Here is a 115,343-nt window from a genome sequence, read left to right as displayed (position 1 = left end):
GTCTGGGGCGTGCTGGACCATCTCGGCGGAGCGACCGCACCGGAGAACCCCGGCCCGGGAGACCGGTTCGCCGAGCTGGCTCCGGTGGAGCTGCCCCGCTGAGCGGCCGCACCGGAATGCCGGGCACGGCACCCGTGCCCGGCAGCCCGCTCACGCCGAGGCGGCCAGCTCCTCGAGCCGCTTGCTGTCCGGCTTGCCGGTGCCGTTGAGCGGAAAGCGGTCGATGACGACCATCCGGTCGGGCAGCTCGTAGTCGGCGAGCGCCGCTCTGGCCACCGCCCGCCAGTGGGCGAGGCCCCGGTTCTGGTCGTCCTCGACGAAGGAGATCAGCTCACTGCCCCGGCGCTCGCAGGGGATCGCGACGATCTTGGCCACACAGCCCGCCTCCGCCATCCGCCGTTCGATCATGTCCGGGTAGAGGGTGTAGCCCATCCGGTGGACGGCCCGCTTGCGGCCGAGGACGTACAGGCTCCCGTCCGAGGTCAGCCGGCCGAGGTCCCCGCTCGGGTACCAGCCCCGGACGGCCGGTTCGATCTCGCCGTCCTCGCCGAGGTAGCCCGCCATGACGTCCGGGGTGTGCACCATGACCTCGCCCACCTCGCCGGCCGGAAGCTCGGTGCCCTCGTCGTCCACCACTGCCAGCCGCACACCCTCGACCGCCCGTCCGCAGGCGACCGGGTTGTCCAGGGTGGCAAAGGCGACGTTGCCGAGTTCGGTGCTGCCGTAGCTGTCGAGCAGGCAGTGCCCGACCTCGCCGGTGTAGTGGTCCACGAGCACCGGATCGAGGGGCGCGGCACCGGAGCAGAGCATCCGCGCCCCGGCGAGCACGCGCATCAGCACGGGCCGGCGGCGGGCCAGGTTGAGCATGCTGCGGTAGGTCGCCGGCGTGGCGTCGAACACCGTCGCGCCGCACAGACCGGCCATCCGCAGTGCGTGGTCGAGCCGCCGGTACGGGGCCACCACCAGCGAGCACCGGGCGAGCCACGCGATGAGCACCATCGACAGCCCGTACTGGTGGGAAAACGGCAGCAGCGGCACGAGCACGTCGGTCTCGACGTGCCCGACCTGGTCGATGTTGCGGCGCAGGTTCCGCAGGAACGAGGCGCCGGACTTCACGATCGCCTTCGGGGCGCCGGTCGAGCCGGAGGAGAACATGACCAGGCCGTCGGGAAGTTCGCACCACGGACGGACATCCAGGGCATCCGCTTCCGCCGCCGCCGCGCTCCGGCCCGCGGAATGCAGCTGCAGCTCGTAAATCGGGAAGCACGGGACGGCGCCGGGCAGGGCGGGGTCGTCGCCGCCGATGCAGTACCTGACGCGGGCCTGGGTGATCAGGCGTTCCGTGGTCGCGGCCCGTTCCGTGCAGTCGATGAGCACGATCGAGGCGCCGAGGTGCATCAGCGCGAGGAGCGCGGTCACATAGCCTGCCGAGTTCTCCGCCTTCAGCAGCACCCGGTCGGACCGGCGTACCCCGCGCTCCCGCAGTTCACCGGCCATCCGGACCGCGTCGGCTTCCCACTCTCCGAGGGTGCGGACACTGTCCGCACCGCAGATTTTCGCCATGACCGGACCTCATTTCTTCGGCTTCGATTCGGACGGGGAGCGTCCGCACGGCACTCCGGGGTGCCCGCCGTCCAGCGTCCGCGCTCCCCGCACGGGAAATCCCCAGAACCCCGGTGCCGGCGCCCGGCACTGGGGATTTCCCGGGACTTCCCGTGGGACAAAGGCAGGGCCCCGCACCGGAAGCCACCCGCGCACCGCGGAAAGGTAGTGCCCATGGAGCCGACCCGCCGTCCGATCCTCTTCGTCAGCTCCCCCGAAGCCGGCCTGCTCAATCCGCTGCTGACCCTCGCCGGTGAGCTGTCCGGGCGCGGCGTGGAAGACCTCTGGTTCGCCACCGACGAGCCCCGCCGCGGCGAAGTCGAAGGCATTACTGCCCGGACTGCTGCCGGGACGCCGGTCGAATTCGCCTCGCTCGGCGAGGTCGTCCCCGAGATGTCCGCGGTGACCTGGGACGACGAGACCTATCGGGCGGTGACCCAGTCTTCGCGGTTCAAAGCCCACCGCGCGGTCCTCCGGCACACGGTGGACCCGCAGCTGCGCGTGGGCAAGTACCGCGCACTGGAAAGCGCGGCCGACAAGATCCGCCCGGCACTGATGGTCATCGAAAGCATGAGCCTGTTCGCGGTCGAGCTGGCGATCACCAGGAAGATCCCGTTCATCCTGAGCGTCCCGTTCATGCCGAGCAACGTGCTCACCTCGCACACTCCGTTCTCGAAAAGCCATACGCCGCCGGGCTTCCCGGTGCCGCACTCGGGACTGCCGTACCGGATGACCCTGGCGCAGCGCATCGAGAACCGGCTCTTCAAGCTGCGCACGCTCGCGATGTTCTTCGGCCCCGAGATGGCGAAGGTGGTCTCGCAGGACGGCCGGATCCGCGCGGAACTCGGGATCGCGCCCGAGGCCCGCGGGCAGATGGCCCGGATCGACGCCGCCGAATCCATCCTGGTCTACTCGGTCCCCGGCCTGGACTATCCCTTCCCCGTACCGGAGAAAATGCGGTTCGTGGGCGCGATGATCCCGCCGCTGCCCCAGGCACCGGAGGACCGCCGGGTCGCGGAGTGGCTCGACGCCCGGGATTCCGTGGTCTACCTGGCTTTCGGTACGATCACCCGGCTGACTCCGGCCGAGGTCCGGTCGGTGGTCGAGGTCGCCCGCCGGCTCGAAGGCACGCACCAGTTCCTCTGGAAGCTGCCTGCCGATCAGCAGGAGTTCCTGCCGCCTGCCGCCGAACGGCCCGGCAACCTGCGGGTCGAAAGCTGGCTGCCGTCCCAGCTCGACGTCCTCGCGCACCCCAGTGTCAAGGTGTTCTTCACCCACGCCGGCGGAAACGGCTACCACGAAGGACTTTACTTCGGCAAGCCGCTCGTCGTGCGCCCGCTGTGGGTCGACTGCCACGACCAGGCCGTCCGTGGCGCGGACTTCGGCGTCAGCCTCACCCTCGACCGGCCGGAGACGATCGATCCCGGCGACGTCGTCGACAAGATCACCAAGGTCGCCGGCACGGACTCGTTCCGGGCCCGCGCCGAGTACTTCTCCCGGCAGCAACGGGAAGCAGGCGGGCGCCGGGCCGCGGCCGACGTCGTCCTCGCTTCCCCGGCCCTGCAGTGACTGCCCGCAAGAGTGACCGCCCGCACGAACGAGGAGACGATGACCATCCGCTACCCGGTTTCCCGGCCCTGGCTCGGCGCACGCGAGCTGGACTACGTGACCCGGACCGTCCGCGACGGCTGGATCTCCTCGCAGGGACCGTTCGTGAAACAGTTCGAGCAGGCGTTCGCGGACTGCCACGGGACCGCCCACGGCGTCGCCTGCTCGTCCGGGACCACCGCGCTGACCCTGGCCCTGCGGGCACTCGGCATCGGTCCCGGCGACGAGGTGATCGTGCCGGAGTTCACGATGATCGCCTCCGCGTGGGCGGTCACCTACACCGGTGCCACCCCGGTTTTCGTGGACTGCGGGGACGACCTGAACATCGACGTCTCCCTGATCGAAGCGAAGATCACCCCCCGTACGAAAGCGATCATGCCGGTGCACATCTACGGGCGGCGCTGCGACATGGACGCGATCATGACCCTGGCGTACGAGTACAACCTGCGCGTGGTCGAGGATTCGGCCGAGGCCCACAGCGTCCGCCCGGCCGGCGACATCGCCTGTTTCTCCCTGTTCGGCAACAAGATCGTCACCGCCGGCGAAGGCGGGATCTGCCTCACCGGCGACCCGCGGCTGGCCGCTCAGCTGGCCCACCTCCGCGGGATGGCCTTCGACTCCGCGCACACGTTCCTGCACAAGAAGCTCGGCTACAACTTCCGCATGACGAGCATGCAGGCCGCGGTCGCGCTGGCGCAGACCGAGCGGATCGAGGAGATCCTCGCCCTGCGCCGGGACATCGAAAAACGCTACGACGACGGGCTCGCCGGGATCGCCGGGATCACCCTGATGCCGGCACGGGACGTGCTGTGGATGTACGACGTCCGGGCGTCCCGCCGCGACGAGCTGCGCGAATTCCTTGCTGCCGCGGGGATCGAGACCAGAGTGTTCTTCAAGCCGATGAGCAGGCAGCCCGGGTACCTCGACCCCGGCTGGCCCGCACTGAACGCCAGCCGGTTCAGCGAGGACGGGTTCTACCTGCCGACCTACCCCGGGCTGAGCGAAGCCGACCAGACCTTCATCACCGGCCGGATCCGCGAGTTCTACGACGTGGCTTGAGGATCCGGCACCCGGTGCCGCCGACGAACCAGGGAATGCGGCCATGACGAACGCCGAGCAGAACACCGTCGACTTTCCGGGCCGCCGCCCAGGCTGCCCGTTCCCGCCCGCCGAGTACGCGGACCTCCGAGCTCGCCCGGGACTGGTCAGGACCTCCCTTGGCACCGGCACCAAGGCGTGGCTGGTGGCCCGGCACGAGGACGTCCGCGCCGTGCTCACCGACCACCGGATCAGTTCCGACCCGGCCCACGCCGGTTTCCCGCGTTTCGGCCGGACCCGTGGGGTGCCCGGCCGGGACCAGGTGCCGGGCTGGTTCGTCGGGATGGATCCGCCGGAGCACAACCGGTTCCGCAAGACGCTCATCCCGGAGTTCACAGTACGCAAGATCAAGGAGCTGCAACCCGAGATCCAGCGCGTCGTCGACGGGCGGGTCGATGCGATGCTCGCCGCCGGGAACACCGCCGACCTGGTGGCCGGCTTCGCGCTTCCGGTGCCGTCCCTGGTGATCACCACCCTGCTCGGCGTTCCCTACGCCGACCACGAGTTCTTCGAGGCCAAGACCCGCGTCCTGGTCACCTTCACCTCGACCGATGACGAGCGCGAAGCCGCCGGCAAGGAGATCCTGCGCTACCTCACCCGGCTCGTCGCCCTCAAACAGCAACGACCCGGCAGCGATCTGCTCAGCAGGCTGCTCGCCGCAGGCACCCTCACGCCCCGGGAACTTTCCGGAGTGGCCATGCTTCTGCTCATCGGCGGCCACGAGACCACGGCCAACAACATCTCGCTCGGCGTCGTCACCCTGCTGGCGAACCGGGAGTGGATCGGCGACGACCGGGTCGTCGAGGAGCTCCTGCGGTTCCACTCGGTCGCCGATCTGGTTCCGCTGCGGGTGGCACTCGAAGATGTGGAAATCGGCGGCGAGCTCATCCGAGCGGGCGAGGGCATCATCCCACTGGTCGCCGCAGCGAACCACGACAGCGGCGCATTCTCCTGCCCGGCGCGGTTCGATCCCGCCCGTGCCGCCCGCCACCACGTGGCGTTCGGGTACGGCGTGCACCAATGCCTCGGCCAGAACCTGGTCCGGTCCGAGATGGCGATCGCCTACCGGACGTTGTTCAAGCGGATCCCCACGCTGGAGATCGCCGCTCCGGTCGCCGAGCTGCCGTTCAAGTACGACGGGATTCTGTTCGGCCTGCACGCCCTGCCCGTCAAGTGGTGAACCGCCGGCCCCGGGGCGTCTCGGCCCGGGGCCGGCTGCTGCGCGTCAGCGGGTACCGAGCCACCCCTCGATGGCGGCCGCGGTGGTCGGCGCATCCTCCTTGGCGAGGGAGAAGTGGTCGGCCTCGATCGTCAGCACCGTATCCGCGGGCACCGGGCTCTCGCCGGTCCCGACACCCTCGGCGCCGGGGAGCGGGACCGTGCACCGGACGAGCAGGACCGGTGCGGTCGTCGGATGGGGCTCCAGTCCGGCCACCATGCTGAACCAGCGGCTCATCGCGGACAGCCGGGCGCTGTCCGGCGGCGTCTCGGAGGCCGACTCCAGCCCGGACAGGTAGTCCCCCATGATCCGGCCGAAGTCGACGCCCTCGACGCCGTCATGGCGCAGGCTGAGGGTGTCCAGCATGATCACCGCGTCCGGCCGGATCCCCCAGGTGTTCTCGAGGACCCCGGCGGCGGCATACGCGAGCGCTCCGGCCGAGGAGTGCCCGACGAGAACGAAAGGCTTGCCCGCACTGGCATCCAGGGCACCTTCGGCGACCACCCTCGACGCCGCCGCGGGAGTGGCCGGCAGCGACTCCCCGGGGGCGAACCCGATCAGCGGAAGGGCCGACAGCGTGCGCTTGCCCCGGAACCGGGCGGCAATGCGGGCGTACTGGTGGGCACCGCCGGTCACCACCGGCGAGCTGATGCAGATCAGCATCGGCTCCGCGGGTCCGTCGGACAGCCGGACCGGGAGCGGGAGCTCGTCCAGTTCGGCGGGCATCTCGAAGGACGGCCGGAGCGCCGCGACGGCCTTGAGCAGTCCCATCGCCTGCGGGACCCGGCCGGCGTGGAACGCATCGAAGAACAGCTTCGCGACGGTGTCGGCGGTGTCGGCGGTGTCACCCGAACCCTGCGATACGGGCTTGCCCGGTGCGGCGTCAAGGCTGCCGTCGATCTCGCCGAGCAGCCATTTTGCCAGCTGTGCCGGGGTTTTGTGGTCGAAGACCACCGTCGAGGGCAGGCGAAGGCCGACGGTCTCGGCGAGCTTGTTGCGCAGTTCGACCGCGATCAGCGAGTCGAAACCGGCCTCCAGGAACGCCCGCTCGGGATCGAGCGCGGCCGCGTCCCGGTGCCCGAGCAGCATGGCGGCGTAGTCCATCACCAGTGCCAGGACGGTGTCTTCCCGGTCGGCCGCGTTGAGCCCGCGAAGCCGGTCCTGCAGCGTCGCGGTCGTTACCGCCGCTGCGGCCGCCCGCCGGGTCGTCCGGACCAGGCCGCGCAAGAGCGGCGGGACCTCGGACCGGTTGCCGAGCCCGGCTGCACCGACCCGCAGCGGGACGATGAGCGGCTCGTCGGACTCGATTGCGGCGTCGAACATCGCCAGCCCCTGCCGGGTGCCGATGGGCGGCAGCCCGGCCGAGGCGATCCGCTTGACGTCGTTGCCGGTGAGCGCACCGGTCATCTCGCTCGCCTGTTCCCACAATCCCCACGCCAGCGAAGTCGCCGGGAGCCCGTGTGCCCGCCGATGCTGCGCGAGCGCGTCGAGGAAGGCGTTCGCCGCCGCGTAGTTGGCCTGTCCGGGGGCGCCGGTCACCCCGGACACCGAGGAGAACAGGATGAACGCGGCGAGTGGCCTCCCCTCGGTCAGTTCGTGCAGGTGCCACGCGGCATCGACCTTGGGCCGCAGGACGGCGCTGAGCCGGTCCGGGGTCAGGGAAGCGAGCACGCCGTCGTCGAGGACACCGGCTGTGTGCACCACGGCCGTCAGCGGATGCGCCGGGGGAATCGACGCGAGCAGGTCCGCGACCGCGGTGCGGTCCGCGGTGTCGCAGGCGGCAATCGTGACTTGGGCTCCGCCCGCGGCGAGTTCGGCCGCCAGCTCTGGAGCTCCCGGCGCGTCCGGGCCGCGGCGCGAGGCCAGCAGGAGGTGCCGGACGCCCCGCTCGGCGACGAGGTGCCGGGCGAGCTGACCGCCCAGTACCCCGGTGCCGCCGGTGATCAGGACGGTGCCGCCGGGATCCCACGCGGGCGGAATGGTGAGGACGATCTTGCCGACGTGTTCGGCGCGGCTCATCCGGCGGAAGGCGTCCGGCGCCTGCCGCACGTCCCAGCAGCGGACCGGCAGCGGCCGGAGTGCACCGGCGGTGAACAACCGCAGCAGTTCGGCCAGCATTTCCCGGATCCGGGCGGCCGGAACGGTGCCGAGATCGAACGCCCGGTAGTCCGCCCCTCCGGCCTCGTCCCGGATGTCGGTCTTGCCCATCTCGAGAAAGCGCCCGCCCGGCGCGAGCAGCCGCAGTGACGCGTCGACGAACTCGCCGGTGAGGGCGTTGAGCACGACGTCGACCCCGCGTCCTCCCGTCGTGGCAAGGAAACGCTGCTCGAACTCGGTCGTGCGCGAGGAGGCGAGGTGGTCCTCGGCGATGCCGAGGGCCCGCAGTTCGTCCCACTTGCCTTCGCTGGCGGTGGCGAACACCTCCGCACCGAAATGCCGGGCCAGCTGGATCGCGGCCATGCCGACGCCGCCGGCACCGGCGTGGATGAGGACGGTCTCCCCGCGGCGTAACCCGGCCAGGTCGGCGAACGCGTGGTACGCCGTCAGGAACACCAGCGCGACCGACGCGGCCTGCTCGTCCGGCCACTCGTCCGGGGCGGAGGCGAGGTACCGCTCGTCGGCGACGGCAACCGGACCGAAACCGCCGTCGACCATGCCGAACACCCGGTCGCCCGCGGTGAACGCCGTCACCTCGGGGCCGACCTCGGTCACGATCCCGGCCGCCTCGGCCCCCATCACGCCGTCGCGGCCCGGGTACATCCCGAGTGCCTTGAGCACGTCGCGGAAATTGACCCCGGCGGCCGTGACCCGGATGCGGACCTGGCGTCCGGAGAGCGGTTCCGCGACCTCCGGGGCGGGCAGCAGGGCAAGGGCGTCCAGGCTGCCCGGATGGCCGGTGCCGAGCCGCCACGGCTCGTCGCCGTCCGGCGGCAGCAGGCCGGGGCCGGGCACGAGCCGGGCGAGCCGTCCGGCGCGGACCTGGCCCTGGCGCACGAGAACCTGCGTCTCGCCGTCGGCGAACAGGCCGGCGAGCGCGGGAACGGCTTCGGCGGACTCCTCGGTGTCGTCGAGGTCGGCCAGCAGGAACCGGCCGGGATGTTCGCTCTGGGCCGACCGGACGAGCCCCCACACCGCGGCTGCGGCGAGATCGGGCCCGGCACCCGCACCGTCGGCCACGGCTCCCCGGGTGACCACGAGCAGGCGAGACCCCGAAAACCGTTCCCCGGCAAGGAAACCCTGGATCTGTCCGAGCACTGCTGTAGTCAGCGGATGGACGGCGGCGGGGCCATCTCCGGCGACCGGCAGCAGGAAAACATCCGGCGCGGGACCGCTGACCTCGGCAGGGCAATCCGCGTACGCCGTGACGGTGTGCCCCGCGAGAGATGCCGCCGCGGCGAAGCCGAACCGGTCGTCACCCAGGATCGCCCAGCGAGTCGCGGGCGGCGGGGTGGCCGGGACGTCGATCCATTCCATCCGGAACAGCGACTGCTGCTCTCCGCGTGGCCCGGCGGCAAGACCGGCCGCCGCCGAGCGCAACACCAGGGAGTCCGCTGACAGCACCGGCGCGCCCTCGGGGTCCACCGCAACCAGTGCCACCGCGTCGGTACCGGCGCCGGTCAAGCGCACGCGCAGCGTCGAAGCACCGTTCGCCTGCAGCGACACCCCGCTCCACACGAACGGCAGCAGGCTCTTGCCGCCGCCATCGGGATCAACGAACGACACCGCGTGCAGTGCCGCATCCAGGAGCGCGGGGTGGATCCCGAACCGGTCGGCGTCGCCGGCCTGCGCCGGGAGGGCGACCTCGGCGTAGACCACGTCCTCGTGCCGCCAGGCACTACGCAGGCCCTGGAACACCGGGCCGAAGGTGCGCTGGTCGTAGAAACCTTCGAGGTCGATCGGATGCGCGCCGGGCGGCGGCCAGGCACCGGCGGCGAAGTCCGCAGCCGGTTCGCCCGGAGACAGCACCCCGGTCGCGTGGCACGTCCACTCCTGTTCCGGCGGCGCGTCGGCGGGCCGGGCGAAGATCTGCACTTCGCGGCAGCCGGTGTCATCGGGTTCGCCTGCGCGCACCTGGACGGCGATTGCCTCGTCGGCCGGAAGCAGCAGCGGGACCGAAAGTGTCAGCTCGTCGACGCGGCCGCAGCCGGCCTGGTCGCCCGCGCGGATGGCCAGTTCGAGGAATCCGGTGCCGGGGAAGAGCACCACGCCGCCGACCTCATGGTCGGCCAGCCAGGGATGGGTTGCCGTCGAAAGCCGCCCGGTCAGCAGCAGGCCGTCCGATCCGGCCAGCGACACCGCCGAGCCCAGCAGCGGGTGGTCCGCGGAGTGCAGGCCGAGCCCGGCCGCGTCGGCCCGCGGCGGGGCGGACCGCGGCCAGTACCGCGCGCGCTGGAACGCGTAGGGCGGCAGGTCCACCCGGCTCGCGTTCGTCCCCGCGAACACCGATGCCCAGGACACGTCGACGCCGCGGACGAACACCCCGGCCAGAGACGTCAGGAACCGCCGCAGGTCACCGGCGTCCCGGCGGAGGGTCCCGGCGACCACGGCGGGCCCGCCGCCTTCGTCGACCGTCGCGTGGATGTCGCCGGTGAGCACCGGATGCGGGCTCACCTCGACGAACGCCCGGTACCCCTGGTCCAGCAGCGCGCGGACGGCCGGCCCGAAGCCGACGGGTTCGCGCAGGTTGCGGTACCAGTAGCCGGCGTCCAGCCCGGTGGTGTCCAGCCATTCGCCGGTCACCGGGGAGAAGAACGGGATTTCGGAGTCTCGTGGCTCGAGTGCGGCGAGTTCGCTGCGCAGTTCGCCCTCGAGCTGCTCGACCTGTGCCGAGTGGGATGCGAAGTCCACCGCGATCCGGCGGGCGCGCACGTCGTCGGCGGTCAGCTCGGCAAGGAGCGCGTCGAGTGCTTCGGGCTCGCCGGACACGACGACCGATTTCGGTCCGTTGACGGCGGCGACGGAGAGGGCACGCCCACCCAGCCGCTTCTCCACCTCGGCAGGCGGGAGCGCGACGGAAACCATGCCACCGCGACCGGCCAGTGCCCGGCTGATCGCCTTGCTGCGCAACGCGACCACGCGGGCACCGTCCGAGATGGACAGTGCGCCCGATACGACGGCCGCGGCGATCTCGCCCTGCGAATGACCGACGATGGCGTCCGGGACCACGCCGTGGTGCTGCCACAACACCGCCAGCGAAACCATGACCGCCCAGGACGCGGGCTGGACCACGTCGGCCCGATCGAGCGACGGCGCGCCGTCGGCACCGCGGAGCACGTCGAGCAGGGACCATTCGACGTACGGGGCGAGCGCGGCCGCGCACTCGGCAAGGCGTCCGGCGAACTCCGGTGACTCCGCGGCCAGCCGGACCCCCATTCCGGCCCACTGCGAACCCTGGCCGGGAAACACGAAAACCGTGCGGCCACCGGTATCGGCGAGCCCGGTGACCGCGTCCGGTGCGTCAGCGGCCAGCTCGGCGAGCCCGGCCGTGAGCTCGTCGCGGGACTCCCCCAGTACCACTGCGCGCCGGTCGAAAACGGAGCGCGTGGTGACGAGCGAGAGGCCGATGTCCGCGGCTGCCTGACCGTCCACAGCGGACCGCAGCCGCTCCGCTTGGGCATGCAGCGCCTCGGTGGTCTTGCCGGAGAGGACCCACGGGAGCACCCCGGCGGCGTCCGGCGCGGCCGGTACGGGCTTCGGTTCGGGCGCCTGCTCGAGGATCACGTGCGCGTTGGTGCCGCTGATGCCGAACGACGAAACCCCGGCGCGGCGCGGACGCCCGGCAGACGGCCACTCCGTTTTCCCAGTCAGCAGGGCCACCGCTCCGGCGGACCAGTCGACGTGCGAGGAAGGCTCGCGTACGTGCAGCGTTTCGGGCAGGATCCCGTGCCGCATGGCCAGCACCATCTTGATCACCCCGGCCACTCCGGCCGCCGCCTGGGTGTGCCCGAGGTTCGACTTGATCCCGCCCAGCCACAACGGGATCTCGCGGTCCTGGCCGTAAGTCGCCAGCACCGCCTGCGCCTCGATCGGATCCCCCAGCACCGTCCCGGTCCCGTGTGCCTCGACGGCATCAACATCCGAAGTGGACAGACCGGCACCCGCCAACGCCTGCCGGATCACCCGCTGCTGCGACGGACCATTCGGCGCCGTAAGACCATTCGACGCACCATCCTGATTCACCGCCGAACCCCGCACCACCGCAAGAACCCGGTGACCGTTGCGTTCGGCGTCGGACAGCTTCTCCACCACCAGCATCCCGATCCCCTCGGACCAGCCGGTGCCGTCGGCGTCGTCGGAGAACGCTTTGCACCGGCCGTCCGGGGCCAGGCCGCCCTGCCGGGTGAACCCGGCGAAACCGAGCGAGGTCGACATCAGGGTCACGCCCCCGGCCAACGCCAGGGTGCACTCGCCGGCCCGCAGGGCCTGCGCCGCGAGGTGCAGCGCGACCAGCGAAGACGAGCACGCCGTGTCGATCGTGACGGCCGGGCCCTCGAAGCCGAAAGTGTACGAGATCCGGCCGGAGACGACACTCGCCGCGAGCCCGGTTCCGGCGTGGCCCTCGACGTCTTCGCCCGAGGCAAGCACGAGGTTGGCGTAATCCTGGCCATTGGTGCCGACGAACACGCCGGTCCGGCTGCCGCGCAACGTCTCCGGATCGATCCCCGACCGTTCGACGGACTCCCACGACGTCTCCAGCAGGAGCCGCTGCTGCGGGTCCATCGCGAGCGCCTCGCGCGGGGAAATCCCGAAGAACGCGGCGTCGAATCCGGCGATGTCGTCCAGGAAACCGCCTTCGGTGGTCGCGCTGCGGCCGTGCCCGTCACCCGCGAGGACGCCGAGGTCCCAGCCCCGGTCGGCCGGGAACGCGGTGATCCCGTCCGCGCCGGACACCACGAGCTGCCACAGGTCTTCCGGCGAGCCGATGCCGCCGGGGAAACGGCAGGCCATCCCGACGATCGCGACGGCTTCCTGCCGTCCCGACTCGGCCTCTTCCAGCCGCCGGCGGGTCTCGTGCAGATCAGCCGTGACCCACTTCAGGTACTCGACGAGCTTCTTGTCGTCCGGCATCACATGTGAACCTTCCTGTCCATAGCGGCGGGTATGGCGACGGGTCAGGCTTCCCCGAGCCGGCCGAGTTCCCGGTCGATGAAGGAGAAGACCTCTTCGGTGCTGGCCGACTGGATCCGCTCGGCGACGTCGTGCGTTCCGGGCTCGCCCGCGGGCCCGTGCCAGGCGGCCAGCAACCGGCGGAGCCGCAGCGCGACCCCGCCGCGGGTGACGTCGTCGGGTTCGCTTGCGGCGAGCACGGCTTCGAACCGGTCGAGCTCCGTGAGCAACGACGGCCCGGCCGCCCGGGCGGCGAGCAGTTCGGTACCCAGGTGCCCGGCCAGTACCTCCGGGGTGGGGTAGTCGAAGGTCAGCGTCGCGGGCAGGCGCAGGCCGGTGGCGGCGGTGAGCCGGTTGCGGAGCTCGACCGCGGTCAGCGAATCGAAACCGAGCTCGCGGAATTCGCGGGTGGCACCGATCGCTTCGGCCGAGCCGTGGGCCAGCACCGAGGCCGCTTCCTTCCGCACGAGGCCGACCAGGTGGTGCTGCCGGTCGCCCTCGCGCATTTCCGCCAGCTGCCCGGCGAAATCGACCGGCGAGACAGCGGCTTCGGCGGCCGCCGTGCGTCGCGGCAGCTTCACCAGGTTCCGCAGCACGGCAGGCACCGCACTCCGGGCCCGCATCGAACCGGCGCCCGGCGCAAGCGGGACCAGCAGCGCCGCACCCGACGCGGTAGCCCGGTCGAACAGCGCCATGCCCTGCTCCGGCGACAGGTGCGGGAGACCCGCGATCCGCCGCCGCGACACGTCGTCCAGGGTGCCGGTCATGCCGCTGTCCGGGGCCCACGGGCCCCAGGCCAGTGACGTGGCCGCCAGGCCTGCGCCCACCCGGAACTGCGCCAAGGCGTCGAGGAAGGTGTTGCCCGCCGCGTAGCTGGCCTGTCCCGGGCTGCCCATCACCCCGGCCACCGAGGAGAACAGGACGAACGCCGCCAGATCGTGGTCCTTGGTCAGCTCGTGGAGATACCAGGCACCGGCGACCTTCGGCCGGGCGACGGTGGCGAGGCGTTCCGGGGTCAGCGAGCTGACGACCCCGTCGTCGAGCACCCCGGCGGTGTGCACGACCGCGGTCAGCGGATGTCCGGAGTGGACAGTGCCCAGCAGCTCGGCGACGGCGTCCCGGTCGCCGAGGTCGCAGGCCGCGATGGTCACTTCGGCGCCCAGCGCGAGCAGCTCACCGCGCAGCTCGGCGGCGCCGGGGGCGTGCGGGCCCCGGCGGCTCGCCAGCAGCAGATGCCGGACTCCGCGCTCGGCGACGAGATGCCGGGCGAGGTGCCTGCCGAGGCCGCCGGTGCCGCCGGTGATCAGCACCGTCCCGTCGGGATCCCAGGTACGACCGCCGGTTCCGACTGGCGCCGGGTGCAACCGTCCGGCGCTGACCTCGCCATCGCGTACGACAGCTTGCGTTTCGTCCGCTGCCAGCAGACCGGGAAGCCGCGGAATCGTGGCGAGAGAAGCGTCTTCGCCGTCCACGTCGGTGATCAGGAACGTGCCGGGGTGCTCCAGCTGAGCGGCCCGGACGAGGCCCCACACTGGAGCCGCGGCGAGGTCCGACACGGTATCGCCGACCGCATTCCGCGTCACGAACAGCAGGCGGGTTCCGGCGAACCGGTCATGCGAAGCCCAGTCCTGCAGCACTTCCAGGACCCGGCAGGTCGTTGCGTGGGCAGCTGCGGGGATGTCGCTGCCGTCGGCACCGGCGACCGGCACGAGCACGAAGTCCGGCACCGGTCCCTCGGCCAGGTCGGCGAGTTTCCCGCCGGACGCAACGGAGTACCCGGCCGCCTTCACCGCAGCGGCCAGGCCGAGTTCGTCGGCACCCAGTACCGCCCACGTCGTGCCGGGTTCCGCGGGCGCGGCCGCGACGGGAACCCAGTCCAGCCGGAACAGCGAGCCGTCCGGCGAAGGCTGCCGAGGGCCGAGGGCCTGCAGCCGAACCGACTCGGCAGACAGGACCGGCGCGCCTTCGGCGTCCACCGCAGCCAGGGAAACGGTGTCCTCGCCGGTCGCGGTCAGCCGGACGCGCAGGACCGACGCGGCGGCCGCGTGCAGCTCCAACCCGGTCCACGACACCGGGTCGAGCCCGGCTTCGGTGTACCTCGCCGCTTGCAACGCGGCGTCGAGCAGTACGGGATGCAGGCCGAATGCGGCGGCGTCCTCGATGCCGTCCGGGAGCGCGATTTCGGCAAAGACGTCGTCGCCGCGCTGCCACGCCGCGCGCAGGCAGCTGCCCGCCGTGAACTCGTCCGGATCGAGCGCGGCGGCGTCAGCGGGCGGCCAGGTCCCGATTCCGGGCGCGGCAGCCGTTTCGGGCGCGAGGTTCCCGGTCGCATGCCGGATCCAGCCGGCGTCGGCGGCACACGAGTGGACCGTCATCTCCCGGTGCCCGGTGGCGTCCGGCTCGCCGACCCACACCTGCAGGGCGGCGGTGTCCTCCGCGCCGAGCACCAGCGGGGTCGTGACGGTCAGTTCCCCGACCCGCTCGCAGCCTGCCTGGTCCGCCGCGCGGAGTGCGAGTTCGGCGAAACCGGCCGGGGGGAAGGTCAAGGTGCCGTCGACGACGTGCGCGGCAAGCCACGGCAGAGTGGTGACCGAAAGCCGCCCGGTCAGCAGCACGCCCTTCGAGCCGGCCACCTCGGTCGCCGCGCCGAGCAGTGGGTGCCCCGCCGCGAGCAGGCCCAGCCCGGCGGCGTCGGCGGGGACCACCCCGGGTGTCGGCCAGTAGCGCTCCCGCTGGAACGGGTAGGTCGGCAGGTCGACGACTGCGGTGCCGGCGAAAAGCGGGGCCCAGTCGACCCCGGCGCCGCGCACGTGCAGCTCGGCGAGCGCGCCCAGCAGAGCGGTTTCTTCACTGCGTCCCCGGTGCAGCGACGGGAGCACGGTCACCGCAGCCGGATCGACGAGATCGAGCGCCAGCCCGGCGAGCGCCCCGCCGGGACCGAGCTCGAGAATGACGTCCGAGCCTTCGGCGACGAGCGCGCGGATGCCGTCGGCGAACCGCACCGGCTCCCGGACCTGCCGGACCCAGTACTCCGGCGAGCACAGCTCCCCGGCCTCGGCCTGCCGCCCGGTCACGGTCGACACCATCGCAATCCGCGGTGCCTCGAAGGTCAGCCCGTCGATCGCCGCGGCGAAATCGGCCAGCATCGGATCCATCAGCGGCGAATGGAAGGCATGCGACACCGCCAGCCGCTTCGTCTTGCGGCCCGCGTCCGCGAGCTGTCCGGCAATGGCGAGCACGGCGTCCTCCGCACCGGAAAGGACCACGGTGTCCACACCGTTGACCGCAGCGATCGCAACTCTTTCCTCCTGCCCGGCAAGCAGCAGCCGTACCTCGTCCTCCGCCGCACGGACCGAAACCATCGCACCCGCGCCGGCCGGAAGCGCCTGCATCAACCGCGCTCGCGCCGACACCAACGTACACGCGTCACCCAGCGAAAAGACTCCAGCAACGTGCGCCGCCGCGATCTCGCCGATCGAGTGCCCCGCCACCCGGGAAACGCGCACCCCCAACGACTCCAGCAACCGGAACAACGCCACCTCGACCGCGAACAACGCGGGCTGGGCATACCCCGTCCGGTCGAGCACCTCGGCGTCCTCGCCCCACACGATCTCGCCCAACGGACGATCCAGGTCCAGTTCAGCGGCCACCGCGTCGAACGCGTCCGCGAACGCCGGGAACCGGTCGTACAGATCGCGGCCCATGCCCAGCTGCTGGCTGCCCTGTCCGGAAAACACCACCGCCGTCGACCGTTCTCCGGCCACCCCCTCGAACTGCAGCGGCCCGTCCGCGGCACCGGCGAGCAGCACCGCGCGGTGCTCGAACAATGCCCGCCCGCGGACCAAAGAACGGCCGATGTCGGCCGCGGCGATGCCCGGATTGGCCTCGGCAAACGACCGGAGCCGGTGGATCTGCTCGGCCAGCGCGGTTTCCGTCCTCGCCGACAGCAGCCACGGCACCACGGAATCCGCACTGTCCACCCGGTCCACGGCAACCGGCGGGGCTTGCTCGACAATCACATGCGCATTTGTGCCACTCAACCCGAACGACGACACCCCCGCCCGGCGCGGACGCCCCACCTCCGGCCACGGTGTCTGCTCAGTCAACAACGACACCAACCCCGCGGACCAATCCACCCGCGACGACGGCTCCGTAACGTGCAACGTCTCCGGCAAGATCCCATGCCGCAACGCCATCACCATCTTGATCACCCCGGCCACCCCCGCCGCCGCCTGAGTGTGCCCAAGATTCGACTTGATTCCCCCCAACCACAACGGAATCTCCCGATCCTGACCATACGTCGCCAGAATCGCCTGCGCCTCGATCGGATCCCCCAATACTGTCCCGGTCCCGTGTGCCTCGACGGCATCAACATCCGAAGCAGACAGACCGGCACCCGCCAACGCCTGCCGAATCACCCGCTGCTGCGACGGACCATTCGGCGCCGTAAGACCATTCGACGCACCATCCTGATTCACCGCCGAACCCCGCACCACCGCAAGAACCTCATGCCCATTGCGCACCGCGTCACTCAACCGCTCGACAACCAGCACCCCCGCACCCTCAGCCCACCCAGTCCCATCCGCATCATCGGAAAACGCCTTACACCGGCCATCCGCAGCCAACCCACCCTGACGGCTGAACCCCGCAAACCCCATCGCCGTCGACATCACCGTCACCCCACCGGCCAACGCCAGCGAACACTCACCCGACCGCAACGCCTGCACCGCCCAATGCAACGCCACCAACGACGACGAGCACGCCGTATCCACCGTCACCGCCGGACCCTCGAAACCGAACGTGTAGGAAATCCGCCCGGACACCACGCTCCCCGCCAACCCGGTACTGGCGTGCCCGGCCACGTCCTCGCGCGAACTCACGACCAAGCTCGCGTAGTCCTGTCCGTTGGTCCCGACGAACACCCCGGTGGCACTGCCCCGCAACGTCGCCGGATCGATTCCCGCCCGTTCGACCGCCTCCCACGACGTCTCCAGCAGCAACCGCTGCTGCGGATCCATCGCCAGCGCCTCCCGCGGAGACACCCCGAAAAACCCCGCGTCGAACCCCGCGACATCCTCCAGAAACCCACCCTGCCCGGTCACACTGTTCCCCCGGCCATCCCCCGCCAGCGCATCCAGATCCCAGCCACGATCCACCGGGAACCCTGAAATCGCGTCGCGGCCCTCGACCAGCAACTGCCACAGATCCTCCGGCGACGCAACCCGACCCGGGAAGCGACACCCCATCCCGACGATCGCGATCGGCTCGTCGACGGCGCTCTGCGCGGCTGCGGGTACCTGGACGGCCTCGTCCGCCGGACCGACGAGCCGGTCCACCAGATGGGCGGCGAGCGCAGCCGGTGTCGGGTAGTCGAAAACGAGCGTGGCAGGCAGGGTCAGCCCGGTCGCGGTGGCGATCCGGTTGCGGATCTCGACGGCGGTCAGGGAGTCGAAACCGAGGTCGCGGAACGCCTTTCCGGCTCCGATGGCCGTCGGCGAGGCATGCCCGAGCACGGCGGCGGCGTCGGCGCGAACGGTGTCGAGGAGCAGCCCGGTGCGGTCTGCCTCGGGCAGCTGCGCCAGCTTCGCCCGGAGCCCGGATGCGGCGGGCTGCCCGGTGACCGGCCGGACGCGCTTGGCCTCGGGCAGATCGGCGAGCAACGGGCTCGGCCGCAGGCTCAGCAGCGCGGTGAGCAGTGCGGGATTCTGCAGATCCGCGATCACCACGGTCGCCGGGGATTCGGTGACGGCATGGTTCAGCGCGGCAAGGGCCACCACGGGTTCCAGCGCGGGCGTGCGGGCGCGCTCCGCCGCCTTGACCTCATCCGCCATTCCGCCGCCCGCCCATGCGCCCCAGGCAATCGACGTCGCGGCGAGCCCGTCGGCGCGACGGCGTTCGGCGATGGCGTCCAGCACCGCATTCGCGGCCGCGTAGTTCCCCTGCCCGGGGTTTCCGACCGCACCGGCGACGGAAGAGAACAGCGCGAACACGTCGAGTCCGAGATCACGGGTCAGCTCGTCGAGGACCAGTGCCGACGCCACCTTCGAGCGGAACACCACCGCGAACCGGTCCGGGGTGAGTCCGTCGAGAACACCGTCGTCCAGGACACCGGCGGTGTGCACGACCGCGGTGAGCGGCAGTCCGGCGGGAAGACCGGCCAAGAGGTCCTCGACGGCCTGCCGGTCGGAGACGTCGCATGCGGCAACGGTGACCTTGCTGCCCAGCGCCGCCAGCTCGGCCTCCAGCTGCTCCGCCCCCGGAGCCGCCGCCCCGCGACGGCTCGCCAGTACCAGGTGCGGAGCGCCCTTCGCGGCCAGGTCCCGGGCGACGTGCGCACCGAGCGCACCGGTGCCACCGGTGATCAGAACGGTTCCCGTGGGTGCCCACTCCGCCCGCCCGCCTGCCGGAGCGGGGACCAGGCGGCGGCCGAAGACCCCGTTGCGCCGCACCGCGATCTGGTCCTCAGCGGAGTCCGCTCGGCCGAGCACTCCGGCGAACCGCCGGGCGGCGCGCTCGTCGAGAATCTCCGGCAGGTCGATCAGGCCACCCCACAGCTGCGGGTACTCCAGCGCCGCCACCCGGCCCAGCCCCCACACCGCGGCCTGGCCGACGTCGTGCACCCGATCCGCCCGGCCCGTCGACACCGCGCCCCGCGTCACGGCCCAGACCGGCGCCGCCGATCCGGCGTCGCCCAATGCCTGCAGCAGTTCCGCAGTGGCTGGCGCACCCGCGTCGAGGAACGCGAGAAGGGACACCACTCCGGCGGAATCGGCAGCGAGGTGCGCCCGTAGGAGCTGGGCCAGCTCGGCCCGGCCGGTCGTGCCGACGTCAAGCCGGAGCGCCGCGGGTCCCAAGGCCTCGACCACCGATGCGGCCCAGGCGTCGTCGGTAAGCTGCTGCGGGACGAGCACAAGCCACGAGCCCGGCGGGCTGCCCTGCGAAAATCCGGTCAGCGGTACCCAGCGCTCGCGGTACCGCCAGGAGTCCACAGTGGACTGAGTTTCCCGCTCGCGATGCCAGGAAGCCAGCGCGGGCAGCACTGCGCCGAGAGCACCGGCCTCGACGTTCAGGTCTGCGGCGAGGCCGTCGAGGTCTTCGCGTTCGACGGCGTCCCAGAATCGCGCGTCCATGGTGGTTCGCGCGGGCTTGCTCGCTTCGGGCCAGAAGCGCTCGTGCTGGAATGCGTAGGTGGGCAGGCCGATCCGGCGCGCACCGGTTCCGGCATAGAACGCGGCCCAGTCGACCGCGATCCCGGCGACGTGCAACCGCGACAGCGCCGAGACGATCGCAGACTGCTCGCCGCGGTTCTTCCGCAGCGCGGGAACGGCAAGCACGTCCCCCGAGATGTCCTGCACCATGGCCGACGCGGCGCCATCCGGGCCGAGTTCGAGGAAGACCGTCGCCCCGGCGGCGCGGGCGGCCCGGATGCCGTCGGCGAACCGGACCGGCTCGCGCACGTGCCGCACCCAGTACTCGGCCGAGCACACCAGATCCCCGGCCACGATCTCGCCGGTGAGGTTCGAGACGAGCGGGAGTGCCGGAGCACGGAAGGTCAGGCCGCGCACGACCCGGCGGAACTCGCCGAGCATCGGGTCCATCCGCGGGGAATGGAAGGCATGCGACACCGCGAGTTCCTTGGTCTTGCGCCCCAGTGCCTCGAACTTCGCCGCGATTCCGGCGACCGCGTCCGCATCGCCGGCCACGACGACGGAGTCCGGGCCGTTCACTGCCGCGATCGAGACCGCGTCGGTGAGCAGCGGCCGCACTTCGGCTTCAGTGGCCTGCAGGGAAGTCATCGCCCCGCCCGCGGGCAACGCTTGCATCAGCCGGGCCCGGGCCGCCACGAGAGTGCAGGCGTCCGCCAGCGACAGCACTCCGGCGACGTGCGCCGCGGCGATCTCGCCGACCGAATGGCCGGTCACGAATCCCGGGCTGAAACCCCAAGCTTCGACCAGCCGGAACAGCGCGACCTCGACCGCGAACAACGCGGGCTGGGTGTACTCGGTTTCGTCCAGCAGAGCGGCCTCGGCGGTCCCGGGCTCGGCGAAGAGGACCTCGCGGACCGGCGCGTCCCACTGCGCCAGCACCGCGTCCAGCGCATCGGCGAAAACCGGGAAGGCAGCGGCCAGTTCCTTGCCCATCCGCGCGCGCTGCGCCCCTTGCCCGGAGAACACCACGCAGAGCCGGGGACGCCCGGTGACCTCTCCTTCGACCACACCCGGCGCGGCAGCTCCGGTGGTCCAGGCGGCCAGCAGGGGGTGCAGCCCGGCCGGATCGTCTGCCGTCACGGCCAGCCGGTGCTCGAATGCCGCCCGGGTGGTGGCAAGGGAAAGGGCCACGTCGGCAGGACGGAATCCGGGACGGCGATCCAAGGCGGACAGCAATGCCCTGGCCTGATCCTTGAGCGCGGCTGGCGTCCGGCCCGAAAGAAGCCAAGACACGACCTCCGGAAGCGGGGCATCGTCGTCCTCGGCTTCCGGCGCAGGTGCTTGCTCGAGAATGGTGTGCGCATTGGTACCGCTGACCCCGAACGACGAAACCCCGGCCCGGCGCGGCCGTCCCGTCTCCGGCCACTCGCGCCGTTCGGTGAGCAGGTCCACCTTGCCCTGTGACCAGTCCACTTCGGACGACGGCGGCTCCGCGTGCAAAGTCTTGGGCAGCACGCCGTGCCGCAGCGCCAGCACCATCTTGATGACGCCCGCGACCCCGGCGGCCGCCTGGGTGTGGCCGAGGTTCGACTTGATCGACCCGAGCAGCAGCGGATGCTCGCGTGCGGTGTCGCTGCCGTAGGTCGCGAGCAGGCTCTGCGCTTCGATCGGGTCGCCCAGCGGGGTTCCGGTCCCGTGTGCCTCGACGACGTCGACCTCGGCGGCGGTCAGTTTCGCGCTCGCGAGCGCCTGCCGGATCACCCGCCGCTGCGCACGGCCGTTCGGCGCGGTGAAGCCGTTCGACGCACCGTCGGAATTGACCGCCGACCCCCGGACCAGTGCGAGGACCTCGTGGCCGTTCTCACGGGCGTCGGAAAGCCGTTCCAGGACGAGAATCCCGGCGCCTTCGGCCCAGCCGGTGCCGTCGGCGCGGGCGGAGAACGCCTTGCACCGCCCGTCCGGAGCGAGCCCGCCCTGGCGGCTGAACTCGACGAGCGAACCGGGCGTGGACATCACGTTGACCCCGCCCGCCAGCGCCAGCGAGCACTCTCCCGCCCGCAGCGACTGCACGGCCAGGTGCAGGGCGACCAGCGACGACGAGCAGGCGGTGTCGACGGTGACCGCAGGCCCTTCCAGGCCGAGCGTGTAGGACAGCCGCCCGGACAACGCACTCGCCGCGAACCCGGTGCCGACGTCGCCGGTGGATTCGGCGGGCGCGCCGACCACCAGGTAGGCGTAGTCCTGCCCGTTGGTGCCGACGAACACCCCGGTCCGGGTCCCGCGCAGGCGGGTCGCATCGATCCCGGCGCGTTCGACGGCTTCCCACGAGGTCTCGAGCAGCAACCGCTGCTGGGGGTCCATCGACCCGGCTTCGCGCGGCGAGATCCCGAAGAATCCCGGGTCGAATCCGGTGGCCCCGCTCAGGAAACCGCCCTGCCTGCTGACGCCGTGCCCGCGCGCGTCGACCTCGGCCGCATCCAGCGCGGCCAGTTCCCAGCCGCGGTCGGCCGGGAAGCCCGAGATGGCGTCGGTGCCCGAAGCCACGAGGTCCCACAAGTCTTCCGGCGAGGCCACCGCACCCGGAAACCGGCAGCTCATCGCCACGATCGCGATCGGATCCGCTGCGCCTGCCACGAGCAGGCGGTTCTGCTGCCGCAGCCGGTCTGTCTCCTTGAGGGAAGCGCGGAGCGCTGCGACCACCTTCTCGCTGGGCGATGTCATCATCAACTCCGTCAGTCGGAACGGCCGTCGAGGGCCGCCTTCACCAGATCGTCGATCTCCATGGCATCGATCGCTTCCCCGCCTCCTCCGCCGTCCGGCTCCGCCGCGGCGGTGCGTTTCGCCAGCTGCAGCAACGGCTCCAGTACCCCGATCTCGCGCAACTGCGCCACCGACACCGAACCGAGCAGGGCCTGCACGTCGATCTCGTCGGTCTCGCCACCGTCTGCACTGTTCTCGGTGGCCGCGTCCGGCAGCATCCCGGCCAGGAGGTGCCCGGCGAGTGCCACCGGGGTCGGATGGTCGAAGACGAGCGTGGACGCGAGGCGCAGCCCGGTCGCGGCGGTGAGCCGGTTGCGCAGCTCCACCGCGCCGAGGGAGTCGAAACCGAGGTCCCGGAACGCCTTCTCGGCTCCGGCGAGCTCCGCATCGGGATGGCCCAGTACCTCCGCCGCGTGGGTCCGGACGAGGTCGAGCACGGTCTCGAAACGCTGTCCGGCGGCCAGGTCGCCGAGCTTGGCCCGCAACGAGATCGCGGTGTCCGCCGGGTCCGGAGCCACGAGCTCGTCGTAGCCGGGCAGCTCCCGCAGCAACGCGCTCGGGCGGGCGGTGGCGGTGAACCGCTTCGCGTCGACGTCGGCGACCAGCACTGTCGGTTCGTCTTCGAGGACGACCTCGCGGAGCGCGGCGAAAGCCAGTTCCGGATCCATCGCCCCGATTCCGCTGCGCCGGGCGGCGTCCCCGGCGTGCGCGTTCGCGGCCATGCCGTCGCCACCCCAAGCACCCCAGGCGATCGAGGTCGCGGCGAGGCCGAGGGAATGCCGTCGTTCGGCAATCGCGTCGAGCACGGTGTTCGCCGCCGCATAACTGGCCTGGCCGGGATTCCCGACCGCGCCCGACGCCGACGAGAACAGCGCGAAGACCTTCAGGTCCCGTTCCCGGGTCAGCTCGTCGAGCAGGAAGGCCGAGCCTGCCTTCGCGCGGAACACCGCTTCGAACCGGTCCGGGGTGAGGCCGTCGAGGACCCCGTCGTCGAGCACCCCGGCCGCGTGGATGACGCCGCTCAGCGGATGGTCCGCCGGGACGCGGTCGAGCAGCGCCTGCAGCTCGGCCCGGTCTGCGACATCGCAGGCGGCAATCGTGACCCCGACCCCGGCAGCGGCGAGTTCGTCGCACAGTTCCGCCGCACCGGGAGCGCCGGGACCGCGGCGGCTGGCGAGCAGCAGATGCTCCGCGCCGGCCCGAGCGAGCCCGCGGGCGAGATGCTTGCCGAGCGCGCCGGTGCCGCCGGTGATCAAGACCGTTCCGCCGGGCTCCCAGATCGGGGCGGAGCCGTGTGCGGCAGGCTTCGTGAGGCGGCGGCCGAACACTCCCGTGGCGCGAATAGCGACCTCGTCCTCGCCGTCGAGCCCCGCGAGGACCCCGGCGAACCGCTCCGCCGCCCTCGCGTCGGCGACCTCGGGAAGGTCGGCGAGACCGCCCCAGCGATCCGGGTGTTCGAGGGCGGCCACCCGGCCGAGACCCCAGACTCCAGCCTGGTGCGGGCGGACCGGTGCCTCTCCCGGCCCGGCCGAAACCGCGCCCCGCGTGACAGTCCACAGTGGAGCGACGATCCCCGCGTCGCCCAATGCTTGCAGCGCCGTGGCAGTCGAGGCCACCCCCGCTTCGCAGCCCACCAAGGCGAGCAGCGACACCACCCCGGCGAAGTCCCGGCCGGAAACCTCGCTGAGCGATCCGGCCAGCGCTTCCCGGTCCCGGCCGGGGGGAACGTCGATGCGGACCGCGTTCCGGCCGAGTGCGCCGATCGCGACCGGGATCCACTCGTCGTCGCTGCCTGCCGGAGCGAGCACCAGCCAGGTACCGGAGAGTTCCCGGGCCGGGACCGGGCCGAGCGGCTTCCAGGCAATGCGGTGGCGCCAACTGTCCACAAGGGACTTGTCCGCGTGCTGCCGCCGCCAGTCCAGCAGCGCGGGAAGCACCTTCGCGAGCGCCTCGCCGTCCACGTTCAATGCTGTTTCCAGGGCAGGGAAATCCTCGTTCGACACCGCGGCCCAGAACTCGCCGTCCACACCGGCCCCGGGTGCCTCGGCGGTGGCCGCAGGCCAGAACCGTTGATGCTGGAAGGCGTAGGTCGGCAGGTCGACCCGCCGGGCGCCGGTTCCCGCGAAGAAGCCCGGCCAGGTGACGCCGACGCCGTCGACGTGCAGCCGCGCCAGCCCTGCAATGGCCGTCTCCTCCTCGTCGCGGCCCTTGCGCAGCAACGGGATCACCAGCGCGCCGGTCTCGCCGAGGCACTCCCGGGTCATCGCGGAGAGGACGGCGTCCGGGCCGATCTCGAGAAACCTCGTGACCCCGTTCGCGGCCAGCGCGGCAACGCCGTCGGCGAAGCGGACTGTGCGGCGGACCTGGTCGACCCAGTATCCGGGGTCGCACACCTGCTCCCCGGTGTGCGCGGAAACGAACGGCACGGACGGCGCGGCGTACGACACCCTTCGCGCGACCCGCTCGAAGTCCGGCAGCATGGCGTCCATGTGTGCCGAATGAAACGCGTGGCTGACGCGCAACCGCTTGGTCTTCCGCCCGTCCGCGGCAAGCCGGTCCGCGATCGCGGCCACGGCATCCTCGTCCCCGGCGACCACGACTGCCCGCGGACCGTTGACCGCGGCGATCGAGACACCGGCGGTGAGCAGCGGAGTGACCTCGTCCTCGGTCGCCTCGATCGACACCATCGCGCCGCCGGAGGGCAGCGCCTGCATCAGCCTCCCCCGTGCGGCAACCAGCAGGCAGGCGTCGGCAAGCGAGAACACCCCGGCAACGTGAGCCGCCGCGAGTTCGCCGACCGAATGCCCGGCGACGAAATCGGGCTCGACGCCCCACGACTGCACCAGGCGACACAGCGCGACTTCGACGGCGAACAGCGCGGGCTGGGTGTACCCGGTCTGGTCGAGCAGTTCGGCTTCCACGGTCGCCGGTTCGGCGAAGACGAGATCGCGCAGCGAGCGGTCCAGATGGTCTTCCAGGTGGGCCAGCACCGTGTCGAAGGCCTCGGCGAACACGGGGAACCGGCGGTAGAGCGCGGCCCCCATTCCCGGCTGCTGCGAGCCCTGTCCGGAGAACAGGAAGGCAAGTTTGCCGCTGTGCCCGGCCGTCCCCCGCAGCGCAAGGGCCGACGTCTCGCCCTCGGCCAGCGTCGCCAGGCCGTCGCGGAGCTGGTCCGGATCACCGGCGACGACCGCGGCGCGATGCTCGAACGCCGAGCGGGTGGTGGCCGAGGAGAACGCCACATCGGCGAGCGCGAGATCCGGATCAGCGGAGATCCGGGCCCGGAGCGCAGCGGCCTGGTCCCGCAGTGCCGACGGTGTTTTCCCGGACAGCAGCACCGGTACGACCCCGGTCGCGCGCACCGGCTCGGGTTCGTCCGGCGCGGGCGCCTGCTCGACGATGACGTGCGAGTTGGTCCCGCTCGCCCCGAACGACGAGACGGCGGCGCGGCGCGGCCGTCCCGCATCGGGCCACGGCACGGTCTCGGTGAGCAGTTCGACCGCGCCCGCGTTCCAGTCCACATAGGACGATGGAGGGTCGGCGTGCAGGGTCTTCGGCAGCACCCCGTGCCGCAGGGCGAGCACCATCTTGATCACGCCCGCGACCCCCGAAGCGGCCTGCGTGTGGCCGATGTTGGACTTGACCGAACCGAGCCGCAGCGGCCGCTCCCGGTCCTGGCCGTAGGTCGCGAGCAGCGCCTGCGCTTCGATCGGGTCGCCGAGGACGGTGCCGGTGCCGTGTGCCTCGACGGCATCGATGTCGGCGCCGGAACAGCCCGCCGCGGCCAGCGCCGTGCGGATCACCCGCTGCTGGGCGGGCCCGCTCGGGGCGGTGAGCCCGTTCGACGCACCATCGGAGTTGATCGCCGAACCGCGGACCACAGCCAGCACTTCGTGCCCGTTCCGCCGCGCGTCGGAAAGCCGTTCGACGACCAGCATCCCGACCCCTTCGGACCAGCCCGTGCCGTCCGCGCCCTCGGCGAACGCCTTGCAGCGGCCGTCGGCGGAAAGGGCTCCCAGGTCACCGAATTCGATGAAGTTGGCCGGCGTCGACATCACCGTCACGCCGCCCGCGATCGCGATCGCGCACTCGCCCGCCTGCAGTGCCTGCGTGGCCAGATGCAGGGCCACCAAGGAGGACGAGCACGCCGTGTCGACCGAGACCGCCGGTCCTTCCAGCCCGAAGGTGTAGGCCAGCCTGCCGGAGAGCAGGCTCGCCGACTGGGCCGTCTGCCAGTGCCCGCTCTCCCCGGGATTCGGCCGGTAGTCGCCGCTGCCGCCGCCGATGAACACGCCGGTGGCGGTCCCGCGCAGCCCGGCCGGGTCGATCCCGGCCCGCTCCCATGCTTCCCACGCGGCTTCGAGGACAAGCCGCTGCTGGGGGTCCATCACGAGTGCCTCCCGCGGCGAAATGCCGAAGAAGCCCGGGTCGAAGTCCCCGGCACCGTCGAGGAAACCGCCGCCGCGGGCGACCGTGCTGCCCGGGCCGGTGCCGGTGAGCTCGGGCAGCGGCCAGTTCCGGTCGCGCGGCAGTGCGCCGATCGCGTCGACCTCGTCGCACACCAGCTGCCAGAGGTCCTCCGGCGAGCGCACGCCACCGGGATAGCGGCAGCTCATGCCGACGATCACGACCGGGTCGTCGCCAGTGCCCCGGGAGCCGGCCGTCGGCAATGCCGGGCCGGGCTGTTCACCGAGCAGTTCCGCCCGCAGATGGGCCGCCAGCGCTGCCGGGGTCGGGTGGTCGAAGGCGAGGGTCGCGGGCAGGGCGAGCCCGGTTGCGGCGGCCAGCTGGGTACGCAGGTCGACCGCGGTGAGCGAGTCGAACCCGAGGTCCTTGAACGCCACGTCCGCCTCGACTGCGTCCGCACTGGCGTGGCCCAGCACGGCGGCGACCTTCTCGCGGACGAGTCCGAGCACCTCGGCCGCCTGCGCGGCTTCGGAAAGGCCGCGCAGCCGGAGCCGCGTCTCCGACCCGCCGTCCCCGGCCGGGGCGTGGGCGGCCCGCGCTTCGGGCAGTTCGTCGAACAGGGTGCACGGCCGGTTCGCGGTCAACGCGGGAACGAAACGGTCCCATACGACGTCGGCAACCACCACGGACGCATCCCCGCTGCCGTCGGCCACCCGGCCGAGCGCTGCCAGTGCGAGACGGGAGTCGAGGGCGGGGACCCCGGTGCGGCGCAGGTGCCCGGCGAGACTGCCGGAAACCCCGTCGGCCCAAGCCCCCCAGCTGATCGAGAGCGCCCGGGCTCCCCGGTCGCGGCGCCGCCGCGCGAGCGCGGCCAGGTGCGCACCGGCCGCGGCCTCGGTTCCCCGTCCGGCGGAACCCCACACCCCGGCGACCGTGGTGAACAGGACGAAGGCGTCCAGTGGGCGGTCGGCGAGCAGCGCGTCGAGGTTCTCCGCACCGGCGACGGCCGCTCCGACGTCGGTGGTCAGGTCACCGGTGAGGTCGCCGGGCTCCCCGTCGACGTGGATCACCGCGGTCAGCGTTTCCCCGGCGGAGTCCAGTACCGCGGCGAGTGCGTCGCAATCGCCCGCGTCGCACTGCACGACCGACACCGCGGCACCGAGCCCGGCCAGTTCGGTTTCCCGGCCCGGATCGGGATGCTTCGAGGTGAGCATGAGGCGGGCGGCACCTGCGGCCGCCAGCCAGCGGGCCACCGGCGCTCCGCCGGAACCGGCGCCGCCGACGACCAGCACCGTGCCCGCCGGGGTCCAGGAAGGCGCCGGGTCTCCGGTATCCCGGACCAGGCGCCGGGCGAACACCCCCGAGGTGCGGACGGCGACCTCGTCCTCCGGGCCGCCCAGCACGGCGGCGAAGCGCTCGGCGGAACGCGCGTCGAGGGTTTCGGGAAGATCGACGAGACCGCCCCACCGCGCCGGGTTCTCCCGCGCGAGCACGCGGCCGAGACCCCATCCGGCGGCCTGGCCGGGGTCGGCGAGGTGCTCGGCGCGGCCGACGGAAACGGCGCCGCGGGTGACCCACCAGAGCGGGGCCTCGACCCCGGCGTCGGCGAGCGCGTCCAGCAGAGCCGCCGGCCACCCTGGTACGGCAAGGGAAACCACCCCGGCGAAGTCCCCGGCGGCCTCGCTCAGCCGCGCGGTGAACTCGGCGGGATCGTCGCCGAGCCGCACGCGTACGACGTCCTCGCCGAGTGCCGCGACCGCCGTGTCCAGCCATGGCTCCGCGCGGTCGGGGACCACCACCAGCCAGCGGCCGGAGACCGTCCCGGCCCGGGCGGTGAACGGCTTCCAGGTCACCCGGTAGCACCAGCCGTCCACCACGGACCGGTCGTGCCGCTTGCGCCGCCAAGCCGACAGGGCGGGCACGGCCGCGGTCAGCGAGCCGTCGCCGAGTTCGAGCATCGCCGACAGGGACGGCAGATCCTCCCGCTCGACGGCGGACCAGAATTCGGCATCGGCGGGCTCGCCGGCCGCGCGGCGCGGGACATCCGGCCAGAACCGCTCGTGCTGGAAGGCATAGGTCGGCAAGGTGATCCGGCGGGCGCCGGTCCCGGCGAAGAACGCGTCCCACGCCACCGGCACGCCCCGTACGTGGAGCGCACCGGCCGCAGCCGAGATCGTGGTCTCCTCGTCGCGGTTCGCCCGCAGCAACGGCACGACCGCGCACCCGTCGGGGTCATCGAGTACTTGCTGGGCCATCGCCGACAGCACGCCGTCCGGGCCTGCCTCGACGAACGTCGACACCCCGGCGTCCCGCAGCGCCCGGACGGCGTCGGCGAACCGGACGGTCTCCCGGACCTGCGCCACCCAGTACTGCGGCGACGTCAGCTGGGCGGCCGTGGCGAGCTCCCCGGTCACGGTCGACACCAGCGGGATTTGCGGCGCCGCAAAGGAAAGCCCGTCGACCACCCGGCGGAAGCCGTCGAGCATCGGGTCCATCAGCGGCGAGTGGAAGGCATGGCTCACCCGCAGCCGCTTGGTCTTGCGTCCGCGGGCCTGCAGCTGCCCGGCGATCGACGCCACCTCGTCCTCGGCACCGGCGACCACCACCGCGGCGGCCCCGTTGACCGCGGCGATCGAGGTGCCGCCGGTCAGCAGCGGGCGGACCTCGGCTTCGGTCGCCTGCAGCGACACCATTGCCCCGCCGGACGGCAATTCCTCCATCAGGCGGCCACGGGCGACGACGAGCCGGACGGCGTCCGGCAGCGAAAGCACCCCGGCGACGTGCGCCGCGGCGATCTCCCCGATCGAATGCCCGGCGACGAAGCCCGGCGTGCTGCCCCACGATTCCAGCAGCCGGAACAGCGCGACCTCGACCGCGAACAGGGCAGGCTGGGTGTAGCCGGTCCGGTCGAGCAGCCCGGCGTCGGTACCCCACACGACGTCCCGCAGCGGGCGATCGAGTTCGACGTCCAGGTGCGCGAAGACCTCGTCCAGTGCGGCCGCGAAGACCGGGAACCGGGAGCAGAGCGCACGGCCCATCCCGATCCGCTGGGAACCCTGCCCGGAGAACAGGAATGCGATTTTGCCGGTGGATACGGCGCCGCGGGCGGATTCGGCGACGCCCTCCGGGCCGGCGAGCAGCACCGCGCGGTGCGCGAACGCCGTCCGTCCGGTGGCCAGTGCGTATCCGACGTCCACAGTGGACAGATCGGCCGCTGAGGTGAACTCGGTGAGCCGGTCGACCTGGGCCTGCAGCGCGGCCCGGCTCTTGCCGGACACGATCCACGGCACGACCGCCGGGGTGATCGGCGCTTCGGCCACCGCAGGCTCGGCGACCGGCGCCTGCTCGACGATGACGTGCGCATTGGTACCGCTGACGCCGAACGCGGAGATCCCGGCGCGCCGCGGACGCCCGGCCACCGGCCACGCTTCCGGTTCGCGCACCAGGGAAACCGCTCCGGCGGCCCAGTCGACGTGCGAGGTGGGCGCGTCGAGGTGCAGGGTCTTCGGCAGCACGCCGTGGCGCATCGACATGACCATCTTCACGAGCCCGGCCACGCCGGCCGCCGCCTGGGTGTGCCCGAGGTTCGACTTGATCGCGCCCAGCCGCAGCGGCTCCGCGCGGTCGCGGCCGTAGGTCATCAGCAGCGCATGGGCTTCGATCGGGTCGCCGAGGGTGGTCCCGGTGCCGTGTGCTTCCACGGCGTCGACGTCGGACGGGGCCAGCCCGGCATCGGTCAGCGCACCGCGGATGACCCGCTGCTGGGCCGGGCCGTTGGGGGCCGTGAGGCCGTTCGACGCGCCGTCGGAGTTGATCGCGCTGCCGCGCACGACGCCCCAGATCTCGCGCCCGTTGGCCACGGCGTCGGAAAGCCGTTCCAGCACCAGGACTCCCACGCCTTCGGACCACGACGTGCCGTCCGCGGCCTCGGCGAACGGCTTGCAGCGGCCGTCGGGCGCGAGACCGCTCTGTGCGCTGAACTCGACGAACGAGTCCGGGCTGGACATCACCGACACGCCGCCGGCCAGTGCCAGCGAAGCGTCCCCGGCGCGGAGGGCCCGAGTGGCCCAGTGCAGTGCCACCAGCGCGGAAGAGCAGGCGGTGTCGATGGTGACCGCGGGACCTTCGAGCCCCAGGGTGTAGGACAGCCGCCCGGACAGCACGCTGGCGGTGGTGCCGGTGGCGATGTGGCCCTGGACGTCCGCCGCCGCTTCCCGCAGCACGCCGGGGTAGTCCTGGCCGTTCGTGCCCATGAACACCCCGGCGTCACTGCCGCGCAGGGTGGCCGGGTCGATCCCGGCCCGCTCCAGCGCTTCCCAGCTCGTTTCGAGCAGCAGCCGCTGCTGCGGGTCCATCGCCAGTGCCTCACGCGGCGAGATCCCGAAGAACGCGGCGTCGAAGTCCGCAACACCGGTGAGGAAACCGCCTTCGCGGGTGTCGGACGCGCCGCCGGCGAGTGCTTCGAGGTCCCAGCCACGGTCCGCGGGGAACGGCGAGATGCCGTCCCGGCCTTCGGCGAGCATCAGCCAGAGGTCTTCCGGCGACGAGACTCCGCCCGGGAAGCGGCAGCCGATCCCGACGATCACGATCGGATCGTCGGCCACCGCTCGGGTGGCGGTGGCCGGGACCACCGGCCCGGCGATCGAGCCGAGCAGTTCGGACAGCAGGAATTCGGCCAGTTCGGCGGCATTCGGATAGTCGTAGATCATCGACGCGGCGAGTTTCAGTCCGGTGGCCGCCGCCAGCGCGTTGCGCAGTTCGATCGTGGTCAGCGAGTCGAAGCCCAGATCCTTGAACGCCCGGCCGTCCTCGACCGCCGCGGCGTCGGCATGGCCGAGCACCGACGCGATCCGGGTACGCACGAGCTCGAGCATCGCGGCGCTGCGCTCCGCCCCGGACAGCTCACCCAGACGGCGGCGGAGCTCCGGTTCACCGGCCTGCTCGGGCGGTACCACGGCGAGCCGGGCGACCTCGGGCAGCTCCGACACCGAGGGGTTGGCCCGGAGCGTGGTGAAGGCCTCGGCGAACCGGTCCCAGGCGATGTCGGCGACGGCCACGACGGGATCGCCGAGCCCGATGGCCTGCTGCAGGGCGGAAATCGCGAGTTCCGGGGTCAGCAGGCCGAAGCCGCCCCGCTGCAGGCGGCTGTCGAGCGACGGCCGGCCCGTGGCCATTCCGCCGTCCGCCCACGGGCCCCAAGCAATCGACGTCGCCGGGAGCCCGGCCGCGCGGCGCTGTTCGGCCACCGCGTCGAGCGCCGCGTTCGCCGCGGCGTAGTTGCCCTGCCCGGGTGCGCCGAGAGTGCCTGCGGTGGACGAGAAGAGCACGAACGCGGACAGGTCCGCGTCGCGGGTCAGCTCGTCGAGTGCCTGTGCCGCAACCACTTTCGACCGCCAGACGGCGGTGAACTTCTCCGGGGTCAGCGCGTCGACGACGCTGTCCTCGACGACTCCGGCCGTGTGGAACACCGCGCTGATCGGGAACCGGGCGAACACCTCACCCAGCGAGTCCCGGTCCGCTGCGTCGCAAGCCAGCACGGTGACGACGGTGTCCGCGGCGGTCAGTTCGGCGTGCAGTCCGGCGGCGCCGGGAGCGTCCGGTCCGCGGCGGCTGAGCAGGACCACGTGCTCGGCCCCGCTTGCGGCGAGCCAGCGGGCGACGTGCGCGCCGAGCGCACCGGTACCCCCGGTGACGAGCACGGTGCCCGACGGCCGGTAAGCCGCGGCTTCCCGGCCGGTCGGCCGGTGGGCGAGTCGCCGGGCGAACACCCCGGACGCCCGTACGGCGACCTGGTCCTCGGTCCCGGCCACCACGGACGCGAGCCGTTGAGCGGTGGAGGGGCCGAGTTCCGGCGGCAGGTCGACGAGACCACCCCAGCGGTCCGGATGCTCGAGCGCCACCACCCGGCCGAGCCCCCACACTCCCGCCTGGACGGGATCGGCGACCTGCTCCGAATGCCCGATCGCCACTGCCCCGCGGGTAAGGCACCACAGGGGCGCGGCAATCCCGGCGTCGCCGAGGGCCTGCACCAGGGTGGCGGTGAGCGTCAGCCCGGCGGTCCCGTTGTCCAGTGCCACCAGGGAAAGCACTCCGGCGAAATCGGTGCCGCATCCGCGCAACTGCCCGGCCAGCGCGCCGCGATCGGGATCGGTCACCTCGCACGGGACGACCTCGGCGCCCAGCCCGCCTGCCACGTTGCCGATCCATCCGTCGTCGGCTCCGGGCGCAGTCACGACCAGCCAGGTACCGGTTGGCTTCGCGCGTTCCGCAGTGGCCGGTAACGGCTTCCAGACCACCCGGTAGCCCCACTCGTCCACTGTGGACTGATCGTGGCGACGGCGGCGCCAGGACGACAGGGCCGGGGTCATTGCGGTGATCGTGTCGTCGTCAAGATCGAGCGCCAGCGACCCGAGGTCCTCGCGTTCGACCGCGGCCCAGAACTCCGCGTCGGCCGGGTCGGTGCCGACGACGGCCGCACCGGGTTCCGGCCAGAAGCGCTCGTGCTGGAACGGGTAAGTCGGCAGGTCGATCCGGCGGGCGCCGGAACCGGCGAAGTACGTGGTCCAGTCCACCGCGGCACCGTGGACGTGGAGCCGCGCCAGTGCCGTCGTGAGCGACGTGACCTCGGGCCGGTCGCGGCGCAGCGCCGGAACCAGCACGACCTCGGACTCGTCGCCGAGAATGTGTTCCACCGCACCGGAAAGAACTCCGTCGGGACCCAGCTCGGCGAATACCGTGACGCCTTCGGCGGCCAGCGCCGCAACGCCGTCGGCGAACCGGACGGCGCAGCGGGCGTGCGCGGCCCAGTACTGCGGGTCGCACACCTGCTCGGCGGTCGCGAGAGCGCCCGTCACCGTGGACACCAGCGGGAGGACCGGCGCGTGGTAGGTGAGGCCCGCCGCGACGAGGGCGAACTCTTCCAACATCGGGTCCATGCGCGGCGAGTGGAAGGCGTGGCTCACGGTGAGCCGCTTGGTCTTGCGGCCGTCCGCCTCGAACCGCGCGGCGATGGTCAGTACGTCGTCTTCTTCACCCGAGACGACCAGCGCGGCCGGACCGTTGATCGCGGCGATCGACACCCGCTCGGTCAGGTGCGGGGTGACCTCGTCCTCGCTCGCTTCCAGCGAGACCATCGCCCCGCCTTCGGGCAGCGCCTGCATCAAGCGGCCGCGGGCGGCCACCAGCGCGCAGGCGTCTTCCAGCGAGAAAACCCCGGCGACGTGTGCAGCGGCGATTTCCCCGATCGAATGCCCGGCCACGTAGTCCGGCCGGACGCCCCACGACTCGGCAAGCCGGAACAACGCGACTTCCAGTGCGAACAACGCCAGCTGCGTATAGCCGGTCGAGTTCAGCAGCTCGGCCTCGGGCGTCCCGGCCGCGGCGAAAACGATCTCCCGCAAGGGACGGTCCAGCTCGAGGTCGAAACAGGCCAGCGCGGCATCGAAGGATTCGGCGAAGACCTCGAACCGTTCGTACAGTTCGCTGCCCATGCCCGGCCGCTGGCTGCCCTGCCCGGTGAACAGGAACGCGAGCCGGCCGGCTGCCGGGGTGCCCTCGACGAGGCCGGGGTCCGGGGCCCGGTCGCGCAAGGCGGTCAAGCCGCGCACCAGCTCGCCGCGATCGAGGGCGACCACGGCGGCGCGGCGTTCGAAGGTCGAGCGCGAGGTCGCCAGGGAAAACGCAAGGTCGGCCGAGGAGGTGCCAGGCCGGGACTCCAGAAGGGAAAGAAGCCGGGCCGCCTGATCACGCACCGCCTGGTCACGATGCCCGGACAGCAGGACCGGCACCACCCCCTCGGCAGGCTCCCCGGCCGGGACGTCGCTCGCGGGCGCCTGTTCCAGCAGCAGGTGGACGTTCGTGCCGCTCAGGCCGAACGACGAGACCCCGGCGCGGCGCGGACGGCCGGTAGCCGGCCACCCGACCTGCCCAGTGAGCAGCGACACTGCCCCCGAGGACCAGTCCACCTGCGCCGACGGCTCGTCGACGTGCAGGGTTTTCGGCACCACCCCGTGCTGCATCGCGCACACGGTCTTGATCACGCTCGCGACGCCGGAGGCCATCTGGGTGTGCCCGATGTTGGACTTCACCGAGCCGAGCAGCAACGGGCGCTCCCGGTCCTGCCCGTAGGTCGCGAGGATCGCCTGCGCCTCGATCGGATCGCCGAGCGCGGTACCCGTGCCGTGGCCTTCGAGCACGTCGACCTCGGACGCGGCCAGCCCGGAATTGACCAGCGCCTGGCGGATCACCCGCTGCTGTGACGGGCCGTTCGGCGCGGTCAGCCCGTTGGACGCGCCGTCGGAGTTGACCGCCGAACCGCGGATCACCGCCAGCACCCGGTGCCCGTTGCGCACCGCGTCGGACAGCCGCTCGACGAGCACGAGACCGGCTCCCTCCGCCAGGCTCATCCCGTCCGCCGCTTCGGAGTAGGCCTTGCAGCGGCCGTCAGCGGCCATCGCGCGCTGCCGGCTGAAACCGACGAAGGCGCTGGGGGTCGACATCACGCTGACGCCACCCGCCAGTGCGAGCGAGCTCTCGCCACTGCGCACGGACTGGGCGGCGAGATGCAACGCCACCAGCGACGACGAGCACGCGGTATCGAGCGTGACCGCCGGGCCTTCCAGCCCGAACAGATACGAGATCCGGCCGGACAGGACACTCGGCAGCGTGCCGGTGATCAGGTGCCCCTCGGAGCTTTCGGCGGCGCCGTCGCCGGTCGTGCGGTAGTCCTGGTAGCTGGCGCCGATGAACGTGCCGGTCCGGCTCCCGCGCAGCACGGCCGGATCGAGACCGGCCCGCTCGAACGCCTCCCACGCCGTCTCCAGCAGGATCCGCTGCTGCGGGTCCATCGCCAGCGCTTCCCGTGGCGAGATCCCGAAGAACGCCGGGTCGAATCCGGCTACGTCGTCCAGGAACCCGCCTTGCGTCGAGTAGGTCTTGCCCGGGCGGTCCGGGTCGGCGTCGAAGAGCTCGCCGGTGTCCCAGCCGCGATCGGCCGGAAAGCCGGAGATGACGTCCGCGCCGCGGGTGACCACGTCCCAGAGGTCTTCCGGGGACCGCACCCCGCCCGGGTACCGGCAGCTCATCCCGATGATCGCGATCGCGTCGCCGTCCTCGGCGCCGGAAGCCACCGGGGCGAGCGCGGTACCACGCGCACCGGCGATTTCCGCGCGCAGGAAGGCGGCGAGCACGACCGGGCTCGGGTAGTCGAACACGATGGTGCTGGGCAGGGTCAGCCCGGTTGCGGTGGCCAGCCGGTTGCGGAGATCGACTGCGGTCAGGGAATCGAACCCGGCGTCGCGGAACGCCCGTTGCCCGGCAAGCGCATCGGCGGAATCGTGCCCCAGCACCGTCGCCGCTTCCCCGCGGACGAGGTCGAGGAGCAGGCGATCCTGTTCCGCGGCAGGCAATGCCCGCAGCCGGGTGGCGAACTCGCCTTCCCCGGCACCGCTGGTGGTCTCCGCCGCGGTGGTGAGCCGGCGCACCGCGGGGATCTCCGCGAACAGCTCGGTCGGCCGGACGGAGGTGTAGACGGGGTGGTACCGCTCCCAGTCGATGTCGGCGACCGCGATCGCCGGGTCGGCGGTGTCCAGCGCGCGGCGGAGTCCGGCCAGCGCCAGCTCGGGCTCCATGAACACGAGGCCGCTGCGGCGGATCTGCCCGGGATCGACCCGGCCGAGCTCCCGGTCGTCGGCCCAGATCCCCCACGAGATCGAGGTCGCGGCGAGTCCGCGGGCGCGGCGGTTTTCCGCCAGCGCGGCCAGGTAGGCGTTGCCCGCCACGTACGCGGCGTGCAGCCCGCTCCCCCACAACCCCGCGGTCGACGAGTAGAGCACGAACGCGTCGAGCTCTTCGCCGTCCAGCAGTTCGTCGAGATGCTGTGCACCCATGACCTTGGCCCGGACGACCCGCGCGAACGACTCCAGGTCAGTGTCCTCGATCGACGCGAGTTCGATGACGGCGGCGGTGTGCACGACGGTGCGCACCGTCCGCCCCGCGGATTTCAGGTCGCCGAGGAGCCGCTCGACCGATGCGCGATCGGCGACGTCGCACGCGATCATTTCCGCCTCGGCGCCGAGCGCGGTCAGCTCGGCGAGGAGTTCGGGGGCGCCGGGCGCCTCGATCCCGCGCCTGCTGGTCAATACGATGTGCTCGGCGCCCTGCCCGGCCAGCCACCGCGCCAGATGCTTGGCGAGAGTTCCGGTACCGCCGGTGACCAGGGTGGTGCCGCGCGGAGTCCACGTGCGCGCCGGATCCGGCGCACCGGCCGGAGCGGGGACGACCCGCCGGGCGAGCACCCCCGACGAGCGGATCGCGAGCTGATCCTCGCCGAGGGTCCCGGACAGCACACTCGCCAGGCGCCGGGCGCCGCGCCGGTCGAGCTGCCCGGGCAGGTCGACGACGCCGCCCCAGCGGTGCGGCACCTCCAGTGCCGCGGTCCAGCCGAGGCCGATCACCTGTGCCTGCAACGGATGCCGCACCCGGTCCGAACGGCCGGTGGAGACGGCACCGCGGGTGATCGTCCACAGTGGAGCGTCGAAACCGGCGTCGCCGAGTGCCTGGACGAGCGAGACGCTCAACGCGAGGCCGAGAGTGAGCCCGGGGTGGAGCTCGCTCGACTGCTCCGCGAAAGCCAGCAGCGAGACCACTCCGGACACTTCGGGGATAGCAGCCAGGCGGGCGGCCAGTACCTCCCGATCCGTCGCCTGCTCGTCCAGCACGAGCCGTTCTGCCTGCGCACCATGGCTTTCCAGCAGCGCGGTGATCTCGGAGTCGTCGTCCCCTTCGGCCGACACGACCAGCCAGGTCCCGGACAGCGCGGCCGCGGACCCGGTCTTGACCGGCTTCCAGGTGGCCCGGTAACGCCAGGAGTCCACTGTGGACTTTTCTTGCCGGGTACGGCGCCACGAAGACAGTGCGGGCAGCACCGTGGCCAGAGCCGCGCCGTCGACGTCGAGACTCGCGCTGAGCGAGTCGAAGTCCTGTTCCTCGACAGCGTTCCAGAACTCCGCGTCCGCAGTGTCCACCGTGTCCGCTGTCGACGGCTCGACCGCCACCGCGTAGAAGTTCTCGTGCTGGAAGGCATAAGTCGGCAGCGCGATGCGGCGGGCGTCCGGGAACAGGTCCCGCCAGCCGACCCGCACGCCGCGCACGAAGACCTCGGCGAGCGAGGTCAGGAACCGGCCCACGGTGTCCTGCTCGCGGCGCAGCGAACCGGCGGCCACTGCCTTCACCCCGGCCGCGTCCGCGATGTCCTGCACCGACGTGGTCAGCACCGGGTGCGGGCTCGACTCGATGAACGCGCGGTACCCCTGTGCCACCAGCTCGGTGATCGCGAGTGCGAACTCGACGCGCTGGCGCAGATTGCGGTACCAGTAGCCCGCGTCCATGGCAGTGGTGTCGAGCCAATCGCCGGTCACCGTCGAGAAGAAGGGGACCTCCGAAGCCTGCGGGCGGATCTCGGACAGCGCCGCGGAAAGCTCTCCTTCGAGCAGTTCGACCTGCGCCGAGTGCGACGCGTAGTCGACCGCGATCCGGCGGACCCGGACCTCTTCGGCCGTCAGCTCGCCGGCCAGCGCGTCGAGCAGTCCGGGAGCCCCGGACACGACGACCGAGCTCGGCCCGTTGACCGCCGCGACCGAGAGTCCGCCACCCCGACCGGACAGCCTCGCCTCGACGTCGGCGACCGGCAGTGCGATCGACATCATCCCGCCGAGGCCGGCCAGCGTACGGGCGATGGCTTGGCTGCGCAGCGCGACCACCCGGGCGGCGTCCGGCAGCGACAGCGCACCGGCCACGACGGCGGCGGCGATCTCCCCCTGCGAGTGGCCCACCACGGCGTCGGGCTCGACCCCCTGCGAACGCCACAGTGCGGCAAGGGAAACCATCATCGCCCAGGAGGCAGGCTGGACGACGTCGACGCGGTCGAGCGCCGGTGCCCCCTCGGCCTGGCGCAGGACGTCGAACAGCGACCACTCGACAAACGGCGACAACGCGGCCGCGCACTCGGCGAGCCGTTCGGCGAAGACCGGCGACTCGCTCATCAGGCGCGCGCCCATCCCGGCCCACTGCGAACCCTGGCCGGGGAAGACGAAGACCGTGCGGCCCTCGACGTCGGCCGTCCCGGTGACCACCCCGGCCGGGGAACCGTTACCGCCCAAGGCATCCAGCGCCGACTGCACACCGGCGCGGTCGGCACCGAGAACCACCGCGCGATGGTCGAAGAGCGTGCGCGAGGTGACGAGCGAGTGGCCGAGGTCGGTGAGCCGGAGGTCCGGCTCGGCGTCCACGACGGACTTCAGCGCTTCGGCCTGTCCCCGCAGCGCGGCCGGGGACTTGCCGGAGAGCACCAGCGGGAAAACCCCGGACGGCACCTCGGGTGCCCCGGCAGGAACGTCTTCCGGGACGTGTTCGAGGATCGCGTGCGCATTGGTGCCGCTGATGCCGAACGACGACACCGCGGCGCGGCGCGGGCGCCCGGTTGCGGGCCAGCCGACCGCTTCGTTCGGCAGCGAGATCGTTCCCGGCGACCAATCGATGTGCGGCGACGGGGTCTCGGAGTGCAACGTGCCCGGCAGCATCCCGTGCCGCATCGCCAGCACCATCTTGATGACGCTCGCGATCCCGGCCGCCGACTGCGTGTGCCCGAGGTTGGTCTTGATCGAGCCGAGCAGCAGCGGGTTTTCCGGGTCGCGGCTACGGCCGTAGGTCGCCTGGAGTGCCTGCGCCTCGATCGGATCGCCCAGCGCCGTGCCGGTGCCGTGTGCCTCGACCGCGTCGATGTCCGAAGTGGACAGACCGGCGACGGCCAGTGCCTGCCGGATGACGCGCTGCTGGGACGGCCCGTTGGGGGCGGTCATGCCGTTGGACGCGCCATCCTGGTTGATCGCCGAGCCGCGCACCACCGCCAGCACCGGATGCCCGTTGCGGCGCGCATCGGAGAGGCGTTCCACGAGGACCAGCCCCGCCCCCTCGGCGAGGATCATGCCGTCGGCGCCGTCGCCGAACGCCTTGGTGCGGCCGTCGGCGGCGAGCGCCCGCTGGCGGCTGAACGCGATGAACGGGCCGGGGTTGGCCATGATGTGGACGCCACCGGCCAGCGCGAGCGAGCTTTCGCCGCTGCGCAGCGACTGCGCGGCCAGATGCAGGGCCACCAGCGAGGACGAACATGCGGTGTCGACGGTGACCGCGGGCCCTTCCAGCCCGAACAGGTAGGCCACTCGTCCGGAAAGGACACTCGGGCTGGTCCCGGTGACCATCATGCCCTCGGAGTCGCCGAGATCCGCACCGGCACCGTAATCCTGATGGCTGGCCCCGACGAACGTGCCGGTGCGGCTGCCGTGCACCGTTTCCGGATCGATCCCCGCCCGTTCGAAGACCTCCCACGCGGTCTCCAGCAGGAGCCGCTGCTGCGGATCCATCGCCAGCGCTTCGCGTGGCGAGATCCCGAAGAAGCCCGCGTCGAATTCGCCGGCATCGTGCAGGAAACCGCCCTGGGTGGTGTAGGTGCGGCCGGGCCGGTCCGGGTCCGGGTCGTAGAGGGCGTCGCCGTCCCAGCCGCGGTCGGCGGGAAAACCGGTGATGGCGTCGGTGCCGTGGGAAATCAGGTCCCACAGCTGCTCGGGGGACCGGACGCCGCCGGGGAAGCGGCAGCTCATGCCGATGATCGCGATCGGGTCGTCGTCGGCCGGGGTACCGATCGCCGCTGGGGCTGCCGCGGAACCGGCGCCCAGCACTTCGGTGTGCAGGAACGCAGCCAGCGCGGCCGGATTCGGGTAGTCGAAGGCCAGCGTGGCAGGCAGCGCCAGCCCGGTCGCGCCGGCCAGCCGCTTGCGTAGTTCGACCGCCGTCATCGAATCGAACCCGGCATCGCGGAACGGCTGCCGTTCCGCGACGGCGTCGGCGGAATCGTGCCCGAGTACCACGGCCGCTTCGGCACGGACGAGGTCGAGCAGTACCCGGCGCTGGTCCGGCTCGGCCCTTGCACTCAGCCGTGCGGCGAACTCCGCCCGGCCGGCGTCGGATTCCGCGCCGAGCGCGGCGCGAGCTTCGGGCAGGTCACCGAGAAGCGGACTGGGCCGCTGCGAGGTGAAAATCGGGAAGTACCGCTCCCAGTCGACGTCGGCGACCGTGACGGCGCCATCCTGCTGCACCACCGCACGCCGGAGTTCGGTGATCGCGGCTTCAGGGCTCAAGAACGACAGCCCCCGGCGGACGAGATCGCCGGAAACGGCGTCGTCGGTGGCCATTCCGGCGCCTGCCCACGGTCCCCAGGCGATCGAGGTCGCGGCAAGGCCCCGGCTTCGCCGTTGCCCGGCAAGGGCATCGAGACAGGCATTGCCCGCGGCGTAGGCGCTCTGGCCGGCGCTGCCCCACACCCCGGCGATCGAAGTGAACAGCACGAAGAAGTCGAGCGCGGTCTCGCCGAGCAGGTCGTCGAGGTTACGCGCGCCGGAGACCTTCGCGGACATGATCCCGGCGAACGTCTCGACATCGGTCTCGTGCAGCGGCGAAGACTGCCCGGTGCCCGCGGCGTGCACGACGCCGGTGAGCGGGTGTTCCGCCGGGACCTCCGCCAGCACGGCCGCCAGCGCGGCGTGGTCGGTGACGTCGCAGGACACGATGCCGACGCGCGCCCCCAATGCTTCCAGCTCGGCGCGCAGTTCGGCCGCACCGGGCGCCTCCTCGCCGCGACGGCTGGTCAGGATCAGGTTTTCCGCGCCGCTGCGGGCAAGCCAGCGGGCGCACTCGGCGCCGAGGGCACCGGTCCCGCCGGTCACCAGCACACTGCCCGCCGCGGTGAACTCGCCGGGCAGCTCGTCCACCGGATAGCGCACGAACCGGCGGCCGGACGCGCCCACCGACCGGATGGCGACCTGGTCCTCACCGGCGAGCCCGGCCAGTACGTGCACCATCGTCGCGGCCGCGGCGCCGTCGAGGGTCCCGGGCAGGTCGACCAGGCCGCCCCACTGCTGCGGGTACTCCAGCGCCGCGACCCGGCCGAGGCCCCACACCGCGGCCTGTGCCGGGCTCGTGACCGGATCCCAGTGCCCGGTCGAGACCGCGCCCCTGGTCACCGCCCACAGCGGAGCCTCGAGCCGGGCGTCCCCGAGCGCCTGGATGAGCGTGACCGTCCTGGCCAGGCCACGGGAAAGCACCGGGAAGGCATCGTCCCGCTCCTCGTCCGAGGCGAGGAGCGAGACGATGCCCGCCGTGTTGTCCGCTGCTTCGGTGAGGCGGGCGGCGAGCCCGGCGCGGTCGGCGCACAGTGCGTCGACGTCGAGACAGCGGACCTCGGCGCCGTGCTCGGTCAGCGCGGCAACGATCTCCGCGGTGCCGTCGGTGTCATCGGTGCCTGCCGAAACGACGAGCCAGGTACCGCCGAGCCGGGGAGCGGCCGGTATCCGGAGCGGCTTCCATTCGACCCGGTACCGCCACGAATCCAGCAGCGAGCGGGCCCGCCGTCCTTGCCGCCACGAGGTCAGCGCGGGCAATACCGAGCCGAGCGCGGGAAACTGGTCCTCGCGAAGGCCCAGCAGCGCGGCGAGACGATCGGCGTCGCCCTTCTCGACCGCGGCCCACAGCCCCTCGTCCGCCGGGTCGGCCGCCGGGCGCGCGGGGACGACCTCGGGCCAGAAGGCCTCATGCTGGAAGGCGTAAGTGGGCAGGCCGGTCCGGCGCGCGCCGGTACCGGCGAAGAACTCGGGCCAGCCGACCGCGATGCCGCGGACATGCAGCCGGGCCAGTGCGCCGGTCAGCGCAAGGTCCTCGGGCCGGTCACCGCGCAGGGCCGGGACGGCCTCGACGGCCGGATCGCCCTCGACGGCAAGGATGTCCTCGGTCATCGCCGAAAGCACGGCGTCCGGCCCGATTTCGAGGAAAGTGGTCAGGCCCGCGTTGCGCAGGGTGGCGATCCCGTCGGCGAACCGGACCGTGCCGCGCACGTGCTCGACCCAGTACTCCGGGGAACACACCTGTGCGGCGGTGGCGAACTCGCCGGTCAGGGTGGACACCAGCGGGAGCACCGGCTCCTGGTAGGACAGTCTCTGCGCCACCGCCCGGAACTCGCCGAGCATGGCGTCCATGTGGGCGGAGTGGAACGCGTGACTCACCCGCAGGCGCTTGGTCTTGCGGCCGAGCCCGGCGAACCGGGCGGCGAGCGCATCCACCGCGTCTGCGTCGCCCGCGAGGACCACCGAAGCGGGCCCGTTCACCGCCGCGAGGGAGACTCCTGCGGTCAGCAACGGGCCGACCTCGTCCGGTCCGGCCTGCACCGACGCCATCGCGCCAACCCCGGCCGGCAACGCTGCCATGAGCTTCGCCCTTGCCGCGACCAGGGTGCAGGCGTCCGCAAGGGAAAGCACTCCGGCGACGTGGGCCGCGGCCAGCTCGCCGATCGAGTGGCCCGCGACCGCGGCGGGCCGGATCCCCCACGACTCCAGCAGCCGGAACAGCGCGACTTCGAGCGCGAACACCGCAGGCTGGGTCCAGCCCGTCGTGTTCAGCAGCTCCTCTTCGGCGGTGCCTTCCGCGGCAAACAAGATCTCACGCAGCGGCCGGTCGAGCGAATCGCCGAGCAGGGCGGCAACCTCGTCGAGAGCCGAGGCGAACACCGGAAACCGCAGGGCGAGCTCCCGCCCCATGCCGGGACGCTGGCTGCCCTGGCCAGAGAAGAGCATCGCGGGTTTGGTCCCGCCGCCGGCTTCGCCTTCGACGAGGCCGCGAGCCGGGGCATCCGCACCCAGCGCAGCCAGCGCGGCGAGCAGCTCGGCACGGTCCGAGCCGACGACCGCCGCGCGCCGGCCGAACGCCGAACGGGTGGTGGCCAAGGACAATGCGATGTCGGCCGCGCGCAGGTCCGGCCTGGATTCCACAAAGGACTTGAGGGTCGTGGCCTGTGCCCGCAGTGCCTCCCTGGTCTTCCCGGACAGCAGCCACGGCACGACGACCGCATCGTCCTGCGGTTCCGCCGGGGCGGGACCCGGCGCAGGGGCCTGCTCGATGATCAGGTGGGCGTTGGTTCCGCTGATCCCGAAGGACGAGACCCCGGCGCGGCGCGGCCGTCCGGTGTCCGGCCAGCAGGTCTCTTCGGACAGCAGCTCGACGGCTCCGGCCGTCCAGTCCACTTCGGACGACGGCGAGGCGGCGTGGAGCGTCCGCGGCAGCATGCCGTGGCGCATCGCCATCACCATCTTGATCACTCCGGCAGCCCCGGCGGCCGCCTGGGTGTGACCGAGGTTGGACTTCACCGAACCCAGCAGCAGCGGCCGGTCCTCGTCCCGGTCCCGGCCGTAGGTGGCCAGCAGCGCCTGTGCCTCGATCGGATCGCCGAGCCGGGTGCCGGTGCCGTGTGCTTCCACCGCATCGACGTCCGCAGCGGACAGGCCCGCGCTCGCCAGCGCCTGGCGGATGACCCGTTGCTGTGCCGGGCCGTTCGGCGCGGTCAGCCCGTTGGACGCGCCGTCGGAGTTCACCGCGGACCCGCGCACGATCGCGAGGACCTCGTGGCCGTTCCGCCGGGCGTCGGAAAGCCGCTCGAGCACGAGGATACCGACGCCCTCGGCCCAGCCGACCCCGTCCGCGGCGTCCGAAAAGGACTTGCAGCGGCCGTCCGCGGAAAGCCCGCGCTGGCGGGCGAATTCGATGAGCGAAGCCGGGGTGGACATCACCGTCACCCCGCCCGCGAGCGCAAGGGAACACTCCCCCGCGCGCAGTGCCTGCATCGCCCAGTGCATGGCGACGAGCGACGAAGAGCACGCGGTGTCGACGGTGACGGCCGGTCCTTCCAGCCCCAGCGTGTACGCAACCCGGCCCGAAGCCACACTCGGCGACGTCCCGCTCCCCTGGAAACCTTCGAACTCACCACCGGCCAGTACCGCGCCGTAGTCGTTGTACATCACCCCGGCGAACACCCCGGTCCGGCTGCCACGCAACGACATCGGGTCGATCCCGGTGTGCTCGATCGCCTCCCACGATGCCTCCAGCAACAGCCGTTGCTGTGAGTCCGTCGCCGTCGCCTCCCGCGGGCTCATCCCGAAAAAGGCGGCGTCGAACTCGCCGGCGTCGTGCAGGAAACCGCCGGCGCGCGTATACGTCGTGCCCGGGTGGTCGGGGTCCGGATCGTAGAGTGCGCCCAGATCCCAGCCGCGATTCACCGGGAAGCCCGAGATGGCGTCGGTGCCCTCGCCGACCAGCCGCCACAGGTCTTCCGGCGAAGCGACCCCGCCGGGGTACCGGCAGCTCATGCCCACGATCACGATCGGATCGTCGGCCGCGGACAGGCGCGGCGGGTCTCCGGCCGGAGTGCCGGAGGCAGCTTCCGGTTCCATCAGCTCGCCGAGCAGGTGCGCGGCCAGCGCACGTGCGGTCGGGTGGTCGAAGATCACCGTGGCCGAGCTGCGAAGCCCGGTGACCCGGCTGAGCCGGTTGCGCAATTCGACGGCCGTCAGCGAGTCGAAGCCGAGGTCGGTGAACGCACGGCCGGGTTCGATGGCCGCGGCACCGGCGTGCCCGAGAGTCGCCGCGACCTCAGTCCGCACCAGTTCCAGCACCGCGTCGGCACGGTCCTCGGCGCTCAGCCGGGAAAGCCGCTGGACCAGCGCGGACGCCGGGCCGGCACCCGAGACCACCGAACGGCGGCCGGAAACCTTGACGAGCCCGCGCAGCAGATGCGGAACGTCGCCGGACGCCCGCAGCGCGCCCAGGTCCAGCCGGACCGGCAGTACCAGCGATTCGGGCACAGAGAGCGCGGCATCGAACAGCGCGACGCCCTCCGCCACGGCTAGCGGCGGAGTGCCCGCCCGCGCCAGGCGCTCCAGCTCGGCGTCCGTCAGCGCGGCGGTCATGCCACCGGATCGCGCCCACGGGCCCCAGGCAAGGGAAACTCCCGGAAGTCCTTCGCTGCGGCGGCGCGCCACGAGTGCGTCGAGGAAGGCATTGGCGGCCGCGTAGTTCGCCTGTCCGGCCGCCCCGAACGTCCCGGCGACCGAGGAGAAGACCACGAACGCGGTCAGCGGGAGGGCCCGGGTCAGCTCGTGCAAGTTCCAGACGGCGTCGGCCTTCGGGGTGAGGACAGTGTCCAGCCGCTCCGGCGTCAGCGCGGTGAGCACCCCGTCGTCGAGCATCCCGGCTGTGTGGACCACCCCGGTCAGCGGATGCGCGTCCGGAATCGAGGCCAGCACCGCGGCGAGCTCGGCCCGATCGGCGACGTCGCAGGCGGCGATCGTGACCTCGGCACCATGCTCGGCCAGTTCGGTCACGAGGCCGTCGGCCCCATCGGCCGCGGCACCACGCCGGCTCAGCAGCAGCAGGCGGCGTACGCCGTGGGTGGTCACGAGATGGCGGGCGAACACACCCGCGAGGCCGTCGGCGGCGCCGGTGAGGAGGACGGTCCCGTCCGCACTCCACGGGACTTCCGTTGCGGCTGCCGGGAAAACGCGGTTCAACCTCGGCTGCAGCACGACGCCGTCGCGAATCATCGTCTCGGGTCCGGCGGCCAGCGCCGCGCCGAGGCCGGCCGCCGCAGGCGTCTCCGGGTCGAGGTCGAGCAGCGCGAATCGATCCGGATGCTCGGTCTGGGCGCCCCTGAGCAGACCCCGGACCGCCGCCGCGGCCGGGTCGCTGCAGTCGGCTCCGCGAGTCACGAAGATCAGCCGTGAGGCCGCGAACCGGTCGTCGGCCAGCCACGCCTGCGCGCGATGCAGTGCCTCGGCGGCCAAGCGGTGTGCCTCGGCGGCGACGTCGGTTCCGGTGCACTGCACCGGAACCAGGACGACTTCCGGAACCGGGTTGCCGGACCAGACCGGGCCGGGCTGCGTTTCGGCGGTGCGGCCCGCTTCCCGGACCGCGCCGGCCAACCCGAAGACATCGTCACCCAGCACGCCGACGGACACCGGCGCCGTCGCCCCGGTGGTCCGGGCCTTTTTCCAGACCACGGAGAACAACGAGTCCCGCTCGACCGGCGAGAGCCGCCCCTGCCGGTCCGTCCCGCGCAGCACGAGGGTGTCGATCGTCGCGATGGGTTCCCCGGCAGGGCCGGCCACCGCAACGGAAATGGTGTCCCCGGCCAGCTTGGTGATCTTGACCCGGACCTCCGCGGCACCGGTCGCCCGGAGCGAGACGCCCTCCCAGGAAAACGGAAGGCCACCGTCGAGGCCCGCGAAAGATGCGGCGTGCAAAGCGGAATCGAGCAGCGCCGGGTGGATGCCGAACTCTTCGGCGCCGGTGCCTTCGGGCAGCGCCAGCTCGGCGAAGATCTCGTCGCCGCGTCGCCAGGCGGAGGTGAGGCCACGGAACGCCGGACCGTATTCGAAACCACCAGCGGCGAGCCGGTCGTAGTGCCCGTCGAGGTCGAGCACCTCGGCACCGGCAGGCGGCCAGGTGGCGAAGTCCGCATCGGGCACCGCATCGGTGCCCTCGGCCACCAGCACGCCGGTGGCATGCCGGACCCACGGAAGCTCGGCGTCGTCGGCATCGGGCCGGGAATAGACGGAAAGCGCCCGGCTGCCCGCGTCGTCGGGCGCACCGACCCAGACCTGGACCTGGACGCCGCCGTGCGCGGGCAGGACGAGCGGAGCGGCGAGCGTGAGCTCTTCGACCCGATCGCAGCCCACCTCGTCCCCGGCCCGGATCGCCAGTTCCAGGAACGCCGTCCCCGGCAGGAGGACGGCACCGTCGACGACGTGCTCGGCGAGCCACGGATGCGCGTGGCCGGAAAGGCGGCCGGTGAGCAGGAACGAGTCCGAGTCCGCCAGTGCGGTGGTCGCGGTGAGCAGCGGATGGTGCGCCGCGCCCACGCCCGCCGCACGCAGCTCGCCTGCCCCGGCACCCATGGCTTTCGGCCAGAACCGGCGGCGCTGAAAGGCGTACGTCGGCAGGTCCACCCGGCGGACGCCGGTACCGGCGAAGAAGGCATCCCATCGCACGCGGACGCCATGTACGTGCAGGTTGCCCACAGCGGACGCGATCGCCGCCGTCTCCGGGCGACGGGCCCGCAACACCGGGAACGCGGCGGCTTCCGGGTCTGCTGGGTCGTTCCAGCAGTCCTCGACCATGGCGGACAGCACGCCGTCCGGGCCGAGTTCGAGGAATACTCCGGCACCGTGGTCGCGCAGCCAGCCGACGCCGTCGGCGAACCGGACGGCCCGGCGGACCTGATCGGCCCAGTAGTCCGCGGACCTCGCCTGCTCGGCCGTCATCGGGTCGCCGGTCACCGTGGACACGATCGGGATGAGCGGCGGCTGCGGGGAAAGACCGGCCACCACAGCGCGGTAATCGCCGAGCATCGGTTCGAGATGAGGCGAGTGGAACGCGTGCGAGACCCGGAGTTCGCGGGTCTTGCGGTCCAGTGCGGCGAAGTGCGCGGTGATCTCGGCGACCGCTTCGCGATCACCGGATACGACCACCGCCGCGGGCCCGTTGACCGCGGCGATCGAAACCAGGTCCGCCCTGCCCTCGATCAGCGGCGCGACCTCGGCTTCCGACGCCTCCAGCGAGACCATCGATCCAGTGCCCGGCACCGCCTGCATCAGCCGGCCCCGGGCGGCCACCAGCGCGGCCGCGTCCTCGAGACCGAAGACCCCGGACACGTGCGCCGCCGCGAGTTCCCCGATGGAGTGGCCGAGGAGGTAGTCCGGCTGGACCCCGATCGCTTCCATCAAGCGGAACAGGGCGACCTCGACGGCGAACAACGCAGGCTGGGCGTATTCGGTCCGCTCCAGCGTTTCCGGTTCGTCGCCCCACATGACCTCCTGCAGTGGACGGTCGAGGTGGGCGTCGAAGGCGGCGGCGACGGTGTCCAGTTCGGCGGCGAATTCCGGGAACCGGGCGTACAGCTCCCGGCCCATGCCCAGCCGTTGCGCGCCTTGGCCGGTGAACAGGAAGGCCAGTTTCGGCCGGCCCTGGCAGGTCCCCAGCAGCAGGCCCGGCGCGGAGCTGCCCCCGGCCAGTGCCGTCAGCCCGGCGACGGCCGTTTTCCGATCGCCTGCGAGCAGCACGGCGCGGTGCTCGAAACTCGCTCGCGACGTCGCCAGCGAATACGCCAGGTCGCCCGGCTCGACGTCCCACTGTTCGTCCACAAAGGACAGCAGAGCCGCGGCCTGCGCCCGCAGCGCGTCTCCGGTCTTGCCGGAAACCGGCAGGGGTACCACGTCCGGGCCGGTGCGGCCGGGCTCCGCCGGAGACTCCGCGGGCGGCGCCTGCTCGACGATGAGGTGTGCGTTGGTCCCGCTGATGCCGAACGACGAGATCCCGGCCCGGCGGGGGGCGCCGGTCTCCGGCCACGGGACCTGCTCGGTCACCAGCTCGACCGCCCCCGCCGTCCAGTCCACATGGGACGACGGGGTTTCGGCACCGAGCGTGCGGGGGACGATGCCGTGCCGCATCGCCAGCACCATCTTGATCACCCCGGCGACCCCGGCGGCGGCCTGGGTGTGGCTCAGGTTCGACTTCACCGAGCCGAGCAGCAGGGGCCGGGCCGCGTCCCGCCCTCGCCCGTAGGTCGCCAGCAGCGCCTGCGCCTCCACCGGATCGCCCAAGGTGGTCCCGGTCCCGTGCGCGTCGACGACGTCGACCTCGGCCGCGGTGAGCCGGGCGTTGATCAGCGCCTGCTCGATGACCCGCTGCTGGGACGGGCCGTTCGGCGCGGTCAGCCCGTTCGACGCGCCGTCCTGGTTGACCGCGGAGCCACGGATGACCGCCAGCACCTCGTGCCCGTTGCGGCGGGCGTCGGAAAGCCGTTCCAGGACAAGGAGCCCGGCGCCTTCCGACCAGCCGGTGCCCCCGGCGTCGTCGGAGAACGAGCGGCACCGGCCGTCGGCGGCGAGGCCGCCTTGCCGGTTCATCTCGGTGAACGTGGCCGGGCTGGACATCACCGTAACCCCGCCGGCCAGCGCCAGCGAGCATTCACCCGCGCGCAGTGACTGGGCGGCCAGGTGCATCGCGACGAGCGACGACGAACACGCGGTGTCCACCGTCACCGCGGGACCGACCAGGCCGAACGTGTAGGAGAGCCGTCCGGACAGCACGCTGTTCGCGCTGCCGGTCAGCTGGAAACCCTCGGCACCCTCCCCCGGACCGACCCGGTAGTCCTGGGCCATCGCGCCGACGAAGACCCCGGTCCGGGTCCCCCGTACCACGGCAGGATCGAGCCCGGCCCGTTCGAAGGCCTCCCATGCGGTTTCGAGCAGCACCCGCTGCTGGGGATCCATCGCGAGCGCCTCCCGCGGGGAGATCCCGAAGAAGTCCGCGTCGAATTCGGTGGCACCGCGGAGAAAACCGCCGGCGGACGGCCCGTCGGGGTCCCCGCCGAGGTCCCAGCCCCGGTCGGCCGGGAAGCCCGAGATCCCGTGCGCACCGGTGGCGACCATCCGCCAGAGGTCGTCGGGACCGGCGACGTTCCCTGGAAAGCGGCAGCTCATGCCGACCAGCGCGATCGGCTCGACGGCGGCCTCTTCCAGCTCACCGACCCGGCGGCGGGAACGCTGCAGATCGGCGCTCGCCCGCTTGAGATAGTCCCTGAGCTTCTGTTCGTTGTCCATCCCGGCTCAACCCATCTCGGCCGCGAGCGGCGAGCTGCTGCCCGCATCGCACGTCACGAATTTCCCGTGGCACCCCGCCGGCATCAGGCTGCCGGCAATCGTTGCCACCACGGCAGTTTCGCCCTTGCGCGGCCGGGAAAACCTTAGATCCCGGCCGTTCCGGCGAGGCCCGGTTACCAAGCTCCGCTCAGCGCAAGGCCGTCCGTCCCGCGTTCGCGCGACACCTGGTGCAGATCGGACTCCACCATCATGCGCATCAGCTCGTCGAAGGCCACCGTGGGTTCCCAGCCCAGCACCTTGCGCGCCAGCCCGGAATCCGCGCACAACGTCTCGACCTCGGCGGGCCGGACCAGCTTCGGATCGATCACGACGTGGTCCTCCCAGTCGAGGCCGGCGCAGCCGAAGGCGATCCGCACCGCATCCCGCACCGAGTTCATCCGGCCGGTCCCGACCACGTAGTCGTCGGCGACGTCCTGCTGCAGCATCAGGTGCATGGCACGGACGTAGTCGCCGGCGAACCCCCAGTCGCGGACCGCATCGAGGTTGCCGAGGCTCAGTTTTTCCTGCAGCCCCAGCTTGATCCGCGCCACGGCGAGCGAAATCTTCCTCGTGACGAACTCGGCACCGCGCCGCGGGGATTCGTGGTTGAACAGCATCCCGGACACCCCGTACATCCCGAAGGATTCGCGATAGTTGCGCGTGATGTAGTGGCCGTACGCTTTCGCCACCCCATACGGGCTGCGCGGATGGAACGTCGTCGTCTCGCACTGCGGCGTCTCCATCACCTTGCCGAACATCTCCGACGAGGACGCCTGGTAGAACCGGATCTGGCCACCGGACGGGGGACGGGACGTGATCGACAGCCCGCTCACCATCCGGATCGCTTCGAGCATGCGCAGCACGCCCATGCCGTTGACCTCGGTGACCAGTTCCGCCTGCTCCCAGGACATCGGCACGAAGGAAATCGCCCCGAGGTTGTAGACCTCGTCCGGCTGGACCTTGTCGACGGCCGCGACCAGGCTGCCCTGGTCGAGGAGGTCGCCGTTGACGAAATCGAGATCGGCGGCGAGCATGCTGACCCGCGACTTCCGCGGATTCGCCTGCCCGCGGACCAGTCCCCACACCTGGTAGCCCAGGGAAAGCAGGTGCTCGGCCAGATACGAACCGTCCTGCCCGGTGATCCCGGTGATCAATGCACGCCTGGACATGTCAACCCTTCTCTCGGCCGGGGGGCGAATCGTCGCGGGCGCAGTTTCCGTTCCGGCGGGAAAACCTTCCGGAAATCCGCGAAGACAATTCGGCGGACCGGCACTACTCCGCGATCTTGGTCCTCTCGCACCAGCGGAAAACCGGCAGCCGGACGCCGTCCACCTCGGTCACCTCGCCGTGGTGCGAGAAATGCTCGTACCCGGAGCCGAACGAAATCTTCACCTTGTCGCACAGGTTGTCCACCTCCGCGACCCGGCCGCCTTCGGGCAATTCGGCCGGACCACCGGTCAGCACGATCCGCACACTGGCCATCTCGATCATCCCTTCCGAAACCGGGAGAGCTCCGTCTCGATTTTCCGCTCCGGGAATCAGCGTGCACCGCATCCGCCGGGCCGGTCCATCCCTTCTCCGGCAAGACTGGCCTTTCCCCTAGAGCTTCCTTTCCGGTCCCCGCGCATTCGCGGTTTCCGCGGATTCAGCCGACCTCGATTTCCGGTTGATGGAGCTCGAGCCAGGTCGCGATGTCGACCGTGCGGTCGAGGGCCTCGCGGGTGCTGTCCGGGACGTCCGCCGGATCCATCCGCACGACCTCGTCGACCCAGCGGCGGTCGGCGAACCGGAAGACGGGGTGATCGGCGTCCTCGGTCAGCTCCCTCGCCTGCTGCTGAAGCTCGCCGGCATACCGATCGTCCTGAGTGGACGGAAAGGGGCTCTTGACGCGGTTGCGGACCGAAGCGGGCAAGAGGTCGCCCGCCGCCGCGCGAAGCAGGCTCTTTTCCCTGCCGTCGAACGTCTTCATCGACCACGGGGTGTTGTAGACGTATTCCACCAGACGGTGATCGCAATACGGCACGCGCACTTCGAGGCCGACCGCCATGCTGATCCGGTCCTTGCGGTCCAGCAGCATGGGCAGGAACCGGGTGAGGTGGAGATGGCACATGATCCGCATGCGGCGTTCGTGCTCGTCTTCCCCGGGCAGGAACTCGACCGCGGCGGCCGCGTCGCGGTACGAGTCCTTGAAATAGGTCTCCAGATCGAGCGCGGCGACCAGGCCCGGGTTCATCATCCCCGTCGCGTTCGCGTCGTCCCACTCCGCCAGCACCGGGGCCATCCACGGGTAGAGGTCGGCGTGCGCGAGCTCGGGAACGTGGAACCACGGATATCCGGCGAAGACCTCGTCCGCCCCTTCGCCGGACAGCGCGACCGTGGAATGCTCCCGGATCGCCTTGAACAACAGGTACAGCGGGACGTCCACATCCGCCATGCCGACCGGGAAATCACGCGCCGCGATGACCGCCCTGCGATGTTCCCGATCGGCCATGGAGGTGAACGGCAGCACGATGTCCCGGTGGATCGCGCCGACGTGATCGGCCACGTCGTGCACGAACGGCGAGTCGGGGGTGGCGCGCATCGAATCGGGCCGGAAGGATTCGTTGCGGCCGGCGAAATCCACCGAGTACGTGTGCACCCGTTCGCCTTGGGCGGCGAGCTGCCGGGCCGCCACGACGGTGAGGGAACTGGAGTCCAGCCCGCCGGACAGCAGCACGCACTGCGGCACGTCCGCGACCAGCTGGTGTTTCACGATGTCACCGAACAACTCGCGGGTGACCGCGACGGTCGACTCGAGATCGTCGATGTGCTCGCGTGGCTCCAGCGTCCAGTAGGTGCGTTCCCGCACCCCGGATCGGTCGACCACGACCAGGCTGCCCGGACGGACCTCCCGCATCCCGGACCAGATCTCGGCGCCGGGAGTGTTCCAGCCGTTCAGCATCTCCCGGAGACCGTCGGCCGTGATCACCCGCTTCTGCAGCGGGTGGGCCAGGATCGCCTTCGGTTCCGACGCGAAGAGCACGCCGTCGGCGGTCGGGTGGAAGAAGAACGGCTTGATCCCCAGCCGGTCGCGGACCATGACCAGCTTCTCGTCACGGGCATCCCAGATCGCGAAGGCGTACATTCCGTCGAGCCGCTCGGCCACGGCCTCGCCCCATTCGAGATAGGCACGCAGCACCACCTCGGTGTCGCTCGAGGTCTCGAACCGGTGGCCGCGCCCGCGCAGCCGGTCCCGCAGCTCGGTGAAGTTGTACGCCTCCCCGCTGTAGGTGATCACCACGCGTCCGTCCGGGGTGTGCGCGGTCATCGGCTGCGTGCCGCCGCTGAGGTCGATCACCGCCAGCCTCCGGTGCCCGAGCGCGATGTGCCTGCCGGTCCAGATCCCTTCGGCATCGGGGCCACGGCAGGCCATCGTCCGGGTCATCGCCTCCACTGGCGTCCGGTCGGTCCGCAGGTCCCGCTGGTAGGACACCCATCCGGTGATACCGCACATCCGGCCCACTCCTTTCGCGTGCAGGCGCGGAAGTACGCACCACGACGGACGATCGCAGGAGGCGAACGGGGAAACTCCTAGTCTTCCCGGCTCCCATGGGGGCCGCCGCCCGGCACCTACTGGCGGTCCGCCGGGTTTTTCCCTGCTATGGCGGGCTCGCACCCCGGCGGCGGATCGCGCATGCTTGCGGCTGCCCGGCCGGATCGCACGACGAAAGGCACCGCATGCACCGCGAGCTGATGATCGAGGCCACCGGGATCACCCGGAACTTCGGCGCGGTCACCGCGCTCGCCGGGGTGAGCCTGACCGTCGGCCGCGGGCGCGTGCTCGGCCTGCTCGGGCACAACGGCGCAGGCAAGACGACGCTCGTCAACGTACTGGCCACGGTGCTCGCGCCGGCGTCCGGCTCGGCCCGCGTCGCCGGGTACGACGTCCGGCACGAGGCGGCCGAGGTGCGCCGCCGGATCGGCCTGACCGGGCAGTTCGCGTCCGTGGACGCCGGGCTCAGCGGGCGCGCCAACCTGACCCTGCTGGCCCGTCTGCTGGGCGCGAACCGGCGGCAAGCCGCGCAGCGGACCGACGACCTGCTGGCCGCGTTTGCGCTGACCGACGCCGCCGGACGGCCCGCCCGCACCTATTCCGGCGGCATGCGGCGGCGGCTCGACCTTGCCGCGAGCCTGGTCGGCCGTCCGGAGGTCATCTTCCTCGACGAGCCGACGACCGGACTGGACCCGACGAGCCGGATGAACCTGTGGCAGATCGTCGAAGAACTGGCCGGGCAAGGCACGACCGTGCTGCTCACCACGCAGTACCTCGACGAGGCCGACCGGCTGGCGGACACGATCGCGGTCATGTCCGCGGGCCGGGTCGTCGCGTCCGGGACCGCCGCCGCGCTCAAGGCGCGGGTCGGCCAGCGCTCGGTGCACGTCCGTCTCGTGCTGGCCACGCAGACCGCACTCGCGTGCACGGCGCTGCAGCGCACCGGGCTGCAGCCGGCGGAGGCCGAGCCCGGCGCGGTCGTCGTGCCGGTCGAGTCCGCCCGCGAGCTCGCCGTCGTCTTCCGTGCGCTGGACGGCGCCGGAATCGAGGTCGAAGACGTCGCGCTGCGGGAACCGACGCTGGACGACGTCTACCTGGCCCTCACCGACCGCGATCCGGCGCCCGCGGCCTGACCCCTCTGGAGCCCACCATGACCTCGATGCTCTCCCGCCCGGTTACCGCCCCGGCCCGCTGGCCCACGAGCTCGTTCGCCTCGCAGGTGGCTCTGCTGACCTGGCGCCAGCTGTCCACCACGGTGCGCGACCCACAGGAGATCCTGTTCGCGCTCCTGCAGCCGGCGGCCCTGCTCTTCATGTTCACCCAGGTGTTCGCCGTGCTGACGACGACCGCCGGGTTCCCGCCCGGGCTGTCCTATGTGGACTACCTGATGCCGGCGATCCTGCTGAACAACGTGCTGCAGCAAGCCATGCAGTCCGGCGCCGGGCTGGTCGAGGACCTGCACAACGGGTTCGTGGCCCGGCTGCGGTCGATGCCGGTGCACCCGGCCGTCCCGCTGGTCGCCCGGAGCTGCGCCGACCTCGCGTTCTGCGCGCTGCAGCTGGTGGTGATGCTGGGCACCGCGATCGCCCTGTTCGGGCACCGGCCCGGCGGCGGGCTCGCGGGCGTGGCCGCGTCGCTCCTGCTGGCGCTGGTGGTCTGCTGGGGGATCGGCTGGCTGTTCCTCGCCTTGGGCGCGTGGCTCCGGCGGGCACAGACGATGCAGAGCCTCAGCGTCGTGGCCGTGCTCCCGCTGATGTTCCTCTCGAGCGCCTACATCCCGGTCTCGGCGCTGCCCGGCTGGATCCGCACGCTCGCCCGGATCAACCCGCTGACCTACGCCGTCGACACCATGCGTGAGCTGGCTCTCGGGCTACCCGGCGGCGGGCTCGGCACGGCGGCGCTCACGGTCCTGATCTGTGCCGTGCTGGCAATTGCCGGGATTTTCGCCGCGCTCCGCGGATTTCGCCGTCCGCTCTGAGGAGTGCGGGCGCTCACCACGTGACGAGCAGGGCGGTCAGGCCGCCGGCGAGCTGATCGTCCGGGGTGCTCAGCTCGGCGACCGGCAGCGCGAGGCGCAGGTCCGGAAAACGCCGGAGCAGCGCGGAAAAGGCCAGCCGCAGCTCCATCCTGGCGAGGGGCGCGCCGACGCAATGCCAGATCCCGTGCGCGAAGGCCAGGTGCGGGTTCGGCGTGCGGGTGACGTCGACCCGGTCGGGCTCTTCGAAGGCCCGCGGGTCGAAGTTCGCGAGCGCGAAATCGAGCAGCACCAGGTCGCCCTCCTCGATACGGACTCCGCCGACCTCGATGTCCTCGCGCGCGTAATGCGGCATGGCCCCGCCACCCGCGCTGGCGGTGCGGAGCAGTTCCTCGACCGCATCGGGGATCAGCCCGGGATCGGCCGTGACTGCCGCGCGGAGTTCGTCGTCAGTGCACAGCCGCGCGACGCCGAAGCCGAGGTGGCTCACCACACTGCCGTGCCCCGCGAAGATCACGCCGGCAACGACTTCGGCGACTTCCTCGTCGGCCAGCCCGGCAGCGCAGGCGCCGGAAATCAGATCGTCGCTCGGCTCCCGCCGCCGTTGCACGACGAGCCGCCCGAGCAGAGCCGCCAGCGAGCCCTGCCCGTCGGTGCCGCTGCCGAGCTCGCTCGCCGCGGCGAGCCGGGATCCGAGCTCCCCGCGTTCTCCGGCGGGAATGCCGATCAGCTCGCACAGGACCGCGATCGACAGCGGGTTCGCGAACACCGACTGCAGATCGGCGGGCGGGCCCCAGGACGCCAACGTGCCCGCCGCCTCGTCGGCGAACGCCGCCACGCGAGGTTCGAGCGCGGCCATCCGCTTGCGCGAGAAGTGCGGCGCGAGCACCGTCCGGAGCCTGCGGTGGTCGGCCATCTCGTCCGCGTAGCCGGACCGGCCTGCCGCCGGATCGAACATCGGGCTGTCGATGAACCTGGGCGCGTTCTCCGGGTCCGGATGCGCCCGCCCGAGACGAGGGTCCGCCAGCAGGTCTTTGATCTCGGCGTACCGCGTGACCAGCCACGCGTCGTCACCGGCGTAGGTCCGGACCGGGACGACCGCCCGGGATTCCTGCAGCCGCCGCCAATCCGGCGCGGGCCGGAGCACCGGCGTGGACAGGGCGGCGAGACTGGGCCGGTCTTCGGCGGGCATAGGGCGGGCTCCCGTGCGGATCGACGACGTCGGGTGTTTCATGATCGAACATCCCAGTGCCGTGAACAGCTGTCAAAGACACGGGAAAAAGGGTAAGGAAATCACCACATCACCGCCCGGGCGGGGTTCACCAGGTGACGAGCAGTGCGGACAGGCCACCCGCCAGCTGATCGTCCGGGACACTGAGCTCGGACACCGGAAGCACGAGACGCAGCCCGGGAAAACGCTGCAGCAGTGCGGAAAACGCCAGCCGCAGCTCCATCCGCGCAAGCGGCGCGCCGACACAGTGCCACCTGCCGAGCGCGTAGGTCAGGTGCGGGTTCGGCACGCGGCCGAGGTCGATCCGGTCGGGCTCGGCGAAGGCTCTCCGGTCGGTGTTCGCCAGCGCCAGGTCGAGCAGCACCAGATCACCGGCTTGAATGCGGACTCCGTCGATGTCGAGATCTTCCCGCGCGTAGTGCGGCATGATCACGCCACCCGCGCTGGCGGTGCGCACCATCTCCTCGACCGCGGCAGGCATCAGCCCGGGATCGGCCGTGACTGCCGCGGTCGAGCTCGTCGTCGCTGCACAGCCCTCGACACCGAACACGAGATGGTTCACCACGCCGCGACCGCCGAAGATCACCCCGGCGATGGCGTCGGCGACTTCGGCATCGGTCAGCCCGGCAGCGCAGGCACCGGAGATCAGATCGTCACGCGGCTCCTCCCGCCGGAGCGCGACGAGCCGCCCGACCAGGGCCGCCAGCGGACCCAGGCGGTCGGTGTCACCGCCGAGCGTGCTCGCGGCAGCGAGCAGCGGCCCCAGCTCGTCGCGTTCTTCGGCGGGAATGCCGATCAGCTCGCACCGGACCGCCATCGACAGCGGGGTTCGCGCACACCGCCAGCAGATCGGCCGACGGGCCGCCGGACGCCAGAGCCGTCACCGCTTCGTCGACGATCTCCGCCACGCGAGGTTCGAGCGCAGCCATCCGGCTGTGCGAAAAGTAGGGCGTGAGCACCGTCCGCAGGCGGCGGTGGCCGGCGAGCCCATGGGCGAAGCCGGTCTGGCCGGCAGCCTCACCGAGGATCGGGGAGTCGATGAACCGGGCGGCGTTCTCCGGGTCCGGATGCGCCCGCCCGAGCCGGGTGCCCATCAGCAGGTCTTTGATCTCGGCGTACCGGGTGACCAGCCACGCGTCGTCACCGGTGTAGGTCCGGACCGGGACCGACCGCCCGGGATTCCTGCAGCCGCCGCCAATCCGGGGCGGGCCGGAGCACCGGCGTGGACAGGGCGGCGAGACTGGGCCGGTGGTCGGCAGGGCTGGACATGGGTCGGACTCCGTTGCGCTCGACGACGTTCCATACCTCAGGACCGAACTTCCCAGTGCCGCCGGACGGCTGTCAAAGCTCCCGGCGAAAGGGTAAGGAAAGCACCACATCACCGGGAACTGCCGCATTTTCGGCTGCTCTGGTGATTTCCTCGTCCCGGCGGGTGTGTACTGCGGCACCGGCGGCCCGTGCATTCCGTCCGGCCCCGCCGAAACCCCGCGTCCCCGGTACGAAGGAACGTCCCATGCCTCTCCCCGCGACGAATGCCGATCTCTGGCTCCGCCGGTTCCGGCCGTCCCCGGCCGCCACCCGCCGGCTGGTCTGCTTCCCGCACGCCGGCGGGTCGGCCGGCTTCTACCAGCCGGTCGCCGCGGCGCAGCCGCCCGGCACCGACGTCGTCGTGCTGCAGTACCCGGGCAGGCAGGACCGCTACCGCGAGCCGTGCCTGTCCACAGTGGAAAGCTACGCCGACCGGATCAGCGAAGTGCTCGACGGCGAGCCGGAGCTGCCGACCGTCTACTTCGGACACAGCATGGGCGCGTCGATCGCCTTCGAGACCGCGGTGCGCACCGGCGCCGTGTCGGCATTGGTGGCGTCCGGACGCCGGGCGCCCGCCGCGTCCCGCACCGAGTACGTCCACCGGCTCGACGATGCCGGGCTGCTCCGGGAGATCAACCGGCTCGGCGGAACCGAATCGGCGTTGCTGGACAACGAAGAAGTGCTCCGCCTGGCGCTGCCTGCCATCCGCAACGACTACCGTGCCGCCGAAACCTACGAAGGCACCCCGGGTACCCGGCTGGACTGCCCGATCGTCGCCCTGGTCGGCGACGCCGACCCGAAGGCGACCGTCGCGGAGGCCGGCCGCTGGGGCGAGCACACCACCGCCACGTTCCGGATGCGGGTCTTTCCCGGCGGGCACTTCTACCTGACCGGCCACGCTGCCGCGGTGAACCGCGAAATCGCCGCCGAACTCGCCCGTCTCGGCGACTCCGCCGCGTCGGCGTGACCGCCCGGTACTGCACCGGAAACCCGGAAAGGGCAGCAGATTTCCCTTGGCGCAAGGGTCATTCCGCACGGGCCGCCCGGCTGCGGGCGATCCGCACGGGAAGACCGCCCGGGTTCAGTCCGGATCACCCGCGCGGATCACGAGGCCCGGATGTACTCCGGCCGGACTCGCGGCGGCCACTGCCCCAGGCTCAGGATCCCGAGCGAGTAGCTCTTCGAAACGAGCGCGGGCCGGTTGGTCACCTTCAGCTTCCGCAGCAGGGTCGTGACGTGGTACTCGATCCCGCCCCGGGACAGGAAGAGCTTCGCCGCCATCTGCACGGTGGACTCGCCCGTCGCGACGCCCTCGAGGATCCGCGCGTCGATGGGACTCAGCAGTGCCTGCTTGCCGCTGGCCAGCTGCAGGACGCCGCTGGTCTCCTCCGGCCGGACCAGCACCAGTAGCCCGTTGACCCGGCCGGCGTCACCTCGTACGGCGACGCCGGTCAGCTCACCGGCGAACACCGCCTGTTCGGCGCCGACCGCGACGACCTGCTCGGCAAAGCGCGGATGGCCGCCTTCCTTGAGCCGGGTCAGCTGGTGCCGCACTTTTCCGTGCACACTCGGGTGCAGGAATTCGCAGAATCCGCGACCACGCAGTTCCTGGGCACTGCGGCCGAACTGCCGCGAGAAAAACCGATTGGCATCGGTGACCCGGAGCCCGAGGTCCAGGTTCGCCATGCACATCCCGGACTGGTCGAAAAGCGAACGATATCTGTCGCGGTGCTCGGTGTGCACGGTGGGAACCGGCACCGCACAGCGCGGGGCCGTTGCGGTTGAATTCATGGGGAGGACCGTTCCTCTCATTTCATGAGAGATTCGATGGAGCGATTCGAGCCGCACATATTCCAGGATTATCGGAATATTCGTTTGCGGGTTGTCACGCGTGGATCGTATCGATCATGAAACGGCCGGGTCAACAGATCCGCACTGGCCGGCCTTAACACTGCGGTACCGCGCGCCGATGGTTCGGTCCACTGCGGTCCCCCGCACTCCGGCGCTCCGCCGGGCAGGGAAAAGACAGTTGAATATTACCCGAAGGTGAACCTGCGCGATACCGCCCCAGAGACAAGAGTCCAGACTCCCACGATATTTTAAGCAGCCGCAGATCCGCTGGTCAAGAACCGGCAACCGGCGCGCCGAAAAGCCGGGGCCCGGTCACCGGACGGCCGCGGGCGGCGATGGGGTGAGCACGCCACCCCGCAATCACGTCCCGGTAAACGCTCCCCGGCAGGCTCAGCCGGACCGGTCCGGTCCGAGTGCGCCCGCCAGGCCCGGCCGGCCTTCGATGCGCAATTTGCGGTAAACACCGGTCAACCGCTTCTCGACGGCCCGGCGTCCGATTCCGAGTGTTTCGGCGATCTCGGTATTGGTGCGGCCCTGCGCCGCGAGCTCCGCCACCGTGGTCTCCCCCGGGGTCAGCCCGGGTCGCCGCGGCGTATCCGGCGCGTCCGCGCTGCTCGCATACAGCCGGTCGGCGCGCTCGGCCAGCCAGCCCGCTCCGCACTGTGCGGCCAGCCGGTGGCCGCACAGCACGTGGCGGGCCGCCTCGGCCGGATCGGTTTCCCGGAGCCGTTCGCCGAGATCCACGAGGGTGTACGCCAGCTCGAACGGATTGTCCGATTCCTCCAGTAGGGCCAGGGATTCCCGCAGCCACCGCACCCCGGCCGCACCGTCGTGGACTGCCGCGCGGATCCGCAACGTCCGCGCGATGGTGACCGGTTCGCCCCACGCGACCGCACGCTCGTGGCTTTCCTCCGCCACCCGCCGGGCCTGGCCGGCGCGCCCCAGCCGGTGGGACAGCATTGCCGCCCCCTCCCACCACCGGTGCAATACCGGGTTGCACCAGCCCATCCGGTCCAGGTACCGCTCGCAGTCCAGGAACTGCGCGAGCGCCTCCTCGAGGTCGCCTTGCTCCGCGGTGACAGTCGCGAGCAATGCGCGGCGGATCAGGAACTGCCACGGCAGGCCGTCGGGCTCGGTGCTGCCGAGGAGACGACCGGCAAGTTCGCTGTCCCGCAACATGAACGCCGCCACCCCGAGGGCCTGTTCCGGCAGGATCCGGTGCTCTCGCTCGGCAAGGGCGACGGCGTCGTACGCGCGGACCGCGTGCTCCCGGCCTTCGGCCAGATGCCCCTTGGCGAGCAGCACGAGAGCGCGCTGCGCATCGACCACCGACCGCCACCCCGCGCTGGAGCGCCGGTTCGTGTAGTCGCTCGCCGCCTCGAGCCAGCCGAGCGCGCCGCCGAGGTCGCCTGCTGCCACCAGCACAGTCGGCAGGACCCACATGGTCGATTGCATGTCGACCCGGTGGGCAGGCTGGTTGTCCAGGATCTGCGCGATCGGCGCGGCGACCTCGTCCCGGCTCAGCCGCGCGCTGAGAGTACCGGAAAGCAGCAGTACCGAACGCAGGTCCCGCTCCGCCGCACTGAGCGGGACGGTGCCGGGCAGGCTCCGCAGCCGGGCCATCGCCGCAGCCTGCCGCGCCGGGTCGGCCAGCGCCGCGTACCACGCACGGGCTTCCAGCCGTAACGCCAGCTCACGGTCGGCGCCGTGCAGCTTTTCGGCCGGGCCGAGCTCTTCGGACACCTCGCGGACGAGTTCGTCGATCAGCGGTCCGGCCGCCGCGACCGACAGCGGGCTCCGCGCGATCACCGCCGCCCGGTCGCGGGCGGACCTCATCAGCGATGCCGCCTGTGCCAGGTGCCGGACTGCCACGGCCGCACCGGCATCGAATTCGGCAGCCGCCAGCTCCGCCAGCAGCCACGGCCGGTCCACGTCGTACTTGGGCCGATCCCGCAACACCTGCCGCAGGTACCGGGTGGCTGCCTCCGGCTCCCCGCGCTGCCGGGCTTCGGCCGCTGCCACGCGCAGCGCGGCGGCCTCCCCGCGGCCACCGCCGTGCCCGAACTGCCCGACGACCTGCTCGACCGGATATCCGCTCTCCGCCAAGAGGATCGCGGCGGCATTGCGCAGCGCAGCGTCCTCGCGCGGGCTCATCGCTTCCTCGATCAGCCGGACGATGCGGGGGGCAAGCACCTCCTCGGGCGCCGTCAGAAACAACCCCTCGAGGACTGCCCTCGCCGCCGCATACCGTGGCGGTTCGAGCCCCGACAGCTGTGCCACGAGCCGATGGTCGGCGCCGTTCCCCAAGACGACCACGGCCTTCGCCAGCGCGGCGACCGCCGGATCGCGCCGCAGCACGGACCGCAGCCGTTCCTCCCAGACCGCCCCGCCCAGCGCGCGGATCTGCTCGGCTTCGTCCGCCCGGCCGCTCAGCCGGTGGCCAAGCGCGCGGTCGAGCAGGCTGCTCAGTTCCTTCGGGTTGCCGCCGGTGATCTCGTGACAGGCCAGGGAGAACTCCGGGTCGTGGGCAGCGCCGAACCGGCTGCCGATCAGCTTCCCGGTGGCGGCAGGCGAAAGTGCCGCCACGCGAACGTGATGGCGGGCCCCGCCCGCGATCTCCCGGAGCAACGGCGAACGCCCGCCGGTGCCGTCCGCGATCACCACGCCGATCAGCAACCGCAGCCCGCACAGCCGCGCCGCGAGGAACACCAGTGCGCGGAGCGAGGGCTCATCGGCCCACGGCAGGTCGTCGACCAGGAGCACGACCGTGCGGTGCGCGGCGAACCCGGCGATGAGCGCGTGCAGACCGGGCAGCACGGTCGACGGCGGCAGGTCGGCCGCGGCCCCGGAAGCAAGGCACTGCAGCACTTTCCGCGCCGCGAGCGGCAACTCCGGGTCGTCCGGCGCGCTCAGCGGCGGGAGTACGAGCTGCCGGACGACCCCGAACGGGTAGCCCGTCTCCGTCTCGGCTCCGCCGCCGAGCAGCACCCGGGCGCCACGGCGTCCGGCCGTCGTCGCCAGCTGCCGGAGCAACGCCGTCGTCCCGGCCCCCGCGGCGCCGCCGATCACCACCACGGCACCGTCGCCCGAGTCCACTTCGGACAGTACGGACTCCAGCTCGGCCAGTGCGGATTCGCGTTCCAGCAGCACGGGTCACGCCTCGGCCTGCCACGCGCCGGCCAGCTCTGCCCGTCCGCCGACCCCGAGCTTGCGGTAGACCTTGGTCAGCCGCATCTCCACCGTGCGCACCGCGATCGACAGCTCCGCCGCGATCTCGCGGTTGGCCATCCCGCGGGCGGCGAGTTCCGCCGCGTCGCGTTCGGCCGCCGACAGGGTTGCCGGCCTGCATCGGGCTTCGCTACCTGCACCGGCCCCGCCGACGCGCGCCGTGACCTGGTCGCGGAACGCCTGCACGACAAGGCCGGTACCCCAGCGGGAGGCAAGCGCCGATTCCTCGGTGAAGAGCGCCTCGGCCGCGGACCGGTCCCCGAGCAAGCGGAGCGAAATTCCGGCCAGCGTGCGCCAGGGCGTGAGCATCGGATTGTGCCAGTGCCGCGAACGCAGGATCCGCCCGCACTCGCGCAGCGGCCCGAGAGCACCTGCCGGATCGCCCGCGGCCAGCCGTACTTCACCTTGCGCCGCCAACAGAAAGGCCCAGGCGACGCCGGCATCGGCACCCGGCGGAAGCGGTTCGGCCGCGATCTCCCCTGCCCGGTCGAGCCTGCCGAGCCGGACTTCGGCGCCGAGCCGTCCGGCCACCAGGTGCGGGATGAGCGTCGGATGCCATGACCGCAGCGGAAGTTCCGCGGTGGCCGCGGCAAGATCGTCCGCCGCCGCCTCGGGCAGGCCGGCCCGGAACGCGGTCAGTGCCCGGTAGAGCAACGCTTGTGCGGCCACCACTCCCGCCGCCGCGCGCCGGGCGTCGGCGAGCAGCGCGTCCAGCCCGGCCACCGCCTCGTCGAGGTCGTGGCAGCACAGCAGGGCCCGGCAAGCCGCCAGCCTGACCATCAGCGGAATGTCGTGGCGCGCGGAGAGCGCGGCCGCCGCCAGCCCGCGGACCCGCTCCCGGTCGGCCGCACGGGCCGCCAGCTGCCAGGCCAGCACCCCGGCCTGCGCCGGACCGACCGGCGGGACCGGCGGCGCGACCGGGACATCCGATTCCGCAGCCGCTTCCTCCTGCGCGAGCCTGCCGAGCGCGATCATCGCCGCCCGCCTGCCTCGTGGCGCCCGCTCGGCACCGCCCGGCATCAGCGCCGTCGCGCACGCAGCATCGGCACCGCGGCCGAGCAGCAGATCGGCCGCGGTGACCGCCGCGGGCGAGCACGGCGACTCGTGCAGGACCAGCTGGAGGCAGATGTCACTGATCTCCGGTGCGTACGCGACCTCGATCCGGGCCAGCTCGAGCAACGCCGCTTCCCGCTCGGCCGCGCTCATCGGCTCGGCCAGTGCCCGCCGCAACGCCTCGGCCGCCCCCGTGGCGTTCCCCTGCCGCGCCCGCTCGGCGGCGGATTCGATCAGCGCCCGGCCTGCCCACGGCTGTCCCACGAGTCCGGTGCCACACAACAGATCCGCCAACCGGCCGGACGAGGCCCCGGCGCGGTGCTCGAGCACGGCAGCCCGGAAGAACAGCTCCTCGCGTTCGGCGGCAGGCATCGCCCCCAGCACGTCGGCAGCCTCGTACGGACCGGCCAGCCGCGGCGCGGGGAGCCCGGTGGCCAGCCCGGCCACGACCAGCTGCTCCAGCGCCGCCTGCAGATCGGTGCCCGGATCCACGAGCGAGCCGGCCATCCCGAAGCCACGTTCGGCCCCGCCCATCGCCAGCACGCGCAGCAGCTCGAGCGGCCCCGCGGGCAACCCGCACAGCATGCGGGCCGCCCGCTCGGACCACACCGAGCGGGCGATGCCGGTCAAGTCCGGAATCCGCTCGGCGTCCGCCGGCAGCCCGGCCTCCGCGAACCGGTCCGCCACCTCGTGCACGACGGCTGGATGGCCGCGCGTGACGCCCGCGGCCGCCGCGGCGAAATCCGCACCGGTGTCCGTACCGAACGCCTCGTGCAGCATCCGCGTGGTGGCGGCCGTGCCCAGCGGCGCGACCCGGATTTCCGGCCAGTGCACCGGACAGTCGCCGCCGCGATCCCGGCCGGCCGGTCCGTACGCGGCCGTCGCCAGCAGCACCGGGTACCCGTGTGCCCGCCGGGCCAGCCGGTCGAACCAGCGCAGCGACCAGGAGTCCGCCCATTGGAGGTCGTCGATCGCCAGCACCAGCGGGGCGCCCTCGGTCAGTTCCGCGAACGCCCCGGACATCTCGCTCAGTGCCGCATCGCGGTCCGCCGTGCAGCAGGCCGCCACCAGATCGGCGAACCGGCCCGGCGGGTGCAGCGCCGCGCTCAGCGGCAATGCCGCGGCGTAGGGAATGTCGGCGTCGAACGGCGAGCAGCGGGAGTATGCGGCGCACATCCCCGCCGCGCGCGCTGCCCCGAGAAGGCGCTGCAGCAGCGCGGTGCGCCCGACCCCGGGCTCGCCGAAAATGCTCAAACGAGCAGATCGACCGTTTCGGAGCCCTTCGACCAGATCGTCCAGCAGGGCGACTTCGACGTCACGCTCCGCAAGCTTTGTGCCTCCTGGACTTGACCGGAGGGATGGCACGATACCCTCCCGATGTCCACGTCCGGTTACTCTTCAGATCGGAACCTGCGCCCAAGGTTACAACTACGGGCAAATTTTCTGCAAGATCACCCGGCCGGGTCCCCTCCACCCGGGTGAGTGCAGCTCCGTGCCCGGTGACCCGGGCCTGCCTCACCGGCAGCGATCGCGGTCAGTTCTCCGGATTGCGCTCGTTTGTGCCCAGAACGCTCATCAGTTCACTGCGGCCTTTGATACCGAGCTTGCGGTAGACGCTCGTCAGATGCAGTTCCACCGTCCGCAGGGTGAGGAACAGCGATTCGGCGATCTCCCGGTTCGTCAAGCCCTCCGCCGCGCGCTGGGCCACCCGCTGCTCGCCCTGGCTCAACGCATCGGCAGGCGACGCCGTCCCGCTGCGCAGCCGTCCGCCGGCTGCGGCCAGCGCCTGCACCGACAGTCGCAGCCGGTATTTGTCCCCGCTGCGCACCGACAGGGAAATCGCCCGCCGCAAGCGTTCCCGTGCTCGCTCGCTGTCCCCCTGCTGCAGCAGCCGGCGCCCCAGCAGATACTCGGCCCGCGCCGATTCCAGCCTGGCCGGGGACCCCGACAACCGCTCCGCGGCCTCCTCCAGCAACGCGATCCCCGCGTCGCCCGGCGTCAGCAGGCCGCGGGCCACGCGGACCATCCCGATCGAACGCGCGGTACCCCAGCGCTCGGCATGCGGTTCCACCGGCTCGAGCAGCTCCCTGCCCGCACCGGTCCGGCCGACGCCGGCGAGGATCTCCACGGCGTCGGACCACCAAGGGGCCGCCAGCGGATTGTGGAAACCCGCATCCGCCATGCTGTCCCCGCACCGGCGCAGGACGGCGAGAGCCCCCTCCTCGTCGCCCAGTGCGCGCAGGGAGTACGCACGGGCCATCAGGTACGAGTGATGCCCCAGGAACGTCTGGTCCGGCGCGGGCCCGTTCATGCCGTCCAGCACCTGCCCGGCACGAACCGGCTGATCGTAGTGGACGAGAACGGAGGCGAGGGCGGCATGCCGGAAGGCCCGCGGCACGCCCTGTCCCTTCGCGCCGAGGGCGAACGCCAGCCGGGCGTCGGAAAGCGCCTCGGCGAGATCGCCGGTGAAGAGCCGGATGTGGGCCCGTGCGCTCGCCGCCAGTGCGCAAAGGAAAGCCTCGCCGCACCGCTCTGCGTTGTCGAGCAGCTCGGTCACCGCCGCCAGCGCAGGATCGATCCGGTCGGCGAGATAGAGCGGGAACACCGCGCCCATCACCGTCCACCCGCCGGCGGTCGCGGTCCCGGCGCGGAGTACCTCCGCCGCCTGCGCGACGACCTCCGGCCGGGGGCGGCCCTGCAAGGCACCGAGGGCGGCGGCCGCCGCCAGCAGCTGGCGATCCTCGCCGGCGTCGCCGCCGGGCAGCGGGACCGCCGGGAAATGCCCGTCCGCGCCGGTGGTCCCCTCGCCCATGCCCGAGATCAGCAGCATCGTGTCGAGCATCCGCAGTGCCCGGCCGGTCGCGGCCGGTTCCGGCGGTCGCTCGGCGTGCAGCGCGTCGAGCACCTGGGCGGCCAGCCCGAATCCCCGGCGAGCACTCCCCGACGCCAGGGAGATCAGCAGATGCTGGACGACGATCGGCACTCGCCCCGCCGCGTCCGGCACCAGTCCGTACGCCCGTTCCAGGTACCGCAGCGCCGATCGGGGATCGGTCTGGCCGAGCACCCGGCCGAGGTGGGTCAGGATGGCGGCCGAATCCCCGTCCGCCGTCAGCGCGTGCACCAGGTAGCGGGCCGCGGCCGACGGCGCACCGCGCCGCTCGGCATCCGCAGCGGCTTCCCGCAGGACGTTCACCATCCACGTCCGGGACAGCGGCTCGATCCGGGTCAGCTGGATCGCGACGGTCTCGGCCGGGCGCCCGCTGTCGTTGAGCAACGTCGCCGCCCGGACCCGGAGCACCGTGAGCGCGGCCGGGGGCACCGCGTCGAGGACGGCGGCGCGAACCGGATCGTGCCGGTACTCCAGCCGGTCCGGCTTCAGCAAACCGTTGCCGCGCAACGTGCGTACCGCCGCGGTGGCGACGCTGAGCCGGACCGCGGCCAGCGTCGTGATCGTCTCCAGCTCTTCACGGCCCAGCACGGCAATCGCCCTGGCGACCGCGAGCGCGTCTCCCGGCAGCCGGTCCAGTACCGACAGCGCGACGACCCGGTGCCCCGCCGCTTCCACCACCCCGGCCGACCGGGCGTCCGGCACGACCTCGCCGCGGAGCTTCTCGATGATCTCGGCGAGCAGATGCGGATCGCCCCCGGTCACTTCCGCGCACTTGGCCGCGAACGCCGGGGCCGGTGCCACGCCGAAGCCGGATTCCAGCACGTCGGCCACGGCTTCGACCGGCAGTGGACCGAGATCGACCGTGAGGCAGCGGGACGATTCGCCGATTTCGCCCAGCGCGCCGGGGTCGGGCTCCCCCGGCCCGGTCCGCTGGATCATGATCACCAGCAGGCGCAGGTTCTCCGCACGCCGCAGCACGAAACCGAGCCAGCGCAAGGAGGCTTCGTCACCCCACTGGACATCGTCGACCACGAGGGCGAGCAGTCCTTCGGCGGCGTACCCGGCCGCCAGCCTCAGCAACCCGTGCATCACCGCGTAGCCGTCCGCGGTACCCGGATCCGAGCCGCCTGCGCCGTCCGGCAACCCGGGCAGCACCTGCGGGCCGATACCGCCCGGCTGGTACCGGCCGGCCGCTTCTTCGCTCTGCACAAGCGGTTCGAGCAGCCCGCGCACCGCTTCGAACGGCCGCGAGCCGCCCGGCGGGCACCGGACGGCAAGCACCGCGCGGGCGATTCCGTCCAGTTCGTCCAGCACGGCGGAGACCATGCGGGTCTTGCCGATCCCGGCCGGCCCGCGGACGAGCACGGCCTGGCCTTCGCCGAGCGCAGCCTCGTGCGCCCGGCCGACCAGCAGCCGCATTTCCCAGTCGCGGCCGGCCAGCTCGATCGCCGGGGCCGCCCGGCACCGGCAGGCGGGCCGCCCGCGGTCGCCTCCGGGGCCGGTGATCGAGGGGGCCACTCTGCTCAGCTTCCTGTCCGTGCTTCACTCGGGAGAACCCCGCCGCACCCTGCCCCCAGGGTCGCGGACGGGGCGGCTCGATACCCGGATTCCGGGCCGCGCAACGGCCTTTCCGCTGCGCCGGCCGAGGTGATCACCGACCGGCGCACCGAAGTCCGGCCAGCATCGGAGACCTCGCGGCACCGGCCCGGTCCGGACCCGGCGGGTCCGCCGTCGTCCGGCCACCATCCTCGGCGTTCATGTCGGGCCCGCTCCCTTCCGGATTCCCGCGGTGGACCGTACGGACCGGACGGTCGATTCCGCAATGGTTTCACCGGCATTTGAGGGTTTCCGTAGATTCTTCCCGCCGCGTCGGCTCACCCGGGTACCTGGGCCACCTGAACCGTCAGGGCCATCAGGGCCAGCTCGGCGACGTGCGCCACCGTCGGCCGCCGGATGATGTCCGGCAGCTGGACCGTCAGCGCCGCTTCTCCGGCAGGCCCGACCACGGCGCGAGTCACTTCGGCGACCATCGCGATCAGGCTCAGCGAATCCCCGCCGAGTTCGTGGAAGTCGGCGTCGCGGGTGACACGGCCGGACTCGACCTGCAGCACCTCGGCCCAGATGCGCGAAACCGCGGACTCGGTCTCGTCGAGCGGCACCACGCCACCGGTTTCGCGCGGTGCACCCCCCGCCGGGTCCGGCAAAGCCGCGACCTCGACCTTGCCGTTGATCGTCCGCGGGATCTCCGCGACCTCGACGATGGCGGCGGGAATCAGGTATTCCGGCAGGGTGCGCCGCAGATGTGTTTCCAGTTCCCCGGACGGCCCTGCGGACGTGCCGGGCGCCGCGACGACGTAGCCGTACAGCGCCTTGTCCCCGCCCGGCCGCGCTCGCGGGACGACCACCGCGGCCGCCACCGAAGGATGCGTTTCCAGCGTGTGCGCGATCTCGGCCGGCTCGATCCGGTGGCCGTGCACCTTGACCTGGTCGTCGGCCCGTCCGCAGAACTCCAGCTCACCGGACGGCAGCCGGCGCACGATGTCGCCGGTGCGGTAGGCCCGGGTGCCGTCGGCGAGATGGACGAACCGCTCGCGGGTGAGGTCGGTGCGGCCCCGGTAGCCGCGCGCCAGCTGCCGCCCGCCGAGGTAGAGCTCGCCGGTCTCCCCCGGCGCGGCGAACCGGCGTTCGGCGTCGAGCACGTACATCGTGACGCCGTCGAGCGGAAGCCCGATCGGGACGCTCGCGCCGGCATCGGCAGCGGCGTCGAAAACGTGATGGCTGACCCCGATCGTCGCCTCGGCCGGTCCGTACAGGTTGAAAATCCGGCATTCCGGGCCGAACATCTCCTGCGCGCGCAGCGCGACCGAGCGGGTGAACTGCTCCCCGATGACCATCAGCGTGCGCACGCCGCCCGGCCGCAGCCCGAGCCGGGTGATCAGGTCCAGATGCGACGGGGTCAGTGCGAGCGCGGTCGCTCCGGCGTCGAACATCTCCTGGAGGCTGACATGGCTGAGCTCGTCCCGCATCAGAAGCAGGGTGCCCCCGGTGAGGAACGGGAGGATCAGAGAAATCTCGGCCACGTCGAAGGAAAGCGAGCACAGCAGCGGCAGCCGGGTACCGGGGCCGATGCCGTGTTCGCGGGTGGCCCAGCTCGCATAGTTGCTCAGGCTGCGGTGCTCGATCTCGACCCCTTTCGGCTTGCCGGTCGAGCCGGAGGTGTAGACCACGTACGCGAGATCGGAGGGCTCCGGGTACCTCGGCGGCACCGCCGGTTCCCCGGCGCGGGGCAGGTCTTCGAGAACCACCCTGGCGCAGCCGTCCGGCAGGCACGCGCGGTCCCGGTGGGATTTCCCGATCAGGCACAGCGGCGAACGCGCGTCCGCCAGCAGGCCCCGGATGCGCTCATCCGGATGTTTCGTGTCCATCGGCAGATACGCTGCGCCTGCCATCAGGACCCCCCATGCCCCGGCGACCGCCTCGCTCGAGCGATCGGCGAAAAGCCCGACGACGTCGTCCTTGCCGACCCCGCGCTCGATCAGCGCCGCCGCGACGGTTCGCGCACGGTGGTCGAGCTCGGCGTAGGTGAGGTCGCCGGAAGGGCCGCTGATCGCGAGTGCGTCCGGGTGTGCTCGCACCTGGCCGCGGAACTGCTCGACGACCCCCCGGTCCGCCGGTACCGTGCCGGGCGCTTCCGGGGCCTTGGCCGCCAAGGTGCTGTGCTTGCGGTGCGCAGCCGGGGAAAGCGCCTCGTGGAGGCGGTCGAGCAGCTGTTCGGGCTCGTCGTGCGCGCCCGGCCACCACGGCAGCGTGATTTCGGTGCGCCCGTCGCATTCGACGATGCCGACGCCGGGCGGGCTGGCTGGATCCCGTGCGCCCAGCAGGTAGACCGCGGTGGGTTCGAAGCCGGGAGTACCGAAGCTCGCCGCGTCGATCCGGCCCACGTTGCTCACGGTCGCGACGGTGGAGAAGCGCTCGTCGGCCCGGGCGCGGCGGTCCAGCCCCCGGACGATCGCGCGCAGGTAGGCCAGCGGCGCCCGGAAGATCTCGGGACCGGGCGCGTATACCGTCCCGCGGCGTTCGGCGAGCACCCGAAGCAGCTGCTGGTGGGTTTCCGGCCAGCCCTGCCCGGCCGGGATGTCGATCGCGACGGTGACCGCGAGGTTCGACGTCGAGTCCAGGTCCGGGTGGAACCCCCGCAGGTCCAGCGGGATGCTCACCGGTGCGACCTCCCGGCCGGACAGGCGCGCGAATTCGGTGGCGAGCCTTGCCACGACCGCCGGATAGGTGCCGTCGATGGTCCGGCGCGCCCACTGCCATTCCCCGGGCCGGGCCCCCCGCGGAATCGCGAGCAACGACGGCCGGGCGAGACGGCGGCCTCCGGCCACGGCAGTGTCGAGAAGGGGCTCGTCGAGGTCGAGCACAGTGCGTTCGGACTCGCGGAGGGTCAGCTGTTCGCCGCGAAGCGCGCGAAACACTTGATCAGCCCAGATTTTGACGCCGCGGGCGTCCATCACCGCGTGCGAGGCGCGAAAGACCACCGCATCTTCGAAGACGACGACCTCGCAGTACGCGCCGGCCCGAGGCAGCGGGACGGTGAGCGCCGTACGGCACAACGGCATTCCCCGCGCGGACCGGACCGGCGGCGGTGTTTGCCGGTCGGCCCACCGGCTTCCGCGGCGGACGAGCCGGGAGCCAGGACAGACCTCGCCCGCTGCCGCGACCGCCTGCCGGAGCTCGTCGGGGCCGAGCTGCCCGGTCCCTTCGATCACCAGGTTCTGCACCGGGGAAAACGTCTGGGGGAAACCGAGAAACCATCGCTCGAGCGGGGCCACGCGACGGGTGAATCGTTGTCCTCTGCCCATTTCCCGCACCTTTCCCACTGGTCACACCTCTGCCTTGCGCCGGTCCGGCCGCCACCCCGCCTGCCGGCTCACCGTTTCCGGGGTGACCGCGACGATTTCACCGAGCGACCTCGTCGCATCCAGCCGGTGGAACAAGTGGTCCGGACCGGTGACGTATACGGTTCCGACCCCCAGCCCGGCCAGCCCGGTGACCGCGGCGGGCCAGTCCACCGGACGATCGAAGCCGTCGAGAAGCAGGGTGCGCACCCCGTCCGCAGTGCGGACGACCCGGCCGTCCTGGTCGGCGACGATCGGCACCTCCGGATCGGCCACCGGGTACCCGTCGAGGACGGCAGCCGCCTTCTCCCGCAGGGCGGTGAAGCGCCGGGCATGCACGGCCGGGCGCATGGCCTGCATGACGTAGCCGCCGCTGCGGCGAACCGCCGAAACCACGTCGCCGAGGACTGCCTCGCACATCGACACCATCACGGTTCCGTTGCCCAGCTCGGCCGAGACCTCCGCCCACTCCCCGCGTTTGTCGAGATCCGCGAGCACTTCCAGCAGTGCGTCCGGCGGAACCCGGACGAAGCACTGGGTCACGAAATCGTCCGGTTCGGCCGCGAAGTACTCCTCCTCGCAGCGAGCCCAGCCGACGGTCAGCCGCACCGCCTCGGCGAAGCCGACGGCGCCCGAATAGACTGCCGCAGCACGCTGGCCGAGGCTGGGCCCGACACACACGTCCGGCCTCATCCCGTACTCGGACTCGGCCCGCTCGGCCAGTGCGAGCGAGCTCACGAGAAAGGCCACCTGCGAAAAGGGGCCGTAGTCGGCGGATTCGGCGGATTCGGCGGATTCGGCGCGGAAGGCGGGCAGCAACGGCGCACCCAGCGCGTCGTCGGCGGCCCGCAGCCAGCGGCGGACGTAACGATCGAGCACCAGGAACCGGCCGAGGTCGCCGAACTCCGCAGCCGCCATGCCGGGGAAAAGCGCCGCGGTTGCGCCGGTCATGCCCCGGCCAGCCGGATCGCGCCCCCGGGTACCTCGTGCGCCCGGCTTCCCGGTGATCTCGGCAGTGTCGCCTCCCGGACCCCTCATCAGCGCCATCGCACTACCTCTTCCCCGCCCGAGCGGTCAGCGCACCCCGGCCGGGTTGCCCGTGCCCCAGGTTCTCCCGCCGGTGACCGGGAAAACCCCAGACCTCCCGGTGCCGCGGGGTGGTCGCCATCGACCATCCCGGTCCCGTCCCGGCCAGCGGATCACCATCGCCGCGCAGGCACTCCTCAGCCGAACTCCTCCCCCAGGAACTCCGTGATCGCCGGTGGGCTCAGTAACGCCGGACGCAGCAATGTATCCAGCTGAGCCAGGGTCCACGGCTCCGCCGAAGTGAACACCTCCACCGCCCGCGGGGCCGATACCACGGCCAGCCGCCCGTTCATGCAGTGGAAGATCTGGCCGTCGGCCGGGCAGTTCTCGGTCGCCAGCCACGACACCAGCGGCGACACCGCGGACGGGCGGAGGCCGGGCAGTTCCTGTTCCCCGCCCATGCGGGTCGACGCGGAGGGGGAGATCGCGTTCGACCGGACGCCGTACGCCGCGCCTTCCAGCGAGACAACCCGGGAAAGCCCTAGTACCGCTGCCTTTGCCGCACTGTACGCGGCCTGTCCGTAGTTTCCGGCGAAACCGGCGACCGAGGTCGTGTGCACCACCGACGCCCGCACGCCGTCCCCGGATTTCGCGCGTTCACGCCAGTAGCGCAGCTTCACCGTGGAGCGCAGGCTGCTTCCCCACCAGGTCAACATGCGCGGAATGCTCAGCACGACCGCGTGCGTGCTGCTCGCCGAGGAGTGCGAGTTCGCCTTGCTCCGGTCGATCGGCGCGAGCGAGCTCGAACACCGGATCATCCGCGTCCACTTCGAAACGCAGCACCTGCGACCGGCGCTCTACGAGGACCCGGTCACGATGCACATCACGGTCAACCGCGTCGGCACGTCCTCGATCCACTACGACTTCACGATCTTCAGCCGCGGCGCAGTCGCGTCGACGGGCCGCTGGGGAGACGTCCATCTCGGCGAGACCGGGCGTCCGTCGCCGATCCCCGCCCATCTGCGCGCGGCACTGCTTACGACCGGCGACCAGCACGGGTGACGTCGGCGCACGGCGAGTCAGCCTTGTTCGGCCGGGGCAGGTCAGTCGCCCGCGTCCAGCGCGCGGATATTGCCCGCAACGCGCTCGATGTGTGCCTCCATCGCCTCGCGCGCCGCGACAGCGTCGGAGGCCGCGATGGCGTTCACCAGCAGCGCGTAATCGGCCATTGCCTGGCCAGGGTCCTCCGCACGGGCGATCTCCGTGAGCAGCAGTGTCTGGAGGGTGACGACGGTGCCCGCGAGCATCGCGTTTCCGCTTGCTTCGGCGATCTGGCGGTGGAATGCCGCGCCGGCCCGGGCGAACCGGTCCGGATCCCCCGCTGCGCCGGACATCGTGCCGCACATTTCGCGCAGCCGCCTCAGTTGTTCGGGCGACCGCCGTTCCGCCGCCAGTCCGGCGATTTCCACCGAGACCGGGCGGCGCATCTCGAGCATCTGGGCGATGTCGTGCCGGGCCAGCAGGGCGCCCCACGCGACGGTTTCGGGCAGCAGATCCGAAGTCGTGCTCACGAAATAGGTGCCGTCACCCACCCGCCGGTCCAGCAACCCCAGCACTTCGAGCGGATTGATCGCGTCGCGCACCTTCGCCCGGTGGACGCCGAGGATCTCCGAGAGCCGCCGCTCCGGCGGCAGCCGGTCCCCCGGGTGCAGCTCGCCCGACTGGAGGTAATCGATCAGCCAGCGAGCGACGACCTTGGCCGGCGCGTTGCCATGCGAAGCCGGTACGGACATCTGGTCCCCTTCGATCCCAGAGGCGCGTTCCGCTGCGGCGCGGACTGCATGGTACTCAAATTAGCGGTGGTGCCGACGCCCGTCTGACCGTTCTGCGCGCAGAGCGATCCCGATTGCGTACTCAGCTGCGCAGCGTCTCGGAGGGCAGCTCGCCGAACAGGCCGCGGTACTGCTTCGCGCCGCGGCTGTGATGCTTGATCCCGTTCTGCGCGAACACTTTCGACACCGTGGTCGTGCCGGGTGCGGCCGCGTGCAGCGCATCGTGTATCCGCTGCAGTCTCGCCCTGCGCAGCTCGTCCGTGAAGGTCGTGCCGATCGCCTGCAACCCTTGCTGGAGCATTCGCGGGCCGACGTCCACCATCCGGGCGAGTCGCTTGACCGACCAGTCTTCTCCGGGGCTGTCCTTGATCAGGCGGATGGCAGCGTTCACCTCGGGCTTCGCCGCGGGAAACACGCGCTTCCCGGGCGCCGCACTGTAGTTGTGCTGCTGCGCCGACAGGAGACTCGCCATCAGCATGTCTTCCCATGACCCGACCAGTTCGTCGCGGTCGACGAGGTTCTCCTCGTTGTCCAGTTCGGACGCCAGCATCAGGGACATCCGCCGCCAGCTCGCCGTCAGGCCGGCCGTCATGTCCATCCCCAGCCGGAAAGCCAGGGACCCGTCGTTCAGCGGATACCCGAGTTCGTCGCGCAGGCGCGCTTCGAGGGCGGCGCGATCGATCCGGATGATCAGCTGCACGCAGTCGGCCGTCCACCGCATGCGCAACGGCCGGTCGGGATGCGGAACTGCCGCCAGGCCCGGGCCGGAGTCGATTTCCTCGGTACCGGACCGGACGTGGGCATTCCCCGACAACGGCATCATGACCACGAAGAAGTCGTCGAGCCGGCCGGGATCGATCAGGACGTCGCCGCCGTACGCGACCAGATTGATCGCCAAGTTGCGCAGCCGCTTCGACCGCAGGTAAGCGTTCAGGCGGGCACCTCGGCCATACAGCACGAGGTCGTGCGGGCAGAAGATCCGGGCCACTTGCTCGCGAAACTGATCGGGATCGCGCGAACGAAACACCTCGTGCCGCCTCAGCAACGTGAAGGACTCCGTCATCGCGCTCCCCCGGCAGCCCCGCTTACCGGCGTTCGCGCTGGTCAGCCTCATCTCGAACGATACGGGAGGACCGCCGTGTCGGCAAATGCCGACACGGCGGCGACGTGCTTTTTCTCACGCGGCGGCAATCGTCGCTGCGAGGCGGCGGGCGCGGTCGTGCGCGTCGGCCATGGATGCCTTGTGCAGCGGGACGAGTTCGGCGAGAGCGGGCACGTCCGGGGCCATCGTGAGCTCCGGGACCACCGTCGCGACATCGAGCCCCAGCAGTTCCTCTTGCCCGAGCACGGCTTCGAGGGTGGGCACGACGTAGTCGAAACCGTGCCGGGGTGCGCCGGGGCCGTAACTGCCGCCGCGGGCGGAGACCAGCACCGCCGGACGGCCGGCTGCCGGGGACGGCCGGAAGGTGCGACCGGCGACGAGGATCTGGTCGAGCCAGGCCTTGAACACCGACGGCATCGACAGGTTGTACATCGGAACCGTGAACAGATAGGCGCTGGCGCCGAGGAATTCGTCGATGAGCTCGTCCTGCACTGCGGCTGCCGCAGCCTGCTCGGCCGTGTACTCGACGGGATCGAGGTCGCGGGCCGTGATGCCGGCAGCGCTGAGGTGCGGGACGGGTTCGGCGGCGAGATCGCGGTGGACGACCTTGCCGTCCCAGCCGTCGAGGAACGACTGGGCGACTTGGCGCGAGACCGAGACCTCGCCGAGCGCGGAGGAGTCGATGCGAAGCAGGTACGACATGGCGGAATTCCCTTTCGGTATGACCGGAGGTGTTACATACTGGTAGTGCTGTTACCCACCAGACAGGAGGTGAGCAGGATGGCGTCAGCTCGACAGATCAGTGGTCCGTGCCAGGCTTGGCCGCAGGACAGCGCCTTCATCCGCGAGGTGCTCGACCGCATCGGGGACAAGTGGACGGTGCTCGTCGTCGCCACCTTGCGCACCGGCCCGCTGCGCTACTCCGACCTGCAGGCGAGCATCCCGGGCATCTCCCAGCGGATGCTGACCCAGACCCTCAAGCACCTCGAGCGGGACGGGCTCATCACGCGGACCGCGTACCCCGAGGTCCCGCCGCGAGTGGAGTACGAGCTCACCGACCTGGGACGGTCCTTGCTGGGCGCGGTCACGGCCATGGCCGGCTGGGCCGCCGCGCACCACGGTGAGATCGCCGGCAACCGGGCCGCCAGCGAACGGACCGGAGTCGGCCGCGGCAAGACCTCGGTCAGTGCGCCGGCGGGCTGAACTGCCGGCGCCGCTTTCGCCGGCGTCGATGGAGCACGTGCCGGTAGCCGGATCGCACCCCGCCACGATCTCGCGCCGGCTCATGCCACCGCCCCCTCGGCCACCTGCTGCAACAGACGGCTGTAGACCGACACCTTCTGGGCACCGGGAGCGGCCACCCGCCGGTCGAGTACGACGAACGGGACCCCGGTCGCACCCAGCTCGATGCCCTCGGCGCGGTCGGCGCGCACGCGGTCGCCGTACTCGCCGCCCGCGACGATTTCACGGACCCGCCGCCCGTCCAGCCCGACCGCCTCCGCGACACCGGCGAGGGCATCCGGCTCGTGCGGGTTGAGGGTGCCGGCGAAAAAGCCGTCCTGGACGGTGGAGAAGAACGCGAACCCCAGGCCGTGGTCGTTGGCGTACTGGACCACGCGGTGCAGGTCGAAAGTGTTGGCGTTCAGGCGATTCAGCGAATACTCGAGCCCCTCCCGGCGGGCGAGGGCCTGCATCTGACGCTCGGCCCGGAAGACGTCGGCCGCGGTGCCGCCGTGGGTACGGATGAAGCTCTTCTCGTTCTCTTCCGGCTCGTGCGGCGCATCCGGGTCCAGCTGGAACGACCGCATGACGACCCGGAACCGCTCCGCATCCGGACGCTGCTCGATCGCCTCCTGGAGCCGGTGCTTTCCGACGTAGCACCAGGGACAGCCCAGGTCAGCCCACATCTCGACGACGACCTGCGGCCCCTCGGGCCGTGATGTTCGCTCACCCATCTTGCCCACCTCACTAGTAGTGCGTAACACCATCATGAGTGAGTAAGGGGGAGCTTGCAAAAGGCACTTTGAAGTGCGTCGGCACCGCTTCCCCGGCCCTGGTCGGGGTCACAGAACCCGCCGCAAGGCAGCCGCGACAACAACCGCGCGAGCGCGCACCAAGGTGGCCGTATTCGGCGGATCGTGACCGCGACGCCTTGAATTGCAGGAGGGGATGCCATCTTCTTACCGCATGAGCTATTTGCCGGAAAGCTCCCGTGGAGACTGCATCGGGGCCCGGCAGTGACCCAGCGCCCGCGATCGGGCAAGCCCCAAGACCTCACGGGTAAGCGAACGCAGCACCCGCAACCGATACGCCCTCGTGCCCCGTACATCGTCGATCGGGGAAGCTGCCGCCACGGCGCATTCGGACGCGGCAGAGAGGTCTTCGTCAGTGCAACCCGTGCCGACCAGAACCTCGGCCGCCGAAGGGGCCAGTAGCGGGGTGGGTGCCGCAGCCCCGAGGGCGATCGCCGCCGAGGTGCACGTACCGTCCACAATGGACAGCGAAGCCGCGACCCCCACGACGGCAAGATCCATTGCCCGGCGGTAGGTGAACCGCCGGTAGGCCGAGCCGCCTGGCGCCGCGGGAAGCCGGAGGGCAACCAGTACTTCGGAAGGCGTGGCGACATTACGGCCCGGGCCGGTGAAGAACTCCCGGACCGGGACGTGCCGGGTGCCCTCCGATGACCGGAGTTCGGCTACCGCGTCCAGGACCAGCAGGCCGCACAGGGTGTCGCCCGCCGGGGAGGATCGGCAGAGGTTGCCGCCCAGGGTGGCGCGGGAGCGGGTTTGCGCGGCGCCTACGATCTGTGCTCCGTCCAGGATTGCATCCGGCAAACCGACGAGCGATGCCAGCGTAGTCGCTGCGCCGACCCGGATCCCGTCATGGCCGGCCATGACTCCCTGGAGTTCGGCGACGTGTTTGACGTCGACCAGCGCCAAGGGAGTGATGGCCCCGGAAGCGCGCAGCGGGACCAGGTCGGTCCCCCCGGCCAGTGCGTACGCTCCCGGTTCGGCCATGGCACCCAGCAGCTCGGCCATGGTGGACGGCCGGCGGTACGCGAATTCCGGGACGGCAGAAGGCATCTCGGCCCCTCTCGGGAAACAGGCTAGTGCAGGAAAGAGGCGCCGGTGGCATCGATGGTGGACCCGGTGGAGTAGCGGGCCCGGCCGGTCGACAGGAACAGGATCAGCTCCGAAATGTCCTGCACCGTCCCGAACTCCCCCATCGGGATCTCCGCCATATACCGTTCCCGGCCGCCCTGGGCGTCGAATTGCGAGCGTGCCTGGTCGGTTTCGATGATCCCGCCCGAAATCAGATACGTGAGAATGTCGTTCTTCGCGAAACCGCTGGCGATCCCGCGCAGCATCGAGTTCAGCCCACCTTTGGCGGCACCGTCCTGCAGGTACTCCGGGTAGTCGCCGCGTACCGCGATCCGGCCGGTCAGCCCGATGATGACCCCCTGGCAGCCCCGGCCGAGGAAATGCTTGATCGCGAACCGCGACAGGTGCGCAGGCGCCACCAGGTTGACCCGCAGCGCCGACAGCCAATGCTCATCCCACTCGGAAGTGGGCGCGTCCAGCGGGATGGGCTCGCGCACCGACGCATTGTGGACGACCACGTCGATGCCGCCCTTCCACGACACCGCCTCCTCCCACAGCCGCTCGACATCAGACAGGTCCGCGAGGTCGGCCTGGGTGGCCGCCGCGTGCTCCTTGCCGAGTTCGGCGACCAGCTCGTCAGACCGCGAGGAGCTAGCGCGGTAGTTGAAGAAGACGTTCGCCCCCACCGCGGCGAAGTCCCGGACGGTCGCCTCGCCGATTCCCCGCGAGCCGCCGGTCACCAGTACGTTCTTGCCCCGCAGTTCCGGGTACCGCAGATCATCGGTCATGGCTACGCTCCTTCGCTGGCCAGCTGCGGCTCGAGCTCGCCTCGCCGCAGCAGTTCGGTGTACGCGTCCCTCAGCCGTTTGGTCACCGGCCCGGCAGTGCCGTCGCCGATCTGCCGACCGTCGATCGTCTCGACGAACGTGACCCCGGTCCCGGTGCCCACGATGAAGACCTCTTCCGCGGTGAAGAGATCGTAGGCGGCCATCACCCGCTGGACGACCGTCAGCTCCGGCCCGGTGGCGCCCTCGGCGATCAGCCGCAGCACGGTCGCCCGGGTGATCCCCGCGAGGATCCCGTTCGACGGCGGCGTGGACAGGACGTCCCCGTGCCTGGCGAAGATGTTCGCCACCGGCAGCTCCGCGACGTTCCCGTCGAGGTCGAGCAGGATCGCGTCGTCGGCGCCCGCGGCGATCGCCTCGAGTTTCGCGACGATGTGGTTGAGGTAGTTGTTCGACTTAACCCGCGGTTCGAGGCAGATCGCCGGGGTCCGCCGGGTGGACGCGATCGCCAGCTTCACCCCGACCTCGGGCGGCCGGACCACCGCAGGCGCGCCCTGGACGGAGATGACCAGCGTGGGGTTGACCGCCTTCCGCGGGTCGGACACCGGATACCCCTCGCCCCTGCTGATCACCACCCGGACGTAACCTTCGGAAAGCTCGTTGCGCCGCAACAGTTCCGTGATGAACCCGGCGATCTGCTCCTGGTCGTACGGCGGCGTGATCTGCAGGTACTGGCAGGACGCCCAGAGCCGGTCGAGGTGCGGGCGCAACGCGAACAACCGGCCGCCGCGGCACACGATCGACTCGAACACCCCGTCACCGTAGAGGAAACTGTGGTCGAAGATGGAAACGGAGGCGGTGGCGGCGGGCACGAACTCCCCGTCCACACAGGCGAACCCCCGTTTGTACGGGGCGATCTCGGGGACCTTTTCAGACATCGGACAGTTCTCCTCGGTTGTCCTGGCCGGGCACCAGCTCCGGCCGCGAGACCTTGCCGTAGGCGTTGCGCGGCAGCGTGGCCCGGAACTCGATCCGGCGGGGTTTCTGGTACCCCAGCTCGGTTTTCGCGTAGGCGATGATCTCCTCGGCGGTCGCGTCCCGCCCGGGGCGCAGGCTCACGAACGCGGCCACCTCCTGGCCGAGCGTGTCGTGCGGCACGCCGATGACGGCCGAATCCAGAATCGCCGGATGCCGGTTGAGCACGTCCTCGACGACGCGCGGCGCGATGTTGAACCCGCCGCTGATGATCATTTCGTCAGTGCGCCCGAGCAGGTAGACGTACCCGCGGTCGTCCGTTTCGGCCAGGTCGCGGGTGTGCAGGTAGCCGTTCCGCAGCACCTGGGCGGTGAGCTCCGGCTGCTTCCAGTACCCGGCCATCAGGTGCGGTCCGCGCACGATCACCTCACCGGGTTCCCCGGGCGCGACGTCCCGGCCCGCCGGGTCGACCACCCGCACCTCGGCGCCGCGCCACGGCCGTCCGGCCGACGACAGCAACCGGCCACCCGCGAGATGGTCCCGTTCGTCGAGCACGGTGATGCACATCGGCGCTTCGGCCTGGCCGTACAGCTGGGCGAAGACTCCGCCGAACGTGTCCATCAGGTCGCCGAGCTGCTGCGCGGGCATCGGGGACGCACCGTAGATGATCTTCTTCAGTGCAGGCAGGTCGGGTGCGCTGACCCCGGCGGACAGCATCTGCAGCAGCATCGTCGGCACCACCTTGAGGGTCTGCGCGCCGTGCCGGGCGGTCAGTTCGAGGCAACCGGCCGGATCGAACCGCTCCATCACGATGCAGGTCGCGCCGCTCAGGAACCAGGGCAGCAGGAAGAATCCGCCGCCGTGGCTGAGCGGCTGGGTGAGCACGATCTTGTCCCCCGCGTGCACCGGCCCGAACTCCAGCAGCAGATGGTGCGCCACCGCCAGATACGCGGCGTGGGTGAGCATCACGCCCTTCGGCCGTCCGGTCGTACCCGAGGTGTAGAAGAGGCAGTACAGCGAGTCCGGCGCCGGATCGGCGGCAGGCGGCTCGTCCGGCGCCGCCGCCAGTGCGGCATCGTAGTCATTGTCGCCACCACCGAGACACAACACCGCCCGTACGTCGTTGGCGGCCAGGATTTCCCCTGCCACGTCAGCAAATCTCTCGGCGTAGATCAGCGCGGTCGCACCCGAGTCGGACAGGACGGTGAGCTGCTGTCCGGCCGGAGCGCGGACGTTCAGCGACACCCGCACGTACCCGGCCAACGCCAGCGCCAGGTCGAGTTCGAGGTACTCCGGGCAGTTGTGCAGCAGTACCGCAATCCGGTCCCCGGGACGGCAGCCCCGCGCGGCGAGCGCGTTCGCCAGCCGTTTGGCCCGTTCGTGGACCTCCGCGTATGTCCGCGTGACGCCGCCGCAGATCACCGCGGGGCGGTCGCCGTGCATGCGCACGGTCCGCTCGATCAGGTGCCGGTACATGGTGCCCCCTCAAGCCCGGGTCTCGCCCGCGGCGTCCACCACGAGCAGCCCGTCGTCCAGCCGCTCCCCGGCGGCGAACCGGCTGAAGTGGAACGGTTTCAGGCGCCGGTCCAGCACCCCGGTGTTCAGGTACTCGGCGAGCAGCGGTCCGGTGCCGACCGACACCATGTAGCCCTCGCCGCCCCATCCGCAGTCCAGGAAGAACCCCGGGCGTTCCTCGGTCTCCCCGACCAGCCCGGCGCCGTCCGGCGTCATGTCGATCAGCCCGGCCCACGACCGCAGGATGTTCACCCCGCGCAGTGCGGGAAACAGCCGCGCGAGGACTGCCGCCGACTGCCGCAGCGCCGCGTAGCTGGTAGCCAGCCTCGGCGTGCCGACGTGCCCGGTGGGCTCGGCGCCGCCGACGAACTCCCCGCGGGACGTCTGCATGAGGTACGCCTGGTCCTCGATCACCGAGACGATCGGATCGAGGTAAGCCCGGTACGGCTCGGTCACGAACATCTCCAGCGCCAGCTTCCGGATGGGGAGCGTGACCCCGGCCATCTCCGCGACCTCCGCCGAGCCGGAACCCGCGCAGTCGACCACCATCCCGGCAGCGACCGACCCACGATCGGTCACGACCCGGTTCACCCTCCCGCCGATCACCTGCATCCCGGTCACCGCGGTTTCCGTGTGCACCGCGACCCCGAGGCGGGCGGCTGCCCGGGCGTAACCCCACACCAGCGCGTCGTGCCGTGAGATGCAGGCCGTCGGATCGTGGACGGCGCCGAGCATTCCCTCGGTGTCCAGCTGTGGCACGGCATTCGCGAGCTCCGCGCGGCTGACGATCCGGGTGGGAATGCCCAGCGAGTTCTGCATAGCCACCGCTTCGCGAGCGACCGCGATCGACTGTTCACTGTGGATGCACAGGTACGAACCACGCTCGGTCAGCATGACGTTGTAGTCCAGCTCCACCGAGATCCGGCTCCAGATCTGGCGGCAGTACCACACCAGTTCCGCCCACGCGCGTTGCTGCCAGGAACTGCGGATCAGCGACAAATTGCGTCCGCTCGCGCCCGCGCCGAGGTACGACCGCTCGAACACCGCGATGTTCTTGCGCCCGGACTTCGCCAGGTGGTACGCGAGCGACAGGCCGTGCACCCCACCGCCGATGATCGCGATCTCGCAGTCGCGCAACGGTTTCGCGCCCGGAAGGATCCTAGGAGGCATCAGCACCTCCCAGACCGGCCAGGATCCCCAGCCGGATCGGATGCGCCGGGGGCCGCAGCGTCGGGCGGCGCAGAGACTCCGGGTCGACGCCGGTCTTGTCCGCCAGCCGCGCCAGTATCGTGTCCATACAGGACTTTCCCTGGCACGGTCCCATGAAGCTCGCGGTGTAGCGCTTGAGTGTCTCGGCGTCGGTGAACCCCTCCGCCACCGCCCGGTCGAGATCCTGCTCGGTGATGTCGAGACACAGGCAGAGCACGGTTTTGTCAGCCATGGTTTCCTCCCCCGGTGTGCTGCGCGGCGGCCCAAGCGCCCGCCAGCGAGCCCTCGGTGAAGGCCGCGTCCGCATCCATCGTCCCGGCCACCGCACCGACCCCTTGCAACACCGGCAGCGGCGCGTTTTCCCATCCGGCCGGGTCGATCCGGGTCGCACGCTCCCCGTGTACCACCGCGTCGCCGACGCTGGTCACCGTGTACCGCAATTCGTCGGCCCGCTGCCACCCGCCGCTCATCCCGACGACATCGCACGCGATGGTCCGCTGGCCGATAGCCACGCCGGTGATCCGCCGACGGCCGCGGACCCCGGTGACGCGCGCGCCGGTCAGCACCTCGATCCCCTCCGGCAAGGCCACCGCGGGGCCGGGCCGACTGTCCACAATGGCCTGAATGCGCAGCCCGGCGCGCTGCAGATCGACGGCCAGCCGGTACGCCGTGTCGTCCTCGGCCACCAGCACGGCGCGCGCGCCGGTGAGCACCCCGTCCTCGCACACCAGCCGATGCAGGCCGCTGGTGAGCAGCACCCCAGGCCGGTCGTTGCCGGGGAAAGCCACCGCGCGCTCGTACGCCCCGGTGGCCAGCACGCTGGCCGTGGCGGTCACCTCCAGCGCCCGGTCGCCCCGGTCGATCACGTACTGGTCGCCGAACCCGGCGACCACCGTTCCCGGCGCTACCACGGTGACGTTCTCGGCGCTGCGCACGAACTCCGTTGCCTGAAGCAGATCCGCACTGGCGACGGCAGGAGCCGCCGAACCACCCAGCCGAGGCCGCCGTCCGGCCAGCACAACGCGCAGCCCGCTCCGCGCCGCCGTGGCCGCCGCTGCGATCCCGGCGGGACCGGCCCCGACCACCAGCAGGTCGGCGCGTAGCCGCTCGCCCGCGGGGATGTCGAACGGAGCCGGGATCTCGGTCTCCGCGGCGAGTTTGCGCAGCTGGTTCTCCCACAGCCGCCACGCCGCGTTCTGCCGTTTGAACCAGCGGTACTGGAAGCCCACCGGGAAGAACTTCCCGATGACGCCGAGCGACCGGTACACATCGAACCGCTTGCCCGCGGATCCTTCCGTCTCCACCCGCATGCCAGGCCCGGCGGGAACCAGACACGACCGGACATGCGGCACACCGTCCACTCGTACCAGGCAGTTCGGGCAGTGCCCGTGTGCACAGTAGACCCCGCGCGGCCGACGGTACTTGGAGCTGCGGCTCAGTTCCTCCTGTCCGCACGCCAGCAGAGCACCGGCGACCGACTGCCCCTCGCCCGCGGTCATCTTCTTGCCATTGAAGGAAAACTCGACGGTCATCGCGCCGACTCCCGGCGCCGGACCCGCAGGTCTCGCGTCGCAGCCTCGTCGACGGCACCAGCGTCGTCCACGACCACCCCGTAGGATTCCGCCGCCTTCGCGGTGGTCAGCAACCCGGCGACCACGTCGGCCGACACCCGTTCGGTTGCGCGATCCAGCGGGTCACCGTAGCCACCACCGCCGGAGAGCCACGTGCTGACGACGTCGCCGTGGTCGAGCTGATACGTGCCCTTGGACGCGAGGACGACCGGCTCCGGCGCGTCGGCGTTGAGCACCGTCCTGCCGACCGCACCGGGCGCCCCGCCGAGAATCCCGGGCGGTGCGAACCGCTGGCGGTCGGTGAGGTTGGAAAACATCATGTGCTCGCCCAGCATCGCGACGTCCTTGCGGATGCCGTGTCCGCCCCGGTTGCGCCCGGCGCCTGCCGAATCGGGGATCAGCTCGAGCCGTTCGACCCGCACCGGGTACGAGTTTTCGTTGACCTCCACCGGAATGCCGTCGATGTTGAAGGCGCTCGGCGTGGCCTCCATCCCGTCGGACTCCGGCCGCCCGCCGAACCCGCCGATGACGATGTCGTAGTGCACGAACCGGCGTCCGGTGCGCGGGTCGGACCCGCCGAGGTTCGGGTTGGCCCAGTGCGAGCTGGCCGCGATGACGCGGTCCGGGAGCACTTCGGAAAACGCCAGCATCAGCACGTCGACGAACCGCTGCTGCATGATCGCCCGCGCGCCGGACCCGGCCGGCGGCTGCGCGTTGACCACCGAACCCGGCTCCGCGACAAAGGTGATCGGCCGCAGGCAGCCGCCGTTCTGCGGCACGGATGCCCCGCTGGTGATGCATTTGACCGTGTAGTAACAGAATGCGCGGACATAGGTGAGCACCGCATTGATGCCCGAGCGGGTCTGCGGGCTGGAACCGGTGAAGTCGATGGTGACCGCACCGCCGTCCACGGTGACCGCGACCTCGATTCGCAGCGGGTCGGTGCCCGGGCCGTAGTCGTCGAAGTAGTCGACCGCGTGGTAGGTGCCGTCCGGCATCTCGCCGATCGCGGCCCGCATCGCCGCCTCCGACCGGTCGAGGATCTCGTCGCACGCCTCGTCGTAGCGCTCGATCCCGTACTTGCCGATCAGCTCGGCCAGCCGCTGCTCCACGATCCGGTTGCAGTTGCGCATGGCCATCAGGTCACCGAGCAGCTTGTCCGGGACGCGGACGTTCGCCTCGATGATCCGCAGGACCTCCTTGTTCGGCTCGCCCTCGCGCCACACCCGGGTGGGCCACAGCCGCAGCCCTTCCTGGAACTGGTCGTTGATCCCTTCGACCTGCTGCGACCCGGGGGCCGCGCCGCCGACGTCGATCATGTGCGTGCAGTTCACCGCGTACCCGACGAGGGTGCCGTCGAGGAAACACGGGCTGAGCATGAAGAAGTCCGGCAGGTGCCCGGATCCCATCCACGGGTCGTTGAGGATCAGGCAATCCCCGGGGCGCAGCTCGCCTGCGTCGTAGTACTCCAGGAAATGCGTGATGGCCGACGGCATCGAGCCGAGGTGCCCCGGGCTGAAGTCGCCCTGCACGATCATCCGGCCGCGCCGGTCGAACAGCCCGACCGAAAAGTCGCGGCCCTCGCGGACCGCCTCCGAGTACGCCGTGCGGCGCAGTACCACCCCGGCGTCGTTGGTGAGCGCGACCAGGCCGCGCCACATCACCCCGAGCGTCAACGGGTCCACGGTCAGCCCCTTCCTTCGGCGTGGCCGCCGATCCGGGCGAGCACGTTCCGGTGATCGTCCACAGTGGCCTCGTCGCCGGGGAGCAGCAGGATCGCGCACTGGCCGTCCTCGACCACCGCGGGACCTTCGATCCGCGTCCCGGCAGGCAGATCGTCCCGCCGGTACACCGGGCAGTCCGCATATCCGGAGAGTTCCGGGAAATAGACCGGACGGCTCGCGGTCTCGCCACCGGTCGCGGTGTTGGGCGGCAGGTCGAACGCGGCAGGGGGCGCGGTGCCCACCACCGTGATCGAGGTGATCTGTGCTTGCGCATCCGGATAGGAGTAGCCGTACATCCCGGCGTAGTCCGCCTCGAAGCGTTCCCGCAAAGCACCGGCCAGCTCGTCCTCCGCACAGCGCGGAACCTCGACCTCGACAACGTGGCCCTGTCCGACGTACTGCATGTCCGCCCGGTACACAATGGACCGCTGCGCGCCGGGTGCGACGTTGTCCAGCAGGTGGTTCACCTCTGCCGCCAGCTCGGCCAGTTCGGCGGTGAGCCGGGCCGCGACCCCCTCGTCGTCCAGCAATGACACGAACGTCCGCGGCAGGTCCACCCGGGGCGCGGCCTGCAGCAGCCCGACGGCCGACGCGATCCCGGCCGCCGCGGGGAAGATCACTTCGCCGATCCCGAGATTGCGAGCCAGCCGCGACGCGTGGGTCGGTCCGGCTCCGCCGAAGGCGACCAGCGTCAGGTCCCGCGGGTCCCGGCCGCGCTCGATGGACACCGCGCGGATCGCGTGCTCCATGTTGCTGGTGACCGCTTCGTGAACCCCCCAAGCCGCCCCGCCGTCGTCGAGGCCGAGCGGGGTGCCGATCTCCCGGCCGATCACGGCGCGGGCGCCCTCGACGTCCAGGCTCATCCGGCCGCCCAGGAAGAAGTCCGGGTTGAGATAGCCGAGGACGACGTTGGCGTCGGTCACCGTCGGACGGGTTCCGCCCCCGCCGTAACAGATCGGCCCCGGTTCGGCGCCGGCGCTTTCCGGCCCCACCTCGACGATTCCCAGTCCCACCCGCGCAATGCTGCCGCCGCCCGCCCCGATCTCGATGAGATCGACCGACGGGGTCACCACCGGCAGCCCGGTACCGACCCGCATCAAGGTCTGGTCCACATCGAAGACGCGCTCCATCTTCGGTTCGCCGCCTTCGATGAGACACGCCTTCGCGGTGGTCCCGCCCATGTCGAAGGCGACCAGGTCACCACGCCCGTGCGCCCGCCCGATCCACGCGGCCATGGACACGCCCGCGGCCGGGCCCGATTCGAGTGCCCGGATCGGCAGCCGGACCACCTCGGCCGGGGTGCTCAAGCCGCCGTTGCCCTGGTTGATGAACACCTGGCCGGTGAACCCGCGGCCGGCCAGCGCTCCCTGCAGCGAATCGAGGTAGTGCCGGAACGCGGGCTGGATGTACGCGTTGACCACGGTCGTGCTGGTGCGCTCGTACTCGCCGATGATCGGCGCCACCTCATGGGAAAGGGAAAGCGACGCTTCGGGAAGCACTTGCGAGACGAGCTTGCCGACGCGCGTCTCGTGATCACTGGCCGCGTAGGAGTGCAGCAGCGACACAGCGACGGCTTCGATTCCCTTGTCCCGCAGGCCTTCGAGCGCGCTCCGCAGCTCGTTCTCGTCCAGTTCGCGGACGACGGTCCCGTCGTGGGCGAGGCGTTCCCGGACCGGGACCACCCGATGGCGGGGAACGAGTGGCTCGTGCTTGTCGAACCACAGGTCGTAAGTGCTGTACCGGGCCGGGCGCTGCATGATCAGCAGGTCGCGGAAGCCCTCGGTCACGAGCAGCGCGGTCTCGGCGCCCTTCCGCTCGATCACGGTGTTCGCGCCGATCGTCGTCCCGTGCACGACCTGCCCGACGTCCGCGAGCGAGGCACCGGCCAGCCGGAGCACGTCCTCGATTCCGGCCAGCGCGCCGACCGACGGGTCCGCCCCGGTGGACAGCCGCTTCCAGACGTGCAGCTCACCGGTTTCGGCGTCGTGCAAGGCGAAATCCGTGAACGTGCCGCCGATGTCGAAACCGATGCGGTACCGCTTGCGCGGCCCCGGCGACGGGTGAGGGCCTTCCGGAGTCAACGACGTCACCTCCTCCCTGAGTCACTACCTGCAATATTTATGGAGTTGGGGAATGGTTGGGGTCGGGCGCCCGGGTCATGACTGCCCGGCCGCTTCGAGACTGTCGAGGAAATCGGCGATCCGGATCGGGTCCATCGGCAGGACATGCGGTGTGGCACCGAGAATGTCGCGCAATGCGGCACCGACGGCGGCAGCCGGAACGATCACCGGTGCCTCCCCGACCCCCTTGGCCCCGCGGGGGCCGGTCGCGCCGGGATACCCGGCCACGAACACCGTCTCGATCTCCCGGGGAACGTCCGCGATGGTCGGCAGCCGGTAGTCGACGAGGTCGGCGTTGCGGACGATGCCGTCGGCACCGACGTCGAGCACTTCGCTCAGCGCGTAACCCAAGCCCTGCACCACCCCTCCCTCCACCTGGCCGCGGGCGCCCGCCGGGTTGAGCACGGTGCCGATGTCGTGCACCGCGAGATACCGCAGCACCTCGATGCGCCCGGTTTCGCAGTCCAGTTCGATTTCGGCGGCATGGCAGTGAAAAGTGGCCTCGTTGAACGCGTCGAACGGCAGGCCGTCGAGCTGCGCACCCACCAGCGGGGTCCGCGCGGCGCGGAATCGTCCGGACGCGACCACCGGGCCGGTGCGGTTGATCGCACCGGTCACCACGTCCGCGAGCGCGACCGAAGCCTGCGGCAGGCCGCGGACGCTGAGCCGCCCGTCGGCGAGCACCAGATCCTCCGGCGCGGTTTCCAGCTGTTCGGCGGCTTCCTCCCGCAACTGCCGGGCGACCGCCTCCGCCGCCTCGAGCGCCGCATTGCCGACGCCGTAAAGACTGCGGCTGCCTTTGGAACCCGAGTCGTACGGACCTTCCGCGGTGCTGCCCGCACGCACGGTGACCTGGTCGTACGACAGGCCGAGCACATCGGCGACCAATGCGGCGACCCCGACCACGATCGCGCCGGTCCCGATCTCCGTTCCGCCGGTCAGCACCGTCGCGGTACCGTCTTCGTTCATCGTCACCGTGGCGCCCGCCGGAGCGCCGGAGGTCAGCCACCACGCGCACGCAAGGCCGTATCCACGACGCCGTCCGGGCTGGACTGATGGTGCTTCGCGGCGCCATTCCGCCAGCCGTTCGGCCGCAACGTCAAGACACTCGCCCATTGCGACGTCGGGCAGAAGTTCCCCGGACGGGCCACGATCGCCTGCATGCAACAGGTTTCGGCGGCGCAGCTCCACCGGACTGAGCCCGGCCGCGGCCGCGATCTCGTCCATGTGCGTTTCCACCGCGTAGGTCAGCTGCGGTCCGGACGGGCCACGGAAGGACCCGGTAGGGCAGGTGTTCGTGGCCACCGGAACCGCGGTCAGGTCGACCGCGTCCACCCGGTACGGCCCGGTCCCTTGCAGTGCCGCGATCGAGGCGATCATCGGAGTGTCGAAGGCGTAGGCGCCGGAATCGAGGTAGACCAGCGCGCGGCGGGCGTGGATCCGGCCCTCCTGATCGACAGCGCTGGTCAGCTCCACCACGGAATTCTCCCGCGGGTTGCCGGCCCGCATGTCTTCCTCGCGCGAGCACACCACCCGCACCGGACGGCCGGTCGCGAGGCACATCACCGCTGCCAGCGGCGCGAGCCCGAGGTGGAGCTTCCCGCCGAAGCCACCGCCCAACGCGGGTACTCGCACGGAAATCTTCGACATCGGCAGGTCCAGCAGAGCGGCCAGCCCTTGCCGGACCACGAACGGCGCCTGCGACGAGGTGGTCACCGCGATTCCGCCCATGCCATCAGGTTCGGCGAGGGTGGCTCGCGGTTCGAGGTAGCCCTGGTGGACGCGATGCGATTCGATCCGGGTGGTCACCACGAACGCCGCATCCCGGAGGCACGCATCCACGTCGCCGCGCCGGATTCGCGCGGGTGACAGGCAATTCGGCTGCCCGTCGTGCACCGGCCAGCTGTCCTCGCGCAGCGCTTCGTCCACTGTGGTCGTTGCGGGCAGCGGGTCGAGCTCCAGCCCGACGAGTGCGGCGGCCCGGTCGGCCGCGGCCTTGTTCTCCGCCGCCACCAGCACAATCGGCTCCCCGGCGAATCGCACGACCTCGCGAGCCAGCACCGGCTGGTCGCGAACCACCGTGCCCCACCGCCGATCCGGCAGATCGGCGGCGGTCAGCACCCGCACAACCCCGGCGGCTTTCCCGGCCGCCGCGGTGTCGACAGCCAGGATGCGCGCGGACGCGACCGGCGACCGGACGACGGCACAGTGCAGCAGGCCGTCCGGACGGAAATCCTCGGTATAGCGGGCAAGTCCACTCGCTTTGGCGGCCGAATCGGGCCGGGGCAGTTCCGCACCGAGCACCGTCATCCCGCCTCCCGCTCATCGGCGAGCCGCCCCGCAGCGGCTTCCACGGCCCGCACGATCGCGAGATAACCGGTGCAGCGGCACAGATTCCCGCTCAGCGCGGTCTCGATCCCGGCCCGATCCGGCGCCGGGTCCGCCTCGAGCAGCGACACCGCCATGACGAGCAAGCCCGACGTGCAGATCCCGCACTGCACAGCGCCCGCCGCGGCGAGTTCTTCGGCGAGCACCTGCCCGGTACCGCTGTGCGAAACCCCTTCGACCGTCTGCACTTCACTCCCGGCGCACTCGACCGCGTAGACGAGGCAGGAGTTCACCGGACTTCCGTCGAGCAGCACCGTGCAGGCACCGCAATCGCCGGTGCCGCAGCCGATTTTGGTCCCGGTCAGCCCGAGGTCCTCCCGCAGCACGTCGGCCAGCACCCGGTCCCCGGCCTGGTCCAGCCGGAATTCCGCGCCATTGCACCGGAATCCGGCCATCGCGGCATCGCAGACGTCTGGCAACGCACTCCCCTGTCTCCTCGTCGAGCAGGTCTCGGCCGCACGGGCCAACATTCTATAAATTATATTCCTGAGGGTAAGCGGCTCGCCGCGGCAAAGTCAATGGCTCACGGTGACCCGTCAGCCGCGCTTACTCCGTGCTGTCGCCGGGAAATCCTGCGGTGAACACCTCAAGGGTGCGGGAAAGATCTTCCTTGAGCGCGGCTTCCGACGCAGCGCCGTCCCGGGCGCGGACGGCGTCCAGCAGCGAGCGGTGGTTCGCCAGCGTGTCCGCCATGGTCACCTTCGGCATGCGGTAGGCGACGCGCGCATACCGCTCCGTCGCCACCCGCAGGTTCATGATGCGGCGGACGAGCGACTCGCGGCCGGTCGCGTAGTAGTGCAGCTCGTGGAACCGGTGGTCGTACTCGTAGAACCGGTCGATGTCGTCCGCCTTGGCCGCGCGCTCCATGTCGGCCAGCAGCTCGGCCATCTGGTCGACCCGGTCCCCGGAAATCCGCTCCGCCCCGAGCCGGGCCGCGAACCCCTCGATGCCCACCCGCATCAGGTACAGCTCTTCGTATTCCTCGACGGTCAGCGGGGAGACCTGGGCACCGCGGAACGGATCGTTGCGCACGAGACCCTCGGTGGCCAGCAGCTGGATCGCCTCCCGCGCGGGGGTCTGGCTCACCCCGAGCCGCTCGGCGAGCTCCTGCGGGTTCAGCTTGGTGCCGGGAGGCATCCGCCCGCTCACGATCTCGCGCCGCAGTTCCTCCGCGACGACGTCGCGGGCGGTGAGCCGGCGGCGGCGGGCCGTCGCCCCCGGACCGGGTTCGGGCATGTTCATGATCTCTCCCCGGGTGCGCCGGCTGGCCGGCCGTGGACCCTGCATTATTCTTTGCACTCTATAGCCGGGACACGCGGCCCCGTCCCCGGACGGAACCACCGGACCGGCGGTGAATCCTGCGGTCAGCCGCACTTTACCGGCTGCCGTACGGGCCGATCATGATCGCCACTCCGCTGCCACGGTGCCTCACCTTCTCCCGCCGAGCCGGTTGCGGTCGGGATTATAAAATGTACTATACAGCGGCTAGAGGACTCTCCCATGGAGGTGGAGCCAGATGGCAGGCTTGATCGTCAGCAGCATCGAGGCCGGCTACCACCGGGGCCCCGCCGTCGTCCACGACCTGTCCTTGACGGTGCAACCCGGCGAAATCCTCGCGGTGGTCGGCCGTAACGGGGCGGGGAAGACCACCCTGCTGCGTGCGCTTTCCGGCCTGCTCCCCTGCCGGAAAGGCACGGTGCGGCTGGACGGCCGGGACCTCACCGGCCTGCCCGCGCACCGGGTCGCCCGCCGCGGGATGGCCCACGTCCCGGCCGGGCGGCGGGTGATCCCCGGGATGTCCACTTTGGACAATCTCAAGCTCGGCGGGTACCAGCACACCGGGTCCGCCGCACTCGCGTCCGCGGTGGACGAGGTACTGACCATGCTGCCCGCGCTGGCGAAGTGGGGCGCCCGGCGGGCCGGCACGCTCAGCGGCGGGGAACAGCAGCTCCTCGCGATCGGCCGGGCGCTCATGTCGCGGCCGGTGGCGCTGCTGCTGGACGAACCGCTGACCGGCCTGTCCCCCGCGTACCAGCTCGACGTGCTCGGGGAACTGGCCAAGATCGCCAAGGGGGGTACGGCGATTCTGCTGGTCGAGCAAAACGTCCGCAAAAGCCTGCGGATCGCCGGCCGGGGCATGGTGCTCGACGAAGGGCGCGTCGTCACCACCGGCACCCCGGAGGAACTGCTGACGCAGCAACGACTCGAAGACGGCTATCTCGGCGTGGGTGCCTGACCCGCAGCTCCAGTAAAACCCTCGAAGTGCAGTTCGACCGTCGCCGTGCCCTGCGACGTCCGGTCCCCCCATTTCCGATCACGACGGGAACACCGATGATGCGAACCAGCCACGGGCGCCGCCCGGCCCGCCTGTCCACCAAGATGACCGCCGCAGGCGCGCTCGCCGCGCTCGCGCTCGCGGTGACCGGATGCGGGGGCGGAGCCGGCGCCGCCAAGGATTCCGCGGTCACCATCGGATTGGCCGCACCCTATTCCGGTTCGGCCGCCTATTACGGGGAATGGCTCGACCAGGCGTGGCAGCTCGCCTTCGACGAGTTCGGCCACAACGTCAACGGCAGGGAAATCAAGCTGGCCAAGGCGGACGCGAAATGCGAGCCCTCCGCCGCCGTCGCCGCCACCCGCAGTGTACTGGCCGAGAATCCCCTTTCGATCATCACCATCTGTTCCGGCGACACCCGGGCCGCCTTGCCGATCGCGTCGGCGAAAAAGGTCCCCATCGTGTCCGGCAGCTACGACCCGTCGCTGACCGCGGAGGGGAACAAATACATCTTCCGGGTGCAGACCCACGACGGGGTCACCAACCAGGTCTACGGGAAATGGATTCTCGGCCGGGCGGGCCAGAACGCCAAGATCGGGGTCATCAGCGACACGACGCCGTACGGACTGGCCAACAACAAGACGATCACGGCCGGATTCGCCGCGGCCGGTGTGACCCCGGCGGCGAGCGCGACCTACGACTCCAGTGCGACCGATTACGCCGGGCAATTGCTCGCGCTCAAACGCGCCGGGGTGAACGTCGCCTACCTGGAGGGCTACGACCTGCAGGCGGCGCGGATCGTCAAGCAGGCGAACCAGCTCGGCCTCGACGCGAAGTTCTACTTCCCCACCACGGCGTCCAGCGACACGTTCCTGCAGACCGCCGGTACCGACCTCGCGAACAAGGTCATCTACTCGACCCCGTTCCTTCCCGAATGGTCCGACGCCGCGAAACAATTCAGCCAGAAATGGCAGAAACGGTTCGGCACCCTGCCGAATGCCGACTGCGCCTCGTTCTACACCATGGCGGTCACGATGCTGACCACGTTGCGCAACAACCCGGACGCCGGGAAATCGGCCGAGGCATTCACCACCGCTTACCGCAATATCAAGATCCCGAACCTGCCGATGGGCGACTTCGCCTTCGACCCGAACGGCGATCCGGTCAACCCGCTCGTGATTGCCGGAACGTGGGAGAACGGGCAGCGCAAACTCGTCGACGTCCTCCTTCCGGCACAGGCGAAATGACCATTCCCCGTTCCGGCGGCAGACCATTCGGCAGGTTGCGATGACGATCTTTCTCCAGACGATCATCAGCGCTATCGTGGCAGGTGCGGTCTACGCGCTCGTCGCGCTGGGGTTCTCCCTGATCTACCAGACGACCAAGCTGGTCAATTTCGCGCACGGCAGTATCGCGATTCTGGCGCCCTACGCGGCGTACAGCCTGCTGCGGGCCGGGGTGGGAATGCCGATCGCGGTGCTCGGCGGCGTGGTCGCAGCAGCCGCGCTGGCGTTCCTGATGGAGCGAGTGGTGCTCGTCCCGCTTCGCCACCGCCATCTCAGCGTGCCGATCCTGGCGACGGTCGCCGCCGCGATCGTGATCGAGGCGACGATCACCCTGGGATGGGGCAGCCAGCCGCGGTACCTCGCGGGGCTGGCGTCGGATCAGCCGTGGCGGATCGCGGGCCTGTCGATCACGCCCAACCAGGTCGTCATCGTCGCGATCGCCGGCGCGGTCGTCCTCCCCCTGTTGTGGCTCATCGCGAGAACGAAGATCGGCCGGGCGATGCGGGGCTGCGCCCAGGATCCCGAGGTGGTCACGCTGTTCGGGGTGAGCCCGGCCCGGATGTACCTGCTGTCGTTCGTGCTCGGCGGGGTGCTGGCCGGGCTCGCCGGGGTGCTGATCGCCCCGGTGACCGGGCTCCGGCCCACCGGTGGCCTGGAGCTGAGCGCGATCGGTTTCAGCGCCGCCGTGCTCGGCGGGCTGGGCAGTCTCACCGGCGCGCTCGTCGGCGGGTTCCTGATCGCGCTGATGGTCAGCCTGACCCAGGTGTACCTCAGCGCCGGATACGGGCTCGGCGTCGCGTACCTGGTCATGGTGCTCGTGCTCCTGGTGCGGGTGAAGGGACTGTTCGGCGACGACATCGAGGCGGTGCGCGAAGTATGAGCTCGATGACCCGGATTGCCGCTCAGGGCAAGCGAATCCAGCCGATCCTCAACCCCGTCGTCGTGGCAGCGGCCGCGGCGGTCTTCCTGGCCGCGGTGAGCGGCGCGGCCGACTCCACGCTGATGACGGTCGCGCTGGCCTGCGTGTACGCGATTGCGGCGCTCGGCCTCACCGTGGTGTTCGGGCTCGGCGGGATGCTTTCCCTTGCGCAGGCCGCGATCATGGCCGTCGGCGGGTACACGGTCGCGCTGCTCGCCGGTGACGCGATCGGGCCGCTGCCGGCGTTGCTGCTGTCCATTGTGGCCGGAGCGGCGGTGTCCGGGCTGAGCGGCATCATCGGCGCGCGGACGAAATCGCACTACTTCGCGCTCGCGACGCTCGCGCTGGCCGAATGCGTGCAACTGGTGCTGGTCAACGAAAGCACGGTCACCGGCGGTTCCAACGGCCACCCCGTCGCCGCCGGGTCGATCCTCGGCCTGGAACTGTCCGACCCGCGCCAGTTCGTCCTGCTGGCGGTGCCGCTCGTCGCGGCCAGTGGTTATCTGGTGCACTGCCTGCGAAAATCCCGTTTCGGGCTGGCGCTGAAGGCGGCGGCGAGAGACGAATACATGGCCAAGGCCACCGGCGTCGCCATCAACCGGGGCCGGGTGCTCGCGACGGTCGTCTCCGGCGCGCTGGCCGGTCTCGCGGGTGCGCTGCTGGCCCTGCTCAACGGGTACGTCGGACCGCAGGACTTCGACCTCGGCGCGGCGGTTCTGCTCCTGCTGATCGTGGTGTTCGGCGGGGCTTCCTCCAGCATCGGGACGGTGATCGCGGCGGTGGTACTGACCTATGTTTCGCTCGGCATGCTGGGACTCGCCGAGGCCAGCGGCCTGGTGTACGGGCTGGCCACGCTGCTGTTGCTGGTGCTGCTCCCCGGTGGGGTGGCGGGGGTAGGAAAAACGGCCTACCGCGCGATCCGGGCCCGGCGGAAGGAGTCCTGATGCTGGAAATCACCGACGCGCACGTCCGGTTCGGCGGCGCACACGTCCTCCGCGGCGTGTCCGTCACCGTCGAGCGGGGCCGGATCCACGGGCTGCTCGGGCCGAACGGGTCCGGCAAGACCACGTTGCTGAACGCGATCAGCGGGTTCGTCCCCTGCACCGGGTCCATCACGCTGGACGGCGAACAGCTGCACGGGCTGCCCGCGCACCGCAGGACGAACAAGGGACTCGGCCGCACCTTCCAGAACCCCAAGGCGCCGGACGACATGACCGTCGCGGACCTGCTGCGGCTGGGCGAACACCAGCTGCGGACCCTGCCGTGGCACACCGTCGCCTTCCGGCCGTGGAAGACCGCACGGGAGCAGCGGCTGTTCGCCGAGCGGTGCGCACAGGCGCTGACCTCCGTCGGCCTGAGCCCCGGCCTGCTCGATCAAGAGCTCGGCACGATCGCGAGCGGCGACCTGAAGATGATCGACATCGCCAGGGCGCTGATGTCCCGGCCGCATCTGCTGGCGCTGGACGAACCGACGTCGGGCATGAACGACGAGGAGATCGACATCCTGCTCGCCCGGCTGAAAGCCCTCCGCGAAACCGGGTTGACCGTGCTCATCGTCGAGCACAACGTCCGCGTCGTCACGGAAATCTGCGACCAGGTGACCGTGCTCGCCGCCGGGGGCATCCTGGCCGAAGGACCCCCGCGGGAGGTCTTCCGGCGCACCGATGTCATCGACGCCTACCTCGGCGAGGCCGACGGCGACTCACCCGACCCGGCCGGGTCCACCCTCGAAAAGACCGGATAGGCCCGCATGCCGTCAGTCGCCATTTCGGACCTTTCGCGGAAACACGTGTACAAACTGCTGACCGGCAGCGTGATCCCGCGCCCGATCGCGTGGGTGTCCAGCTTGGCCGCTGCCGGAACCTTCAACATCGCGCCGTTCAGCTTCTTCACCGTGGTGTCCTCCTTTCCGCCGATGCTCGGTGTGTCGATCGACAAGACGAAAACGGACGGGCGGGAAGGCAAGGACACGCTGCGCTGCGTCCGCGAAACCGGGGAGTTCGTGGTGAACATCGCGACGGCCGGGTTACTGCCCGCGCTGGTCACGACCTCATTGGAATTCCCCGGTTCCGTGGACGAGTTCGAGGTCACCGGCCTGACCCCGGCTCCCTGCGTCGCCATCGCGGCACCCCGGATCCGCGAAGCACCGGTGAGCTTCGAATGCACACTGCACACCGCGGTCGATCTTGGTTCCAGTGTCCTGATCATCGGGGAGGTGCAGCACGCGCATTTCCAGCCAGGGCTGGTCGACGACAGCTACACCGTGCGGCTGCAGCCGGTGGGGCGGATGCCCGGGCCGACTTTCTGCACCGAGCTGAACCAGGTAAGCGCCCCACCGTTGCCGGCCTCGGGCCTGCCCGGGCTGCCGCCGTGGGCCGCATCCCGGGGGCTGGCACCGTGACTACCCCACGGTCGTGTAGTGGGAAGCGTCGCCTTCCAGTGACGTGCTGGGCTCCCCGTCGGTGCCGACCGGGATGTCCCCCGCGACCGTCACGCGGTTCAGCCGCCGGGGGAGGTCGTCGTAGTTGTCGACCGCATAGTGCTGGGTGATCCGGTTGTCGAACAGCACCAGCTGGTTCGGTTCCCACGGCACCCGCACGATGTTCTCCGGCCGGGTCACGTACGACTGCAGCAGCCGCAGCAGGTCGCGGGATTCGCCGGTCGACAGGCCGACGATCCGCTGGGCGAAGCCGCCGACGTACAGGCCTCGCTCACCGGTCGCCGGGTGTACCCGGACCACTGGGTGCACGGTCCGGTACTTCCGCGAGACGAACTGGGCCCGCCGCTCCTTTTCCTTGTCGTCCACGGTTTCCGGGGCCTTGACGTAGTCGTAGTCGTTGGTGTGCACCGCGCGGAGAGTGTCCGCCAAAGCCCGCAACGGCTCCGGCAGGTCCCGGTACGCCGCGGCGGAGTTCGCGATCAGCGTCTCACCCCCGTACGGCGGCACGACGATGCTGCGCAGCGTGCTGGCCTTCGGCGGGTTCAGCACGAACGTGACGTCGGTGTGCCAGTTGTTGGCGCGGCCTTCCTCGCTGTCGACCGGCAGCACGCTGGGCGCGCCGTCCACCGACGGGACGGTCGGGTGGGCTTTCGTGAGCTCGCCGAAGTGGCGGGCGAAACGCTGCTGGCCTTCGTCGTCGAGCTCGACGTTCCGGAACAGCAATGCCTTGTGCGTGTGCAGTGCGTCGGTCAGGAAGGTGACCTGGCCGGGGTCCAGCTCACCGGCCGGGTCGAGGCCGACGATCTCGGCGCCGATCCTCCCGGTCAGCTTGCGGACGTCGGTGTCGATGGTGGTCATGCGGCGTGCTCCTTCACTCGGTTTCGGTTGACCGGCCGGGCGAGGCCGTAGTGCTCGCGGAGGGTGGTGCCGGTGTATTCGGTGCGGAAAAGCCCGCGCCTCCGCAGTTCCGGGACGACGAGGTCGACGAAATCGTCGAGCCCGCCGGGCAGGGTCGGCGGCATGACGTTGAAGCCGTCCGCCGCGCCATCGGTGAACCACTGCTCCAGTTCGTCCGCGATCTCGGCCGGGGTACCGGCGAAAACGCGGTGGCCGCGGCCACCGGCGAGCCGTTCGAGGAGCTGCCGGATCGTCAGGTTTTCGCGCCGGGCCAGTCCGACGACGAGCGCGAGCCGGCTCTGCGCGCCTTCGGTGAACGACCCGACCTCGGGCAGCGGGCCGTCCAGCGGGCTGCCGGTGAGGTCGTGGTCGAGCAGCGTCGAAAGCTGGTGGAGCCCGTACTCCGGCGTGATCAGCGAGTTCAGCTCGGCCGCGCGGGCCCGCGCCTCCTCGCTGGTCCGGCCGATGATCGGGGAAATCCCCGGCAGGATCTTGATCTCGTCCGGCGTGCGGCCGTACTTCGCCAGCCTGCCCTTGACGTCCTCGTAGAACGCCTTGCCCTCGGCGAACGTCTGCTGCGCGGTGAACACCGCCTCGGCGTGCCGGGCCGCGTACTCCTTGCCGGTTTCCGACGAACCGGCCTGCACCAGCAGCGGGTGGCCCTGCACCGGCCGTGCGATGTTCAGCGCCCCGTGTACCTGGAAGTGCTCGCCGCTGTGCTCGATCGGCCGGATCAGCCCGGTGTCGGCGTAGATCCCGCTGGCCTTGTCGAGCACCGCGGCGTCGTCGTCCCAGCTGTCCCAGAGTTTCTTGACGACCTCGACGAACTCGGTCGCCCGCGCGTACCGCAGCTCGTGCGCCGGACGGGCGCCGAGGTTGAAGTTGCGGGCCTCGTCCACGCCCGCCGAGGTGACGATGTTCCAGCCCGCCCGGCCGCCGGAAAGGTGGTCGAGCGACGCGAACTTCCGCGCCAGGTGGTACGGCTCGTTGTAGGTGGTGGACGCGGTCGCGATGAGTCCGATGTGGACGGTCGTCGCGGCGAGCGCGGACAGCAGGGTCAACGGCTCGAAGTGACTGTGCGAGTTGTGTTTGACGTTGCTCCACAGTGCGACGCCGTCGGCGAGGAACAGGGAATCCAGCTTGCCGCGCTCCGCGGTGCGGGCGATGTCGATGTAGTGCTGCAGTGTCCGTGCCCGGTGCGGATCCGTCGACGGATGCCGCCATGCGGCCTCGTGGTGCCCGTTCGGCATCACGAATGCGTTGAGATGCAACTGCCTGCTCACGGTTTCTCCTTCCCGCGCCACGTCGAAACCCGCCGCTCCAGCACGACGAAGCCTTGGTTGACGACCAGTCCGAGCACCGAGACGGCGATGATCCCGGCGTACATCTGGGGAATCTGGAAATTGACCTGGGTGGTGTTGATCAGGTACCCGAGCCCGGCCTTCGCGCCGACCATCTCGGCGGCGATCAGCACCAGCACCGAGTACGAGGCGGCCATCCGCAGTCCGGTGAACACCGTCGGCACCGCCGAGGGCAGGATCACCTTCCGGAACAGCCGCGGACTGGACAGCCCGAGCGAGCGCGCGGCCTTGACCAGCAACGGGTCCACCGAGTGCACCCCGGCGATCGTGTTGAGCAGCACCGGCCACACGCAGGCGTAGACGACCAGGCTCACCTTCGACAGCTCGCCGATGCCCAGCAGCAGCGTGAACACCGGCAGCAGCGCCAGCGCCGCGGTGTTGCGCGCCAGTTCCAGCAAGGGCTGGAGGAACCGGGCGACCGGGCGGTACCAGCCGATCAGCAATCCGAGCGGGACGGCGACGGCCACCGCGACGGCGAACCCGGCGGCCGAGCGGCCGATGCTCGCCAGGAGGTGGTCGGCGAGCTGCCCGTCGGCCGCGAGGCCCCACAGCGCCTGCAGGTCCTCGGACACCGGCGGCAGGAAGGTCCGGGTGTCCTCGCCGAGGACGAACCGGGGAACGAGCTCCCACACCGCCAGGAAAAGCACCACCGCGACCCAGCCGTGCGGGACGCGGCTCCGCACCCGCTTCCGCCGCTTCGGTTCCGCTCGCGCCGGGGTCCCGGCGGGGGCGGTGGGTCCGGTGGGTGCCTTCAGGGTGGTGGTCATCGCACGGCACTCCGTTCGGTCTCGGCGGCCTTTTCGACCTCTTCGTGCAGCAGTTCCCAGAGCAGATGCCGGTGCCTGCCGAACTCCGGGTCGGAACGCAGGTCACCGCCGCGGTCACCGAGGTCGATGTCGACGACCGCCTTGAGCCGCCCGGGACGGGACGTCAGCACGGCCACCCGCTGGCCCAGGTACACCGCTTCGTCGATGCCGTGCGTGATGAACACGATCGTCTTGCCGGTCCGATGCCAGATCCGCAGCAGTTCCTCCTGCAGCTGCTCGCGGGTCTGGGCATCGAGCGCGGCGAACGGCTCGTCCATCAGCAGCACGGCCGGGTCGTACGCGAGACTGCGGGCGATGGCGACGCGTTGCTTCATCCCGCCCGAAAGCTCGTGCGGATACCGGTCCTCGAACCCGGAAAGCCCTACCAGGTCGAGGTATTCGCGGGCCCGCTCCGCCCGTTCGCGTTTGCCGAGCGGCCCGCCTTCGAGACCGAACTCGACGTTGCCGCGTGCGGTGCGCCACGGAAAGAGCGCGTACTGCTGGAAAACCACGCCGCGGTCGAGGCCGGGGCCGATGACCGGGGCGCCGTCGATGAGCACCTCGCCGGACGTCGGCGTGGCGAGGCCTCCGAGCAGGTCGAGAAGCGTCGACTTGCCCGACCCGCTCGGCCCGACCAGCGCGAGGAACGTGCCGTCGGCGATGTCGAGGGTGATGTCGTCGAGTGCGGTCAGCGCGCCGAAGGTCTTGGTCACGCCGCGGATGCCGATTTTGGCCGGGGTGCTCATTTTCCGGCCGCCGGGGTCGCGCCGTCACGGTAGGGGTTGAACTCGTTGGTGTAGATCTTCGCCGGGTCGAGGGTGTCGCTCTTGATGAAGCCCTGTTCCCGCAGCCAGGGCGTCCAGCGGGCGTAGTCCTGGTCGCTGATCAGGCCGCCGTGGGTGATGGCGACGCTCTTCCAGTACTTGAGCGTGCTGGTGTCCTCGTTGCGGCCGCGCGCCTGGATGATCTTGGTGAAGCGGGCGATGACGTCCTCGCGGGGCGTGACCCGTTCCCACTCGATCGCGCGGGCGATCGCGGCGACGAACACCTTCGCCGTCTCCGGGTTCTTCTTGATGAAGTCCTTGCGCAGCACGTAGGACCCGCCGTTGTACGGGCCGAACGCGGCGACGTCGCTGAACAGCGCGCGGACACCGCCGGTGGCGACCGCGTGGTCCTGCAGGACCCCCTGCAGTGCGGCGACGTCGAGCTGCCCGTTGCGCAGCGCCTGCTCGGCGTTGACCGGCGGGATGACGACCAGCTGCACCTGTTTGATTTCGGCCTCGGACAGCCCCTGTTGCTTGAGCCAGGTGTCCAGGACGGCTTCGAGGTTCGCGCCGACGGTGTTGACCCCCACCTTCTTGCCGATCAGGTCGCGTGCGGTCCGGATCGGGCTGTCCTGCTTGGTGTAGAAGCCGAGGAACGTCTTGTCGTCCGAGCCGTAGTAGTTGACCACCGCCTTGACCGGGGCCCCGGCGTCGACGAGCTTGGCGATGGCACCGGAGAAGGCGCCGCCGAAATCGGTCTGGTCGGTGGCCGTGGACTGGATGTCCTGCGGGCCGCTGATCGTGTTGCCGACCCACTTCAGCTTGATCTTGCCGAAGTAGCCCAGATCCTCGGCGAGCTCGGCGAGGTTCACCGCGTTCGCGCCGCCCTGGTACCGCAGTTCGAGCTGCTCGGGCTGACCCGGGGCGCCGGTAGCGGTGGCCGATGCGCATCCCGAGAGCACCGACCCCGCGAGCAGGACGGTGGCGAGGGCGAAACCGGTCATTTTCGGCGAACGGGGTTTCGAGCGGGTTTTTCGGAGTGTGTGCACGGCGGCGCTCTTTCGGTTCGGGGATGCGGCGGCCGGCGCGAGGATCGCGTTTCACCGGCGGGGATACGCTCATTCTTCGGCGCCGCCGCGGCCGGCGTCAATTTTGCGCGGCCGTGAAATAACCCCGGCGATTCACGAAACGCGCGCCAGCAGCGGACCCAGCGGGTCCTCGAAAAGTGCGTCCAGCATCACGACACCGCCTGCGGTGGCCAGTTCGGTCCCGGGAAAGCTCGTCCCCACAACGGTTTCCTCGACGTCCCCGCAGGCAAGCGACCGGGTCCGGACCTCTTCCCGGATGATGGGAAGGCAGTCCGGCAGCTGCGCTACACTCCGGTCCACGAGAACGAGAATCTCCGGATTGAGCACGTCGATCAGCAATGCCGCAGCCTGTCCCACGAGCCGCGCCCGGTCGAAGAACAATTTCCGGGCAATAGGGTCGCCGTTGGCGGCGAGGGCGAGTAATTGCGGAAAGGATTCGTCCGCGAGCAATCCCATTTCGGCGCCGCGGCGCGCGAGCGTTTGTTCCGAAACGGCCGCTTCGAGGCAGCCGGCGCGCCCGCACCGGCACGGTTCGGTACTGCCGTCCACCGGCAGGTGGGCCACCGCGCCCGCCGCCGAACGCGGGCCGTGGTGCACGGTGTCCCCGGTCGCGAACGCGGCGTCGACCACATTGCCGGTGAAGAGCTGCACCACGCTCTCGCGGGACCGCCGTCGCCCGAGCAGCCGTTCCGCGCGCACCAGCGCCCGTGCGTGGCCGTCGATCTCGACGGCGAAACCGGTACCGGACGTCAGCAGCGCCCGGACGGGCACGTCCCGCCAGCCCAGCATCGCGTGCTCGACGACCGTGCCGGACGCCCGGTCCACCCAGCCGCCGGTGGCCACGCCGAGCCCGAGCGGCGTCCGGTCCGGCGCGTGCTCCAGCAGCAGGTCGTCGAGGATCTCGGTGGTACGGGCGAGCAGCTCCTCCGCACCGAGCCCGGCGTGCGGTTCTTCGTGCTGTACCAGGACATTGCCGCGCAGGTCGAGCAGCGCGACCGTGGCATGGTGCACGGCGAGGTGCACCCCGCAGACGACGTGCCGCCCGGTGTCGAGATCGACCGGGACGTGCGGACGGCCCGGCCCCTTCGGACCGGGCTCCTCCGGCAGTTCACGCAGGAGACCGAGCCGGATCAGCTCGACGGTGTGCCCGGTGACCGCAGCCGCGGACAGCCCGGTCCGCCGGGCGATGGCACTCCGGGCGATCGGTCCGTGATCGAGCACCGCGCGCAGGACCACGCTCGCGCTGGCACCGCGCCGGGGCCCGCGCGACAGTGTTCCTGGTAAATCCTCGGCCCCCACTCGCCGGGAGGTCATGAGGGGATCGTGACAGACCACCGGCCCGGACTCCCGCGCGCCCACTATGTGGGCGGGGTGCCCCCGGACCGCGTGCTCACCCCGTCACGCCTTCGTCCGGATGGGCCGCCCCAGCCACGCGACCGCGTCCGCAAGTGCCGCTGCCCGGTCGGTCGAACCGCCCGCCAGCTCGGCGTACGCGCTGTGCACATTCAGGACGAACCTCTCCGGGTCCGGGAGTTCGCCGTACTCGCCGAGGTCGGCCGTCTGCGCGACCTCCAGCTGCGTCAGGCCGTCCGCCACTCCCCGCCGGGCTTGTTCGAGGACGAACTCGTAATAGCGCCGATGCTGGTCCAGGATCCCGGGCAGACCGTCCGCGGCGACCGGAAGCCCATGGCCCGCAACCACCAGCTCCGCGCCGAACGACGCGATCCAGTCCAGTACCCGGATCGCCCCGCTCGGCGAGCCTGCCATGATCATCGGAGTGTGGCCGGGGAACAGGAGGTCGCCGGCGAAGAGGACGCGGACGTCCGGGATCCAGATCCCGACGTCGCCCTCCGTGTGGGCCGTGAAACCCACCGGGACGACGTGCACCTGCCTGCCTCCGGGATGGAGTTCCGTCGCGGTGCTGATCGTCAGGTCGGGCAGGCGCCGGGTCACTGCGCCGAAGTGCGGGCGCGGGGAGAAATACGGCGGAAACTGCTCGAGCGTGCGGTCGGCCAGTAGCCCGGCGCGCATGTTGCCGTGGCCGATCAGCACGGTCTCGGCAGGCAGCAGGGAATTGCCGAAAGTGTGATCGCCGTGGTGGTGGGTGTTGATCGCATACCGCAGCGGCTTGCCGCCCGAGACACCCGCCACCGCATCGAGGAAAGCCCGCGTGCGCAGCTCGGTCGAGGAGGTGTCCACCAGGATGCCGAAATCGTCGCCGCTGATGTACCCGGCGTTGTTGATCCACCACGTTCCATCCGGCTGAATCCACGCGTGGACGCCGTCGGCGACCTCGATCAATTCGGCGTCCTCGACGCCGCAGCCATCCCCCGGGTAATCCACTTCGCTCACCGTTCCGCACCGAGTCGTCGTTTCGCCAGTACCGCGGCCACCGCAACCGCAATCACGACTGCGGCCCCGTTGAAGACCGGCTCGACCCAGTCCTTGGCACCGGCGAGCGTCAAGCCGTTGACGCTGACCGCCACGAAGAAAACACCCACCAGTGACCCCAGAACCGTGAAGCGGCCGGGCCGGATCGTTGTCGATCCGAGGAACACCGCGGCGAGCGCAGGAAGCGTGTAACCCGCGCCGATGTTGGCCGCCGCGCTGCCGGTGCGCGCCAGCTGCAGCACCCCGGCCAGACCGGCAAGCGCACCGGAGATCACGAAGGAGAGGAGCACGGTTCTCGCGACCGGGATCCCGACCAGCCGCGAGGCGGAGCCGTTGGACCCGATCGCCAGCAGCCGCCGTCCGAAGACGGTGAGGCCCAGCACGAAGGCCACCGCGGCGCAGACCGCCACGAACAGCCACACCGGCCGCGGGATTCCCAGCCAGGACAGGTTGCCGAAGTCGACAAGGCTCTGCGGTACCCCGAGCAGCGTGGTGTCGCTGGTCAACGCGGTCCCCACCCCGGCGAGAAGGGTCGACATGCCGAGCGTGATCACGAGCGAGTTGGCTTTGAAGTACGGGATGACGACGCCCTGGACCAGGCCGATGACCGCCCCGACGAGGACGCCCGCCAGTACCCCGGCCGCCGCCGGCCAGTGCAGCTGGGTCAGCAGTTTGGCCGACACCACCGAGGACGTCGCCACCACTGCGCCGACCGACAGGTCGAAGCGCTCCGCCACCAGCGGGACGAGCGCGGCCATCGCGACGATGACGAGGATCGACTCGTTGGCCACGACGTTCCGCAGGTTGGCGGCGGTCGGGAAGAGTGCCGACGTCGGTCCCCAGAAGCTGAAGAACAGCACGATCGCCACGAGCAGGATGACCAGCCCGAATCGTTCCGTGAACTCGAGAACCGGGCTGCGCCGCGGCCCGGCGACGGCAGCCGTCAGTTCGGCGGGCGCCGCGCGATCGGCTCGGCGAGAGGGCTTGACGTCGGTCATTTCCCGGCCTCCTGGTCGGCGTCGAACATGCGGGTCGCCACCCAGTCACGGGTGATCTGCCGGTGCTCGGCGCAGTCGGCGATCCGGCCACCGGCCAGCACCACCACACGGTCCGACAGGTGCACGAGCTCGTCGAGGTCGGACGAGACCAGCAGCACGGCCGCTCCCGCCTGCACCGTCTCCTCGATCTGGCGGTAGATCTCGGCGCGCGCCGCGACATCCACCCCCTGCGTCGGCTCGTCGAGCAGCAGTACCTCCGGTTGCCGCCGCAGCCAGCGCGCGAGGACCGCCTTCTGCTGGTTGCCCCCGGAAAGCTGGGAGAACGGCGCCCGCACCCCCGGGGTCCGGATGCGGAACCGCCGGACGTCCGCCCGCGCGGCGGCGAGTTCGGCGCGGAGCCGGAGGACCGCCGCCCGGGCATGGTTTTCGAGGCTGGCCGCCGAAAGGTTGCGGTCCAGACCGAGGCCGGGGAACCCGCTGTCGCGGGCCCGATCCTCCGGTACGTAGGCGATTCCCGCCTTCACCGCGTCGCCGATCCGCCCGGGCCGCAGTACCCGGCCGCCGAGGATGACGCGTCCGCGCGCCGGCCGCCGGGCGCCGAACGTGAACTCCAGCAACGACGTCCGGCCGCTTCCGACCAGTCCGGCGATGCCGAGGATCTCGCCTCGGTTCAGGTCCAGATCGACCCCGCGCAACCGGCCGCCGGTGAGACCCTCGATCCGCAGTACCGTTTCGGTGCCCGCCGGCCGGATTTCCCGCCGGGTCACGATGTCCTGGTGCGAGCCGACGATCAACGCGGTCAGCCCGCCGCGGTCGAGCCCGGCCACGGGCCGCGTGCCGACGTGCCGCCCGTCGCGCAGGACCGTGACCCGGTGCGCGTGCCCGAGGATCTCGTCGAGCCGGTGCGACACATAGAGGATGCTCTGGCCCTCCGCGGCGAACTCGTCGAGCCGGTCGAGCAGTTCGGCGGTCTCGGAATGGGGCAGCCGGGCGGTCGGCTCGTCCAGCACGAGAAGCCCGCCCGCTTCCTCGTCCGCGTCGAAGAGGCAGCGCGCGATGGCGATCAGGGTCTGTTCGGCCGGGCGCAGCGTGCCGAGGGTGGTCCTGGCATCGACGCCGATCCGGCGGCTGTCGAGCACCTGCTGGGCCTTCCGGTGCAGCGCGGGCCAGTCGACGCTGCCGAACGGGGTGCGCGGGTAATGCCGCCCGGCGAACAGGTTTTCCGCGACGGACATGGCCGCGAAGAGACCCAGATCTTGGTGTACGAAGTGGATTGCGTGCGCCTCGGACCACTTCGGGGTGACGCTGTCGGCGGCGACCGTGTCGGCGCCGGCGCTGATCTCTCCCCCAGGGTCCGCGTGGTAGACCCCGGCGAGAATCTTGATCAGCGTCGATTTGCCGGAACCGTTGCCACCGGCCAACGCGTGGAACTCACCTGGCCCGATCTCGAAGGAAACCGAGTCCAGCGCCCGCATGCCGGGAAAGGTCTTGCTGATGTCGCGGAAGGCGACCGCGGTGCGCTGCGTCCGGTCCGCGAGTGCCGAGGTGGCTGTCATGTCAGGAAACTCCCCAGATCCGCTGGAGGTTGGCCCGGTATCCCGAGGACTTCGGGTTGCCGTCGTAGCTGTCGCCGGCGGGGCGGTGATCCTGGTCCATGGCACCGAAACCGATGCCCTCGTCGACCAACGGCTGCCCGGCGAAGAGCCGGTTCAGCTCGTCCGCCGCGGCCCAGCCTGCCCAGGTCATCGGCCGTCCGGCGGCGTAGTCCTGTATCCCCTGCTTGACGAGCCCGACGCTCGCCGGGACTCCTTCCTGGCCCACCAGGAGAATCCGGCGGCCGCTCGCCCTCGCCTGCTGGACCGCCGCGGACGTCCCGAGCGAGACCGCCGCGTCGATCGGCACCATGACGACGTCGGCCTTCGGGTATTTGCCCAGGGCGGCACTCACTTTTGCCTGGAGCCCGGCCAGCAGGTCGGCTCCGGTGAACGCGACGGTGTTGACGGTGCAGCCCCGGCACCGCTGGGCAAGGGTGGCCGCCTCGGCGTCGCCGACATGCCGCGTTGCCGCGTTGTCCGCCTCGGTCATCAGCAGGATGTTCCCGGTCCCGTTGGTCTTGGTGATGACCCAGGCCGCGATCGCCGGTCCGACGTGGGTGTCGAGAAATTCGCCGTACGCCTGGTTTTCCGGTCCCCATGGCATGGCGCCGGAGAACAGTTTCGTGCCGCCACCGGCATATTTGTCGTCACAGTCGAGTGCGTTGACACCGAACACCTTGATCCCGGCGGCTTTGGCGTCCTTGATGGCGGCCTGGGTCGACGCGCAGTCCACCCCGGTCAGCACGACCGCGTCCGCTTTCGCCGCGATCGCGTTGCGGATCCCGGAGTTGTAGACCGCCGGATTGATCTTGCCGTCGACCACGGTCACCCGCCAGCCGAGCTTGGCCCCCGCCTCGGCGACGCCCTGTGCCGGGAGGTTGCAGCCGGCGCCGGTGGACGAGCACGAGACGACCCAGACATTCTTGCCCGGCACGGCTTTCGGGCCCGACGCCGGAAGGGCGCGGTCCGTTCCGGCCAGATGCCGGTCGGTGAGCTCCTTCGCCCAGGCGAGATCCGCCGCGGAGGTGGAGCCCGCGGCGGACTCGCCGCCACCGGCGGTGGCCGAGCAGCCGGACAGTGTGGTGAGCGCGGCGAGCGCGGCAACGGCCACGACGATCCGCAGACGATGACGAATCATGGACTTTGCTCCTTTGCCAAGGCTTTCGCCACCGGGGGCGAGATACGCGGATCAGTGGTTCGTCTGGCGCCGATGCTCGTCGGGGGTGCCCATCCATTCCGGCTTCGCCGGGGTCCAGCCCCCGTGGGCCTTGACGGCCTCGGCGAGGTGGGCGCCGGATTCGTCGAGTGCGCAGACCGCGCGGCGGTGCAGATCCTCGCGCAGCCGGCCGTATTCCTTCACCGCGGTCCCGCCGACCAGCACGGTGTCGAGGTCGGAAACCGTGACGTGCATGACGATCGCGTTCACGATGTCCGTGGCCGCGCGCAGCCGCGGGCTGTCCGTGCGGATGAACAGGAGATCGGCGGCCTTGCCCACTTCGATCGACCCGGTCACGTCGCCGATTCCCAGACCGCGTGCTCCGCCCAGCGTGGCAAAGTGCAGCACGTCCTCGGTGCGCAGTGCAACGGCAGGAAGGCCGGACGTACCCCGCTCCTCGACGATCGGCTGGTGGTATCGGTAGCGTTCCGCGGCGAGCGCGATCCGCATCTGGGTGAACAGGTCGGGACTGTTGTTCGATTGGATGTCGGCGCCGATGCCCGCGGTGACCCCGGCCCGATCCGCCGCGGCCAGCACGAGTTTGCCCAGTCCCATCCCGAGTTCGGTCTCCGGCGTCGAGCTGACTGCCGCCCCGTGGTCGGCCAGGATCTTCAGGTCCGTCTCGTCGACGACGTTGCAATGCGAGTGCAGCTGGTGTTCCCAGATCAGGCCCTGTGAGTTCCACGACCGGATGTCCGACGGATGCCCGAGCCGGTGGCGCGTGTTCGTGTGCGGGTGGATGAGCGCGCCGAGCTCCCGGCCGACCCGCAGCTCGTCGCCGATCTGCTTGGCCGGGACGCGGGCGCTTTCCGTTGGTGCGACACCGAACCGGACCAGGCCGTCGTCGGCAGGGAAGTAGGCCGACCGGACCCGGCGCGCGTCGGCGTAGCGCCGGCCGGGATTCGTGAACCAGGGGTCGTCCATCGGCTGGTGGTAGAAGCCGTAGCACCACACGCCGCGGATACCGGCATCCAGGAAACCGGTGATGCCCGCGTCGGCGTGCTCCGGGGTCAGGATGCAGTGCGAGAAGTCCACTGTGGACGTCGTACCGGCTTCCAGTTGTGCCACTGCCCCGCCGAAAGTTCCGTTGTACACGTCGACGGCGCGATGCACGGTGGAATGATTGCGGCGGATGGTCCAGAAGTAGTCGTCGAGAGTGAAGTCCGAGGTGAGCGCGAGCATCGTCGCCTGCCACAGGTGATGGTGCGTGTCCACCAGGCCCGGCATGATCCACGCCCACGAGACGTCGGCGACGGTCGCGCCCGCCGGGTCGAGCCGGGGACCGATTTCCTCGATGACGCCGTCCCGTACCCGCAGGTCGACCCGCTCGACCTTTCGCAGCCGGGGATCGCCGACCAGCACCATCGCGCCGCTGTAGACCGTCGCCTGACTCACGTGGACCTTCTCCCTTGGCTCGGAGGGGCACTGGGACGCCGTACGAACGGCTCGGTTACACTCGGATCTGAGATTACACCGGAGTATACCTATGGCCGCGAGTATCGCAATGCACTCGAGCCCCGGACGGGCCGCGGGATTACTTCACCGGCTGCGGCGAATCCTCGTCACCACCACACGGACGGCGGATGAGCGCAGGATGGAACGGCGCGCCTCGTCAGCGCTTCACCTGCACGCCGTCGACGACGACGCCGACCGCCTGCAGGAATGCCTTGCGCAGATTGAACGGCGGCTTGTCGACGTCGCCCTTGCACCAGTCGTAGAGCAGGCCGAAGTAGGTGCTGTAGAGCATCGTCGCGATCCAGCCGGGGTTGATGTCCTTCCCGACCTCGCCCCGTTTCTGCGCGGCGACGATGAACTCCCCGACCTGGCCGATCATCCGGTGCGGGTCGTCGTCGAACGGACCGCCCAGCGAACGCCAGCCGAGCAGCATCCGGATCGAGAACGCGCGTTCGGTCTCGTAGAGTTTCGCCAGTTCGGTGTAGTAATGCCGGAGCACGGTGTCCAGGCTCGGCTGGGCGAGCAGCTCGTCGGAGAGGTGCGCGAGGACCTGCGCCCGGCGGCGCCTGCCCCATTCGGACACGAAGTCACGCTTGCGCGGGAAGTGGTTGAAAACCGTCTTGCGGGCGACGTCGGCACGCTCGGCGATCTGGCCGAACGAGGTCTCGTCGAAACCCGATTCCCCGAACAGTTCGCACGCGGCGTCGTAAATCGCGTCGTGCACCTGGAGCCAGCGGCGCTGCCGCCGGTCGAGCCGCGTATCCGGCGGGACCTCCACCATGACGACAACCCTCCCCCGGGCACGTTGGTATACCTGAGAGCAACTATACACACTGGTCACCCAGCTCGATCACGCTGAACCGGCCGGACAAGCTCGACGCCGTCACCACGACGATGATCCGTGACCTGTGGTCGATGCTGGGGCGGACAGCCCGTGGGACGCGCACCGGCTCGACTCGCAAGCGATCTTCCGGCTCGGCCAAGGCTCCGACGTCAAGGAAGACGTCCTGTCGTTCCCGGGCCGGATCGGCGACCATGCCGACGTGGGTGCCCGCGTGGCCGTCCCGGCCCGATTCGTCCTGGACACCCAGCCGATCGGCCGGCCCGGACTGTCCACTTCGGACAGCCGGCTTCCGCGGTCCCCCACCGAGATCAGGCGGTCGCCTCCGGGACCTGGGCCAGGAACGCCCTGGTTTCCGCGACGATCCGGTCCGGTTTCAGCAGCGGGCTGTTGTGGTCGTGCCCGGCCAGCTCGATCAGTTTCGCGTTCCCGGTCACGTCCGCGATCCCACGGGCGGCGGTCCGGAAGTAGGCCGCGCTGTGTTCGCCGGTCATCAGCAGCAGCGGGGTCGCGATGGGCCGGTAGCGCTCGATCGGCCCGTCCAGTTCGGCCGCCGCGTCGCCCTCGGCGATCAGCGTCGGCAGGGTGGCCCGGATGTCCCGGCCGACGGTCGCCAGCAGCGCTGCGCTCACGAGCCGATGCACGCCCGCGGGCAGCCGGCCCAGCCCGGGGGCGACCTGGAGCCCGCGCTGCATCATGGTGAACGCTCGGATCGTACGGCCTTCGCGGAGCGCTTTCTCGTAGCCGGGCAGGAATTCCATGGGTACGGACCCGTCCACCGGCACGGCCGCGTCGTAGACCGCGATGGCCGACCACGGGGATTGCGGCCGCAGTGCTGCGTTCACCGCGATGAACCCGCCGAAGCTGTGCGCGGACAGCAGCCGGGCGCCCGTCTGCTGCGCGACTGCCTCCGCGTCCTCGCACTCCCGCGCGATCGAGTAGCTCGCGCCTTGCGGGCCGCTCTCGCCGCGGCCCCGGCGATGCACGTAATGCACCGTGTAGTCCGCGGCCAGCAGGTCGACCATCTTCGCGTAGCCGCCCGGCGGCACGATCGCGCCGGAAAGGAAGACCAGCCCCGGTCCCCTCCCCGACGTCTCGTACGCGATCGTCGTCCCGTCCGCCGACCGGCAGCTGTCCGTCGTCATCTGTGTCTCCCGAGGGCGAAGTACCCCCACGGTAGCACGTACTTGGACCAACTGGTTCATCTAGAATCGAGGCGTGACGGATGAACGCCAAGACCGCCGGATCCGCAGCGACGGCCGGGCCACCCGGCGGCGCCTGCTCGACGCCGCAGCCAGGGAATTCGCGGACCACGGCGTCGCGGGTGCGCGGGTCGACCGCATCGTGGCACAGGCCCGGGCGAACAAATCCCAGCTGTATTCCCACTTCTCGAGCAAAGAGACGCTGTTCGAGGCAGTGCTGGACGAACACGTCACCGCACTGACCGACGCGACCCCGCTCACCCCGCACGACCTGCCCGGCTACGCCGTCCGCCTCTACGACGCCTACCTGGCCACCCCGGATCTCGTCCGGCTCGCAACCTGGAACCGCCTGGAACGGCGCCCGGCCGGCCGGCTCTTCCCGGACAGCGACGACTCCCCGAAAACGGCCGCGATCGCAGCCTGCCAGGCCGCGGGAACCGTCACGTCCGCCATCGACCCGCACGACATCCACTCCCTGGTGATCGCGATGGCCCTGACGTGGTCAGCCGCCAGCATCACCACCACAGCGACCACCTCCGAGCCACCCCGGGCCCACCGGCGCCGCCGATCCTCCCTGCATACGGCTGTGCACAACGCCTTCCGGCCGGACTGACGCCGGAGAACTACGCCACCGCCGCCAGCAGCCCCTCCACCCTCCGGGCGATCCGCAACAACCGTTCATCACCGAAAACCGGACCCTCCAAGCACAACCCCACCCCGTCCCCGACCGGGAGCGACACCATCGGCTGCCCGGCCACCGTGCCCGGTCCCACGTTCCTGATCACGGTGTGGAACAGCGGTACCGAACGTCCATTGAGGACAATCGGACCGGCGTCGCCGAGACGGGGCGGCAGAACGGGGGACGTCGGCCAGAGGAGGGCGTCCACCTGGGTGAAAACGTCGGCGTAGGACCGGCGGAGCTGCCACCGGGCCTGCCGGGCGGCAGCGTAACGCGGCACCGGCACCGGGGATTCGGCCAGGCCTTCGAAGATCGCGCGGACGTCCGGCGACGCGATGTGCGGCGTGAGCCCGGCGAGCGGCACCCCGGCGTACCGCGAGCCGATGGCCGCCAGATGCCGCAGCAGGGAGCGGGGGGCCTCGAACAGGGCCAGGTCGAGACCAGGGCCCGCGCCGAGGGCGAGGTCGTCCGGCACGACGACGTCCTCCAGGCGGACCCCCGCGTTCGTGAGCACCGCAAGAGCGGCGCCGGCCGCCTCGGCAACCTCGGGGGCGACGTCCTGGTACCGGTTTCGCGGCACCCCCAGCACCACCTCGCCGGGCTCCGGGCCGCGGGGCTCCCGGGTGATGATCTCGTCGACGATCCGGATGTCCTCGACCGTACGGGCGTGGATGCCGATCGTGTCGCGGCTCGTGGACAGGGACACCACCCCGGTCGGCGGATAGCGGCCGGTCGACGGGCGGAACCCGGCGATGCCGCAGAACGCCGCGGGCACGGTCACCGACCCGCCGGTGTCGGTGCCCAGGCTGAACGGCACGGTACCCAGCGCGACCGCCGCCGCACTCCCGCCGCTCGATCCGCCTGCCGACAGGCCGGGCGCTTGCGGGTTGCGCACCGCCCCGAAGGTGGCGTTGTCACTGGTGACGCCGAACGCGAGCTCGTGCATGTTCGTCTTGCCCAGTACCACAGCACCGGCGTCCCGGAGGACGTTGACGACGTCGGCGTCGAGGTCGGCGATGTGGTCACGCAGCAGCGGCGTACCGGCGGTGGTGGCGAGCCCGGCGACGTCGATGTTGTCCTTGACGGCAAAGGCGATTCCGGCCAGCGGCCCAGACCCAGCGGCAGCAGGCTCGGCGACGGTGATCCACACTCCCTCGGACGCCTGTGCATGCTCGGCGGAGGAAGCGACCAGACCCCGGCGTTCGGTCACGGTGCGGCGTTGCCATTCGGCCAGCGACGTGGTGTCCATGCGTCAGCTTGCCAGAGTGAGGGCGAACGGAGCGAACCCGCGGCT

Annotated in this window: 65 protein-coding genes and 2 pseudogenes (2 of these 67 running past the window's edge); 16 read left to right on the top strand and 51 right to left on the bottom strand. The window is 71.0% G+C overall.

What is annotated here, in order from left to right:
- Positions 1 to 102 carry the end of a flavin monoamine oxidase family protein gene (locus tag OO71_RS09600; RefSeq protein WP_033289320.1) on the top strand. 1,554 nt of this gene lie to the left of the window's left edge, so the window shows 102 of its 1,656 coding nt (coding positions 1,555-1,656); its start codon lies off the left edge, out of view; it ends in the stop codon at positions 100 to 102.
- 48 nt (positions 103 to 150) lie between these two features.
- Here OO71_RS09600 and OO71_RS09595 read toward each other — a convergent pair whose 3' ends face one another.
- A complete protein-coding gene (locus OO71_RS09595; RefSeq protein WP_033289319.1) occupies positions 151 to 1,563 on the bottom strand; it encodes a class I adenylate-forming enzyme family protein in 1,413 nt (470 codons plus the stop codon).
- 213 nt (positions 1,564 to 1,776) lie between these two features.
- Here OO71_RS09595 and OO71_RS09590 point away from each other — a divergent pair, with 213 nt between their 5' ends.
- The 3 genes from OO71_RS09590 to OO71_RS09580 are packed head-to-tail and all read left to right on the top strand — an operon-like array spanning position 1,777 to position 5,488.
- Complete coding sequence (locus OO71_RS09590; protein ID WP_033289318.1) at positions 1,777 to 3,171, top strand: glycosyltransferase; 1,395 nt, start codon at positions 1,777 to 1,779, stop codon at positions 3,169 to 3,171.
- A gap of 39 nt (positions 3,172 to 3,210) precedes the next feature.
- Positions 3,211 to 4,269 carry a DegT/DnrJ/EryC1/StrS family aminotransferase gene (locus OO71_RS09585; RefSeq protein ID WP_033289317.1) on the top strand — a complete coding sequence of 353 codons (1,059 nt, stop codon included), beginning with the start codon at positions 3,211 to 3,213 and terminating at the stop codon, positions 4,267 to 4,269.
- 43 nt (positions 4,270 to 4,312) lie between these two features.
- Positions 4,313 to 5,488 carry a cytochrome P450 gene (locus tag OO71_RS09580; RefSeq protein WP_033289316.1) on the top strand — a complete coding sequence of 392 codons (1,176 nt, stop codon included), beginning with the start codon at positions 4,313 to 4,315 and terminating at the stop codon, positions 5,486 to 5,488.
- A 45-nt stretch (positions 5,489 to 5,533) separates the two neighbouring features.
- Here OO71_RS09580 and OO71_RS53310 read toward each other — a convergent pair.
- From OO71_RS53310 to asnB, 7 genes and pseudogenes are all read right to left on the bottom strand, one after another.
- A pseudogene (locus OO71_RS53310) lies at positions 5,534 to 6,157 on the bottom strand (thioesterase domain-containing protein); the annotation flags it as partial.
- 267 nt (positions 6,158 to 6,424) lie between these two features.
- A pseudogene (locus tag OO71_RS46245) lies at positions 6,425 to 12,598 on the bottom strand (SDR family NAD(P)-dependent oxidoreductase); the annotation flags it as partial.
- 41 nt (positions 12,599 to 12,639) lie between these two features.
- Positions 12,640 to 22,518 carry a type I polyketide synthase gene (locus tag OO71_RS09570; protein ID WP_425388663.1) on the bottom strand — a complete coding sequence of 3,293 codons (9,879 nt, stop codon included), beginning with the start codon at positions 22,516 to 22,518 and terminating at the stop codon, positions 12,640 to 12,642.
- On the bottom strand, positions 22,515 to 50,483 hold the full coding sequence (locus OO71_RS09565) for a type I polyketide synthase (protein ID WP_033289314.1): 27,969 nt from the start codon (positions 50,481 to 50,483) through the stop codon (positions 22,515 to 22,517). The genes OO71_RS09570 and OO71_RS09565 overlap by 4 nt, the downstream gene beginning before the upstream one ends.
- Before the next feature lie 173 nt (positions 50,484 to 50,656).
- The gene (locus OO71_RS09560; RefSeq protein WP_033289313.1) at positions 50,657 to 51,691 is read right to left on the bottom strand and encodes a GDP-mannose 4,6-dehydratase; all 1,035 of its coding nucleotides are present in this window, start codon (positions 51,689 to 51,691) and stop codon (positions 50,657 to 50,659) included.
- A 103-nt stretch (positions 51,692 to 51,794) separates the two neighbouring features.
- Positions 51,795 to 52,004, bottom strand: a complete 210-nt coding sequence (locus tag OO71_RS09555) for a DUF5988 family protein (RefSeq protein ID WP_033289418.1) — start codon at positions 52,002 to 52,004, stop codon at positions 51,795 to 51,797.
- A 163-nt stretch (positions 52,005 to 52,167) separates the two neighbouring features.
- Positions 52,168 to 54,015 carry an asparagine synthase (glutamine-hydrolyzing) gene (gene asnB, locus OO71_RS09550; protein ID WP_033289312.1) on the bottom strand — a complete coding sequence of 616 codons (1,848 nt, stop codon included), beginning with the start codon at positions 54,013 to 54,015 and terminating at the stop codon, positions 52,168 to 52,170.
- Positions 54,016 to 54,239: 224 nt separating this feature from the next.
- On the opposite strand from asnB, the gene OO71_RS09545 reads away from it, so the two are divergent.
- Complete coding sequence (locus OO71_RS09545; protein WP_033289311.1) at positions 54,240 to 55,187, top strand: daunorubicin resistance protein DrrA family ABC transporter ATP-binding protein; 948 nt, start codon at positions 54,240 to 54,242, stop codon at positions 55,185 to 55,187.
- A gap of 17 nt (positions 55,188 to 55,204) precedes the next feature.
- Positions 55,205 to 56,032 (top strand): ABC transporter permease, encoded by an 828-nt coding sequence (locus OO71_RS09540; protein WP_033289310.1) that lies wholly within the window; start codon positions 55,205 to 55,207, stop codon positions 56,030 to 56,032.
- Between the two features lie 13 nt (positions 56,033 to 56,045).
- On the opposite strand, the gene OO71_RS09535 is transcribed toward OO71_RS09540, so the two are convergent.
- From OO71_RS09535 to OO71_RS52910, 4 genes are all read right to left on the bottom strand, one after another.
- Positions 56,046 to 57,221 (bottom strand): cytochrome P450, encoded by a 1,176-nt coding sequence (locus tag OO71_RS09535; protein WP_033289309.1) that lies wholly within the window; start codon positions 57,219 to 57,221, stop codon positions 56,046 to 56,048.
- Positions 57,222 to 57,348: 127 nt separating this feature from the next.
- Positions 57,349 to 58,077, bottom strand: coding sequence for a cytochrome P450 (locus tag OO71_RS48665; RefSeq protein ID WP_051791382.1), 729 nt, complete (start codon positions 58,075 to 58,077; stop codon positions 57,349 to 57,351).
- On the bottom strand, positions 57,986 to 58,354 hold the full coding sequence (locus OO71_RS49990) for a cytochrome P450 family protein (RefSeq protein WP_156096234.1): 369 nt from the start codon (positions 58,352 to 58,354) through the stop codon (positions 57,986 to 57,988). Before OO71_RS49990 ends, OO71_RS48665 begins: the two co-directional genes overlap by 92 nt.
- A gap of 46 nt (positions 58,355 to 58,400) precedes the next feature.
- Positions 58,401 to 58,529, bottom strand: coding sequence for a hypothetical protein (locus tag OO71_RS52910; RefSeq protein ID WP_281178398.1), 129 nt, complete (start codon positions 58,527 to 58,529; stop codon positions 58,401 to 58,403).
- A gap of 244 nt (positions 58,530 to 58,773) precedes the next feature.
- Between OO71_RS52910 and OO71_RS09525 the strand changes: the two genes are divergently transcribed.
- The gene (locus tag OO71_RS09525; protein ID WP_033289308.1) at positions 58,774 to 59,535 is read left to right on the top strand and encodes a thioesterase II family protein; all 762 of its coding nucleotides are present in this window, start codon (positions 58,774 to 58,776) and stop codon (positions 59,533 to 59,535) included.
- 137 nt (positions 59,536 to 59,672) lie between these two features.
- On the opposite strand, the gene OO71_RS09520 is transcribed toward OO71_RS09525, so the two are convergent.
- The 7 genes from OO71_RS09520 to OO71_RS47230 all read right to left on the bottom strand — a co-directional run bounded on the left by OO71_RS09520 (position 59,673) and on the right by OO71_RS47230 (position 74,230).
- Complete coding sequence (locus OO71_RS09520) at positions 59,673 to 60,359, bottom strand: helix-turn-helix transcriptional regulator (RefSeq protein WP_084144830.1); 687 nt, start codon at positions 60,357 to 60,359, stop codon at positions 59,673 to 59,675.
- A 450-nt stretch (positions 60,360 to 60,809) separates the two neighbouring features.
- Positions 60,810 to 63,569: an AAA family ATPase gene (locus OO71_RS09515; protein WP_051791380.1), complete on the bottom strand. Its 2,760-nt coding sequence runs from the start codon at positions 63,567 to 63,569 to the stop codon at positions 60,810 to 60,812.
- 3 nt (positions 63,570 to 63,572) lie between these two features.
- Positions 63,573 to 66,065: a helix-turn-helix transcriptional regulator gene (locus OO71_RS09510; RefSeq protein WP_084144829.1), complete on the bottom strand. Its 2,493-nt coding sequence runs from the start codon at positions 66,063 to 66,065 to the stop codon at positions 63,573 to 63,575.
- 169 nt (positions 66,066 to 66,234) lie between these two features.
- Complete coding sequence (locus OO71_RS09505; protein WP_245633611.1) at positions 66,235 to 69,108, bottom strand: ATP-binding protein; 2,874 nt, start codon at positions 69,106 to 69,108, stop codon at positions 66,235 to 66,237.
- Positions 69,109 to 69,464: 356 nt separating this feature from the next.
- Entirely contained in the window at positions 69,465 to 72,452 is a 2,988-nt protein-coding gene (locus OO71_RS09500) for an amino acid adenylation domain-containing protein (protein WP_033289306.1), read from the bottom strand.
- A gap of 21 nt (positions 72,453 to 72,473) precedes the next feature.
- Positions 72,474 to 73,439 (bottom strand): acyltransferase domain-containing protein, encoded by a 966-nt coding sequence (locus tag OO71_RS09495; protein ID WP_033289414.1) that lies wholly within the window; start codon positions 73,437 to 73,439, stop codon positions 72,474 to 72,476.
- A gap of 272 nt (positions 73,440 to 73,711) precedes the next feature.
- Positions 73,712 to 74,230 carry an SDR family NAD(P)-dependent oxidoreductase gene (locus tag OO71_RS47230; RefSeq protein ID WP_162186055.1) on the bottom strand — a complete coding sequence of 173 codons (519 nt, stop codon included), beginning with the start codon at positions 74,228 to 74,230 and terminating at the stop codon, positions 73,712 to 73,714.
- Between the two features lie 7 nt (positions 74,231 to 74,237).
- On the opposite strand from OO71_RS47230, the gene OO71_RS47225 reads away from it, so the two are divergent.
- Positions 74,238 to 74,576, top strand: a complete 339-nt coding sequence (locus OO71_RS47225) for an acyl-CoA thioesterase (RefSeq protein WP_162186054.1) — start codon at positions 74,238 to 74,240, stop codon at positions 74,574 to 74,576.
- A 41-nt stretch (positions 74,577 to 74,617) separates the two neighbouring features.
- On the opposite strand, the gene OO71_RS09480 is transcribed toward OO71_RS47225, so the two are convergent.
- The 3 genes from OO71_RS09480 to OO71_RS09470 all read right to left on the bottom strand — a co-directional run bounded on the left by OO71_RS09480 (position 74,618) and on the right by OO71_RS09470 (position 77,150).
- Complete coding sequence (locus OO71_RS09480; RefSeq protein WP_051791376.1) at positions 74,618 to 75,307, bottom strand: FadR/GntR family transcriptional regulator; 690 nt, start codon at positions 75,305 to 75,307, stop codon at positions 74,618 to 74,620.
- 121 nt (positions 75,308 to 75,428) lie between these two features.
- Positions 75,429 to 76,409 carry an AraC family transcriptional regulator gene (locus OO71_RS09475; RefSeq protein WP_051791375.1) on the bottom strand — a complete coding sequence of 327 codons (981 nt, stop codon included), beginning with the start codon at positions 76,407 to 76,409 and terminating at the stop codon, positions 75,429 to 75,431.
- A 114-nt stretch (positions 76,410 to 76,523) separates the two neighbouring features.
- A complete protein-coding gene (locus OO71_RS09470; RefSeq protein ID WP_033289305.1) occupies positions 76,524 to 77,150 on the bottom strand; it encodes an FMN-dependent NADH-azoreductase in 627 nt (208 codons plus the stop codon).
- 78 nt (positions 77,151 to 77,228) lie between these two features.
- Between OO71_RS09470 and OO71_RS09465 the strand changes: the two genes are divergently transcribed.
- Positions 77,229 to 77,651: a winged helix-turn-helix transcriptional regulator gene (locus tag OO71_RS09465; RefSeq protein ID WP_033289304.1), complete on the top strand. Its 423-nt coding sequence runs from the start codon at positions 77,229 to 77,231 to the stop codon at positions 77,649 to 77,651.
- A gap of 80 nt (positions 77,652 to 77,731) precedes the next feature.
- On the opposite strand, the gene OO71_RS09460 is transcribed toward OO71_RS09465, so the two are convergent.
- The 13 genes from OO71_RS09460 to OO71_RS09400 all read right to left on the bottom strand — a co-directional run bounded on the left by OO71_RS09460 (position 77,732) and on the right by OO71_RS09400 (position 93,078).
- Positions 77,732 to 78,403 (bottom strand): DsbA family oxidoreductase, encoded by a 672-nt coding sequence (locus OO71_RS09460; protein WP_033289303.1) that lies wholly within the window; start codon positions 78,401 to 78,403, stop codon positions 77,732 to 77,734.
- A gap of 237 nt (positions 78,404 to 78,640) precedes the next feature.
- Positions 78,641 to 79,531, bottom strand: a complete 891-nt coding sequence (locus tag OO71_RS09455; protein WP_051791374.1) for an FAD binding domain-containing protein — start codon at positions 79,529 to 79,531, stop codon at positions 78,641 to 78,643.
- Positions 79,532 to 79,554: 23 nt separating this feature from the next.
- Positions 79,555 to 80,337: an SDR family NAD(P)-dependent oxidoreductase gene (locus OO71_RS09450; RefSeq protein ID WP_033289302.1), complete on the bottom strand. Its 783-nt coding sequence runs from the start codon at positions 80,335 to 80,337 to the stop codon at positions 79,555 to 79,557.
- Positions 80,338 to 80,339: 2 nt separating this feature from the next.
- Positions 80,340 to 81,272 (bottom strand): aminotransferase class IV, encoded by a 933-nt coding sequence (locus OO71_RS09445; protein WP_051791373.1) that lies wholly within the window; start codon positions 81,270 to 81,272, stop codon positions 80,340 to 80,342.
- Entirely contained in the window at positions 81,265 to 82,785 is a 1,521-nt protein-coding gene (locus OO71_RS09440; protein ID WP_051791372.1) for a class I adenylate-forming enzyme family protein, read from the bottom strand. Before OO71_RS09440 ends, OO71_RS09445 begins: the two co-directional genes overlap by 8 nt.
- A 9-nt stretch (positions 82,786 to 82,794) precedes the next feature.
- Complete coding sequence (locus tag OO71_RS09435) at positions 82,795 to 83,994, bottom strand: NAD(P)/FAD-dependent oxidoreductase (protein WP_084144826.1); 1,200 nt, start codon at positions 83,992 to 83,994, stop codon at positions 82,795 to 82,797.
- Positions 83,984 to 84,265: a (2Fe-2S)-binding protein gene (locus tag OO71_RS09430; protein ID WP_033289300.1), complete on the bottom strand. Its 282-nt coding sequence runs from the start codon at positions 84,263 to 84,265 to the stop codon at positions 83,984 to 83,986. The genes OO71_RS09435 and OO71_RS09430 overlap by 11 nt, the downstream gene beginning before the upstream one ends.
- Complete coding sequence (locus tag OO71_RS09425; RefSeq protein WP_033289299.1) at positions 84,258 to 85,565, bottom strand: (2Fe-2S)-binding protein; 1,308 nt, start codon at positions 85,563 to 85,565, stop codon at positions 84,258 to 84,260. The genes OO71_RS09430 and OO71_RS09425 overlap by 8 nt, the downstream gene beginning before the upstream one ends.
- The gene (locus tag OO71_RS09420; protein WP_051791371.1) at positions 85,562 to 87,289 is read right to left on the bottom strand and encodes a hydantoinase B/oxoprolinase family protein; all 1,728 of its coding nucleotides are present in this window, start codon (positions 87,287 to 87,289) and stop codon (positions 85,562 to 85,564) included. Before OO71_RS09420 ends, OO71_RS09425 begins: the two co-directional genes overlap by 4 nt.
- A 2-nt stretch (positions 87,290 to 87,291) precedes the next feature.
- A complete protein-coding gene (locus OO71_RS09415; protein ID WP_051791370.1) occupies positions 87,292 to 89,418 on the bottom strand; it encodes a hydantoinase/oxoprolinase family protein in 2,127 nt (708 codons plus the stop codon).
- 66 nt (positions 89,419 to 89,484) lie between these two features.
- Entirely contained in the window at positions 89,485 to 91,758 is a 2,274-nt protein-coding gene (locus OO71_RS09410; RefSeq protein WP_051791369.1) for a xanthine dehydrogenase family protein molybdopterin-binding subunit, read from the bottom strand.
- Entirely contained in the window at positions 91,755 to 92,306 is a 552-nt protein-coding gene (locus OO71_RS09405; RefSeq protein ID WP_245633610.1) for a (2Fe-2S)-binding protein, read from the bottom strand. Before OO71_RS09405 ends, OO71_RS09410 begins: the two co-directional genes overlap by 4 nt.
- A gap of 76 nt (positions 92,307 to 92,382) precedes the next feature.
- Positions 92,383 to 93,078: a GntR family transcriptional regulator gene (locus OO71_RS09400; protein WP_033289297.1), complete on the bottom strand. Its 696-nt coding sequence runs from the start codon at positions 93,076 to 93,078 to the stop codon at positions 92,383 to 92,385.
- Positions 93,079 to 93,352: 274 nt separating this feature from the next.
- On the opposite strand from OO71_RS09400, the gene OO71_RS09395 reads away from it, so the two are divergent.
- The 6 genes from OO71_RS09395 (at position 93,353) to OO71_RS09370 (ending at position 98,717) form a co-directional block, all read left to right on the top strand.
- Positions 93,353 to 94,072 (top strand): ABC transporter ATP-binding protein, encoded by a 720-nt coding sequence (locus tag OO71_RS09395; RefSeq protein ID WP_033289296.1) that lies wholly within the window; start codon positions 93,353 to 93,355, stop codon positions 94,070 to 94,072.
- Between the two features lie 95 nt (positions 94,073 to 94,167).
- Positions 94,168 to 95,358 (top strand): branched-chain amino acid ABC transporter substrate-binding protein, encoded by a 1,191-nt coding sequence (locus tag OO71_RS09390; protein WP_033289295.1) that lies wholly within the window; start codon positions 94,168 to 94,170, stop codon positions 95,356 to 95,358.
- A 40-nt stretch (positions 95,359 to 95,398) separates the two neighbouring features.
- Positions 95,399 to 96,277, top strand: coding sequence for a branched-chain amino acid ABC transporter permease (locus tag OO71_RS09385; RefSeq protein ID WP_051791368.1), 879 nt, complete (start codon positions 95,399 to 95,401; stop codon positions 96,275 to 96,277).
- On the top strand, positions 96,274 to 97,260 hold the full coding sequence (locus OO71_RS09380) for a branched-chain amino acid ABC transporter permease (protein ID WP_033289294.1): 987 nt from the start codon (positions 96,274 to 96,276) through the stop codon (positions 97,258 to 97,260). The genes OO71_RS09385 and OO71_RS09380 overlap by 4 nt, the downstream gene beginning before the upstream one ends.
- Entirely contained in the window at positions 97,260 to 98,060 is an 801-nt protein-coding gene (locus tag OO71_RS09375; RefSeq protein WP_051791367.1) for an ABC transporter ATP-binding protein, read from the top strand. The genes OO71_RS09380 and OO71_RS09375 overlap by 1 nt, the downstream gene beginning before the upstream one ends.
- 6 nt (positions 98,061 to 98,066) lie before the next feature.
- Positions 98,067 to 98,717 carry a flavin reductase family protein gene (locus OO71_RS09370; protein WP_051791366.1) on the top strand — a complete coding sequence of 217 codons (651 nt, stop codon included), beginning with the start codon at positions 98,067 to 98,069 and terminating at the stop codon, positions 98,715 to 98,717.
- Here the strand turns inward: OO71_RS09370 and OO71_RS09365 are convergent, their stop codons facing one another.
- The 14 genes from OO71_RS09365 to OO71_RS47215 all read right to left on the bottom strand — a co-directional run bounded on the left by OO71_RS09365 (position 98,718) and on the right by OO71_RS47215 (position 113,313).
- Entirely contained in the window at positions 98,718 to 99,614 is an 897-nt protein-coding gene (locus tag OO71_RS09365) for a TauD/TfdA dioxygenase family protein (RefSeq protein ID WP_033289293.1), read from the bottom strand.
- Positions 99,611 to 100,936, bottom strand: a complete 1,326-nt coding sequence (locus tag OO71_RS09360; protein ID WP_281178397.1) for an LLM class flavin-dependent oxidoreductase — start codon at positions 100,934 to 100,936, stop codon at positions 99,611 to 99,613. The genes OO71_RS09365 and OO71_RS09360 overlap by 4 nt, the downstream gene beginning before the upstream one ends.
- Positions 100,933 to 101,781, bottom strand: a complete 849-nt coding sequence (locus OO71_RS09355; RefSeq protein WP_033289292.1) for an ABC transporter permease — start codon at positions 101,779 to 101,781, stop codon at positions 100,933 to 100,935. The genes OO71_RS09360 and OO71_RS09355 overlap by 4 nt, the downstream gene beginning before the upstream one ends.
- Entirely contained in the window at positions 101,778 to 102,566 is a 789-nt protein-coding gene (locus OO71_RS09350) for an ABC transporter ATP-binding protein (RefSeq protein ID WP_033289291.1), read from the bottom strand. Before OO71_RS09350 ends, OO71_RS09355 begins: the two co-directional genes overlap by 4 nt.
- Positions 102,563 to 103,588, bottom strand: coding sequence for an ABC transporter substrate-binding protein (locus tag OO71_RS09345; protein ID WP_051791365.1), 1,026 nt, complete (start codon positions 103,586 to 103,588; stop codon positions 102,563 to 102,565). Before OO71_RS09345 ends, OO71_RS09350 begins: the two co-directional genes overlap by 4 nt.
- 177 nt (positions 103,589 to 103,765) lie before the next feature.
- Positions 103,766 to 104,986 (bottom strand): ROK family transcriptional regulator, encoded by a 1,221-nt coding sequence (locus tag OO71_RS09340; protein WP_033289290.1) that lies wholly within the window; start codon positions 104,984 to 104,986, stop codon positions 103,766 to 103,768.
- Positions 104,987 to 105,070: 84 nt separating this feature from the next.
- Positions 105,071 to 106,024 (bottom strand): MBL fold metallo-hydrolase, encoded by a 954-nt coding sequence (locus OO71_RS09335; RefSeq protein WP_245633609.1) that lies wholly within the window; start codon positions 106,022 to 106,024, stop codon positions 105,071 to 105,073.
- A complete protein-coding gene (locus OO71_RS09330; RefSeq protein ID WP_033289289.1) occupies positions 106,021 to 107,061 on the bottom strand; it encodes an ABC transporter permease in 1,041 nt (346 codons plus the stop codon). The genes OO71_RS09335 and OO71_RS09330 overlap by 4 nt, the downstream gene beginning before the upstream one ends.
- Positions 107,058 to 108,617: a sugar ABC transporter ATP-binding protein gene (locus OO71_RS09325; RefSeq protein ID WP_051791364.1), complete on the bottom strand. Its 1,560-nt coding sequence runs from the start codon at positions 108,615 to 108,617 to the stop codon at positions 107,058 to 107,060. The genes OO71_RS09330 and OO71_RS09325 overlap by 4 nt, the downstream gene beginning before the upstream one ends.
- Position 108,618: 1 nt before the next feature.
- Positions 108,619 to 109,794 (bottom strand): sugar ABC transporter substrate-binding protein, encoded by a 1,176-nt coding sequence (locus tag OO71_RS09320; protein WP_033289288.1) that lies wholly within the window; start codon positions 109,792 to 109,794, stop codon positions 108,619 to 108,621.
- A 51-nt stretch (positions 109,795 to 109,845) separates the two neighbouring features.
- Complete coding sequence (locus OO71_RS09315) at positions 109,846 to 111,267, bottom strand: amidohydrolase family protein (RefSeq protein ID WP_033289287.1); 1,422 nt, start codon at positions 111,265 to 111,267, stop codon at positions 109,846 to 109,848.
- A 217-nt stretch (positions 111,268 to 111,484) separates the two neighbouring features.
- A complete protein-coding gene (locus OO71_RS47220) occupies positions 111,485 to 112,108 on the bottom strand; it encodes a TetR/AcrR family transcriptional regulator (RefSeq protein ID WP_051791363.1) in 624 nt (207 codons plus the stop codon).
- Positions 112,109 to 112,151: 43 nt separating this feature from the next.
- Entirely contained in the window at positions 112,152 to 112,364 is a 213-nt protein-coding gene (locus OO71_RS09305; RefSeq protein ID WP_033289286.1) for a hypothetical protein, read from the bottom strand.
- A 115-nt stretch (positions 112,365 to 112,479) separates the two neighbouring features.
- Positions 112,480 to 113,313 (bottom strand): alpha/beta fold hydrolase, encoded by an 834-nt coding sequence (locus tag OO71_RS47215; protein WP_051791362.1) that lies wholly within the window; start codon positions 113,311 to 113,313, stop codon positions 112,480 to 112,482.
- A gap of 73 nt (positions 113,314 to 113,386) precedes the next feature.
- Here OO71_RS47215 and OO71_RS09295 point away from each other — a divergent pair, with 73 nt between their 5' ends.
- Positions 113,387 to 113,983: a TetR family transcriptional regulator gene (locus OO71_RS09295; RefSeq protein ID WP_033289285.1), complete on the top strand. Its 597-nt coding sequence runs from the start codon at positions 113,387 to 113,389 to the stop codon at positions 113,981 to 113,983.
- Positions 113,984 to 113,993: 10 nt separating this feature from the next.
- On the opposite strand, the gene OO71_RS09290 is transcribed toward OO71_RS09295, so the two are convergent.
- Positions 113,994 to 115,298 carry an amidase family protein gene (locus OO71_RS09290; RefSeq protein ID WP_051791361.1) on the bottom strand — a complete coding sequence of 435 codons (1,305 nt, stop codon included), beginning with the start codon at positions 115,296 to 115,298 and terminating at the stop codon, positions 113,994 to 113,996.
- Positions 115,299 to 115,301: 3 nt separating this feature from the next.
- Positions 115,302 to 115,343 carry the final stretch of an NADPH-dependent F420 reductase gene (locus OO71_RS09285; protein WP_425388661.1) on the bottom strand. The gene runs 582 nt beyond the window's last position, so 42 of the gene's 624 nt are visible here — the last part of the coding sequence; the start codon falls outside the window, past its right edge — the gene reads right to left on this strand; it ends in the stop codon at positions 115,302 to 115,304.

The sequence above is a fragment of the Amycolatopsis jejuensis genome, from assembly GCF_000717335.1.
Taxonomy (GTDB): domain Bacteria; phylum Actinomycetota; class Actinomycetes; order Mycobacteriales; family Pseudonocardiaceae; genus Amycolatopsis; species Amycolatopsis jejuensis.
Note: the sequence above shows the minus strand (reverse complement) of the source record. Positions and strands in the feature narration are given on the sequence as shown.

Excerpts from the sequence above, each read along its gene's own strand:
- OO71_RS09595 (WP_033289319.1), bottom strand. The coding sequence starts at position 1,563 with ATGGCGAAAATCTGCGGTGCGGACAGTGTCCGCACCCTCGGAGAGTGG.
- OO71_RS09590 (WP_033289318.1), top strand. The coding sequence starts at position 1,777 with ATGGAGCCGACCCGCCGTCCGATCCTCTTCGTCAGCTCCCCCGAAGCC.
- OO71_RS09585 (WP_033289317.1), top strand. The coding sequence starts at position 3,211 with ATGACCATCCGCTACCCGGTTTCCCGGCCCTGGCTCGGCGCACGCGAG.
- OO71_RS09580 (WP_033289316.1), top strand. The coding sequence starts at position 4,313 with ATGACGAACGCCGAGCAGAACACCGTCGACTTTCCGGGCCGCCGCCCA.
- OO71_RS09565 (WP_033289314.1), bottom strand. The coding sequence starts at position 50,483 with ATGGACAACGAACAGAAGCTCAGGGACTATCTCAAGCGGGCGAGCGCC.
- OO71_RS09560 (WP_033289313.1), bottom strand. The coding sequence starts at position 51,691 with ATGTCCAGGCGTGCATTGATCACCGGGATCACCGGGCAGGACGGTTCG.
- OO71_RS09555 (WP_033289418.1), bottom strand. The coding sequence starts at position 52,004 with ATGGCCAGTGTGCGGATCGTGCTGACCGGTGGTCCGGCCGAATTGCCC.
- asnB (WP_033289312.1), bottom strand. The coding sequence starts at position 54,015 with ATGTGCGGTATCACCGGATGGGTGTCCTACCAGCGGGACCTGCGGACC.
- OO71_RS09545 (WP_033289311.1), top strand. The coding sequence starts at position 54,240 with ATGCACCGCGAGCTGATGATCGAGGCCACCGGGATCACCCGGAACTTC.
- OO71_RS09540 (WP_033289310.1), top strand. The coding sequence starts at position 55,205 with ATGACCTCGATGCTCTCCCGCCCGGTTACCGCCCCGGCCCGCTGGCCC.
- OO71_RS09535 (WP_033289309.1), bottom strand. The coding sequence starts at position 57,221 with ATGCCCGCCGAAGACCGGCCCAGTCTCGCCGCCCTGTCCACGCCGGTG.
- OO71_RS48665 (WP_051791382.1), bottom strand. The coding sequence starts at position 58,077 with ATGGCGGTCCGGTGCGAGCTGATCGGCATTCCCGCCGAAGAACGCGAC.
- OO71_RS49990 (WP_156096234.1), bottom strand. The coding sequence starts at position 58,354 with ATGGGCACCCGGCTCGGGCGGGCGCATCCGGACCCGGAGAACGCCGCC.
- OO71_RS52910 (WP_281178398.1), bottom strand. The coding sequence starts at position 58,529 with ATGTCCAGCCCTGCCGACCACCGGCCCAGTCTCGCCGCCCTGTCCACG.
- OO71_RS09525 (WP_033289308.1), top strand. The coding sequence starts at position 58,774 with ATGCCTCTCCCCGCGACGAATGCCGATCTCTGGCTCCGCCGGTTCCGG.
- OO71_RS09520 (WP_084144830.1), bottom strand. The coding sequence starts at position 60,359 with ATGAATTCAACCGCAACGGCCCCGCGCTGTGCGGTGCCGGTTCCCACC.
- OO71_RS09500 (WP_033289306.1), bottom strand. The coding sequence starts at position 72,452 with ATGGGCAGAGGACAACGATTCACCCGTCGCGTGGCCCCGCTCGAGCGA.
- OO71_RS09495 (WP_033289414.1), bottom strand. The coding sequence starts at position 73,439 with ATGACCGGCGCAACCGCGGCGCTTTTCCCCGGCATGGCGGCTGCGGAG.
- OO71_RS47230 (WP_162186055.1), bottom strand. The coding sequence starts at position 74,230 with ATGTTGACCTGGTGGGGAAGCAGCCTGCGCTCCACGGTGAAGCTGCGC.
- OO71_RS47225 (WP_162186054.1), top strand. The coding sequence starts at position 74,238 with ATGCTCAGCACGACCGCGTGCGTGCTGCTCGCCGAGGAGTGCGAGTTC.
- OO71_RS09480 (WP_051791376.1), bottom strand. The coding sequence starts at position 75,307 with ATGTCCGTACCGGCTTCGCATGGCAACGCGCCGGCCAAGGTCGTCGCT.
- OO71_RS09475 (WP_051791375.1), bottom strand. The coding sequence starts at position 76,409 with ATGACGGAGTCCTTCACGTTGCTGAGGCGGCACGAGGTGTTTCGTTCG.
- OO71_RS09470 (WP_033289305.1), bottom strand. The coding sequence starts at position 77,150 with ATGTCGTACCTGCTTCGCATCGACTCCTCCGCGCTCGGCGAGGTCTCG.
- OO71_RS09465 (WP_033289304.1), top strand. The coding sequence starts at position 77,229 with ATGGCGTCAGCTCGACAGATCAGTGGTCCGTGCCAGGCTTGGCCGCAG.
- OO71_RS09460 (WP_033289303.1), bottom strand. The coding sequence starts at position 78,403 with ATGGGTGAGCGAACATCACGGCCCGAGGGGCCGCAGGTCGTCGTCGAG.
- OO71_RS09455 (WP_051791374.1), bottom strand. The coding sequence starts at position 79,531 with ATGCCTTCTGCCGTCCCGGAATTCGCGTACCGCCGGCCGTCCACCATG.
- OO71_RS09450 (WP_033289302.1), bottom strand. The coding sequence starts at position 80,337 with ATGACCGATGATCTGCGGTACCCGGAACTGCGGGGCAAGAACGTACTG.
- OO71_RS09445 (WP_051791373.1), bottom strand. The coding sequence starts at position 81,272 with ATGTCTGAAAAGGTCCCCGAGATCGCCCCGTACAAACGGGGGTTCGCC.
- OO71_RS09440 (WP_051791372.1), bottom strand. The coding sequence starts at position 82,785 with ATGTACCGGCACCTGATCGAGCGGACCGTGCGCATGCACGGCGACCGC.
- OO71_RS09435 (WP_084144826.1), bottom strand. The coding sequence starts at position 83,994 with ATGCCTCCTAGGATCCTTCCGGGCGCGAAACCGTTGCGCGACTGCGAG.
- OO71_RS09430 (WP_033289300.1), bottom strand. The coding sequence starts at position 84,265 with ATGGCTGACAAAACCGTGCTCTGCCTGTGTCTCGACATCACCGAGCAG.
- OO71_RS09425 (WP_033289299.1), bottom strand. The coding sequence starts at position 85,565 with ATGACCGTCGAGTTTTCCTTCAATGGCAAGAAGATGACCGCGGGCGAG.
- OO71_RS09410 (WP_051791369.1), bottom strand. The coding sequence starts at position 91,758 with ATGACGGTGCTCGGTGCGGAACTGCCCCGGCCCGATTCGGCCGCCAAA.
- OO71_RS09405 (WP_245633610.1), bottom strand. The coding sequence starts at position 92,306 with ATGTTGGCCCGTGCGGCCGAGACCTGCTCGACGAGGAGACAGGGGAGT.
- OO71_RS09400 (WP_033289297.1), bottom strand. The coding sequence starts at position 93,078 with ATGAACATGCCCGAACCCGGTCCGGGGGCGACGGCCCGCCGCCGCCGG.
- OO71_RS09395 (WP_033289296.1), top strand. The coding sequence starts at position 93,353 with ATGGCAGGCTTGATCGTCAGCAGCATCGAGGCCGGCTACCACCGGGGC.
- OO71_RS09390 (WP_033289295.1), top strand. The coding sequence starts at position 94,168 with ATGATGCGAACCAGCCACGGGCGCCGCCCGGCCCGCCTGTCCACCAAG.
- OO71_RS09385 (WP_051791368.1), top strand. The coding sequence starts at position 95,399 with ATGACGATCTTTCTCCAGACGATCATCAGCGCTATCGTGGCAGGTGCG.
- OO71_RS09380 (WP_033289294.1), top strand. The coding sequence starts at position 96,274 with ATGAGCTCGATGACCCGGATTGCCGCTCAGGGCAAGCGAATCCAGCCG.
- OO71_RS09375 (WP_051791367.1), top strand. The coding sequence starts at position 97,260 with ATGCTGGAAATCACCGACGCGCACGTCCGGTTCGGCGGCGCACACGTC.
- OO71_RS09370 (WP_051791366.1), top strand. The coding sequence starts at position 98,067 with ATGCCGTCAGTCGCCATTTCGGACCTTTCGCGGAAACACGTGTACAAA.
- OO71_RS09365 (WP_033289293.1), bottom strand. The coding sequence starts at position 99,614 with ATGACCACCATCGACACCGACGTCCGCAAGCTGACCGGGAGGATCGGC.
- OO71_RS09355 (WP_033289292.1), bottom strand. The coding sequence starts at position 101,781 with ATGACCACCACCCTGAAGGCACCCACCGGACCCACCGCCCCCGCCGGG.
- OO71_RS09350 (WP_033289291.1), bottom strand. The coding sequence starts at position 102,566 with ATGAGCACCCCGGCCAAAATCGGCATCCGCGGCGTGACCAAGACCTTC.
- OO71_RS09345 (WP_051791365.1), bottom strand. The coding sequence starts at position 103,588 with ATGACCGGTTTCGCCCTCGCCACCGTCCTGCTCGCGGGGTCGGTGCTC.
- OO71_RS09340 (WP_033289290.1), bottom strand. The coding sequence starts at position 104,986 with ATGACCTCCCGGCGAGTGGGGGCCGAGGATTTACCAGGAACACTGTCG.
- OO71_RS09330 (WP_033289289.1), bottom strand. The coding sequence starts at position 107,061 with ATGACCGACGTCAAGCCCTCTCGCCGAGCCGATCGCGCGGCGCCCGCC.
- OO71_RS09325 (WP_051791364.1), bottom strand. The coding sequence starts at position 108,617 with ATGACAGCCACCTCGGCACTCGCGGACCGGACGCAGCGCACCGCGGTC.
- OO71_RS09320 (WP_033289288.1), bottom strand. The coding sequence starts at position 109,794 with ATGATTCGTCATCGTCTGCGGATCGTCGTGGCCGTTGCCGCGCTCGCC.
- OO71_RS47220 (WP_051791363.1), bottom strand. The coding sequence starts at position 112,108 with ATGGTGGAGGTCCCGCCGGATACGCGGCTCGACCGGCGGCAGCGCCGC.
- OO71_RS09305 (WP_033289286.1), bottom strand. The coding sequence starts at position 112,364 with ATGGTCGCCGATCCGGCCCGGGAACGACAGGACGTCTTCCTTGACGTC.
- OO71_RS47215 (WP_051791362.1), bottom strand. The coding sequence starts at position 113,313 with ATGACGACGGACAGCTGCCGGTCGGCGGACGGGACGACGATCGCGTAC.
- OO71_RS09290 (WP_051791361.1), bottom strand. The coding sequence starts at position 115,298 with ATGGACACCACGTCGCTGGCCGAATGGCAACGCCGCACCGTGACCGAA.